Consider the following 115,343-nt stretch of genomic DNA (forward strand, 5'->3'; position numbering starts at 1 on the left):
GGCGTTGACTCGCTGACAAGGTGATGTCCAAATGAGTAGCTTGCGCCGACGTGCTCCTTGACTGCGGCCCTGCGCATCCAGAAGAGTGCCTGTTCCAGGCTTTCCTCAGCAGCGACGCACTCTCGGGCAGAAAGTTCGTAAGGCTGGCGGCCAGCGGGACTCGAGCACTCCATGAAGTACGATCCGGCCTGGAACATTGCCTCCGGATCACCGTCCAGCATGGCTTTCCCACACATCTGCCATAGAGCGTTGGACTTCACGGGGGCTACGATGCAGTCAACTTCGACTTGATGCGTTCGCCAGTACAGCTCCTTCAGAAGCCGCAGAGCGGCGTCGAGTGACAGCTTGGACATGCCACCGAAGTCGTGTGAAGTGTAGCCGTGGTGCTCGGGATGAGCCGCTATGTTGCCGTTGGAATGCAGTACACCCAGAGCACTCAACACAGGCCGGTTCGCTATTCCGCGAGTGCCGAGGTTTCGAATCTTCTGTGCAAGGGGCTCACTACTCTGAGCATTGGGCTCATCTACGAGCGTACAGAATCTATGGGCGAAGCCGCGAAGATGGGAAAGGCTGAGTGCCGGGGCCTCTCCACTCAGGTTCTTGCCGCTCTCGTACAGCCTGCCAAGCTCAGGGTCGAGCACCATGGCAAGCTCAATGTCATCGATCATCTTGCGTGGCAGAATTCAATAAGTTGGTGAGATTCTAACGGTTGCCGCGAGCGCCGCAACGACGTCATGTAGGCGGTATGGAGCGGGTACACGAGAGTGGCCAGTTCTCGCACCCATTAGATCTCGCCAGCAGTGACCCGATGCCCTCTGGTCTTTATCGTACGTGATGACAGCGGCCCTCGATGCCTGGCAGCCGGCCTCTGGCATGCCCGTCAATGGCGACACGCCTTGGGCCCCAACAGGCCGCGACAGCTTCAGCTGGCGATACAGCGCCGCTGCAGTTCAGGCAAAGCAAGGCCGAGCGGAATGCCCGGCGGAGCCCTTGGCCAGCGCTACTGCTGGTTGGCGCTGCCCTCGCTGGCGTTGCGTGATTTGCCTACCGGCACCTTCCTACGGGCCAAGGTGCCGAGAACTAGGACTACGCGCTGGACTCAAAGGGCTACATCGCATCGATTGGGCCTGCATTCTTTGATAAGCCGAAATCCTTGCTTCTCGTGGACGACACCACAGGGAAAGCGCTGACGGACAACAGCAGTGTCAGGGTGGAAACTTCAATGCCTGCCGTGACATCCAGGGTTGGATCACCAATCGCATCATGGAGAGCTGCGCGACAACCAGGGCCGCTCCGCGAGCGGCGGATCCCCCCCGCTCCCAGCCGGTAGCTGAAGACCGGCCTGCAGAACAGGACAAGCCCGCGCAGGATCATGATGTGACTCCCCGGGAAGACAATGCGGCACCCGAGCAATCACCCGGTTCCACCGACATCACCATTCGTTCCTCCCCTGCCCCGCGCCACCTCCGACAGCTTTCCGCGCTCGCATCGAGGGCGTTGTCCGGGTGAGGGTCGATGTCGATGCGCAGGGTTATCCCACCGATGTGTCGGTGGAGACATCCTCCGGTAACAGCGACTTCGCCCTGAACTGATCGCTCTCAACGCGGCGCTGGGAAGTCCGGCCTCGCTTTCATGAGTAGAACAGCTGCCCGGCTGATCAGCGCCGGGCAGCTGCCTTGAACTCTTGGTGGGCTTCCTGCACCGGGCTACTTCTGGAGGACGTCGCGCACCTGGTCCAGCTTCTTTGCGCTCCTGATGTAGTCCTCATGAAGGCTTTTGATGCGCGCACTCAGTGAAGCAGCAAGTTCTTTGCGCTGCGCCCCCGTAGTCGCCTTTGCCATGAGAGCCAGTTCCTTGTTGATCGCCTTGAAGCGACCAATCGCTGACTGCGAACCCGTATCGAGAACCACGGCGCGGAGCGCGGCGTACTTGACCTCCGGGAAATGCTCCCGACGGATGTCGACCAGCTTCATCCCTTCCCGCGCAAGTCGATTTACCTTCTTCTGATCCGCACTGCTCAGCGTCACTGCCTTCTTTTCTTCAGCCATCTTGCTCTCCTTGAAAAACGTTGATTCCATTCGCGGTGTGGGTCATGCGGCAAGGCCGCTACTGCTTGGGTGGCCACTGCTCCAGCCACCAGTCCTGCTCATCGCGTAGCAAGGGAACCCACACGCGACTTTCATAGGAGGGGTTGTAGACGCCGGCCATCGAATCGCTCAGGGCGGATCGCTTCCTGGATACATCAACAGAGGGGGCAGCCCACCTGCGGCGCTTCCTGGTGCGGAATCGATCCTCAGGATCGACCGTGACGTGAACACCAATGGCATCGCCATCACCAGCAAGCGCATACTCAAAGTTCGAAAGCTCCCATGATCCTTTGAGGTCGGCAAGAAGCTCCAGTTCACCGAGCAGTTGTCCGTGATCGGTCGCGAGAACGATTGCCGTGAACGCCCTCTTGTTTGGATCCTCGATCGTCTGACTGCGGACCACGTCCAAGCGCGTACGAACAAGCATGGCAGTTGGCCCGTGCCTCGACTTGGACACGCTGGTCAACACACCTCCGCAAGCGACGAGTTCGAATTGGAGCCAGTCGAAGGCGTCCCTGATGGCGACGCCCAGGCTGAACTCCCCATCGTGATCTGGAACCGCGTCCATGAATGGCAGCGGGTTGGGGTAGCGAGGCTCGCCCTCAGCGCGCACCTGCCGAACAGCGGCCCGATAGTTCACCCCCGCCAGTGCGTAGGCCACCAGATCTCTGATGTTCCGGCCGGCCTTGGGCGAGCTCCAGTTCTCTGGGAAGATGCGAGCAATGTCCGACGCGGCGCGATCGGCAACAAGCTCCAATACTGTCTTCATGCAACACAGTCCTTTGCGTTCAAAGAGGCGACGCAGGCGCAACCGCCCAAGTCCATGGCTACTTATCGGCTCGAACACAGGAACATTGAGTACTTTCTGCTGCGCACGTCATGCATGTCTGCCCGAGCAGAGGATCAACGACCGCAGATCGCAGTACGCCGCTCGGCGAGATACTGCTGGGAAGCCCCCAGCTCGCGTACCAACCGCTCGATCAGATCGATGTCCGCTGCATCATCGGTAGCCGTGTACTGCTGAGGCTCGCGGTTGACCTCGGCGCTGGTCGCGCGCAACCCGTCGCCGTCGGGCGCGAAGTGCACCCGGGCGATGCGGGAGCCGGTCCAGCTGCGGTGCAGGTGGAGCGTTTCCCCTGCGTAATAGAGGAAGCACTTTTCCTGCATTTCCAGGGGGATGAGCCCCATGCGAACGCGCGCGGACGCTGATGTCATGCAGTCCAACGGCGTGGTGCACGTGGTGGACAGCGTGCTGATGCCGAAGTGACACTTGCCGGCGGGGCCCATCGCGGTAGGTGGGCTCCGTCGTGCCCGGTCGGGCAGTGATCGGACACTGATAGACTCGCGCCCGAGAAGAAGGACGGAGTCTTCATGGAGCGTTGGTATCTGGCAACACTGTTATCGTTGATCCTTCATCAGATCGATGCGGCTTTCTGGCACGAATGGGACATGTTCCGGGTGCCAGGCGGGGTTCAGGGATTCCTGGTATTCAACCTGGTCGCCGTTGGTGTACTGCTTCACGGCTATCGGCAGGTAGTCCTGGCCAAGCCTTCCGCCAGAGCCTACGCCGTCGTCTGCGGGGCTACCGGGATGGCGACAGCAGGAATCCATGTCCTGTTCGCTGCGGCCGGGCACGAAAAGTTCCATCTGCCGCTTTCGATCGCGGCCCTAGCTGCGTGTCTGCTTGCTGGTGCAGTACTTCTTCTGACTACCCTTCGCCGTCGTCCATGATGCGAAAAGCGCTCAGCCAATCTATCTGAAGCAAGGATCGCTGCATTGTGTTGCAATTGCACCACGTTCGGCGCACAGCATTGCAGTTGCACCAACTTGGGTGCATAGCATTGCTGTTGCACCAACTTCTCTGCATTGCGTTGATGGACATCCTTGTCCGCTGCATAGGTCTACGCAGCAACGTGGTGAGGAGGAGTTCGCACGCTGAGTAGCCAACACAAAACCCCGCTCGCACCCCTGGCTAACGCTCCCGGCATCGCTGCCAGCCGCCTGCAGCAGCATGGACCTGCTCCCATCCATTCGGGAGTTTCCGGAACGCCTGACCGCCGATACATGCTGTTCCCGAACGCTTGGAGTCCTCTGATCCCAAGGATGGCAGCTTCATCACGCTGTCCGACGGTCCCGGGCGCCCGGTGCGTTGGGCCTCAGCTGACAGAGTACGGGCCTCAACGCGTTCGCAGTAAGCCTTCATGCCGGGATGTGGGTGATTCGGCCACGCCAATTCTTCGCAATTGAACGGCGTGGTGCTCTTCGACATCGAGTTGTAGGCAGCCTTGGGCGCCGGAGGCAACGGCTTGGGTCGGGGACCCGTTGCAGAATGCACTTGCGCCAGCGAAGAGCAGGCAAGCGAAAAAAGCAGCAATCCTGCTGAAATCCTTTTGAGCATGAGCTTCCCCCTGTAGCTGGGGGAAGCTTACCGCTTCAAGCCTGCGCCCGACGAGCGTCGGAGCCGCTACGACCGACGCCCTACCCGGCTCGGCCAACGCACGCAGGCGCAGAGTCCCGCAGCCCGGTGCCGGTGCCGAAATCAAGCCGACGCTGTAGCCGCAATCTTGATCGACTTGACGTTCACGAACTCCTTCAGACCTTCCGGACCATGCTCGCGACCATAGCCGGATGCCTTCACGCCGCCGAACGGAAGGGTTGGCGATGCCACGTCGAAGGTGTTGATGAAGATCATGCCGGTGTCGAAGTACTTGGTGGCCAGCTCCCGGGCACGCTGCACGTCGCGGCTGAAGATGCCGCCGCCCAGGCCGTAGCGGCTGTCGTTGGCGATGCGCATCGCATCCTCATCGTCCTCGGCGCGGATGATGGCCGCTGCAGGGCCGAACAGCTCATCCTCGTAGGCCACCTGCCCCGGTGCCACATCCGCCAGCACCGTGGCCGGGTAGAACCAGCCGGTGCGGTCTGGCACTTCACCGCCTACCACCAGACGCGACCCCTGGGAGACGCTCTTGGTCACCTGTTCGTGGAGCTTGTCGCGCTGCGCCTTGGAGACCATCGGGCCGAGCTGGGTGCGGTCCGCATTCGGGTCGCCCATCCGGATCGCTTCGAAGGCCTCTGCATAGGCGCTCACGAAGGCCTCGTAATTCTTCTTTGTCACGATGAAGCGCTTGGCGTTGACGCAGGTCTGCCCGTTGTTGAAAAGGCGGCCTTTGACGCAGGTCGCCACCGCCAGCTCCAGGTCGGCGTCGTCCAGCACCAGATAGGCGTCATTCGAGCCCAGCTCAAGCACCGTCTTCTTGAGTGCCGCGCCGGCCTTGGCGGCCACGGTGCGCCCCGCGGCCTCGCTCCCGGTCAGTGTCACCGCGCGCACCAGGTCGTTCTCCACAATGTCATTGGACTGGTCGTGGGTGATCAGCAGCACCCCGAACAGCCCCTTGGGCAGCCCGGCGCTTTCGTAGATGTCACGCAGCAGCAGGCCACTCCCGGTGCAGCTCTCGGCATGCTTGAGCAACACCCCGTTGCCCGCCATCAGGCTGGCGATCGAATAGCGGATGGCCTGGTAGGCCGGGAAGTTCCACGGCTGAATGCCGTAAACCACGCCGATCGGGGCGTGAGTCACAATGCCGGTGGCGCCCTCCACGTCGCGCTCTTCATCGGCCAGGGCGACGGGCCCTTGCTTGGCGGTGTAGTCGCAGATGCTGGCGCACAGCTCGACTTCGGTACGGCTGTCTTCAATGAGCTTGCCGACCTCGTCGGTCATCAGCTGCGCAAACTCTTCCTTGCGCGCACGAAGCGCCTTGGCGATGTCTGCGATGACTTTCGCTCGCTCATCCAGACTGCGCAGACGCCACTGAAGAAATGCGTCGTGGCTTGCCTTCACCGTGGCGGCGGCGTCGTCGTCCGACATGTAGGAATAGGTGGCGAGCACTTCTTCGGTCAGCGGATTGATGGTCGTGAGTTGCTTGTTTGGCATGGGAAGAGAGGCTTTACGTAGAGGGGAGGTCCGTAGAGGGTCGCCGCCGTGCAGTTCCTCCGCTGTGAATTCTTCAACGGAATGCATCACTGGAGGTTCACCGGATCTCATTGCTAGAGTGTGGATTCGGCCTGTTTTGAAGAACTCCCTGCATGCGCTCCTGGCTGCGAACAGTCTCAGGTACCCTCACTGCTGCATTGGCGACGGCCGCTGTTGCCAGCCTGCTCCAGACCCAGATCAATCTGCATGCCCTTACCCAGCTGGGCCTGGACGTCAGCTGGCCGGCACGGGCCGCAGTCACCGTGGAGGATCTGGCTCGGTTCGGACCTGTAATGTTCAGCTTTTCGCTGGCCGGCGGCGTGCTTGCGTCATGTCTGCAGCCAATTCTGCGCCGGCTTGGCCTCCATGCCCTGCCCTGCGCACTGCTCGCCGGTGTAGCCGGGCTGGCGGTCGTGTTGACGCTGCTACGCAGTGTGATTCCGATGCCGGCAGTGGCCGCCATCCGGGAGATTCCCGGCTTCGCCCTGCTCAGTCTGTGTGGGCTGGTGGGAGGCCATGTGAGCTACACGCTGAGGGCGCGTACCGTGCGCGAAACGCCCCCCCACGGCGGGGTGGCCTGGCTGTTGCCGGCTGGCCTGGTGCTGCTGCCGCTTGCCTCATTCATGTTGATGCAGCCAACGGCGCAACGTGCACAGCCGCCTGCGGCAAATGACTACCAGGTCGCAACCGTTGCAAGCGGCCTTCAGTGGCCGTGGTCGCTGGCGGAACTGCCCGACGGAACGCTGCTCGTCACCGAAATGGCTGGCCGCCTGAAGCTGATTGACCGGGCCGGTGCACGTGTGGACGTCAATCTCTCCCAAATGCCCGCGGGCTATCAGCGTGAACGCGTGATCGGCCTGATGGACATTGCGCTGTCGCCGGATTTCGACTCCGATCGCCGCGTCTATCTGACGCAGGGTTATCGAGATCAACGCGGCGTGGGTGTTCGCTTGATCCGTGGCGCGCTGGAACGCGTTGGCGATGCGTGGTCCATGGAACAGGTGGAGATTCTTTTCGAATCCACGCCAAAAGCCAGCGACGGCAACAACGGCGGCCGCTTGGCCTTTCTCGACGCGCACACCCTGCTGATGACCGTGGGCGACGGTAGTGCCCGCCGGGAGGAAGCGCAGAATGTGCGCAACTCGCTGGGCAAGGTGATGCGCATAGAGCTCGCGCCTGGCGCGAGCGTGGGGACCCTGTACACCTCCGGGCATCGCAACCCGCAGGGCATCGCGCATGACCCTGTCACAGATTCCATCTATGTCAGCGAACACGGGCCGCGCGGCGGTGACGAGCTCAACCGACTTCGACCGGACGCGAACTACGGCTGGCCGATGGTCAGTCACGGGATCGACTACCCATTTGCACGGGTGAGCCCGTTTACCCGGCACAAGGCGTTCGAGGACCCTGAGGTGATCTGGTCGCCGTCCATCGCACCCTCCGGTCTTGCCGTGTATCAAGGCGCCCTCTTCAAGGGATGGCAGGGAGATCTGCTGGTGCCTGCATTGCGTGAGCGGAGTATCCGCCGGCTCGTTCGTGGCGGTGATCGCGTGGTGCGCCAGGAGCGGCTGCTCGTCGAATTGGGTGAACGGATTCGTGACGTCATGGTCGCTGCAGATGGCTCCGTCTATGCGCTCACCGATGGGGCGGACGGGAAGGTGCTGCGACTGATACCGGAAGAAACCCTGTGAGCATGCCGCTCAGGTGAAGTCGTGTGCGGAGGATTGACTCCGCACGCTCACGCTCGCCAGCAGGCGCGCGCCGAAGGCAAGCATGGGGCCACCGACGCTGGGTGTATCGCTGGCCCTAAGGCTGTTTGCGGCCCAGGCGAATCAGCCGCCGTGGTCGGCCAATGCATCGTGAAAGTCGAGCTCGTGGACGAGTACGACACGTGACCCTGATTTACGAAGCTCAATGGCCTTTTCGACCTTGCGCCCGTAGCAGGCAAAGGCCCAACAAGGATTGCCTTCCGCGCCGATGACCAGGTAGTGGACCTTCTTCGATGGGGCCGAGTGGGCCGATCCCCCGAGCCTCTCGACGATCTGTTGGAACTCGGTGCGGGTGAAGCGTGACGACGCGCCGGTAAAGCAAAAACCCCTATCCAGAAAGTTGATCTCGGGATCCACGGCGCACAAGCCGACGATCCTCTGTTCTTTCAGTACGAGCGGGTTGGTAATCGTACGGTCGTCGAGCAGTGGCGTGAACTCCGCAAAGAATGCGAGGAGCAACGCGTGTTCCTTCGGGTCTATCTGTCCGTCGGCGAGTACGCCTGTGATGAGGCTCCCCACCTCGTCGAATGGCCAGCATGTCCTCAGGTGCTCGTGATCTGCCATCCAATCTGACAGGGCGCGGAGCTCTTCCACGGAGATGTGCGTATCCGCAACGATGCCCCCAGAATTCCGTGCAATCGCTGCAGATCGGCAGTCACATCGGCGTAGAACTCGGTGGAGCGCAGCCGTTCGCACAGCCACAGGGCGCGTGACTACAACCAATGGCACACGAGCCAGGGGGCTGTGCACGCTATGTTGGATCCAATGGAATGGAGGGAGTACGTGTGAGGCGTCTATTTTTCTCGGCAGCGCTGCTGCTGATGTGTGCGACGGCCGGAGCAGGTTCCAAGGCCGCCGACGGGACGACAACCGTGATCGTGCTTGGCGTGGACCACGCTGCCCAGCTTGTGGCCAGAAATGACCGCCCTGCCCGCCTTGCGGCCTTCCTGGCGCATGCCAGGCCCGATGCCATCTGCATCGAGCGGTCGCCGGAGGCCTTCGCACGCAATGACTATTACGAGTTCACCTACGAAGTTCAGGACGTCGTGGTTCCTTTCGCCCGGCGCAACGCGATCGACCTGTGTCCCATCGACTGGGAGCCACCCGTCGAAGATGCCAAGCTTGGATTCGGCCTGGACCTGGGGGCGCCGCCGGAACTGCGCCCTGCCAGCGGGTTCCAGCAGTTCCTTTCATTCCCCTCCCCGAGCCAGCTCACGCGGGATCTCTTCCACGCCGACGAGGCAAAGAACGTGGAACGGATCGCGCAGTGGGCCGCAACGCCGGCCAAGCGGGCAGCGGATGACCTGCCGCGCAGGCTGTATCTCTATCGCACCTACCTGCAGGCGCAGCGGGTAGCCGCCGCGGCGAAAACGCGCCCCGGCGGCACGGTTGTCGTGGTGGTTGGCGAGTTTCACAAGCGGGACATCGAAGCGATCCTGGCCGCTTCCCCGGACCTGCGGATCGTGCAGCCGTCCAGCCTCGGCGAACCCGGTGAGGCGCTGGTGCACCGGGAGGAGCGCCGTGAGTACCGTGCCGCTGTCGCCAGCTTCAATCTGCTGGGCGTCCAGTCCGGCACCGGCAACATGGACCGCGCGTTTGTTCGGGAGTCGGTGCAAGCCCTCAAGGTAGAGCGCAACTCGCCTGAAGTCGCGTTGCTGCAGACGCGCCTGGATGTGCTGGAAGGCAGGGCCACGCCGGCGATGGCCGTGGACCGGTACCGATCCGTTGCCACGGAGGCGGGCGAAGCACGCTTCACGTGGACCGGGGTGGCTGACGCGTCACGCCTTGACTCTTACTTCGACCCCTTCGGTAACCTCAACGTACGCCAGCGGGCGCTGCTCGAGACGGCCCGCGAGTTGTACCGTGCCGAACGTGGCGAGGAAGCAGCAGGGATACAGCAGACCCTCGGCAGCGAGCTGAGCAACCGAAAGGCGGCTCAGCTTGCCGGCTACTGGGAGCGCTACGTCGTGAGGCCGGCAAAGCCGTGACCTGCAAGACGGCGAGATCGCACTGACAGGGAGCGGCTTACCTCCTGCCGCACGGCATCAGATATTGGCCCTCAGGGTGGTATGTTGGCGCCAGGGGAAACAGGCTACCTACATGGGACGTAGAAGGACATCGACCGGATTTGACGCCTTGATCGGCCTGCCTTGGCCGGTCGGGATCCTGGTCGGCATGGCCGGCTACAGCGCGCTTCGGTACGGGATCCCGTGGTGGTTCTCGCGCCAGGGCGGCACGCTGGCTGCCGGCCTTGCGGGAGAGTTCGGACAGGTACTCGCCCCGCTCGCCTGGGTGCTGCTGGGTCTCTGCTGGATAGCCGCCCTCCTCTCGTTCCTGCGCGCCAGATATCGGCGTCACCTGCTGGATACCAGGACCACGCTGGAGAGTCTGGCCGTCGGTGGCTGGCGCCAGTTCGAACAGTTGGTAGGCGAAGCGTTTCGCCGGCAGGGCTACACCGTCGAAGAGACGGGCCTTGGCGGCCCGGATGGCGGCATCGATCTGATCCTTCGCAAGGACGGCCGGCGCATTCTGGTCCAGTGCAAGCAATGGAAGCGCCAGCAGGTCGGCGTGAGCGTTGTGCGCGAGATGGCAGGCCTGTTGGCCCACCATCGCGCGGATGCGGTCAGGATCGTCTGCATTGGGGCATTCACCCGCGACGCTGAGGCGTTTGCACAGGGCAAGCCCATCGAGCTGATGGACGGGGCAACGTTGCTGGAGATGATCCAGGCGTCACGCAACGCGGATGTGTGGCCAACCGCGCCCAACCCACGTATTGAGCCAAAGATCGCACCGCCGAAGGAAACACCTGCGTTGAGTGAGGGCTGTCCTCGATGCGGCAGCACACTGGTGCAGCGAACCAACCGGCGCACCGGTGAGTCGTTCTTTGGCTGCAGTCAGTTCCCCCGCTGCCGGGGAAGTGCGGATCGACGTCTCGCTTGAAGCCACGCCGATGCTGTGTCGCGCACTCTGCTCGGTGCCTGGGTCGCGGTGAACCGTAGCCGGATGAGTCTCTGACCGGGACCGCCGATGTGCGCCGGCCCCAACTCAGCCCACCGCATCCACGGTCCTGTCCGGTGCAGCAAGCCGGGACGCGCGCAGGTACCGCAGATACTTGCCTAGGAAGATGCCTGTGAACCCCCCAGACAGCAGCAGATACGCGGCGCGGAAACTGCCGTCCGCGCTCAGTGAGGGGGATACGGATAGCGCGCACTCGAAGCCGTACTTCACCGCAAACGTCACCAGGAGCAGCGGCAGGAGACTGTAGTCCGCACTGCGCCACAGCTTTCCCGTGGACGGATTCAGGGTGAGCGTTGCCCGCCGCAGCAGCAGCCATCCAAGGCCCACGCCTGCGCCGATGCCCACCGACCACTGACCCCACGCGTCCCAGGCATTGCCGAACCGGTGGTTCATCGACACGATGCCCCACGCCACGAAAAGGGTCGGCACGATGGCCAGTTTCGTGAGCGAGGTTTCTCCAGGTTTCATGGCGGCGACGCCCCGTGCGACCAGAAAAACCAGAAGCGCCCAGACCCACACCGGGGTGTTCGAGAGAAGGGGATGCAGCATGTTCACGGGGCGTCCTTGAGCTGGGTGGGTGCCGGCGATGCAGCGCCGTGCGGGAATGGGTCCATTCTCGCTTTGCACCGACCCGTCACAAGTGACAGGTGTCAGGCATCCGGACGTACATTACGCAGCCAGCGCCGTAGACGTCGCCTGCCCGATCAGCTCCTGCGCATCAGGATCATCTTCTCCTGTGACATGTCCCGCATCGTGTACGGGATGCCGCCTGTGCCATACCCCGACTCGCGGCGCCCGGCGAAGGGCATCCAGTCGGTCCGGAACGCGGTGGCATCATTGATCATGACGGCCGAGGCATCCAGCCGGTTGGCGGCGCGCATGGCGATATCGATATCCTGCGCGAATACGCTCGCCTGGAACGCGGTGGGCAGCGCGTTGGCACGCGCGATCGCCTCGTCCAGGTCGGTATAGCGATACACCGCCACCACCGGCCCGAACACTTCCTGCGTGGTGATCCTTGCGTCGCTGGCCGGATCCAGCAGCACCGTGGGCTGCAGCATGGTCTCGGAAAGTCGCTTGCCGCCGGTGGCCAGTTGCGCACCGCCACTTACCGCTTCGTCAATCCATTCGGCGACGCGGTCGGCCTCGCGTGGCTGGATCAGCGGGCCGACATCCGTGTCCTTCAGTGTGGGGTCGCCGGTGCGCAGGCGCTCGACCCGTGCGATGAGCGCCTGGGTAAAGTCATCGGCAACATCCTGGTGGACGAAGACGCGCTGGGTGGAGACGCACACCTGGCCTGCATGGTAGTAGCCGCCTTTGACGACCGGTTCGATGATCCTGCCGAGGTCGGCGCTGCGATCGACGATGGCCGGGGCGACCCCGCCGTGTTCCAGCGCCGAACGCGCACCGTGTGCGAGCTTGGCGTGCAGCGACCACCCTACCCTGGCCGAGCCGATGAAGCTCAGGAAGGCCACCCGCTTGTCGGTGGCCAGCGCCTCGGCCAGGTCGTTGCCCTCCGGCAGAAAGCTCTGGCACCACGGCTCGGGCAGCCCGGCCTCGTGCACCATCGCGACGAATTCCAGGCACGACAATGGCGTCGCGGAGGCAGGTTTGATGATCACCGGGCACCCGACGGCGATGGCCGGCGCCACCTGGTGGACGATCAGGTTCAGGGGGTGGTTGAACGCAGAGATCGCGGCAACCACGCCGATCGGCTCCCGCGTGGTGAACGCCCAGCGACCCTCCGCCGCGGCCGACAGCCCCATCGGGATTTCGCGACCGGCGAAGTTGCGCAGCTCGTCGGCGGCGTTGTGGACACCGTCGATGGCGCGCGTGGTTTCGACGATGGCGTCCGGCAGCGGCTTGCCGCCCTCCCGGGCAATCTGCAGCGCGAGATGATCACGCCTGGCGTCCATCAGCGCGGCGAGCCGGCGCAGGATCGCGATGCGCTGGTGCGGCGCGAGCCAGCCGTCGCGCTCCTTGAATACCCGCTCGGCGGCACTGAGCTTGCGCTCCAGGGCAGCGGCGGTATCCAACCCGATCTCGGCGATGGGGGCACGGTCGAACGCCTGGACGACAGTCAGCATGTTGGGTTCCTCGCTCAGCATCAGGGATGACGATCAATCACAGCCCACGTCCGGCGTGCGGTTGCGCAGTTCATCGACCAGCACGCGGGTGTTCTCGGCATAGTCGATCGGTACATCCAGCACGTGGACGCCGCCGCCGGCGAAAGCGGCCTCGATCATCGGCACCAGCGCTTCGACCGCGGTCACCCGGCTCCCCTTCGCACCGTAGGCTTCGGCATACTTCACGAAATCCGGATTGCCGAAGCGCATGCCGAAATCGTCGAAGCCATCCACCGCCTGTTTCCAGCGGATCATGCCGTAGGCGCTGTCGTTGAGGATCACCACCACCAGGTTGAGCCCCAGGCGTACCGCGGTTTCCATCTCCTGGGAGTTCATCATGAAGCCACCGTCACCGCATACGGCCATGACGCGGCGCTGCGGGTACAGCATGGCTGCCATCATCGCCGACGGCAGGCCAGCGCCCATGGTGGCGAGCGCGTTGTCCAGCAGCAGCGTGTTGGCCACGTGCGTGCGGTAGTTGCGGGCGAACCAGATCTTGTACATGCCGTTGTCGAGACAGACGATGCCGTCGTCCGGCATGGACTGGCGCACGTCGTGCACCAGCCGCTGCGGCGTGACCGGGAAACGGTCCTCTTCGGCGCGGTCGTTGATGCGGGCCAGGATTCTTTGGCGCAGGGCGATCATGCCCTCGTCCGCAGGCAACCGCCCTTCCAGCCGTTCGGCCAGGGCATCCACCGAAGCCCCGATGTCGCCCAGCACTTCGATATCCGGCTGGTAGACCTGCTCCACGGTCGCGGACTGGAAGCTGATGTGCACGACCTTGGGTCCGCCGCCACTCTTCATCAGGAACGGTGGCTTTTCGATGGTGTCATGGCCGATGGCGATGATCAGGTCGGCGCGGGCGACCGCCTCGTGCACGTAGTCGCCCTCGGAGAGCGCGGCCGTGCCCATGTAGAGGTTGGAGCCGCCGGTGACCGCGCCCTTGCCCATCTGTGTATTGAAGAACGGCAGGCGCGTGCGCGCGACGAATGCGGAGAGTGATTCGGCAAGCCATGGCCGGCTGCCCGCCGCGCCGATCATCACCAATGGGCGTTTGGCGGCCAGGATCGCCGCTTCCGCCCGGTCGAGCGCGGCAGAGGGTGCGATGGGACGTTCCAGCGGGTGGATGGGGATGACGGGCACATCCTCCACCTCCTCACCTGCGACATCCTCCGGCAGTTCCAGGTGCACCGGCCCGGGGCGCTCTTCCATGGCCACCCGGAACGCATCGCGTACGGTGGCCGGAATGGCGGCCGGGCTGACGATCTGGCGCGTCATTTTCGTGAGCGGCTTCATCGACGCCACGATATCCACGATCTGGAACCGTGCCTGCTTGGCGCTCATGACCGGCTTCTGGCCGGTGATGAGAATCATCGGCCACGCGCCCAGGTGGGCATATGCCGCGCCGGTCGAGAAATTCAGTGCGCCGGGGCCGAGCGTGGCCAGGCATACGCCGGGCCGGCCCGTCAGCCGGCCGTGGGTGGCTGCCATGAACGCGGCCGCCTGCTCGTGGCGGGTGAGCACCAACTCGATGCGCGAGGTCCGGAGCGACTCCAGGAAGTCCAGATTCTCCTCGCCCGGCACACCAAAGATGCGGTCGACGCCCTCGTTTTCCAGCGCCTTGACCAGTAGATCCGAGCCCTTCTGCATAGCTTCGATCCTTGCGGTGAAGTCAGGGTCACTATACCGGGGCGGATGTCGCTGCCGTGTGGCCGCCAGCGCGGGCACCGTGACGCGCGGATCGAAAAGATCCTCGGGAGCAACTACGCCCGGCTGTTCACGGAGGTATGTGGATGGGGGCGCTCGGTCGCTACTCAGCCGGTTGAGGCTGCCGGCGCGCGCATCCCTCGCTTCTGCAGATACAACACGACTGCCGCCAGCGCCGCGGCCACGGCGCCTGTCAGGGGTACCGAGGCCAGCGTCGCGTAGCTGATCGTGAGGCTGCCCAAGGCACCGCCCAGCGCGGTTCCAAGGTTGAACGAGGCGATGTTCAACCCCGCGGCCACAGAGCTGTAAGCGGGGATGAGCCGTTGGGCCTGCCTGAGCAGACGCAGGGTCAGCAGCGTCACGATCGAGAAGAAGCAGATGCCCAGCGTGCCGATCAGGAGCATCATCAAGGCTGGGATACGTGCGAAGCCGTAGAGCCCGATCAGGTTCAACGCCAGCGCGATCAACGCCAGCCGGAGGCTGCGATCCCCGTCCATCGCATCGCCCAGCCATCCCCCGAGCAGATTGCCTGCGATCGCGCAGGTGCCGAACAGCAGCATCCCCAGGCTCAGCCACTGCACATCCACAGCGGTGATCTGCTGCAGATAGGGCGAGACGAAGGTGAAGAACGAGAACGTGGCGACACTGACCAGCGCGCCGATGCCGGCCGTCGTCAGCAGCTGCGGATGGGTGATGGCCTTCACGCCCTTCCACGCACCGCCCCGGGATCGGGTGGAGCCGGCATGGCCGCTGGGCATGCACAGTGCCAGCCCGAGCATGCCGGCCACACTGAGCACGCCAATCGCCATGAAGACTACGCGCCACGACCACGCGCTGCCCAGCCAGGTCCCGATCGGCACGCCGAAGGCCAGCGCGAGCGTCAACCCGATCCACACCACTGACAACGCTCGGCCGGACCGCTGCGGGTCCACCAGCCGGGTCGCCGCGTCCGAGGCTACCGCCATGAACACCCCGTGGCCGAGGCCGACCACAAACCGAATGACCAGCAGGGTGACCAGGTTCGGCGAGGCGCTCATCAGCAGGCTGCCCAACGCCAGCAACGCAGTGGCCAGCAGCAGGATCTGCCGGTCCCGCCAATGGGCGACCAGTGCGGTGATGAACGGCGCACCGATGGCAGCGCCCAGGGCATAGGCGGCGATGGCCGTCCCGACGAGAGAAATCTGCGCGCCCAGGTCGTCGGCAATGGCGGTCAATATGCCGGCGACGACGAATTCGGACAGACCGAACGCAAAGGCGCACAGCGAGAACACGTAGATGGCAGCAGGCATGGCGGGTCCTTCACAGCAGGGCCGCAGAAGCCTAGTGCCTGGCCATGCGCGGGTGAAGGACGGGTTTCATACCGCAGCAAGACGCCGCGCGTCTCGTCACCTCAGGGCGGAGAACGCGTCTGCAGGACTGCCTGTAGCAAGCGGTCGCGGATCGCTGACGGCCGGGTTTCGTTCCACGCCATCAACAGGTCCAGCCGTGACGCTTCCTCCGGCGCATCCACCTGAAGCGGCCGGAACACCACATCCTCGCGGGCCTCCATCGCCAGCGAAGCGGGGAGCAACGCGATACCGAAGCCGGCGGACACCAGCGCGATCAGAGTCTGCATCTGCCGGCCCTGCTGCACGATATCGGGCACGAACCCGGCGGCCTGGCACAGGCTGATGAGCTGGTCATGAAATCCTTTGCCGAGTGACCGTGGCGAGGCGACGAACGCCTCCTCCTTCAGCGACGCAAGGTGGATGCCCGGTTCCGCGGCAAGGCGGTGGCCGGCCGGCAGCGCCACGCAGATCGGTTCGCTCAACAGGCGCTCCATGCGCAGGTGCGGCGTCGTGGTGCCCGGCGTGCGCATGAAGCCAATATCCGCCCTGCCCTGTTCCAGCGCGTTTACCTGCTCCTGGGTGGTGGCCTCCAGCATCGTGAAGGCTATGCCCGGGTTGAGCGCTCGAAAGTGGCGCAGCGCCTGCAGCAACACGGCATACGGGGCGATGTTGATGAAGGTCAGGGTCAGATGGCCCTCGATGCCCTGGGCCACCCGCTGCGTTTGCGCCACGCCCGCTTCCAGCGACTGCAGGGTGCGGCGGGCGGTATCGAGAAATGCGGTTCCGGCCGGCGTCAACGCCACGCTGCGGTGCGTCCGCACGAACAGCGGCGTGCCCAAGGCGCTTTCGAGCCTGCGGATGGCCTGGCTCAGCGGCGGCTGCGCCATGTGCAGCCGCTCGGCAGCGCGATTGAAATGCAGTTCCTCGGCGACCGCGATGAACTGTTGGAGCAGGCGGGTCTCGATCACTGAAACGCCAGACCTCGTGAATGCCGGGATTGAGCCGGCCCAACATAGCAAATCACGGCTTTTCCGACAGATCCCGCGTGGCGTCCGCGTCCATCAGCTCGCGGCGCTGCGCCTCGATCCAGGCATCTCCGGCAGCCCGTGCGTCCGCATCGAGCGCCTTGTTCTGCCGGTCGTTCTCCTGGTACTCGGCCCACACCTCCGGCGTGATCGTCTCCAGTTGATGATCAGGCCGCAGCTGGATCGAGGGGGCATCCCCCATGGACACCGTAAAGCTGTCCAACAGCCATTGCCGGCGCAGTTCAGGGGAGGCATGCAGAAGGTCAGGCTCGGCGTAGGTGTGCATCGGCAGTGCCTGCTCGGCAAGCGTGGTATCGGAGGAAATCCGCGCCAGCTTGACGACCAGACGCTCATGGTCGCGATCTTTCTGGTACAGCGCGGCGACGTCGCCATCGATCCACAGGACGTACCAATACCCCGCCATGGGATGGACCTGGAAAGGGTGTTCACGGATCAGGATGAGATCGCTGCGGTCGTCGTAGAGCGCGCGCCACCCTGCAGGTGCCGGGCGAATGCCGCAGTCGACGGTGCCCTGCAGGATCGTCTGCAGCGTCGCCCTGCCCCCGCTGGCGGAGAGCCGCGTGGTCCAGCAGCGGGAGCTGTCGCGGTTGTGCGATGCCATCAGGATCGCGCCTTCGTCCAGCACCACCGCATCGGCATGCACGAACTGGTCGTCTGTGGCGTCAGGGTCCTGAAGGAGCGTCGAAAAAGCCTTGTCCGACAGCTTTTTGCCGTCCACGTAAAGCTCGTACGTCGTGTAATGCTGATACTTGCTGACGTTGATATCCAGCCGGCTTTCCGTAACAGCCACCACCTTCAGCGTGCCCGAGGAGAACACGGTTTCCCGCGTCGTTCGTGCACATCCGCCGACAAGCAGCGCTGCACACAGCAGCACCACGCAAGGCAGGACGGAAAAGCTTCTGACGTTCATCACGCTGCGGCCTGCGGCTGGGAGAATCTGACCCGTCCAAGCATAGCCGCTCCAGCGCCGCGTATCGGCCAGTACGGCACCCGTGGGTGCCGCACCGCCCTGCCCGTTCGGTCAGAAGCTGTAGTCCAACGACACACCCACCGTGCGCGGCTGCATCATCACCGCATTCCAGCGCCGGTACTGCTGCGCACCGGCCGCAGGAATCGTCCTGCCAGCCGCCACGTAGATGTCCTTGTTGGTGAGATTGGTGACGAAGAAGCGCACGGTCGTGTTCTGGCTGCTGACTTCGGCGGTCAGGTCCACCGTGGTGTAGCTGGGCAGGTCAAAGGACTGTGTCGATGCCACCGATGCCGCACGCTCGCCGTAGTAGCGCAGCGCGCCGCCGACGCTCCAGCCCCAGTCGCCACGCGTCGGGAACTGGTAATCGGCCTGCAGGCTGCCGGCCCATTCGGGCACCTGCGGCAGCTGGGCACCGGATTCGGCCTGGTTGGGGCCGCCCGGGCGGGCCGGCGGAATCGGTGCGGTCAGCTTGGCATCGGTGTAGGTCAGGCTGCTGCTCAGGCGCAACCCATCGATGGGCATCAGTGCGCCGGTGAACTCAACGCCCTGGCTGCGTGCTTCGCCGCCATTGACGCCATAGGAGATGCCCTGGGCGGTGAGCAGATTGAGGCGGATGTCATCCCAGTCGATGCGGAACGCGGCCACTTCCACCAGCGCACGACGGTCCCAGAAGTGGCTCTTCAGGCCGGCTTCGTAGTTGATCAACGTGTCCGACTTGACCTGCGCGGGGACTTCCGGCGCGGCCGGCAGGATGGGGTTCGGGCTGCCGGCGCGGTAGCCCGTGGCTACGCGCACGTAGGCCATGGTGTCCTCGCCCAGGAACAAGCGCGGGCTGGCGCTCCAGGTGGTCACGCTCTCGGAGGATTCGGTGATCCGCTGCACCCCGTCACCGCCCAGCGGGCCGCCGAGGGTCTGGCGGAACTCCTGGTCATTGCGCGCGTGGCGCACCCCCAGGGCCAGATCGAAGCGGTCGGTGAATTTCCAGGTGGCGTTGCCGAACAGCGCCTTCTCTTTGTAGGTGGTCAGCACCGAGGCGGTGAACAGGTCGAGCACTGGGTTGAAGGCCGGGCTCAAGGCGCTGCCGCGCTCGATGTAGGCCGCGTCTTCATCGGTGTAGAACGCACCGAGCTGCCATTGCAGGCGGCTGTCGCCCTTGGAGGTCAGGCGGAATTCCTGGGTCCACTTCTTCAATTCGATATCCGTGTCCAGGCCGGCGTATGCCATGACCGGGCCCACGCCGGGTTTCTGGCCGAGCAGCGGAATGTACTCGACCGACTGGTCCTGCAGGCGCCAGGAGTTGGATTTCATCCAGCTGCTGGCCGAGGTGAAGTCGGCCCAGCCCACGTCCCAGTCCACTGTCAGGCCGTACACGTCGTACTTGATCGTGCTCGGCTGCAGGAACAGGTACTCGTTCGAGTAGCCCGGCAGCTTCGGCTTGAACGTGACCGGGTCCAGTGCCACCGTCGCGAAATTGTCGCCCTTGTTTTCCTGGCGCATCGCCGTGAGCAGCACGTCCACCGTGTCCGAGGCTTTCCACAGCAGCGAGAGGCGGCCGGCGTTCTGGTACACGTCGTTGGTGTCGCGGCGATGCAGGACGCTGTTGTCGATCCAGCCCGGGCTGGTCTGCTCGGCATAGCTGGCGCGCAGGGCCAGCTGCCCCTTCACCAGCGGCACGTTGACCGCAGCGCGTTCGGAATGACCCACCCGTCCACCATCGTCAACGACGCGCATCGTCGCCCCGGCGCGGCCCGCGAAGTACTCCAGGTCCGGCCGCTTGGTGACGTACTTGACCACCCCGCCCAGCGCGCTGGCACCGTACAGCGTGCCCTGCGGACCGCGCAGCACTTCCACGTTCTGCACATCGTAGGGAAGCAGGTCGAACATGCCCGAGGTGGCGCCGGACAGCGAGCCATTCGCGGTCAGTGGTACATCGTCCACGTAGATAGAGGTCGAGGCGGTGTTGCCCATCGGGGTGATGCCGCGGATCGAGATCGTCGAGCGGCCCGGCGCGCCGAGACTGGTGATCTGCAGGCCGGGGACCAGGCCTGCCAGGTCATTCATGTTGTTGACCTGCAGGCGATCGAGCTGCTCTTCACTGATGACGCTGATCGACATCGGGATGTCGGTCACCACTTCCACGCGTTTCTGCGCAGTCGCGGTGACCGTGCCCAGCGTATGCACGTCATCGCGCTCGGGATTCTCGGCGGCGACCTGTGCCAGTGCCGTGGCGCTGCAGCCCAGGGCCAGGATGCCTGCAGCGCAGGCCAGCGACAACGCGTTCATTCGGAGCGAACAGTGACTCATGGTGATGAGACCTCGGTAGCGAAGCTGGGAGCCCACGGCAATGGGCACGGAATGCGGCAGTCAGGGCACCCCGGCGTTCTGGGGTGGGGGCCGGCCTGGCAATGACGCTCCTGGGGACGAATGGCTGGCTACAAGCCCATTTAGGACACAATAGTCCTGTTCCGAGAACTGTCAATCCTGCGACGCAGCATTGACATCAAACCGTGCGCCAGGCGCGCCCCGCGCCTCAGCGTGCGGCGCCCCAGACGGCCTCGTCGCACCAGATCGTGCCGTCGCGATAGACGACCCCAGGCGTGCGGTCCTGCTTGAGGAAGGTGGGGCCATCCAGATCGACGAGATGGCACAACTGCCCGACCACGAAGCCCGGCGCGGCGCCCAGGCTGCTGCAGACCATGCAGCCGACCATGACGCCCAGATCCGCTTCGCGCGCGGCTGCCGCGATGAGCAGCGCCTCGGTGAGGCCGCCGCACTTGTCGAGCTTGATGTTGTAGACGTTGAAGCGACCCTTCAGGCCGTCCACGTCGGCCAGGGTGAGCGCGCTTTCGTCCGCGGCCAGCGGAATCGGGGAGACGAATCCATCGAGGTCGGCCTCGCGCCCGCGGGCCAATGGCTGTTCGATCAGCGCCACACCGGCGTCCACCATGGCGGTGGCCAGCCGGTCGAGATCACCGATCTGATACCCCTGGTTTGCGTCGACGCCCAGCCACACATCCGGCCGTACCGCGCGGATGGCCGCGACGCGGGCGATGTCCAGGTCGAGATCGCCCGTCAATTTCACCTTGATCGAGCGCGCCTGACGGTAGGCCACAGCGGCCGCCGCCATCGCGGCCGGCTCATCGGCGCCGACCGTGAAGGTTGTCGGCAGTGGACGCGGTGCCTCGAGCCCTGCAAGCGCCCACACGGGCGTTCGCGTCTGCCTGGATTCCAGTTCCCACAGGGCGGCATCGACCGCGTTGCGCGCGCCGCCGGCCGGCAGGATCGCACGCAGTTCCTCGCGCGTGGGATGCGCCTGGATCGCATCGCGCGCCGCTTCCAGCTGGATGCGCATGGTCTCCACGTCTTCGCCCAGGTAGTAGACCCCGGTCGCCTCGCCACGCCCGATGTGCGTGCCGTCATCCAGGGTGACGAGGACGGCCAGGCGACTGTCGAACACGTGGCTGGAGATGCGGAAGGGTGCCGCAAGGCGCAGGGCGTCGACGGCGATACCGAGTTTCAGGCGGGGCATCAGACGTGCGCCCCGGTTGCGGCGCGGTCACGCGTCAACGCGGGCATTCCCAACAGCTGGATCAAGCACATCTGGTTTCCCTGCCTCATGGTGAGTAATTCTCACATTGAGACATTAATTCTCTCATACGAGAACTGTCAACGGGCGCCGGGTTCGGCGCCCTCCTCTTGCCCTGCTTTGCTGCTTACTGGGCGGCGGGACCGGCGGTAGCGGCGGTAGCGGCGGTGGCGGCGGGCGCAAGCGCGGCCGCGATCTCCGAGAGGTACTTGTTCCAGTCGAACTTCTGGCCTTCGGGCGTCCAGCCCAGGCGCACGATCACCGCATCCTGCGAGGGAATCACGGCCACGATCTGGTGGTTATGGCCCATCGCCATGAAGGCATCTGTTGAGACATCCTGTAGCACCTTGCGTCCTTCTCCGCCGGCCTCGGCCCGGTTCAGCCACAGCTGCGCGCCGTACGAGGGGCGCGAAGAGGCCGGGGTCGGTGTCACCGCGAGGTCGAGCCATTGCTGCGACAGCAGCCGCTTGCCGCCCGCCTCGCCGTGGTTTAGATGCAGCAGTCCGTACCGCGCCCAATCGCGTGCCGTCGCGTACCCGTACGAGCTGCCGACCAGCACACCCGATTCATCCGGCTCGATCAGTGCACTGCGCATCCCTGCGGGCTCGAACAGCCGCGTCTGTGCAAAACGGGTCATGCCTTCCAGCGTCCCACCGGTGGCCTCGAAGACGATCCGCGACAGGATGTTGGTCGTGCCGGACGAATAGCTCCAGAAGGTTCCCGGCGCGTGCTCCAGCGGCAACGCAGCGGCAAGCGCCCCCATGTCGCCGGCCTCGAACAACATCTTGATCGAGTCGTTACCGGGCTTGTAACTCTCCACGAAGGTGAGCCCGCTGGACATCGTCAGCAATTGGCGCAGCGTGATCGCGCCGCGCGGGTCGCCGGCGCCCTTCCACTCGGGCACCGGTGCCGGCTCGTCCAGCTTGAGCACGCCGTCATCGACCAACAGGCCGACCAGCGTACCCATGATGCTCTTGGTCGCCGACCAGCCCAGCATGCGCGTGCCCTGGTTGAAGCCGGGCGCATAGCGCTCGGCGACGATCGCCCCGCCCTGCACCACCACGATCGCCCGCGTGTCGGGATAGCCGCCGACGTTCTGCTCATCGAAGGCAGCGCTGACCGCGGCATCGAGTGCGGCCCGGTCAAGTTTCGCTTCAGCCGCCGCCTGCAGCGCAGGCACGGGCGTGTCGCCCTGGGGCCAGGGGCGCGCCGACAAGAGAGCAAGCGGTTTGAGCCGCCCCGCCTGCGTCTTGAGGGCCTTCAACGGAACATCCCCGGTGGTCAGGGTGCAGCCGACCGCCGGGCGATACAGCGCGGTACGGGTCGGCGTACCGGGTGCGGAGGCGGTGACCGTCCCGGCCTTGCGATCCACTGACAGCGCGACCGTTCTGGTGAAAGGCGCCAGCGCATGCACGTCATCGCGCAGGACGTCGGCTTCGGTGCGGTTGGCCACGAAAATGCCGGCGCACGCAAGCTGCGCCGAGACCGCGGTACCCAGATCGTCCGCGCTGGTGATCGGCGGTGCGGCCGCCAGCACCGGCGCGGAGGCGGCGAGCGCCAGGGCCAGAACGCTGCAGCGGGAGGAGTATCGAATCATGAGGTGGGTCCTGAAGTTGGTGTGGCGCGCACGTGGATCAGCGCGTGTGGCAGGCGTGGCGCAGCGCCGAGCCCGCCCGGGCGCCGGTGTGCCTGCCACCCTCGAAACTCACCACGCCGTTGACGATGACGGTCTCGATGCCGGTCGGCGCGCCGGCGGGTACATCCCAGCTCGCCACATCATCCAGCGCGTCCAGATCGAACAGCACGATGTCCGCGCGCATGCCCTCACGGATCAGCCCGCGGTCGCTCAAGCCCATCCGCTGCGCGGGCCAGCCGGTCATTTTGCGGACGGCATCCTCCAGCGTCAGCACCTGGTTCCGCTTCACATACTCGGCGATGATCCGCGGGAAGGTGCCGTAGGCGCGCGGGTGCGGCAGGCCGATGGCACCCTCGCTGCCGTAGTTCACCGCCGCCGCGGCATCACTGCCGATGCTCACCCAGGGCTGGCGCAGCGCGAGCTGCACATCCTGCTCGCTGATCATGAAATACAGCGCGACCGCGCGGTTGGGCAGCCCTTCGAGCGCGATATCCCAGGCCGCATCGGCCGGGTCCAGATTCAGTTCGGCACCGATCTCGGCCAGCGTCCTGCCGTGGAAGCGCCGGTACTTGTCGCTGAAGCTGTTGGCCAGGCGCACGTTCTGGAAACCGCCCGAGGCGTGCACCAGGTTCGACCAGCCGGGCATCGATCCAGCGGCGACTTCCTTCTTCATGCGTTCGCGTACCTTCGGATCGCGCACGCGCTCGATGCCCTTCTCGAGCCCATCGGCCCAGACCCAGCTCGGCGCGATGATCTCCAGCCCGGTGCCGCCGGCGGTATATGGGTACAGATCCGCGGCGACATCGACACCGCGGTCGCGCGCCGCATTGATCGTGGCCAGCGCCTGCGGCATCAGCTTGCCCCACTCCGGTGCATAGGCCGCCTTCAAGTGGAAGATCTCCACCTTCACACCGCCCTTTTCACCGATCTCGATCGCTTCTTCGATCGCCTTGACCACGCCCTCGCTTTCGTCACGCATATGGGTGGCGTAGAAGCCATCGCATTGCGCGGCCACCTTGGCCAGCGAAATGAGATCCGAGGTGCTCTGGAAGCTGCTGGGCGCATAGATCAACGCGCTGGAGATACCGAACGCACCGGCCTCCATCGCGATCCTGACCTGCTCGCCCATGGCATCCAGCTGCTTGCGGGTCGGGGCACCGGCGGCATCGCCCATGACATGCACGCGGGCCTGGGTAGAGGAGTAGTAGGTGCCGAAGTTGACCGCGATGCCCTGCGTCTCCAGCTGCTTGAAGTATCCCGGCATCCCCGCCGCAGGCACCGGCGGTCCGCCCTCGCCGCCGATCAGCGTGGTCACGCCCATGCGGAGCTTGTTCTCCGCGGCGCCATCCTTGAGCAGCGCCGCGCCGGACTGGTCCATCATGTCGATGAAGCCAGGCGACACATAACGCCCGCGCGCGTCGATCTCGCGGGTGCCGGTCCCCGGCACCTGGCCGACCCGTGCGACCCGCCCGTCCTTGACCGCCACATCGGCACGGACCCAGGGGTTGCCGGCACCGTCCAGTACGCGGCCGCCACGGATCACCAGGTCATAGTCGGCAGCAGCCGCATGGGCGGCGAACAGCATCGACACACCGGCCCAGAGCAGAGTGCGCTTCATCATTTCATCTCCTTGTCGGTACGCGCGTCTGCACGCACGTCATCCACGACCTCACGAACCGCGTCCACCACCCGATCCGGCTGATCGATCTGGATGTAATGGCCGGCGTCGCTCACGATCTGTTGCTGCCCGCGGCTGGACATGGCGGCCTGCTCGGAATGCAGGGTGCGCCATTCCTGCTTGAACCGGGCGCCCTCCTCCGCAGTCAGACCCATCTTTTCCAGCTCCTCGGGCTTGAACGGCTTCAGCGCGGTCAGCACGATCACCGGGCGATCGCCAAACGAAGTGACCGCGCGGGCATCGTCCATGGTGCTGTCGAAACCATCCACTTCGGCGGTCGCGCCCTTGACCGAGGCACTGGAGAAGGCGGTGATCTCCGCCGCCTCATCCTCGGGGCGGGGACCATGATCGGCGCGCGAGAACAGGAACCGCACCAGGCCGGTCCGCGACAGTGCCGTCGCGGTATGCATCAACAGCGACACCTTCTTCGGGTGGACATTGATGCTGACCACGCTGCCAAGCCGGGCGATCTGATCTGGATGCGAGGGGTCGACCATCACCAGCCCGGCGACCTGATCGCCGTAGCGACCCACATAGGTCCTGATGTAGGGCCCGCCGATCGAATGGCCGACCAGCACCAGCGGATCGGTGATGCCGGCGCCCTTCAACAACGCATGCAGGTCATCGGCCACGGCCGATGCACGCTGCGGGGAATCCTTTGCGTCGCTGCGCATGATGCCGGCACGGTCGTAGGCGCAGGCGCGGGTAAAGCGGGCGATCCGGTCGTGCACGCGGGTCCAGTCGAGCGTGCCGCCTGTGCCCAGGCCGGATTCGAAGATCACCGTCGGCGAGCCGCTGCCCCGGCACTCGATATGCATCTGCCGCCCGCCGATGTCGACCATCTCGCCGCGCAGCGGATGCGCGTCCGCCGCGTTCCGGCGCGCCAGCGCCTCATACACGACGCCCACCACGGTGAGGAGAATCACGAGCGCCAACAGACCCAGCAGGATCCACTTCACCCATCGCCAAAACCGCCGCCAACCCTTTACTGCTGTCATGTCGTGCTCTCTTGAAGGGCGTACTGAAGCGCGTATCGCCCCGCGGTTCCGGCTCGCGCGGCGTTCAAGGGAGGACCACCCCATGCGGCAGACAATCATCCCGAATGGGATATAAACGTCCTGATAGGAGAATTGTCAATGTGCAGTGCGCCACTGTCCGGGCTCCCACGGTCACCGTTGTGAAGACCCGCACTTCACGCGACGCACACTACCCTCTTGCCGTCACACCCCACGGAGCTGCCCCCTCGTGAGCCGGCATTGGCCGCCAACGCGCGCGTTAAAAGGACTTTCCAGTCTCTCCCTGCTGTTTTTCAGTGGCCTGGCCATCGCCCAGCCCGCCCCGGGCGCCGCCGCTATCCCCGCGCTGGACTGGCAGCAGTCCCAGCAGCGGCTGGAGCAGGTCTCCGATGCGCTGGCCGCCGCCGACGCGTCGGTGCGCAACAAACAGGACCTGCAGGACGCCACCCGCCTGTTGCGGTTGCCGGAAATCACCGGTGAAGTGCGCCGCCTGCAGTTCCAGAAGACCCTCACCCTTCCCTTGGGTTCGCTGGCCCCGGTTGCCGAAGCCTTCGGTATCGATTCGCCGCTGCAGTTCACCGAGCGCGATTGGCGTACCCGCCCGGTGGTGACCGCGGTGCTGCCGCTGTATACCGGCGGGCTGATCCCGGCGGCGCAGCAGGCGGCGGCCGGCGCGACCGACCAGGCCAGTGCCGAGCGCGAGTCGCAGCGGCAATCGCTGAGCGTGCAGCTGGCCCAGGCCTATTTTGGTCAGCGCCTTGCCGAGCAGGCCGTCGATGTGCGGCGGGATGTCCGCGATGGCCTGCAGCGCCACCTCGACGACGCCTTGAAGCTTGAGCGCGAGGGCTTTGCCACCCGCGCCCAGCGCCTGCAGGCCAACGTGGCCCGTGACAAGGCCGAGCGCGATTACCAGAAGTCGCTCAACGATCTGCAGACCCTGAAGGCAGCGCTGGCCACCCTGCTCCGCAGTGGCGGCGAGGTCCGCCCGGTGTCGCCGCTGTTCGTGCATCGCGCGCCGATCGGTGCACTGCCCACTTTCGAACGCGAGGCCCAGGCCCGGCAGCCGCAGATCGCCCGGCTGCGCGCCCTGGTGGCGCAGGCCGAACAAGGCGTGCGCGTGCAGCAGGCCAAGCTCAAACCCACCGTGTTCCTGTTCGGCCAGTACGATTTCCGCCGTCGCGACGAGATGCTGACCGATCCGGACTGGGCGTTCGGCATCGGCCTGAAGTACACCTTCCTCTCGCCCAGCTCGCGCCCGGCCCAGATCAGCGCCGCCCGCGCGCAGCAGGAGCAGGCTGAAGCCGGCCTGCGCGAGGCCGAGAACCAGGTGACGCTGGGCGTTCGCAAGGCCTGGTACGAACTGGACACCGCCCGCCAGCAGTTCCTGTTGCTGGACAGCAGCATCGAACAGAACCGTGAGAACCTGCGCCTTCAGGAGCTGGCGTTCCGCGAAGGCCAGGCGACCTCGCTGGACGTGATCGATGCGCGGCTGGGGTTGGGGGGCGCGCAGGTGGAACGCGCGCAGGCCGCCTATCAATACGACGTAGCGCTGGCACAGCTGCTGGAGATCAGTGGACAGATGGACCGATACGAAGAATTCCGCCGCCGGGGCGACGAGGTGATCGCGCATGAATGACACATTGCAGGCCGCGGCCGACGCGCCGCCGCCGAAGAAGCGCAAGGCGGGCATCCTCATTGGCCTGGCCCTGCTGGTCGTCGTGGTGGTCGGCCTCTGGCTGGCCTGGCGCACCCCGGCCGAGCAGCTGCAGGGCATGGCCGACGCCGACACCATCAACGTAGCCGCGAAGATCACCGCGCGTCTTGCCGAGCTGAAGGTGCGCGAAGGCGACCGGGTCAAGGCCGGCCAGGTGCTGTTCGTGCTCGACAGTCCGGAAGTGGCGGCCAAGGAAGAGCAGGCGCATGGTGCACTGGAAGCGGCGCGTGCCGTGGCCGACAAGGCCGACGAAGGTGCACGCAGCGAGGATATCCGCGCTGCGCAGGCCAACTGGAAGCGTGCCGAAGCCGGTGCCACCCTGGCCGAGGCGACCTATCAGCGCGTGCAGAACCTGTTCAACGAAGGGGTCATGACCCGGCAGAAGCGCGATGAAGCGTTGGCGCAGGCGCGCAGTTCGCGCGAGCTCTCCAATGCCGCACGGGCGCAGTACGACCAGGCGCTGGCCGGCGCCCGTGACCAGGACAAGCGCGCCGCGCAGGGCCAGGTCCGCCAGGCGCAGGGCGCGGTGGCCGAGGTCAACGCTGCCCGCGATGAGGTCAACGGCCGCGCGCCGGTGGCCGGCGAGATCAACAAGCGCATGTCCGATATCGGCGAGCTGGTGCCGGCCGGCTACCCGGTCTTCACCCTGGTCGACATCGACCACATGTGGGTTTCGGTGAACCTGCGCGAGTCGCAGATGCGCGGCCTGAAGGTGGGCAGCCGCCTGCACGGCAGCGTTCCCGCGCTGGACCGCAACGCCGACTTCGAGGTGTATTTCATCAATCCGGCGGGCGACTACGCCACTTGGCGCGCCACCCGGCAGTCGTCCGGCTATGACGTGCGCAGCTTCGAGATCCGGCTGCGCCCGGTCGCCCCCATCGAAGGTTTCCGGCCGGGGATGAGCGTGCTGTTCGCGTGGCCGCAGGGATGAACCGCCGGGCGTGGGTGGGCATCACCGCCTCGCTGCAGCGCGAGCTGCAGCACCTGCGACAGGATCGTGCCGATCTGCTGCTGGTCACCCTGCTGCCAGCGCTGATGCTGGGCGTGATGGCCTGGCTGTTCGCGGCCTCGGTGATGCGCGATATCCCGATCGCCGTCGTCGATCTGGACCGCAGCGCCGAGAGCCGGCAGCTGGCCCGGATGCTCGATGCAAGCCCCGGGGTGCGCGTGGCCAGCCAGCCGATCAGTCTGGCCGATGCGCAGTCGCAGCTGCGGCGGCTGGACGTGTTCGCCGTCGTACTGGTGCCGCGCGATGCGACCCGCAACGCCCTGCGTGGCGAACAGGGCACGGTGTTCGCGTACTACAACGCCACCTACCTCACCACTGGCCAGTCCGCCGTGCGCGACATCGTTGAAGCCGTCAGCGCCTGGAATGCGCGCCTGCTGGGCGGGCGCATCGCCAAGCAGGTGGGCCCGGCCAAGCTGCGCGCGCCGCCGATCGCGGTGCAGTCGGACATCCTGCACAACCCGGCACGCAGCTATGAGCTGTTCCTGCTGCCGCTGCTGTTCCCGGCTGTCCTGTCGCTGGGGTTGGCGTTGGCGGTTGCGGCCAGCCTGGGCCGCGAAGTGCGCGACGGGCACCTGCGCGCGTGGCTCGGTGACGCCCCGTGGTCGGCCATCGTCGGCAAGATCGCGCCCTATGTCGTGCTGTTTTCGGCCTACGGGGCGCTCGGTGTGCTCTACCTCGCGCGGGTCCGTGGCGACGGCATCGCCGGCAGCACGTTGTTGCTGATGCTGGGCCAGCCGCTGTTCTATCTGGCCTGTGCGGCGGTGGCGCTGCTGTTCGTGGGGCTCACCCGCGATATGGGCAGCGCGCTCTCCGCGATCGGCCTGAGCATCGGGACTGCCTTGGCATTTTCCGGGGCGACGTTCCCGGTGGTGGATGCGCCACTGTTCACCCGCATCTGGAACGCGCTGCTGCCCCTGACCGCCTACGTCAAACTGCAGACCCAGCAGCAGTTCGTCGGCGCCCCGTGGAGTGTTTCCCTGTGGCCACTGGGTACCCTGCTGCTGATGGTGCTGGTGGCGGGCGGCATCGGGGGGTGGCGCTTGATCGCCGTCGCGCGGGCTGCCGATCCGGGTACGCCGGGCGCGGCCTCCGGAGCCAGCGCATGAGCCGCTTCGGCACCAGCCTGCGCCTGACCCTGCGCACGGTCCTCACCGACCGCTACGCAGTCGTGCTGATGGTGGGCGCGGTGGTGCTGTACTCGTTCTTCTACCCGGCCGCCTACCGCCACCAGGTGGCGACCAACCTGCCCATCGTGGTGGTCGACCACGACCAGAGCGCGACCAGCCGGGAACTGCTGCGTCGCGTGGATGCGCTGCGCACGGTGCGCATCGTCGACCAGCCGGCCAGCATCGACCAGGCCCGGGATGAAATGGAAGCCAGCCGGGCCGAAGGCATCCTGCTGATCCCCGCCAACCTCGAGCGCGACATCCTGCGTGGGGGCAACGGGTATCTGGTGCTGATGGGCAACGGCGCCTACCTGGGCCGCGCCAGCTGGGTGCTTGGCGGCGTGGCCGATGCCCTCACCGCGTTCGCCCGGGAAGCGGCGGTGTCCCAGGCAGCCTTCATGGGCGCGCCGCAGGCACCGCCGATCACCCTGGTGCAGCGGCCGCTGTTCAACACCCAGGAGGGCTACGGCAGCGCGATCGTCCCAGGCGTGGCCGAACTGATCGTGCACCAGACGCTGCTCATGGGCATCGGCGTGCTGCTCGGCGCGCGGCGGCTGGCGCTGGGCCGGCGGCTGCGTTTCGACCTGCCGACGCTGGCCGGGATGGCCGTCGGCTTCGGTGCGATCGGCCTGCTCGGCCTGCTCTACTACGCCGGGTTCACCGCGTGGGTGCAGGACTATCCGCGCGGTGGCAATCCGCTCGGGCAGCTGCTGGGCGGCACCCTGTTCATTGCGGCCACGGTGGCGTTCGGCCTGTTCGTGGGCAGCTTTTTCGCCACCCGCGAGCGTGCGTTCCAGGTCGTCATCGCCTGCTCGATCCCGTTGTTTTTCCTGGCCAACCTGTCCTGGCCAGCGGTCACCTCACCGCCGGCACTGGTCGCGCTGGCGCACCTGCTGCCCACCACGCCCGGCATCAACCTGATGGTGCGCTTGAACCAGATGGATGCCAGCCTCAGCGAAGTCAGCCACGAAATATGGACGCTGGCGGCGCTGCTGGCGCTGTACGGCGGCCTCGCCGTCTGGCGTCTGGGCGCCCGCGCCCGCAGGTCGAGCTGAGGGCATGGCGTCCCGCACAGCCACAGTGCCCGTCAGATGAGGACCTGGCGGGTGCTGCGCAGAAACTGGTGGATCTCGGCTTCCACGCTTTCATCCAGCATGTAGACCGGTCGCTGGCCGTTCGGGCAGCGCAGCGTAGGCGTGGTCCCGAACATGCGGCAGATCAACGGCCGCTCTTCGTAGACCTCGCAGCCATTGGCGCCCAGGTACGGGCAACTCAGCGCTTCCAGGGCGGCGGCATGCTCGGCATCGCTCTTGAGCGGCAGGCGGGCCACTTCCTCGCTGGAGGCGGTGACCGGCCCACAGCAGTCGTGGCACCCCACCACGCAGCGGAACGAAGGAATCTGCTCGCGCAGCCGCTGGATCGCGTCACGGGTCGCATAGGGCATGGGAAGGGCACTCGTCAGCGTCAGCGGCTGGCCATTTTACGCCTCCGGCGGCCGCGGCGGCGGCTGCCGGCCGGCGCGTGTCAACGGACAGGCAACGGCCCTTCCCTCGTCCTTGACGCGTGCAGGCACACCATGGAGGCCTCTTCTTTTGTCCCACCCCCATGAACCGTTCCACTGTTGTACCTACAGGCCGTACCGTACTGGTTGTTGAAGACGACGCCGAGCTCTCCCGGTTGTTCATCGAAGTGCTGCAGGAGGCAGGTCATACGGCGGTCACCGCTGATTCCGTGACGGATGCGCTCAGCGCCCTCACCGGCCAACGATTCGATGCGGCCATCCTCGACGTGGAGCTTCGCGACGGATCGGTCTTCCCCGTGGCCGACCGACTGGCCGCCACCGGCACCCCCTTCCTGTTCGCCTCCGCGGTCTATCACCAGATAGTGCCACGCGCCCATCAACGGGTGCCGTTCGTGTCCAAGCCCTTCGACATCCGCGTGTTGCAGCAACGGGTGGCAGAAGCGCTGGCCACAGGACCGGGGAAAACGGGCAACGCACAGCAGGCCTAGAGCCCCAGCGAAGCCGCAGCGTCGCGACCGCACCGACCGTGCGGTCGCATGGTCCCGGGACAGAGCGCCTGCATTACGGGCGCCCTGTCGCCCCCCTCACAGCGTCGCCTGCGCCTGCAGCGTGAACACCCAGCTGTCCGGGCGGCTGTCATACGCACCCGGCCGCGCGACGTACTGCACCGCGGGCCGCAGGATCAGCCACGGGGTGACCTGCACGCCGTAGTTCAGCTCGACGAACTGCTCGTTGCTCTGCACGTCCTTGCCGGTAATGCGCTGGTACTGGGCGAGGCGGTCGGAGATGTCCAGCCGGGTCCAGGCGAGACTGAGCACGTCGTCTTCGCGCGAGGCCACGACACCGCGCCAACTCAGGCCGGCCTCCCACGAGTAACGCATCAGGCCGGTCTTTGCATCCGCGCGCGTGGCCACGCCGAACACCGACACCCCGCGCACGGTGTCGCCTTCGGGTTTGAGCACGCGCTGCGCCAGCTGGATGTAGGAGCCGCTGCGATGGGAGGCACGTGGCGCCGCCGGATTGCCGATATCGTCGGCGTTGGAGGTGTCCAGGTAGTAGCCCACCTTGTAGGTGCCGCCGTAATGCGCGGCGGTGTTGCCGTGGCTGTAGCCCACTTCGACAGGCAGGAACAGACCGGTCTTGCCACGGTCGGACACCCGGAAGCCGCTGCCGGCCTGCTTGCGCATCGGCACGACGTCATAGATGCCGGTCTGGGCGTACCAGCCGGAAGGGTCGGCCCATTTCACCCGAAGGCCCCACTGGCCGGTCGGGTTGTCGAGCCAGCCGGAACTGTAGATCGGCCCCAGCGGGTGGCCGCACTGGCCGTTGTTGTTGAAATTGCAGGTATAGGGCAGACCACCGAAGTCGTTGCCCATCGAGTAGAAGCCGCCTTTCAGGCTCAAGCGCTTGTCCAGCAGCCAGCGCTCGTAGGAGAGTTCATTGAAACGCAGGTTCTGGCCCTGCCCGTAGAAGGCCTGGTTCTGCACGTAGGAGCCGGTGGAGCGGTCGTTGACCGCGTTGCCGAAGCGGTCGGAAAAGACCACGCGCATCGTGCCGTCCACACCGAAGGCCTTGCCGGTGTCGATCAACGCGCCGACGTCGACGTGCTCGGCGGTGGACCAGCCAGTACCTTTGTAGCCGTCGCTGTTGACGCCGGTGGCGACCACGATCCGGGCGCTCGGGGTCACACCGCGGTCCTGCAGCCATATCCGGGCCGCCCACGCCGCGCTCAGTGGTGTCTGGGCGATGGTATCCACCGGTTTCGGCTTGGGCGCCTCGGCGTCGGCCGCCCAGGCCGGCATGCTGGTCGCGGCCGCCAACAGACCAAGGGTGATCAGACAGGGGGTGTATTTCATGCTGAGGCCCTCCGCAGCCTGCGTTTCTTCCAGGCGCGTCGCACCATCGCGATCACCACCACGAACGCCGCAAGCCCGAGGATGAGCAGCGGCAGCCACAGGCGTGCGATCTTCGCCAGCAAGGGCTTCTCACCGCCGTCTCGGATCAGCGCGACCTGCGCTTCCGTCACCTGATCACCGGGGCCGAAGTTGGTCCGTACATATGTCGCAACGGCGGCGATATCGGCATCGCTCAACGCCTGAACGTAAGAGCCCTCGGAGAAATGCGGCATCACCACATGCTGGCCATCCACCTCGCGGTCGATGCCGCCGATGATGGTGGCCACCAGGTTCTGGGGCCGGGTCATGCCGACGGTGCTGTTGTGCACCAGCGACGGGTAATAGCCGTCCTTGCTGCCCTCGCCCTGCGGCCCGTGGCAGCTGGCGCACAGGCCGGAATACAGCACCGCACCGGAGGTGACCGGCGCGTCCGTGCCGCGCACCGGCTGCTCACCGGGCGCCTTGGCGGCATCGCCCCAGGCGAAGGCGGCACGGGTGGCGTCCTTGTCGGCCACCGCAGGCACGGTCCGCAGGTAGGTCACAATGGCGCTGATGTCTTCATCGCGCAGCTTGGAGAGGCTGTTGGTCACCGCCTCGGCCATGCCGCCGCCGGCCTGTCCCTTGCCCTCCACCCGGCCGGTCTTGAGGTATCGGGCCAGTTCGTCATCGCTCCAGCCGCCGATGCCGCTGATCGGATGGGAGGTGATGTTGGGGGCATACCAGTCACCCAACGAACCGCCGGCGAAGGCTTTGCCACCCACCTCCTGCATCATCAACCCGCGCGGGCTGTGGCAGCTGGAGCAGTGCGCCAGCCCTTCCACCAGATAGGCGCCGCGATTCCACTGCGCGCTCTGCGCCGGATCAGGTTTGAAGGGCGTCTTGTCCAGGAACAGCAGATTCCACACCGCCATCGACGAGCGGACGCTGAAGGGGAACGGCAGCTCGGTGGTCTGCGCCTCTTCATCGACCGGCGCGACGGCCTGCATGAAATAGACGTACAGCGCGTGGATGTCCTCGTCGGTCAGTTTCGCGTACGAGGTGTAGGGCATCGCCGGATACAGATGCGCGCCGTCCTTGCGCACGCCCTCGCGCACCGCCTTGGCGAAATCGCCTTCCGTGTAGTTGCCGATGCCATGGCTCTTGGACGGGGTGATATTGCTGGCCCAGATCTCGCCCAGTGGCGAGGCGATCGCATAACCGCCCGCATACGGCTTGCCCTGCTTCGGGCTGGTATGGCAGGCCACACAATCGGCGGCCACGGACAGGTAGCGACCGCGCTCGACCGTCTCGTCGGCGCGTGCAACCTGGCTGCCACCGGCCAGCAGGCCGAACGCGATAAGGAGGAAGGTCTTCATGCGGCACGCTCGATCGCATCGGCCGCGCGCAGCGCCAGCGCAGCCATGGTCAGGGTGCTGTTGACGACGCTGGCCGAGACCATCGCGCTGCCACCCGGCAGCCACAGGTTCGGGTGGTCATGCGCGCGGCAGTCGCCGTCGACCACGGAATCCCGGGGGTCGGCACCCATGATGGTCGAGCCCATGATGTGGTTGTTGGCGTTGAGCGCCGTGGTGATGACGAACTCTTCGGCATTGAAGAGCTTGCCGATGTGCCGCAGCTGCTCGCAGGACTTGTCGTAGCCCTTGCGCGCGTAATCGCCCAGCGAGTAATGGATGTCCGGGCAGGCCAGGCCATGACCATCGACGCGGGTCCTGGAGAGCGTCAGGCGGTTGCTCGGATCCGGCAGCGGCTCCAGGCTGATCGACAGGTCCACCCCGTAGATAGAACGGCGGCGGATTTCCGCATCCAGCGCCTCACCGGCCAGCCCCATCTTCAAGGCCTGGTCGGTGGCGATCGCCACGCGGCTGATGTTGTTGAGGATGATCTTGGTCGCCGAGTACTCCGAGCGGAACGCCCCGTCGCGAGGCCCGACCATGCAGCTGGACTGCGCCGGACCACGTCCCAGCCAGATCGGCCGGTCGGCAATGAAGGAGCAGTGGAAGCCGGAGTGGTCCAGCATGTTGCGGCCGACCTGGTCGGAGGAATTGGCAATGCCGTTCGGGTTCTGTTCGTTGGCGGCCAGCAGCAACAGGCGCGGTGTTTCCAGCGCGTTGCAGGCGATCACGAAACTGCGGCCGGTGGCCTTGTGGCTCACCTTGTCGCTGTCATACCAGTGGATCGCGGTGACCCGGTTCTGGTCGTCGGTATCGATCCTGTACGCCACCGATTCGGCCAACACTTTGGCGCCCAGCGCCTCGGCGGCCTGGACGGTGTGCACGCCGTTGTACATCGCCCCGATCGGGCAGATCGGCTGGCAGTTGTTGTTGCCGCAGCAGGCAGGCCGGTCATTCCACGGCTTGATCATGCGCCCCTGCGGAATCGGGACCAGGTTGTAGCCGTGCGGATTGACCACCTCGGCGAACACCTTGTCGCCGTTGCCCCACGGAATCATGTCAGCCAGGTAGGGCTTTGAGCGCTCCGAGGGACTCTGCTGCGCCGGGTCGTTCGGCCCGGACACGCCCATGGCCTCCTCGGCACGGCAGTAGTACGGCTCGATGTCCTCGTAACTGATCGGCCAATCGCGACCGACGCCATAGGCCGATTGCATCTTGAAGTCGACCGGGAGATGGCGCCAGCACGACGCCGCCCAGTGCCAGGTGGTGCCGCCGACGGCCTTGATGAAGCCCTGATGGAAGCTGCTGGCATCGGGCCCGGTCAGCCCGACGTAGTCGTTGGCGGGGAAATACAGCGGCGCCGTCGCGAATTTCGATTGCGGAAATGGCCCCTGGAAGTCGCTGCCGATACGGCGCTCGAAACTGACGTTGCGCCAGTTCTCGACCACATCGGAGCGGTTCAAGCGGGGCCCGGCCTCGAGGACCAGGACCGATTTGCCGGCGCGCACCAGCTGGTGGGCGATCAATGCACCGACGACGCCCGAGCCGACGATCACGACGTCGGCATCGACGTCGCCATCACGGAAAACCGGAGCTTTCATGAGAGGGATTCCAGATCAGTAACAGGGAAAAGAGAACCGCGCAGGCTTATGCGTGGGCTCGAATCGGGGCCGGCGGCTCAGCGGTCCACCAGGCGGGTCCGCCCTGGACATAGGTCGGTGGCGAAAGGCCATCGTCCACGCAGCGCTGCATCAGCGCATCGCGATAGGACACGGTCACGGCATGGACCCCTTTGCCCACCGTGCCGGTATACCAGGCAGTGATGATGGCAAGGGCCGCGGGCTGGGCCTCGCCGGCGGCGGCGACCAACGCCGTGGCACCGCTCACCTGCCCGGCCAGCGTGACCAGGGCAGGAAACTGCGCATGCAGGTCGGGCTGCAGGGTGGCAAACGCCTTTTCGATCCGTTCGGCCGTGGCCGGGTCGAGGTCGTTCTTGTCGGTCAGGGCGCGGGACAGCGAGAGGAAGGCGGTATCGGTCCTGGCCGCCGGCGCTGCTGCGGCGGGCGTTGCCACCGCAGGCGCTTTATCACGACAGGCCGCGAGCAGCGAAACCGAACCAACCGCAAGAAGGAAGCCTCGTCGTGTGAGGCCGTGCCCGCGCCGGTTCTCGTCCACTCCCTCGGGAATACTCATGATGTCTACTCTGCTCCGTAACACGCCGGCTCCCCGCCCGCAGACCACGGAACGGCTAAGCATCGACGGCGGCAAGGGTACTCCATGCCGCTGTCGTCACAGAGTGATCAACGAGGTGATCACGGATCAGCAACAGCCTCGACGTTACAAACCGGAGTGGTATCCCTCCCGGAGAATCGTCATGCGCACCTTGTTGATCACCGCCCTTGCCACGATGGCGCTGTCTGCCTGCAGCCAGGCCGAGCACACTGATCAAGGCAAGCACGCCGATACGATCGAGCAGCCTGCCACCGCCCCGGCCGCGGGCGATACGTCGCGCAACGTGCCCGGTGGCGGTAGTGGAACGGCCGCCTCCGAGGCGCAGGACTCCGGGCACGGCACCGGGACCAGCGCGGAGCCGAAGCGCGAATCCCCGCCGAAGCCGTGATCCCCCATGACCCCACTCGATAAACCCGTGCGCCGGGAGGTCAAGATCGGCGACCAGGCGTACACGCTGACCATCGATCCCGACGGCCTGAAGCTGGTGCCGAAGGGAAAACGGAATGGCCTCACCCTGAAGTGGGCCGAACTGGTGAATGGTGACGCCGCGCTGGCCACTGCGCTGCAGGCCTCGCTCGCGTCAGGCTGAGCGAGCGCGGCGTTCGTGCCCGATCAGGGCTGGACGTTGTTCTTATCTGGCGTGCTCATCGGCCGGCAGATCTGCACCCTGCGACGGCGTGTCCGCATGCTCATGCGGCTGCCCGGATCGGATCAGGTGCCGCACACGCCCGCCGCACGCCACTGGCGCAATGCGGCCCCCTTCAGGGACTGCTCGCCGCAGCCGGTGGGGCAGCGCAGCAGGCGCGCCGCCGAGGTGCTCACGAATCCTTCCCCTTCCCGGGCGTTGAACACCACCTCACAGGACAGGCACCGCGCCACCATCGAGTACAGATGCACGATACGGCCGCTGCCCGGGTCCTGCAGGGCGCTCACATCCAGCAGCTCGAAGTGGCAACTGTCCGGCAACGGGCGCCGGGGAAGCGGAAGGGACACGGAGGTCTGCAGGCTCACGGGGAAGGGCCATCGATTGGGTGGAGGCCACTCTATGGGGCGCGGTGTGGAGCGGATGTGGAGCCAGGGATGGGCGCCGCTCAGCACCAAATCCCAGGATCAGGGACAATAGCCGCCCATCGTTTGCCCCGGCCTGCCGGCGCATGCCCCGTCGGGGGCCACCGCGCGGCGCCCGCCTGCCTGTCTTCCTGCTGCTTTTCCCGGACCCGAATTGAATACCACCGCCCTGCCCCTTGCCGACGACGACCTGCCCCTGACCGACCGGCTGCGCGCCGCGCTGGACCTGCTGGAGGCCATCGAAGCCGACCGCAGCGTGCTCGATACGCTGCCCGACGCCGACCGTACCCGCCTGCACCAGGTGGTGGCCAAGGTCTACCACCCCGAGCCCAAGGCGCGGCGGGCGAAGCTGAAACAGCAGGCCAAGCAGCGCCACCAGGAAAAGGTGGCCAAGGCCGAGGCCCTGCTGGAGCAGACCGGCATCCGCGCCCTGCGCCGCAAGCCCGTGTTCAGCACCCCGAATTACTTCCCGCCCCATGCCGCCGGCCTGCATGACGCCTCCAATGGCGAGCATGCCGCCGCCGCGCCGGAGCCGGTGCATTCCCCGGAGCTGCGCCACTGCTATGTGTGCAAGCAGAAGTTCACCCAGCTGCACCATTTCTATGACCAGATGTGCCCGGCCTGTGCCGAGCTGAACTTCTTCAAGCGCACCGAAACCGCCGACCTGAGCGGGCGCGTCGCGCTGCTGACCGGTGGCCGGGTCAAGATCGGCTACCAGGCCGGACTCAAGCTGCTGCGCGCCGGCGCCGAGCTGATCGTGACCACGCGCTTCCCGCGTGACTCGGCCGCGCGCTACGCCGAAGAGCCCGACTTCGCCGAATGGGGCCACCGCCTGCAGGTGTACGGCCTGGACCTGCGCCACACCCCCAGCGTGGAAGCCTTCTGCAGCGAACTGCTGGCCACCCGCCCGCGCCTGGACTTCATCATCAACAACGCCTGCCAGACCGTGCGCCGCCCGCCGCAGTTCTATGCGCACATGATGGCCGGTGAAACCGCGCCGCTGCACGAGGTGCCGGACACGCTGCGCAAGCTGATCGGCGATTACGAAGGCCTGCGCAGCGCCGAACTGCTCGGCACCACCGCCTCGGCCGCGCTGCCGGTGGTCCAGGGCCGCGACTTCAATGCCGCCAACGGCCTGACCCGTGCTGCCGAGCTGTCGCAGGTGCCGCTGCTGGACGATGAGCTGGTGGCGCAGCAGCATCTGTTCCCGGAAGGTCGCCTGGACCAGGACCTGCAGCAGGTGGATCTGCGCGGGCGCAACTCCTGGCGCATGCTGATGGCCGAAGTGCCCTCGGTGGAACTGCTGGAAACCCAGCTGGTCAACGCCATCGCACCGTTCATCATCAATGCGCGCCTGAAGCCGCTGATGCTGCGCACGCCCGAGCGTGACAAGCACATCGTCAACGTTTCGGCGATGGAGGGGCAGTTCTACCGCAACTTCAAGACCACCCGCCACCCGCACACCAACATGGCCAAGGCTGCGCTGAACATGATGACGCGCACCTCGGCAGCGGATTACCAGAACGACGGCATCCACATGAACAGCGTCGACACCGGCTGGGTGACCGACGAGGATCCGGCGGATATCGCGGCCAAGAAAGTGAAGGAAGAGCGCTTCCATCCGCCGCTGGATATCGTCGACGGCGCCGCCCGCATCGTCGACCCGATCATCCACGGCATCAACACCGGCGATCACGTCTGGGGTCAGTTCCTGAAGGACTACGCGCCCACCGACTGGTAACTGCATCCAGCTGCGTGTGTCGTACGTATAGCCTGGAAGGAACGCCGCCGGTTCAAGCGGCAAGGGACAGGAGGCCCACTTTTCCGGCTTCGGCCGTGGCCTCCACCCCCAGTCGAATCACGATGAGCCCCCCCACCTCACAACGCGACGAACGCAGCGCGGTCCTCAGTGCCATGCAGGTCGACGGTCTGGCGTCCCTGCCTGCACTGGACAGGCTCACCGCGCTGGCCGGTTACACCTTCGATGCCCCGGTGGCATTCGTCTCGATCCTGGGGGATGTGAAGCAGCGCTTCCTTTCCCGGATTGGCCTGCCCATGGCGCAGACCGACATCCGCGCCTCGATCTGCGCCCACGCCGTCACCGCCGATGGCGTGCTGGTGGTTCCGGATCTCCGCCAGGACCCCCGCTTCCGCGACAACCCGCTGGTCACCGACAGCCCGCATCTGCGCTTCTACGCGGGCGCACCGCTGGTGGCAAAGAACGGGGTCGCCATCGGGGCCCTGTGCGTCATGGACACACGCCCGCGCATGTTCGACGAGGGTGATCAGGATCAGCTGGCCACCCTGGCCGAGCTGGTCGTCGCGCAGCTGGAGCTGCGTGCGATGTCCGGTCGGCTGGACCCGGTCAGCGGCCTGCCGAGCCGGCACCAGCTGCATGCGGATCTGCCCGGCATCCTGGCGCGTTGCACTGAAGGAACGGCCTACGCCGTCGCGGTGGACATCCTCGACATTCCACGCGCCAACCAGGTGGGCCAGGTGCTGGGCCTGCGTCCGCTGGAGGCCTTGATCCGGCGCGCCGGCGTCCGCCTGCGTGCCGCGCTGGAGGGCGTGGCCACGGTGTACCACGTGGGGGTGACGCGGTTTGCCTTCGTGGTCGAGATGCCGGCCGCAGCCCAGGTGGAGGCGCTGATCCTGGAATTGAGAACGCGCATGCTGCGCCCGCTGATGGCCGCGGCAGTGCCGATGTCGCCACGCTTCCATGCCGGCATCTGCGCCGTCGAACCGGGCGAAGAAGACAGCCACGACCTGCTGCGGCGGCTGCTCGTCAGCATGCACGGTGCGTTCGACGCACGTCGGCCGTTCTGCTGGTACTCCGAACAGCGCGACGAAAAGATGCACCGCGCCTACCGCCTGGCCTCCGATGCCGAACGCGGGCTGCAGGCCGGCGATTTCCACCTGGATTACCAGCCCCGCTTCACCCTGGACGGCCGGCGCCCGGTCTCGGCCGAAGCCCTGATCCGCTGGACCCACCCCACCCTGGGGTCGATCAGCCCGGCCGAGTTCATTCCGGTCTTCGAGCGGACCGCCCTGATGGATGAGGTGACCAACTGGGTGCTCGACACCGCGCTCGATCAGGTCCAGGCGTGGCGCGCCCACGGGCTGGATATTCCGGTCTCGATCAACCTCTCCAGCAGTTATCTGTCCAACGCCTCGGCATGGCACGACATCCGCAGCAAACTCGAGCACAGGGCGCTGCCGTTCTCGATGATCGAACTGGAGATCACCGAGGGCGAATGGCTGCGCCCGGGCTCCCCGGCCATCGGCCATATCGCAGCGATGACGCAGGCCGGCATCACTGTGGCGATCGACGACTTCGGCAGCGGCTACAGCAATTTCAGCTATCTGTCCGACCTTCCCATCCACACCGTGAAGCTGGACAAATCGTTGATCGATGGCATCGCCATCAATCCCCGGGCGCGCGCCAAGGTCTCGGCCATCCATCATCTGGCGCATGAGCTGGGCTACCTCACCGTGGCCGAGGGAGTCGAGCATCAGGCGCAGGTGGAGGTGCTGGCTGCGATGGGGGTCGATGAAGTCCAAGGCTACCTGCTTGCCCGGCCGATGTCCCCGGCCTTGGTGATGCAGGTGTTCGAAGCGGCCGCGATCACGGCCTGCCCGGTCAGAGTTTGAACACCTGCTGCAGCTTCCGCGCGAACCATCCGCTGAAGACCAGGGGCGCATCCAGCGCTGAAACGCAGATGCACGCCACCCCGGGGGTGGTCACCGGCTGATGCTCGACCTGGCTGTCGAGATCGGCCACATCGCCGGGGGCGAAATGCCCCAGTGAATCATCATAGGCACCGCGAAGGATCTGGGTCAGCTCGCTGCTGCCGTGGCTGTGCATGGGCAGGCATTTGCCCGGGGCGATCTTCAGCATGATCAACGACGGGTGCGCCGCTGCGCGGATGCAGTGGACACCCGGCGCCATCCACCGCCATTTCAGCGAGCGGTAGGACGTTCCGAAATGCGGTGCCAGCGCCGCCGGCAGTTGATCCGGGTCGTGCCCAGGCGCGACGCGCACCGCTGCCTGGCCACGCATGCCATCCTCCACTGGCGCGGCATCCAGGCGCGTCAGCATGGTCTGCCGAAGCGCGGCCTGGCGATCCTCCGCCCCGGGCGGCGGCAATTGCTGCTCCAGCAGCAGTCCCCCGACCCGTTCGGCCGCGCGCAGTTGTTCCCGGCAGTAGGCGCAGGCTTCCAGGTGCGCCGCGGCGACCACCGACATTTCCGGCGCCAGGGTTCCGGTGGCAAAGCCCAGGACGGTGGTCGGATCCAGGTGATGACGAGGATTCATCGCGACTCTCCCATCAACGACTGCAACTGCAGAAACGCACGCCGGATATGGGATTTCACGGTGCCCAGTGGCATATGCAGCTCGGTGGCGATCTCGGCGTGGGTCTTGGCTTCGAAATAGGACATCCGGATCAAACGGGCCTGCGTTGCGGAGAGTTCGTCCAGCCGCTGCTTGAGCCTGACGTGCTCGGTATGGCGTTCGGCCAGCGAGCCGCCCCCGTCGGCCTCTTCGGCGGCCTGCTCGACCACCTCGTGGGCATGCACCCAGATATGTTCCCGGCGCACGCGGTCGATATGCATGTTGCGCGCGACCCGGTACAGCCACGTGCCCAGGCTGCTGCGCGCCGGATCGTACAGGTCGGCACGGTTCCACAGTTTGAGCAGCACTTCCTGGGCGAGATCCTCGGCCACGCCATCGGCCGCCCCCAACCCACCCAGGTAGCGGCACAGACGCGGCATGAAGTGGTCGTAGATGCGCAGGAAGCACTCGCGGTCGCGCGAGCCGGCCACCGCCGCCATTTCCGGCGCCCAGGTCTTGATCTCCGTCGTGGATTGAGCGGGGGCGGCAATCATCCGGGCGGCCTCGAAGGGCGTCATCCTGGCAACAGGCGGGTCAGCCTCCATGGTAGGCCACTTCCGGGGGATCGGCGACTTGGGGTTCATGGCGCTTGTACGAGCAGAGCGGCGTTCTGGATGCAGGTGCGTTGGCTGCTGATATAGTCGGCCGAGCATGGCGGGCACGGTGCCCGGCCACGAATCACAGGGAGTTGGTCATGGGTCTTCGTCAGGCGGTGGCAGGTGCAGTGGGTGGTGTTCTGGCCGACCAGTGGAAGGACTTCTACACCGTGCCGACGGGCCTGCCCTCCACGGCAGCGCTGTTCGCGGCGGTCCCGCGCGGCACCAATGCCGGGCGCGGCTCCAACACCAGCGCCTCCTCCAACATCATCACCAACGGCTCCAGGATCGTCGTGCCCGAAGGCTACGGCCTGCTGCTGTTCCAGGATGGCGCGATCACCGGCTTCGTCGCCGAGCCGGGTGGCTATGAATGGCGCTCGGACGATACCAACTCGCAGTCGATCTTCGCCGGCGACGGCTTCGTCAGCCCGCTGATCAAGCAGAGCTGGGAACGCTTCAAGTTCGGCGGCCAGCCCGGGTCGCAGCAGGCGGCATTCTTCGTCTCGCTGAAAGAGCTGCCGGACAACCGCTTCGGCACGCAGTCCGAAATCTACTGGGACGATGGTTTCCTGGGCACGCAGGTCGGCGCGGTCACGCGCGGCTCGTACACGCTGAAAATCGTCGATCCGATCCTGTTCGTGAAAAACTTCGTGCCGGCCAGCTACCTGCAGCCGGGCCAGGTGTTCGATTTCACCGATCTGGACAACGCCGCCGCCAGCCAGCTGTTCAACGAGGTGGTGGGCTCGCTGGCCCCGGCCTTCAGCCTGTATACGAACGACCCGGGCAAGGGCAACCGGATCACCAAGCTGCAGCAGGACTCGCTGGGCTTCGCGCAGAGCCTGTCCGCCGCCGTCGAGCAGGGCTACCAGTGGAAGTCCGATCGCGGCCTGGCCATCGTCAAGACCGCCATCGTCTCGATCGAGTACGACGCCAACACGCGTGAACTGCTCAAGACCGTGCAGCGCGCCGATGCGCTGGCCGGCTCGCGCGGCAACTCCAACCTGCAGGCCAGCGTGGCCCAGGGCATCCAGTCGGCGGGCGAGAACGGCGGTGCCGCCGGCCTGGTCGGCGTCGGCATGGCCTCGGGCATGCTCGGGGTTGGCGGGATGCAGCAGCCGGTCGCCCCGGCCGCGGACGACCCGGTCGCCAAGCTGAAGAAGGCCAAGGAGATGCTGGATCTCGGCCTGATCACCCAGGACGACTACGACAAGCTCAAGGCCAAGGCGCTGGGGCTGTAAGACACCGAGCGCACCGACACCATGTCCGACCCCAAGATGCCACCGCCGATCCCGGCGGGTCCGCCACCGTTGCCGCCCTTGCCCTCGCCCGCGGCGCCGGTCACCGGCCCGGGCTCGCCCCGGGAGGTGCCGCCGGTGCCGGGCAGTTTCCCGATCGACCCGGCCACCCTGCCCCAGCCCATCCGCGATGAAGTGCTGGCGCCCGATCCGGCCGCGCTGAACACCTCTGCGGCCGAGCTCAAGGACGGCGTCAACCGCTGCCCGAACTGCGGCTCCAGCGATGTGCGGCTCAAGCTCGGCACCGATGTACTGGTCTGCCAGTTCTGCCGTCACGAATGGCACGGCGACCGGGTCGAGGAAGCGTTCGGGTTCGGCGAAGGGATCGGCGAGCTTCGCGGTACCGTGGTCGCGTCCGGTGCGCGCGACATCGACACTGGCACCGCCAGCCTGATGAGCTTCAAGTGCACTGGCTGCGGGGCGGAAGTCACCATCAACACCGAAAGCACCATGACCGCACGCTGCCACTGGTGCCGCCACGTGTTCGGGGTCAACGAACAGATCGCCAACGGCGCGGTGCCCGATGCGGTGCTGCCGTTCCGCATCAGCAAGGACGACGCGGTCGCGCGGATCCGGCAGTTCGTGGACAAGCGGCGCCTGTTCGCGCTGAAAGCCTTCAAGGACCAGTTCACGCCGGAAAACGTCACCGGCGTCTACCTGCCCTACATGATCGTGGACAGCAACGTCAGTGCCAGCATCTCGGGCAAGGGTGAAATCCAGACGCGGCAGTACACGCGCGGCACCGAAAAGAACAAGCAGACCTACTACGACGCCGACGTCTACCAGGTGGACCGCCAGGTCGATTTCACCGTGGACGACCTGACCCTGGAGTCATCGGCCGAGCGCGGCAATCTGGACATCCAGAGCAACACCAACAACATCATCAACGCGATCCTGCCGTTCGACACCAAGAATGCGCTGAAGTGGAACGCCTCCTACCTGGCCGGCTTCACTTCGGAAAAGCGCAATCTCGATGTGGAGAAACTGCGCCCGCGGCTGGAGGATCAGCTGCTGTCGATCGCCCGCGCCCAGGTGGAAGGTTCGGTGCGCCGCTACGATCGTGGCGTGCGCTGGGAGCGTGAGCGCGTGGATGTGCATGGCACCCGCTGGGTGTCGATGTACCTGCCGGTGTGGCTGTACTCGTATCACCAGCCGGGCCGCAATGGCGGCATGCTGCACTACATCGCGGTGAACGGCCGCACCGGTGAAACCATGGGCAGCGTGCCGGTGCAGCAGTGGAAGCTGCTGCTGGCCGCGCTCACCACCGGCACCATCATCGAAGCCCTCCTGCTTTTCTTCCTGGTAGCTGCCTCATGAGCGATGACAGTGGTCTCTGGCTGCTTGCCGCCGGCCCCGCCGGTGCAACGGCGTTGTACTGGGCGCTGTACCGGTACTACCGCAACACCGACAAATCCCACGCGTTCGAGCGCGACACCGCGATCGACGCCAAGCCCGTCACCGGTTCAGACCGCAAGGTCGATACGGTGACGGGCACGCAGCAACGGCGCATCCGCGGTGACAATGTGGCGGCGTACCGAACGCGGGTGCAGCGCGATGGATGACACCTCCATCGGCATTGACTGCCGATGGCATCAACGCGTTCGGTTGAACCCCCGCTGCACGATGACGAAGAACAGCGGGACGAAGAACACACCCAGCAGCGTGCCCACGACCATGCCGCCGAGTACGCCAGTCCCGATCGCCCGCTGAGCACCGGAACCGGCACCCGACGCGAGCGCCAGCGGTAGCACGCCCAGGCCAAAGGCCAGCGAGGTCATGATGATCGGGCGCAGACGGTCGCGCACGGCATGCATCGTCGCTTCGATCAGGCCGGCGCCCTTCTCCAGGTTTTCCTTGGCGAACTCCACGATCAGGATCGCGTTCTTGCTGGTCAAGCCCACTGTGGTCAGCATCGCCACCTGGAAGTAGATATCGCGCTCCATGCCGCGGAACGTGTTGGCCAGCACCGCGCCGAGGATGCCCAGCGGCGCCACCAGCAGCACCGCGGTCGGCACGCTCCAGCTTTCATACAGCGCGGCCAGGCACAGGAACACGATCAGCAGTGACAGCGTGTAAAGCAGCGGGGTCTGCAACGTCGCACCGTTTTCCTGGAGTGCCGTGCCGGTCCATTCGATGCCGAAGCCCGGCGGCAGCTGCTGGGCAAGACGTTCGATTTCGGCGATCGCGCGTCCTGAGCCTGTCCCTGGGGCCGCTGCCCCGAGGATTTCCCGGGCGGGCATCCCGTTGATGCGCTCCAATCTCGGTGAAGAATGCCTCCATTCGATCGAAGCAAACGCGCTGAACGGCACCATCTCACCCGCCGCATTCCTCACCGACCAGAGTGCGAAGTCATCCGGGCTCGTCCTGAACGATGCATCGGCTTGAAGGTAGACGCGCTTGAGCCGACCGCGGTCGTTGAAGTCGTCTACATAACGGCTCCCCCAGGCGGTGGCCAGGGTGCTGTTGACCTCATCGATCGACAGTCCCAGCGCCGCAACCCGTTCGGCATCCACATTCACCTGCAGCGAAGGCATGTCGCTCAGCCCATTGGCGCGCATGCCAGCAAGGATCGGACTGGCCTCCGCCAGTGCCAGCAGCCTGTCCTGCGCCTCCAACAGCGCGGGATGGCCCCGGCCAATGCCATCCCGCAGGAAGAAGCTGAATCCTGCGGCCGTTCCCAACGCCGGGATGGCGGCAGGCGTCAGCACGTGGAAGGTGGCGCCCGGGTATGAGGCAAGCGCGGACCTGGCGCGCTCCGCCACCTTGTCCGCCTCGTCATCACCCCCTCTCGTGGACCAGTCCTTCAAGCGTATGAAGGCCTGCCCGTTGTTCTGCCCCATGCCCGAGTAGCTGAAGCCGACCACGGTGAGAAGGGCATCGACCACCGGATCATCCTCCAGGAAGTGCTTTTCCACCGCTTTCAACGCTGCCTCGGTATGGGCAAGTGTCGAACCGGCCGGACCCTGCACGAGTACCACCAGCGTTCCCTGGTCTTCGGTCGGCAGAAACGAAGAGGGAAGCCGCATGAACAGCACGATCATCGCGCCGGACAACAGCGCGAACAACGCCATGCTTCGCCACGGACGGGCCAACAGACCGGCGACCCCGCGCTGATAGGTGGCGCTGGTGCGTTCAAAACCCGTGTTGAACCTGCCAAAGGCCCGGGCCAGCGCGCCTGCCGGTGGTGACTGATGCCCGCCGGTCCTGACCGGCTTGAGCAGGGTTGCGCAGAGCGCTGGGGTGATCACGACCGCGACCAGCACCGACAGCGCCATGGCTGAGACGATCGTGGCCGAAAACTGGCGGTAGATGACGCCGGTGGCCCCACTCATGAAGGCCATCGGCACGAACACCGCCGACAGCACCAGGCCGATGCCGACCAGCGCACCGGTGATCTGGCCCATGGACTTGCGCGTGGCCTCCAGCGGAGAAAGTCCTTCCTCGGCCATGATCCGCTCGACATTCTCCACCACCACGATCGCATCATCGACCAGCAGGCCGATCGCCAGCACCATCGCGAACATGGTCAGCATGTTCACCGAGAAGCCCAGCGCGGACAGGATGCCGAACGTGCCAAGCAGCACCACCGGCACCGCGATCGTCGGGATCAGAGTCGCGCGGAAGTTCTGCAGGAACAGGTAGATCACCAGGAACACCAGCACGATCGCCTCCAGCAGCGTGGAGATGACGCTGCGGATGGAGGCCTTGACGAAGGGCACGGAGTCATACGGCACCACGACGCGCAGCCCGGCGGGCATGTCCGGGGCCATGCTTTCCAGTGCTTTGTCTACCGCCTCGCGCGTGCGCAGTGCGTTGGCCCCCGGAGCCAGGTAGACCCCGATGGCCGCAGCGGGCCGTGCATTGAGTCGGTTGCTGAAATCGTAACTTTCCGCGCCGAGTTCAACGCGGGCCACATCACCGAGCCGCAACTGGCTTCCATCCGGATTCCCCCTCAGGATGATCGCCCGGAACTGCGCAGCACTGGACAAACGCGATCCCGCGTCGACGAATGCCGTCATCGCCTGCGCCTCCACGCCGGGCGCGCCGCCCATCTCGCCCAGCGCAATCTGCGCGTTCTGCGCGCGAATGGCTTGCGCTATCTCATCGACCGTCAAACGATAGGCGTGGAGGCGAGCAGGATCCAGCCAGATGCGCATCGCATACTTGCCGCCATACTCACGTACAAAGCCAACGCCCTCCACTCGGCTGATCACATCCACCACGGACGAGCCCACGTAATCGGCCACATCGGCGGCCTCCATGCTGCCATCTTCAGACACGAAGCCCAGAATCTGCAGCACGTCCGCACCGGACTTTGAGACGTTGACACCGCGCCGCTGCACCTGCTCGGGCAGCGAGGGCATCGCGCGCTGTACGCGATTCTGTACGTGTGGCTGGATCGTCTCCAGGTCCGTGCCCGGCTCGAAGACGATGCTGATGGTGGCGTAACCCCCGTAGGAGTAACTCTGTGAAGAAAAGTACAGCATCCCGTCCAGGCCGGTGAGGTGCTGCTCGATGACCTTGGTGACCGTTTCCTCGATGACCGTGGCTGACGCCCCCGGGTAGATCGCCGTGATCGTCAGCGTGGGCGGCGCCACTTCCGGGTACATCGACACCGGCAGCTTGAGCACCGCCAGGCCACCGGCGAGCATGATGATGATCGCAATCACCCACGCGAAGATGGGGCGATCAATGAAAAAACGTGCCATGGAATTCTCCGGTTACTGCTGGGCGGCGGGAGCCGCCGGCGCGGCGGCCGGCTTGGCCGGGGCCGCGCCCATTTCGGTGGCCTGCACGGGCATGCCCGGCTGGATCTTCTGCAGGCCTTCGACGATGACCTTGTCACCGGCCTTCAGCCCGTCCTCCACCAGCCACTTGTCGCCGAGCGAGCGGCTGACCTTGACCTGCCGCACTTCGACCTTGTCGTCCTTGCCGACCACCATGGCGCTGGTATCACCCTTGGGATCGCGGGCGATGCCCTGCATCGGCACCAGGATCGCGTTCTCGCGCACGCCGCTGCCGACCTGCGCACGCACGTACATGCCCGGCATCAGCACCTGGTCCGGGTTCTCGACCTTGACCCGCAGCGCGTAGCTGCCGGTGGTCGGGTCCACGCTGACTTCGGAGAATTCCAGGGTGCCCTTGTGGTCGAACTCGGTGCCGTCATCGAGCAGGATCGTCACCGGCAGGGTCTGGTTGTCCTGCAGGCGGCCGCTGGCCAGCTCGCGGCGCAGCTGCAGCAGCTCGCTGGCGGACTGGGTCAGATCGACATGGATCGGGTTCAACTGCTGCACGGTGGCCAGCGCTTCGGCCTGGCCGGCGCTGACCAGCGCGCCCTGGGTGACCGAGGACTTGCCGATGCGGCCGCTGATCGGCGCGGTGATGCGGGCATAGCCCAGCGTCACGTTGGCCGTATCCAGCGCGGCACGCGCGGCGCCGACATCGGCTTCGGCCTGCTTGAGCGCGGCGATCGCGTTCTCGTTGTCCTGGGTGCTGACCGCTTCGACCTTGGCCAGCTCGCCGATGCGCCTGGCGCTCAGGCGTGCGGCATTGGCGGTGGCTTCGGCGCGCGCCAGCTGGGCGCGGGCGCTGTTGGCCTGGGCCCGGTAGCTGGCGTCATCGAGCTGATACAGCGGCTGCCCCGCGGTGACCAGGCCCCCTTCGGTGAACAGGCGCTTGGCCACGATGCCGTTGACCTGCGGGCGCACCTCGGCCACCAGGAAGGCGTTGGTCCGGCCCGGCAGTTCGCGCGTCAGCGAAACGCTGGTGCGATCCAGCCTGCTGTAGTGGACCGCTGGCGGTTCGCGTGGATCCGCCACACCGGGCGAGCCGCATCCCGAAAGAATCAGCAGCATCAGTGCGCAAAGCGCATGGCAGTGATGTTTCGTCATACATCGGTTCCTTTCATTCAATAGCTCTCCTGAACGTCGAACGGAGCATCTCCGCCGTCGATGCATCGCCTGCCCAGGCAACGGTGCATGGAACGGCAAGCGCAGGCGAAATGCCATGCGAAACGTCGCATTGAGCACGCTCAGGAAATTGCGATTCATGGGTCGCTCAGGCCAGCCCCGCCGATCCGCATACGCTGCAGCGGTATCATTGTTGTTGGACTCTTCGAGTGACCCACTCCATGCGCAGCCTCTATCCCGCGATCACCCCGTTCCGCACCCATCACGTGCCCGTGGACGAGTTGCACACCCTGTTCGTGGAGGAGTGCGGCACTCCGGACGGCATCCCGGTGGTGTTCCTGCATGGCGGACCGGGTGCCGGCGTCTCCCCGGTGCACCGTCGTTTCTTCGACCCGGCGCGCTATCGCATCGTATTGATCGACCAGCGTGGCAGCGGGCGCTCCACGCCATTCGGCGAGCTGCGCGACAACACGACGCAGCACCTGGTCGCGGACGTGGAGCTCATCCGCGAGCTGCTGGGTATCGACCGCTGGCTGGTGTTCGGGGGATCGTGGGGCTCCACGCTGGCACTCGCCTACGCCCAGGCACACCCGGAACGCGCGACCGGTGTCATCGTGCGCGGCGTGTACCTCGGCCGCGCCGAGGAGAACCGCTGGTTCGCCGAAGCCGACGGCGGTGCGCGCTGGGTCTTCCCGGAGCGCTGGGCGCGCTACGAGGCATACATCCCTGAAGAAGAGCGCGGCGACATGATCGCCGCCTACTGGCGGCGCCTGGACAGCCCGGACGAAGCGACCCGCATCGCGGCGGCACAGGCCTGGCTGGGGTGGGAGGATCACGCCGCCACGCTGGAGCACGATGTGGATGCGGTGTCCGCTGATGATCCGCTGCATACGCTGGCCAAGGCGCGCATCGAGGCGCACTACTTCCGCAACCACGCCTTCCTCGAACCTGGGCAGCTGCTGCGGGATATCGACCGCATCCGGCACCTGCCGGGCGTGATCGTGCAGGGCCGCTACGACATCATCTGTCCGGCGCGCAGCGCGTGGGATCTGGCCTGCGCCTGGCCTGAAGCATCGCTGCAGATGGTCGTGTCGGGCCACAGTGCAACGGAACCTGCGACGGCAGATGCGCTGGTGCGCGCGACGGATGCCTTCGCCGGCAGGCAGTAAGGAGCGGCAGTGGATTCGATTTACCTGGTTGTCGCGCTGGGCGCCATCGTCGCCGGCTTTGTGCAGGGTCTTTCCGGCTTCGCCTTCGGGCTGGTGGCGCTGTCCTTCTGGGCCTGGGTGCTGGACCCCAGGCTCGCGGCGTCGCTCTCGGTGTTCGGTGCCCTCACCGGCCAGCTGCTGGCGGCCTTCACCGTGCGCCGCGGCTTCAACCTGAAGACCCTGCTGCCTTTCGTTCTGGGTGGGTTGGCCGGCATCCCGCTGGGCGTCTACCTGCTGCCCCTGCTCGACATGAACTGGCTCAAGGCGATCCTGGGCACCCTGCTGGTGCTGTGGTGCCCGGCCATGCTGCTGTCACGCCAGCTGCCGCGGGTCACCGCCGGCGGGCGCGCGGCGGACGGCGTGGTGGGGTTTGCCGGCGGCATCATGGGTGGTTTGGGTGGCTTCACCGGCACGCTGCCGACGCTGTGGTGCACGCTGCGCGGCTACGAGCGCGATGTGCAGCGCTCCGTCGTGCAGAACTTCAACCTGTCGATGCTGCTGGTCACCATGGGCACCTACGTGGGGACGGGCATCGTCACCCGTGACATGCTGCCGATGTTCGCCATCGTTGCGCCGGCCATGTTGATCCCGACCCTGCTCGGCACCCGCGTGTACATCGGTATCAGTGATCTGCGCTTCCGCCAGATCGTGCTGAGCCTGCTCACCGTTTCCGGGATCGCGTTGCTGGCGTCTTCGCTGCCGGCACTGCTGGGCTGGCGCTGAGGCGAGCCGGTTACAGCGGCAGGCGATTGCCGACGAAGCTGACCACATTCTCCATCGCATCGGGATCGACATTGCTCAGCCCGATCACCACATAGCCCTGGCTGGGCAGCACGATGAGCGCGGCATTCGCGCCGGGCGCCCCGCCCTCGTGGCCATACTGGCGCTGCTCGTCCTCGCCACTCACCATGAAGCCGTAGCCGTACCAGCCCTTGGTGTTCTGCGGCGAGGTGGCTGCCTGCACCGCCGCGGCCGGGATCAGCCTGCCAGCGCGCAGCGCTTCGGCGAAGCGGAGCAGATCCCGGGCGGTGCTGTAGCCGCCGCCCGCCGACGTGCCTCGCAGCGGCAGGATCCGCAGTGTCTTGAGGGAGGCTTTGCGGGTCTCGAACGCGTCGTCGAAGATCTCGCCCAGGCCGCTGGTGTGGTTGAGCAGCTGGCGGATCGTGACTGCCGCGGCTACCGCTTGGTTGGGGTAGTCCTCCAGGTGGCTGGCAACCGTATCGTCCAGCGAAAGCCTGCCAGCCTCGGCCAACTGCAGGATGCCCACTTAGGCCGCCAGCCAGCGAGTGAAGATCTGCTCGGCCTGCGCAGGGTCGATGGGCGCCCCGGCCCAGCTCGAGGTGCTGAAGAGCAGCAGCACCACCATGAGTGTTCTGATCGGCAACATCCTGTCCTCCTTTCCGCTGGGCTGCCGTCCGGCAGTCGGAGGGAGTATGCCGCGTCGCGGGACCACCTGGGCCGTACCGCCTGCTTTTCAGAGGGCCTGCCCTGATTGCGACGACCGCCGCCCATATCGCGAGAGACGGGGCCCGAGTCGCGGTCTACGCTTGTCGCCTGTCCGCTTCCGGGTGCCAACGCCGCTGATACCCAGGCATCGGCACCCTCCCGCTCCTGATCCCGGCCCATGACCACTGAAACCGCTGCCCCGCCCGTCATCCCCACCGAACCGATCACCCCGGCCCCCCAACAGGGTTTCGCGATCCGCATCGTCGGCGCTGCCGCCTTCGCGCACCTGCTCAACGACATGATCCAGGCCGTGCTGCCGGCGGTGTATCCGATGTTCAAGAGCGAGTTTTCGCTCACCTTCGGCCAGATCGGCATCATCGGCCTGGTCTACCAGGTCACTGCCTCGCTGCTGCAGCCGTGGGTGGGCATGTACACCGACAAACGGCCGCTGCCGTACCTGCTGCCGTCGGGCATGATCGCCACCTTCGTCGGCATCGCCCTGATGGCGGTGGCGACCCGCTACGAAATGCTGCTGGTTGCTGCGGCGATCGTCGGCATCGGTTCGGCCACCTTCCATCCCGAAGCCTCGCGCGTGGCGCGCATGGCCTCGGGCGGCCGCTTCGGCACCGCGCAGTCCACCTTCCAGGTCGGTGGCAATACCGGCTCGGCGATCGGGCCGCTGCTGGCGGCCTTGATCGTGATCCCGCACGGGCAGCGTGCCATTGCATGGTTCATGCTGGCGGCTGCGTTGGCCATCACCGTGCTGTTCCGTCTCACCGGCTGGACCGTGCAGCACGGCCAGGCAAAGATGAAGAGCCTGGCCAAGAGTCACGGCGTCGGGTTGAGCCGCGGCAAGGTGATCCAGGCCATCGCAGTGATCGCGGTGTTGATGTTCGCCAAGTTCGTCTACATCGCCTCGTTCACCAACTACTTCACCTTCTACCTGATCGAGCGCTTTGGCCTGAGCGTGCAGCAGAGCCAGATGTACCTCTTCATCTTCCTGGCCTCGGTCGCGCTGGGTACCTTCATCGGCGGTCCGGTCGGGGACCGGATCGGGCGCAAGGCGGTGATCTGGATCTCCTTCCTCGGTGTTGCTCCGTTCGCGCTCGCCCTGCCCTACGCCAACCTGATGGGCACCGCCGTGTTGGCCGTGGCGGTCGGGCTGGTGATGTCCTCGGCCTTCGCGGCGTTGGTGGTGTACGCGCAGGAAGCGGTACCGGGCCGTGTCGGCATGGTGTCGGGCCTGATGTTCGGTTTGATGTTCGGCATCGGCGGAATCGGCGCGGCCGGGCTCGGCAAGCTGGCCGACGTGCACGGCATTGTGTGGGTCTACCACTTCACCTCGTATCTGCCGCTGCTGGGGCTGGCGACGGCGTTCCTGCCGAAGACCACGATGCGCTGAGCCGCGCGCCTCAATGGAAGAACTGGCTCGGCAGCTGGCCGAAGCGTTTCTTGAACATGGCAGTGAAGGCGCTCGGACTGGCGTAGCCCAGCGAGAGCGCCACGTCGATCACCTTCTCGCCGTGCGCCAGCTGCTCCAGCGCACGCAGCAGACGCGCCTGCTGGCGCCATTGCCCGAAGGTCATGCCCAGCTCGCGTGCGCACAGGCGCTGGATGGTCTTGACGTCCACGCCCAGCCGGCGCGCCCAGTCCTGCAGAGTCGAGGGATCGTCCGGCGTGGATTCCAGCTGCTGCCCAATGGCGCGCAGCCGCGGGTCGGTCGGCTGCGGCAGATGCAGCGGCAGCACCGGCAACAGCTGCAGCTCATCCAGGATCAACTGCATCAGCCGCCCGTCGCGGGAATCGGCTTGATACGGCGGCGGGACGTCCATCGCCGCATGGATCAGGGCGGCCAGCAAGGGCGTGACCGAGACCGTCGAGGCGCTGGCTGGTGGCTGGGCGATCGCCTGCGGCAGGATGTACAGGCTGCGCATGCCGACCGCGCCGATGCAGCTGACCTTGTGGCCCATGCCGGCGGGAATCCAGATCGCGCGTGTGCTGGGCACCACCCAGCGCCCTGCCCCGGCCTGCACCACCAGCACGCCGGATTCGGCGTAGACGAGCTGGTGCCGGTCCGGATGGTGATGCAACGCGATGATCGTGCCGGCGGGATACTCACGCGCCCGGCAGAACACCGGGGTCTCCGGGCCGGCCGGCAGCCGCTTGCCCTCGCCGACGCCCGGGGCGATGTCCTTTCTCCGATATGGCATGGCAATACCCTCGCAAACGGCCTGCCCGAGGACTCTACCGCGTCGGCGGTGTTTTCGACATCCCGCTGCGGCTATCGGGGCTTGGGTGGCGCCACGACCTCGACCCAGGTGGGTGCATGGTCGCTGGGTTTTTCCAGCGCCCGCACCCAGCGGTCCACCCCCGCATCTTTCAGGCGGGGCGCGAGCACGGGATTGAGCAGAAGATGGTCGATCCGCAGCCCGCGGTCGCGGGCGAAGTGCTCACGGAAGTAGTCCCAGAACGTGAAGATCTGTGCATCGCCATGCACCGCGCGCAGGCTGTCGGCCCAGCCCTGGTCGAGCAGCGCCTGATAGGCCTGGCGGACCTCGGGCTGCAGCAGCGCATCCTTGCGCCACGATTTGGGATCGTAGATATCCGCATCCGTGGGCACAACGTTGAAGTCGCCGATCAGCGCGACCGGATGCGGCAATGCCACCAGCGTTTTGGCGTGCCTGTGGAGCCGCTGCATCCACTTCAGCTTGTAATCGAACTTCGGGCCCGGCTGCGGATTGCCATTGGGCAGATACAGACCCGCCACGATCACGCCATGCGCGGCCGCTTCCAGATAGCGGCTCTGGTCGTCTTTCGGGTCGCCGGGCAACCCACGGCGGCTTTCGATCGGGTCCTGGCCGCGCGCAAGCAGCGCGACCCCGTTCCAGGATCGTTGTCCCTGCCAGATGCAGCCGTACCCCGCCTCGCGGATCGCTGCCTCCGGAAACGCCTCCTGGGTGGCCTTGAGTTCCTGCAGTGCCACGATATCGGGCTGTTCGCGCGCCAGCCACGTCAGCAGATGGGGCAGCCGTGTCAGCACACCGTTGACGTTGAAGGTGGCGATTTTCAGGCGCTGTCTGGCGGGCATGGCGCGTGGCTGGCGGTGGCGGTGTCTGCCATCGAGGATTGCCCTGTTTCGATCAACCTGCCGCGAATGCCGGGCGAGCGTGGCGTGACGATGGCGGCGCGTTGATCGCGCATTGACCCGCGGCGCGTCACAGTAAGCGCTGGTTCCACACTGGCAAGGTGCATCCATTGCGCGGAAGGTCATGAAGACGTGGAAGGTTCTGCCGCGGCGTTTCTATCAGCGGCACCCGGCCGAGGTAGCGCCGGAACTGTTGAACAAACTGCTGGTGCGCGATGACGGCCGCGCCGGTCGGATCGTGGAGGTGGAGGCGTACGCGGGTGACCAGGATCCGGCAGCGCACTCCTATCGCGGGATGACCGCGCGCACCGCCACGATGTTCGGCCAAGCCGGCCATCTCTACGTCTATTTCAGCTACGGCATGCACTGGGGCTCGAACGCGGTGTGTGGGGACGTCGGCCAAGGCTGGGGCGTGCTGCTGCGCGCACTGGAACCGGTGGCGGGGCTGGAGCTGATCCGCGAGGCGCGTCCGGCGATCAAGCGCGAGCGCGACCTGGCCAGTGGCCCGGGCCGCCTGTCGCAGGCGATGGGCATCACCAAGGCCTTGGATGGCGCGGATCTGGTCCGTAACGACCGCGGCATCCGCATCGTGTCCGATGGGATGGCGCCCCCCGTCGCACCGGTGGCCGGGCCGCGGATCGGGATCAGCAAGGCGATCGAGTTTCCATGGCGCTGGCATGTGCCCGAGCACCTGCATGTCTCCGGGCGCACGGGTACACGCAAGACCGGGAGGACGGTGTCATGAGCGCTTCGCCGCCCGCCGCCTCCCCTGCACGCCGCCTGCGGCGCGGGTTGCTGCGGCTGTTCGTGCTTGTCGTCTGCATCGTGGTGGCCGGCGTGCTCTGGAACAGCCCCATCGCGGAATCACCGCGGGCGCTCTGGCGCCTGTCACAGATGCCTGCACCGACCGCGCTGCCCGTCCCCGTGGCAGGCGTGGCCGCACGCCAGGTCGCCGACACGTTCGGCGCACCGCGTGGACGCGACCGCACGCATGCCGGCGTGGACATTTTCGCCAAGCGCGGCACCGAGGTGCGCAGCGCCACCCCGGGGATCGTCGCCGACATCCGTGAAAGCGGCCTGGGCGGTCGCCAGGTCTGGGTGATGGGCCCTGCGCGCGAGCGCTATTACTACGCGCATCTGGATGATTGGCGCGAGGGCCTGGCACGTGGCGATGTCATCGAACAGGGCACCGTCCTAGGCTACGTCGGTGATACCGGCAATGCCAAAGGCACTCCGCCGCATCTGCACTGGGGCATCTACGGAGCCGAGGGTGCCTACGATCCGCTGCCGCTGCTCAAGGCCTGGCCGGACGCGCCCTGAAGGTGCGTGCAGAGGGCCTTCACAACAAAGCGCGCTGTACTAACACCCACGCGCCTAGCGTCGGATGCTCAAACCCAACGGCAGTACCTCCATGGCGATCAAGACCGCAGAAGACCTGTTCATCCATGAGCTCTCGGATATCTACAGTGCAGAGAAGCAGCTGACCAAGGCGCTGCCGCGATTGGCGCGCGCCGCCTCCAATCCCGATCTGGCCGCCGCTTTCACGACGCACCTGGAAGAGACGCAGGGCCAGATCGAGCGCATCGACCAGGTGGTGGAACTACTGGGGATCCGGCTCAAGCGCATCAAATGCGCCGCGATGGAGGGGCTGGTCGAGGAAGGCAAAGAGGCAATCGACAGTATCGAGGAGGGGCCGGTCCGCGATGCCGCACTGATTGGTGGCGCGCAGAAGGTGGAGCATTACGAAATCGCCTCCTACGGCACGATTGCCGCGCTGGCCAAACAGCTGGGCTACAAGGCGGCCGTGCCGCTGCTGCTGGAAACGCTCAAGGAAGAAAAAGACACGGATGAGAAGCTGACCCTGCTGGCCCTGGCCGGCGGCGGCAATGCCAAGGCCGCCGCGGCCTGACCTTTCCGTTTCTCCTCCGGCATTGCGTTGTGCGGGGAGATGGCCTCCCCGCGCAGCGCGTTTCGCTTTCCACGCTTGATCGCCGCCCTTGATCACAAACAGGAGCCTGCATGTCACTGCCCCCGCCCGTTCTTTACCACGCCTCGCTCGAGCATGCCGACGAAGATGAGGCCACGCATATCCGCGAACTGACCGAGGTGTTCGCGCGCATGGCGCTGACCGTCGCCGAGCAGGAAGGCCACGCCCACCGTGCGGTGCACGCCAAGGGCCAAGGGTTGTTGAAGGGCCGGCTACGTGTGCTGGACGAGTTGCCGGCCGAGTTGCGACACGGCCTGTTTGCGCGGCCGGGCAGCTACGACGCACTGGTCCGGCTGTCTTCGCCACCAGCCGAGCAGTTGCCGGACTCGGTCTCCACCCCGCGCGCGATGGCGCTCAAGGTGATCGGCGTGGAAGGCCCGCGTGCCGAGGGTGCGGAGGAGCAGCACACCCAGGATTTCCTGATGGTCAACGGTCCGGCGTTCAACACGCCCGGCGTCGCCGGCTTCCTGCGTTCGGCCAAGCTGCTGGCCGCCACTACCGAGCGGATGCCGCGTACCAAACGCATGATCTCAGCCACGCTGCGCGGCGCGGAGGCGGCGCTGGAAGCCGTCGGGGGGGAAAGTGCCACGCTGAAAGGCATGGGCGGCGAGCCGCAACACCATCCGCTGGGCGAAACCTTCTTCAGTCAGGTGCCCTTCCTCTATGGCCCCTACATGGCCAAGTTTTCGCTGGCCCCGATCTCACCGGCGCTGCTTGCGCTGACCGGCGACAAGATCGGCTCGGACGAAGATGCGCAGCGCGAGGCAGTGGTGTCCTTCTTCACCGACCTGCCCAATCCGGTCGAATGGGAGCTGCGGGTGCAGCTGTGCCGCGACGTCGAACGCATGCCGATCGAGGATGCGTCGGTCGCGTGGCCGGAAGCGGACAGTCCGTTCCTGCCGGTTGCACGCCTGAGCGTTGCGCAGCAGGAAGCGTGGCAGCCTGCCAGCTCGCCGGGCATCGAGGATGCACTGGCATTTGCCCCGTGGCACGCGCTGGCCGAGCATCGCCCGCTCGGTGGCTTGAACCGTGCGCGTCGCGTGGTGATGGCCGCTTCGCGTCAGTTCCGTTCGCGGTTCAATGGGTGTCCGATCCACGAACCGGTGGGATGACACTGAGCCTGTTGTTGCTGCTCAGGCCATTGCAGTAACGCTCACGCCAGAGTATGCAGCTCCATCGCGCGCATCACGATGGGCTTGGCCCAGTCAGGCGTCTGCAGCAGCTCGATCGCCGAGGCCGGGTAGTGCAGCCCGTTGCGATCCAGCTGCAGCACCGGCAGCGGTTCGGCGCCGTCGGCATCGGCCGGGGCGCTGTTGTCGTAGACATGCAGCTCGGCCAGGTGCGGCAGCAGGGCCAGCAGATTCTCGCGCGAGGAATCGTAACGGGCGCGGATCTTGTCGGCGGGGATGTCATGCCCGCCACGGCTGACCCGGGCCGCGACGCGTGCCATGTGCAGCTCCACGCTCTGCAGGCCACAGAACCAGATGGCCACGTGGTGACGGTCGCAGGCCTCGCGCAGCAGGCGCGGGATGGTGTTTCCGCCCAGGGTGGTTTCGAAGGCGAAGTCGCTGCCCTCGTCGATGGCCTGCCGCAAGCGGCGCGCGCCCTCGTTCCACGCGGCGGCATTGGCATCCCCCAGCGCCCAGCCGGCCTCCACCAGGCGGCGGGTGAACGTATCCGGGTTGAACCAGGTCAGGCCTTCTTCTTCCAGCCACATGCCCAGCAGCGAACTTTTGCCGGCGCCATTGACGCCGGCCAGGACCAGAATCCGCCCCATCGGTCAGAGCGGACTGCCGAGGGCGACCTTGCGGCCGCGGCGGATCGGCTGGCCCAGCACCTTGCCCAGCCCGCCATCGCGGCCGAGACTGGCCAGGGTGGTATCGAACGCGGCGCGCAGGCGTTCCAGCTCGCCCACGCGCTCATCAAGGTCGCCGCCGGCCGCCTTGGCCAGCAGTTCCTGGTAGGTCTTGATGTCCACGATCACCGCTTCGGGATGATTGTGGTTGGTGATCACCAGTGCCTGCTTCTCGCGGACGGTCCGCATCAGGCTGGGCCAGCCGCGGGTTTTGACCGAGGAGGCAGTGGCCTTCTCAAGGCCGGGCAGATCCAGTGGCAGGGTCATGGCACGCTCCAGGACGGGATGGGCCCACTATACCCCTTCTGGCCAAATTGGACATAAATCCCATTTTGGCCAGAAGGAGGCCGCGGCCACCCGTCAGCGGGACATCGAGTACGGCTGCTCGGCGCCCTGCCCCGGCCAGGCCTTGTTCGGCTCGGCCTGCAGGGTGAAGCGCAGTTCGCCGCCGGCCAGGATCTCGTCGTGGCGCAGGAAGGTGCGCTGCAACGGTTGACCGTTGAGGGTGACCGAGCCGACGTAGTCGTGGCCCTTGCCCAGCCCTTCGGTGACGATGGTGAAGGTCTTGCCGTTGGGCAGATGCAGCGCCGCCCTGGGCAGGAACGGACGGCCGATGATGTACTCGCCGCTGCCCGGGGCCACCGGGTAGAAGCCCAGTGCAGTGAACACATACCAGGCCGACATCTGGCCGAGATCGTCATTGCCCGCCAGGCCATCGGGCCGGTCGGCGTACTGGGTGTCCATGATCTGCTTCAGCCGCGCCTGGGTGCGCCATGGCTGGCCGGCATGGGCATACAGGTACGCCACGTGGTGGCTGGGCTCATTGCCGTGCGCATACCAGCCGATCAGCCCGGTGATGTCTTCCATGTGCTCGAAGATCGACGGGTCGACCTTGGCCTCGAACACCTCGTCCAGCCTGGCCAGCAGTTTATCGCTGCCCCCGTGCGCGGCGGCCAGACCGGCCACGTCGTGTGGCACGTACCAGGAGTACTGCCAGGCATTGCCTTCGGTGTAATCGGTGCCGTAGCCGCTGGCGCTCGGGTCGAACGGCGTGCGGAAGCTGCCATCGCGCTTGCGCGCGCGCATGAAGCCGGTGTCCTTGTCGAACGCATTGCGCCAGTTGGTGGCGCGCTTTTCGAACTCGCCGGCGACCTTCGTATTGCCCATGGCCTTGGCCATGCGCGCGATGGTCCAATCGTCGAAGGCGTATTCCAGCGTCTTGCTGGCGGCCTCGCCTTCTTCATCGATCGGCACCCAGCCCAGTTCGCGATACTGCGCGATGCCGTCGTACGGACCGTAGTTGGCGGTCGCCACCATGGCGGCCAGTGCCTTGTTCTCATCGAAACCACGGATGCCCTTGAGGTAGGCATCGGCGATCACCGGCACCGCGTGGTAGCCGATCATGCACCACGTTTCCTGGCCGTGGAATGCCCACACCGGCAGCATCCCGTAGGCACTGTTGTGCTGGTGTGCGAGCAGCGAATTGATGAAATCGCTGTTGCGCTTTTCCGGCTGCACCAAGGTCAGCAGCGGATGCAGGGCGCGGTAGGTATCCCACAGCGAGAAGGTCGAATAGTTGGTGTAGCCCTCGGCGCGATGCACGGCGTTGTCCGAACCGCGGTACTGGCCATCGCTGTCCATGAACACGGTCGGCCCGAGCAGGCTGTGGTACAGCGCGGTGTAAGCACTGCGGCGGTCATGCTCGGGGCCGTCGATATCCAGCACCGACAGCGCCTGCGTCCACTGCGTTTTTGCCTCGGCGCGGACACGGTCGAAATCGAAACCGGGCACTTCGCTTTCCAGGTTGGCGATCGCACCGGCCTCGCTGACCGAGGAAATCGCCACCGTCACCACCAGCGGTGTATCCAGCTTGCCGAAATCGAAGGTGCCGACCAGCTGGCGCCCTTCAATCTGCGCACGCTGCGCGGGGCTCTGGTGCCCCGGCGGCGGGAAGCCCTTGTAGGCGATGTCGGTCTCGGTGTTGTGGAACTCGTGACCGGTTAGCGGCCGGGAGAAACGCATCGCGAAGTACAGCTGCCGGCCCGGCGCCCAGCCGCGGGTCTCGCGGAACCCGGTGATGGTGCCGTCCTCGCGGGCGCGCAGGCGCGACCACAGGATCTTGCCGGGGTAATCGTAGAGGCTGGTGCGCAGGTCCAGCAGCACACGCGCCGGCTGGTTGGCCGGGTAGGTATAGCGGTGCACGCCGACGCGGGTGCTGGTGGTCAGCTCCGCGCGCACCTTCGGATCATCCAGGGTGACCGCGTAGTAGCCCGGTTCGGCGCGCTCGTCGTCGTGGCGGAAGCGCGAGGTGTAGCCGCTGCCGGGCTTGTCGGGGTCGCCCCGCTCCAGGCTGGCATCGGTGCGCACCGGCATCAGCAGCACATCGCCAAGATCGGAATGGCCGCTGCCGGAGAAGTGCGTATGCGAGAAGCCGACGATGCTGGTGTCGTCATGCCGATACCCTGCGGCCCAGCCATAGGCCTTCTCGCGCGGCTGGATGCGGGTATCCGGGCTCAGCTGGACCATGCCGAACGGCACCGTGGCACCGGGATAGGTATGGCCCTCGCCCGCCGTGCCGATGAACGGATCCACCGCCGCGTACGCGCGCTCGCCGACCTTCGCCGCTGCCGCCGTGGCGGTCCCGGCCACCAACATCGCCCCTACCGCGAGCCCCAACCACCGTACCGTCCCCGTTTTTGTCATGGCGTTGAATTTAGATCGATTCAGGTGAGGTTGATCCTAGCACTGGCCGATCGGGCTGACATGTTGCGGTGCGGGTGGGAGCCTTCTGAAGCGCAGGCTCAGCAAAGGCCCCCGCCCGGTTTCAGGCAGAAACTTCCCCAGTAGGAGGCAGGATCTGTTCGCCTCACGGCATCCGCATTCAGACGGAAGGTGTAGCGCCCTGCTTCCGTGAGAGCCTGCGCCGGGACCTCCTGGATATAACCGTGGAGCACAGCACCGTACGGCAGGCACTGGCCAGGCCTCAATACGAAACGTCCCGATGGCGCCGATGCCTTGAGACTCCAGACAAGCTTTCTGTCAGTACCGCTCTCGTGGATGAGCCATACCGATTCGACGGAGAAATCCTTCTTTGCGTCGCCCGGTATGCAGATGGCCGGCCGGCCCTCGGTCACTTTCACCACGCCGTCTCCTTGCCATCCCCACGGGGTAGCGGTCACCGGATCTGCGTGGATTGCCGTGAACACCATGACCAGCATGCCCCAGCACGACGTCGGGAGAACTCTCATAACGCTCCTGCTTCTGCCAGCCCTGAGGCGAGGCGCCGATAACCATCAATCTGGATTCACCAGCCGATGTGGATGGATCGTAATCTGCCCGTCCAGCGCCGAAGTTGATATGAAACTTCTTGCAAAGAAACGGGTCCGATCACGCCGGGCGCGCGTCTTCAGGCACCGCTGCCACCGGCAGCGTGGGCTGGGTCGCATCCACCGTGACCGGCTCATCGCTGCGCATCAGGGCACGGGCTTCGGCTTCGCTGGCCACCGCCGGCGGCGAACCCCGCAGCGGCATCCCGGCGGTCTCGCGCACGAACAGCATGGTGATCACGCCGATCACCGCCGCCCCCATCAAGTAGTACGCCGGCACCAGCGGATCACCGGTGCGCTCCACCAGCCACGCAGTGACCAGCGGCGTGGTGCCACCAAACAGCGAGACCGACACGTTGAAGGCGATCGACAGCGCGCTGTAGCGCACCGGGGTATAGAACAGTGCCGGCAGCGTGGACGGCATCGAGCTGGTGAAGCACACCAGCGCCACGCCAAGCAGCATCAGGCCCAGGAAGATCAACCAGTCATTGCCGCTGCCGACCAGCTTCAGGCAGGGGATCGCCAGCAGGAACAAGGCGATGCAGGCACCGATGATCATCGGGCGGCGGCCCAGGCGATCACTGAACAACCCGCCCAGCACATTGAGCGGCATCATCACCAGCATCACGATGATGATCAGCAGCAGCCCCTTGCTCTCGGCATAGCCCATCGTCACGCTGAGGTAGCTGGGCATGTAGGTCAGCAGCATGTAATCGGTGACGTTGAACACCAGCACCAGGCCAACGCAGATCAGCAGCTGCACCCAATGCACGCGGAACAGCGCACCCAGGCCGGGGCGTTCGTGATCGCGCTTTTCGGCCTCTTCGGCGTACGCACGGAACGCCGGCGTCTCTTCCAGCTTCATGCGCATGTACAGGCCGAGCAGGCCCAGCGGACCGGCCACCAGGAACGGAATGCGCCAGCCCCAGTCCAGCATCTGCGTGCTGCTCAGCGCCATGTGCAGCGCGGTGACCGTGCCCGCGCCGGCGATGTAGCCGCCCAGCGTGCCGAACTCGAGCCAGCTGCCCATCAAGCCGCGGTTGCGGTCGGTCGAGTACTCAGCGATGAAGGTCGCCGCACCCCCGTACTCGCCACCGGTGGAGAAGCCCTGCACGATCCGGGCAAGCAGCAGCAGTGCCGGAGCCCAGATGCCGATGCGGTCATAGGAGGGAATCAAGCCGATGCTGAAGGTGCCCAGCGCCATCAGGATCATGGTGAAGGCCAGCACTTTCTGGCGGCCGTACTTGTCGCCGAGTGGCCCGAACACCAGCCCGCCCAGCGGACGCACCAGGAAGGCCACGGTGAAGGTGGCGAAGGTGGCGATCAGCTGCGCGGTCGGGCTGCTGTCGGGGAAGAACACGTGACCCAGCGTGACGGCGAGATAGCCATAGACACCGAAATCAAACCACTCCATCGCGTTGCCGAGTGCGGCCGCACCCACGGCCTTCTTGAGCATCGGGCGATCAACGACGGTGACTTCGTCGACGTGCATCTGGCGGCGGCGTTTGAACCAGCCGAAATGGGCATGTGCGGCATGCAGGTCCTGCATCTGCTTTCTCCTGGAAGCAGGCCATCACGGCGCCCGAGGTCCCGCGCACGGCACAGGAAATACCGCCTCTGATGACACAGCGCGACGCGCGAAGAGGGGTTGCAACAGACGATCCCGGACGGCCGCGTGGACTCAGCGACGCTGCGGGATGGATGACCAGGAAGCGGGCAATGGCCCGGGGGTGATCAAGCGGGCCATGATACTACAAATGCCGCCGACGTTCCCCTCGCCGCTCCTCCGGAGCGCGTGGAACAGCCTGTTTCAGGCATTCTCAGCGGTCTTGCACGTGATGAACGCACGCAGGCGCAGCAGGTCGGAATCGCGGCGTACTGCGCGCCAATGCACGTATCGCACGACGCATCCTGTTGGCCTGCGCGACCCGCATTCTTCCGTTACTGACCGCGTTCGAGCGCATCGATCAGCGGCGCCAGATCCTCGCGCTCATGCGGCCGTACCGCGCGGGCGATCTCCTGGCCATCGCGCAGCAGGATCACGGTCGGCCAGAGTTTCACGGCAAAGGAGCGGCCCAGTGGCCGCCCCTTCCCGTCCTCGACCTTCAGGTGCGTCGCGTCATAGCCACCGAGAAACTTCTGCAGCAGTGGCTGGGCGGCGCTGCAATGGCCGCACCAACCGGTGCCGAACTCCAGCAGCATCCATCCGCTGCCCGCATCGATGTCGGCACGGGTGATGTCGGAGGGGCTGTACTCGCGGGCGAAGGCCATGGGCGGTGTCTCAGGACAGGGCGCGCTGGATATCCTCCAGCGGCGCATTGGTGAAGTCCTTGGCGAGATCCTTGAGCAGGCGTTCCTGCGTTTCCTTGTGCAGCAGCGGACGGATACGGCCCAGCGTCTGCGGATCGGCGATCAGGATCAGGTGCACGTAGCGGTTCTTCAACGCGTCTTCATTCAACTGTGCCGCCACCTGCTTGGCAAACGTGGCCTCGTTGAGCTGGGAGATGGTCATCTCCTGCGGCACCGAGCCGGACGGGCCCTGCCCGGACGCGCCCGTATCGCTCACGGCCTGCAGCTGCAGTTCCCCCTCCTGCTTGAGCTGCAGCTTGTGCGCGGTGCCGACGTTGGTGAACACGCGGGCCGAGCCGCCATCGGCTACAACGACCAGGGTACCTTCGGGAATCTGCTGACTCATCATCTACTCCTTATGGGGAAAACCGAGCGCGGGTGCACTCGGGTTCCACCGTAGGCAACCGAATGTATGCGCAGTGCATACGGATGTATGCATGGTGTATGCAGCCCCGTCGCGCCCTACTCCGCGGGCGGTCCGGGCAGGGCCATGCCCAGGTGCCGGGCGAAGAAGCGCGCCATCACCCGGTACGCCTGCTGGCTTTCCGGCAGCCGGGCGTCGAGGTGGAAGGCGTGGCCCAGCCCGTCCCAGACGTGCAGGTCCGACTCGCGCCCCAGGTCCACCAGCCGCGAATGGGTATAGGAAACGTTGCTCAGCTCGGCTGCCCGCGTTGCAGTGATGAACAGCGTCGGCGGAAACTGCGCGAGCAGCGCATCGGAGAAGACCGGCGACACCAGCGGGTCACGGAAGTCCACCGGGCCGTAGTAGAGGTCTTCCATGATCGGCAGGCTGCCATCGGCGTGCGGCAGCAGTGCATCGGTGACGGCAGCGGCCACGTAGCGCGAATCGCCGCCGTAACGCGCATCGCCACCGGCGCAGAACAGCCCGGCCGCTGCTGGCATCGGCAGCTTTTCCTTGGCGAACCACGCCAGCGCTTCGCCGGTCAGCACGCCGCCAGCCGAGCAGCCGAACACGCCGATATGCGCTGCGGGCCGCGTTTCCAGTGCCGCGCGGTAGACCGCCGCCACGTCCTCACTGGCGGCGGGGAACCGATGCTCCGGTCCCTGCCGATACTCCACGGCGACAACCGTGGCACCGGTCATCGCCGCGACCGGGATCGCCTCAAGCAGACCGATGCTGTCGGCGCGGCCGAACACGAATGCACCACCGTGCAGCTCGATCAGCAGGCGACGCTGCGCCGGGTCGGCCGGTGCGCTGCGCGGCTCGACCCGCACCACCGGCACCCCGTTCCAGGTTTCCTGGTGCAACTCGACCGGATAGCGCTCGCGCAGCGCCTTGATCTCGCCGTAGGCCCAGTCATCGGCGCCCTTGCGGATGTTCGCCAGCTCTTTGAGCACGGTGGCGTTATCCATCTTCGCGACCGGATCACCGTTGACGACGGCGCTGCGCATGGCTGCCTGTGCTTCCGGACTCAGATACGGGGACAGCGGCAGCGCGAATGCCGGCACGCTGCGTACGCCTTCCGCTGCAGGAGGTACGGCCGCTTCCGCCATGCCAGTCCCACTGACAGCCAGCAACAGCGCCATCGGCGCGAATACCCTGGTCCCCACCATCTGCTGAATTTCCATGCTGAATCGGGTAACAGGATAGCCGTTATCCCGCCCAGTTTCGGCGGGATTCTTAAGCGCGCTCCGCGAGCTGGGGGGCTTCCCTGCTTGCCCCGCTACCAGTTGGCTGAATGCATCAGAGCGCAGTGCTCACTTACGCTCTCCCCGCGTCTGCAGCCATCGCCATGCCAGCACAGCAGTAAGCACGAGCAGCACCAGCACAGCCAATGGATTCCAAGACGTTTCCGAGAGCGCCAGCAGCTGCTCTGGAGACTGCTCAGCGATCATCATCATGCCAAACCCGCCGACACACAGCGATCCGACCCCGAGCGCGATGTCCCGCTGACCAACCCTGTCTCCATGCGGCGCGACCTCTTTCAGTTCACGGATTCCTTCAATACGCCCATGCACGTGGTGGCCCTTGTAACCCGCCACGACGACACCGACAGAGATCATGTCGTCCGGATTGAGCATGCACGGTGAGATGTGGACGCGGTCGTCCACTACGCTGACAGCGACCTCGTTGCGCAGCGACTCAGGGCTGACCTTCTCAAGATGACAGCTGATGATTTCCTGGGCATCAGGAAAACGGATCCCTAGCGGCGTGGTGATTTCAGCCGCCCGGATGGCCGAGTTGCCAACATTTTTGACGGTCAACCACAGCATGGCCACATCGGGCACTCTCTTGCCGTGAAAGAACACCTCGACCGCGGCGGAGGCGTTCTCGTTGATTGAAACCAAGTGATTTACGGGACTGACCTCGTAACGAATCGCCGGCCTGCGGCGATTGAGAAACTGATATACCTGCACCAAGCCCAACGTAAGCGCGATGTACACAGCGATCCAGCCTGAATCCAAATACTTATCCACCCGCCATCCTTGAACGCGCCTGATTGAGCGGAATCGTAGCCGATATCTGCCCAAGCGCAGATGGTTTACCCTCCATGACGCGCCTGACTGCACTGCCGGCACCCGCATTCGTTCGCGCCGCCTGCCACCCCGTGCTGCAGGACTATGCAGTCCGATCTTCCCGCCCATGTGGCGCGCTCACGCAATGGCGCCCAACTACAGCGACACGCAGCGCACGGGATCTGCCACGCCGCCTGTTCCTGTATCGCCCGTTCCTGCAGGCCAAGCGCATTGTCGACGCGCGCATCCGGGCGAGGCCACAATGCGCAAGCCAGGCTGATCCTTGCCCGCCGCGCAACACTCTTTCGCCCATCGACGGCTGTTTGAGCCAGAGCGCTCCGCGCAGACTGGGCGGCCTTCCGCTTCGTACCCACCCCCACATGAGCATTCACCTTCCCGGCCGTGTCGGCTTCGGCACCGCGCCCCTCGGCAACATGTACCGCGCCATTCCCGAACAGGAGGCACTGGCGACCGTTCACGCCGCGTGGGACCAGGGCATCCGCTACTTCGACGCCGCCCCGCTGTATGGCGCCGGCCTGGCCGAACGGCGGCTCGGCGAAGCGCTGCAGCACTACCCGCGCGATGCTTATGTGCTGAGCACCAAGGTCGGTCGCCGTCTGCTGGATGAAACCGAAGACGCCGCCAGCCGCGACCTCGGCGAGAAAGGCGGCCTGTTCGAGCATGGCCTGCCCAACAAGATCGTCTATGACTACAGCGCCGACGGTACGTTGCGCGCCATCGAAGAAAGTTTGAAGCGCCTGAAGACGGACCGCCTGGACGTCGTCTGGATCCACGATCCTGCCAAGGATTTCCATGGCGAGAACTGGCGCGCCGTATTCCACCAGGCCATGTCCGGCGCCGCGACGGCGCTGACCCGGCTGCGCGAGGAGGGGGTCATCAAGGGTTGGGGCCTGGGCGTCAACCGGGTCGAGCCCTGCGTGATGGCGTTGCAGCAGGCCGACCCGGATGGCTTCGTGCTCGCCGGGCGCTACACCCTGCTGGATCATGATGAGGCACTGGCCAGCCTGATGCCGGCCGCCGAAGCGCGTGGCGCCCGCATCGTGGTCGGTGGTCCTTACAACTCCGGCGTTCTCGCTGGCGGCGCGCATTACGAGTACCAGAAGGCCGGGACCGACGTGCTGCATCGGGTCGGGCGCCTGCAGCAGGTAGGCGCACAGTTCGGCGTGGACATCCGTGCGGCGGCGCTGCAGTTCCCGCTGGCGCACCCGGCCGTGGCGGGCGTGATTCCCGGTGCCAGCCAGCCCGGCCGCATTGCAGAGAATCTCGCGTTGGCCAAAGTCGCGATTCCGCCGTCGTTCTGGAGCGCGTTGCGCGAACAGGGCCTGGTCTCGCCGCACGCGCCGTTGCCGATCGACTGAGTTGGCGCACAGGCGCCGCTGACGAAGATCATGCCAGCGCTGGGAGTACTGGCAGTGCTGGCAGCGCCGGGAGCGCTCGGCGCCGTGGCTGAACCCTGCGCGCCGGCGGCCCGCGGCCGTTACGGTGTAAAATTCGTCGTTTTAACCGGAACAATGGCCAAAACCGCGCAACGGACGCCTGTCCCGGGCCCGGCCTTCATCCGGCTGCTGGCCCGTCTGGCTGAAAGCAACCTGTCCTCGACGGGCCCTGCCCTGTCGGAGCGGCTCAGCGAATGGGTGGACTGGACGCGGGCGGTGACCTTGTCCAAGGCGCTCGATGGCCGGCTGCCGCCTGCGGTGGAGGGGCCGGATTTCGATGCCGACGAGGATGCGGAATGCCGACGGATCCGCGCGGCGCTGGAAGCCACCATTGTTCAGGAACCTGAGCCTTCCAGGCCGGTTCGGCGCGCGGTCGAGGCCGAAGCGCCCGAAGCGCCCATCGAATTCGCCGTGTACCGCGAGCGCTACGTTACCGTGCAGCGTTCCATGCTCGGCGCCACCAGCCGCCTGCGCGGGCGGCTGCGCGACATGCTGACCCGCCGCTCACCCGAGCTGGCGCGGCTGGCCGAGGTGGATGCGCTGATGGAGCAGACCCTCAGCGCCCGCGAACACGCCCTGTTGGCCAAGGTGCCGGTGCTGCTCGGGGTGCATTTCGAGCGCCTACGCGACGCCGGCAGCGACGCGGCCTGGCTGGAGGTGTTCCGCCGCGACATGCAGAGCCTGCTGCTGGCCGAGCTGGATATTCGTTTTCAACCGATCGAAGGCCTGCTTGCAGCGCTTCGCACCCACTAACCGGGACGTCATGTTCAGAACCAGTCTTCACTACGTTGTTTTCCTGCTTGGCCTTGTCGCGGTGTGCTGGATCGGGGCCGGTTATGCCAGCACCAATCCGGTCGGTTTCGCTGTCGCCGCGCTGATCGCCGTGTGCTACCTCGCCGGTGGCCTCGAGCTGTATCGCTACCGGCAGGCGACCGCCTCGCTCGCCGCAGCCAGTGCCCGTGCCGGCGAGGCGAGCTCCGGCCTGACCACCTGGCTCGGCCAGCTGCACCCCAGCCTGCGCAATGCGGTACGGCTACGCGTGGAAGGCGAACGCGTCGCCCTGCCCGGCCCGGTCCTGACCCCCTATCTGGTCGGGCTGCTGGTGCTGCTGGGCATGCTCGGCACCCTGCTCGGCATGATGGCCACCCTGCGTGGCACCGGCCTGGCCCTGGAAAGCGCGACCGATCTGCAGGCCATCCGCGGCTCGCTGGGCGCGCCGGTGGAAGGCCTGGCGGTCGCCTTCGGCACCTCGATTGCCGGTGTCGCCACCTCCGCGATGCTGGGCCTGCTCTCGGCGCTGTGCCGGCGTGAGCGGCTGGAAGCGGTGCAGCGGCTGGACGTGGAGATCGCCACCACCCTGCACACGCACTCGCAGTCCTGGCAGCGTAATGAGGCCTTCCGGCTGCTGCAGCAGCAGGCCGAACTGATGCCGGCGCTGGTGGATCGGCTGCAGGCCATGACCACGGCGATCGAACAGCAGAGCAGCGCCTCGGGCGAGCAACTGCTGGCCAACCAGCAGCGTTTCCATGCCAAGGCCGACGAGGAATACGCCCGCCTGACCGCCGCGATCAAGGAGTCACTCAAGGACAGTGTCGCCGAGAGCGCACGTGCCGTCGGTGCCGCCCTGCAGCCGGTGATGGACACCACCCTGGCCGGCATCGCCCGCGCCAACGCTGCCATGCACGAAACGGTGACCGATGCGGTGCAGCGCCAGCTGACCGGCCTGACCGACGGCTTCGACGCCAGCCGTGTCGCCACCGCCGCGTCCTGGCAGGCCGCGCTGGACAGCCAGCAGCAGACCAATGCTGCATTGACCGCCGACCTGCGCGCCGCGCTGGACGGATTCGCCGCACAGCACGACCAACGCGCGCTTGGCCTGCTCGAGGCGGTCTCCGCGAAGCTGGTCAGCACGGCTGACGGTTGGCAGGCGGCCCAGTCCGAGCAGCAGCAGATCAATACCGCCATGGCGACCGAGCTGCGCAGTGCACTGGCTCACTTCGCCGAGCAGCATGGCGAGCGCTCCAGCGCCTTGCTTGAGGCGGTCTCGGCCGAACTCAACGCGACGGCCACCCGTTGGCAGGATGCACAGGCCGCGCAGCAGCAGACCCATGCCGCCCTTGCGGATGACCTGCGCAGCGCGCTTGGCAGCTTCACCGAAACGCACCAGGCCCGGGCCACCGGTCTGATCGATTCGGTCGGCAGCCGCATGGAGGCCACCACCGCGCAGATCGCCCAGGCCTGGCAGCAGGCGCTGGCCCGCCAGGATGCGGCCGCGACCGCGCTGAGCGAGCGGCATCAACAGGCCCTGGATGCCGCTTCCGCCACACTGCAGGCGCAGGCGGTCTCGCTTGGCGAGGCGATGCAGCACTCGCATGCCCAGCTGCAGGACGCCCTGGAGGCACGCGATCAGCAGCGCCTGCGCGCCTGGACCGATGCCTTCACGGGCATGAGCGCCAGCCTCGGCGACCGCTGGGAGCAGACCGGCGCCAGCGTGGCCAGCCGCCAGCAGGAGATCTGCGACACCCTGGCACGCACCGCCAACGACATCACCCAGCAGGCCCAGGCGCACGCCAGCGAGACGATCAGCGAAATCTCGCGGCTGGTCCAGGCCGCCTCGGAAGCGCCCAAGGCCGCGGCCGATGTCGTCGCCGAACTGCGCGGCAAACTCTCCGACAGCCTGGTCCGCGACACCGCCACGCTGGAAGAACGCAGCCGCCTGCTGGCCACCGTGGAGACCCTGCTGGATGCGGTCAACCACGCGGCCAACGAACAGCGCGTCGCCGTCGATGCACTGGTCTCCACCTCGGCCGAACTGCTCGAGCGCGTTGGCACCCGTTTCACCGACCACATCGAGGCGGAGACCGGCAAGCTCGGCAACGTGGCTGCGCAGGTCACCGGCAGCGCCGTGGAAGTGGCGAGCCTGGCCGACGCGCTCGGCAGCGCCGTGCAGTCCTTCGGCACCGCCAGCGACGGCCTCAACGAGCGCCTGGCCCAGATCGCCGCTTCGCTGGATGATTCGCTGGCCCGCAGTGACGAGCAGCTGGCCTACTACGTGGCCCAGGCGCGTGAGGTGATCGACCTCAGCGTGCTGTCCCAGAAGCAGATCATCGATGAGCTGCAGCAGCTGGCCGGCCGCCGCGGCAGCAAGGCCGGGGCTGCCTCGGCATGAGCGACGAGATCGAAGTCGAGGCCGACGGAGGCGCCCCGATCTGGGCCGCCTTCGGCGATCTGATGTCGGTGCTGCTCGGCGCGTTCGTGCTGATACTGGTCGGCGTGGTCGCGCTGCAGCTGGAGCTGACCAACCGCCTGGATGAAGAGGTCAAGCAGCGCCAGGCCGAAGTGCAGCGCCGCCAGACGCTGGAGCAGGCACTGGCCGGCCCGCTCGCCGCCGGGCGCGTCACGCTGGTGGACGGCCGCATCGGCATCCGCGGCAACGTACTGTTCGCGTTGAACTCCGACCAGCTGCAGCCGGAGGGCCTGGAAGTTCTCAAGAGCCTGGCCGGTCCGCTGATAGGCTACCTGGCCGCGCGCGAGGAGATCCTGATGGTCAGCGGCTTCACCGACGACCAGCAGGTGCGCGATGGCAACTGGCGCTTCGCCGACAACTGGGAGCTCTCTGCCGAGCGTGCGTTGACCGTGACCCGCACCCTGATCGCCGAGGGTGTGCCGTCGGATGCGGTGTTTGCCGCGGCGTTCGGTTCCGAGCAGCCGGTGAGTTCCAACGCCGACGAAGACGGCCGCGCCAAGAACCGTCGCGTGGAAATTGCCCCGATCCCCAAACCCAAGGCGAGCAAGGCCGCGGATGCCCCGTAACGCCGTCGCAACCGCTGAGATGCTCCAGCGTTGGCGAGCGGACAAGCTCGACCAGCTCGACCGCACGCGCTATGCCCTGATCGAGGCGTTGCATGCCCGCACGCAGGCGCACGACGGTGAGGTGCGGGCACTGCTGCAGGCGAAGCTGGATGCCTTGGTCACCAGCTACGCCGAGCGGATTGCCGAGGCGCCCGCCGCGGCGCAGCCTGGGCAGGGCCCGTCACCCGGGCGCATCGGCCTGCAGGCGCTGGTCACGGAATTGACCGGCCAGCACAACCCGGCCTACCCCGAGCTGCCGGTGCTGGCCGACGTTCGTGCAGGCTGGGCCACGCTTCGAAATGCCAGCCAGCTGAAGGAATCGCTGGCCCAGGTGCCCACCAACGGCGGCCCGCTGAATTCCGGCGTCCTGGTCCATCGGGCCCTGACGCTGATGAAAGAAACCTCGCCCGGGTACCTGACGCATTTCATGGCGTACCTGGATGCGCTATCCGGGATGGAGCATCTGCATCAGTGGGGCGTACTCGTGGCAACGCCGAAAGTGGCGCCGCGGGGGGCGAAGCCGCGGCGGCCGCGTGCGGGAAAGGCAGCGGGCTGACCAGGCGTTCCATCTGCGCGCCTTGATGGCTGCACGACATTGCCCCGATCAACGCTGAGCGGACGTCGCTCCAGCAAGGTATTGCCCGCTTTGAACAAACATGCCTGCGCGTTCGCCAGCCATCGCGCTCGGCACCGACAACGCGATGCTCGGCGCATTGGACGCTGAAGATGGCCAGGAGAGCCGGCTCTAACTGAATACGACAGGCCCGGAACTGGCCTCCTCAGGCCTCTTGCCCCGGCCAAACTCGGGTGATAGCTTTGTAATTACAGCGTAATTATGAAGAGGCGGCAGATGGCTCGAGACTGGAACACGCTAGCGGATCGCCGCCAGGCAAGGCTGCAGCGGGCCGCCGATGCCGGGCTCGGGCGCTTGCTGCCCCATGCCGAGGTTCCCCGCCTGCTGCACACCGTGCTCGAACCGGGCGACCGGGTCTGCCTGGAGGGCAACAACCAGAAACAGGCCGATTTCCTGGCCGAGTGCCTGGCCCAGCTCGATCCGGCGCAGGTGCACGGCCTGCACATGGTCCAGTCCGTGCTGTCCCTGCCCTCGCATCTGGATGTGTTCGAGCGGGGCATCGCCCAGCGCCTGGACTTCTCCTTCTCCGGCCCGCAGAGCGGCCGGCTGGCCAATCTGGTTGCCGAGGGACGGATCGAGATCGGGGCGATCCACACCTATCTGGAACTGTTCGGCCGCTACTTCATCGATCTCACCCCACAGGTCGCCCTGGTCGCCGCGCAGGCCGCCGACCGCCACGGCAATCTCTATACCGGCCCCAACACGGAAGACACCCCCGTGATCGTGGAGGCCACCGCGTTCCGTGGCGGCATCGTGATCGCCCAGGTGAACGAAATCGTCGATACCCTCCCCCGCGTCGACATCCCGGCCGATTGGGTCAACTTCGTTACCGAGGCGCCGCGCCCGAACTACATCGAGCCGCTGTTCACCCGTGATCCGGCGCAGATCTCCGAAATCCAGGTACTGATGGCGATGATGGCCATCAAGGGCATCTACGCCGAATACGGCGTGCAGCGACTCAACCACGGCATCGGCTTTGATACCGCCGCGATCGAACTGCTGCTGCCCACCTACGCCGAGTCACTGGGCCTGAAGGGCATGATCGGCACGCACTGGGCGCTCAATCCGCATCCGGCACTGATCCCGGCGATCGAGTCCGGTTTCGTGCAGTCCGTGCATTCGTTCGGCTCCGAGCTGGGCATGGAACGCTATATCCAGGCGCGTTCGGATGTGTTCTTCACCGGCAGCGACGGCAGCATGCGCTCCAACCGCGCGTTCTCGCAGACCGCCGGCCTGTATGCCTGCGACATGTTCATCGGCTCAACGCTGCAGATCGACCTGCAGGGCAACAGTTCCACCGCCACCCGCGACCGCATCGCCGGTTTTGGCGGCGCGCCCAACATGGGCTCGGATGCACGCGGTCGCCGCCATGCCAGCCCGGCCTGGCTCAAGGCCGGCCAGGAAGCGGCCCTGCCGGGGCAGATGCCGCGCGGGCGCAAGCTGGTCGTGCAGATGGTGGAAACCTTCCGCGAACACATGGCGCCGGCCTTCGTCGAGCGCCTGGACGCCTGGGAGCTGGCCGAGCGCGCGAAGATGCCGCTGCCGCCGGTGATGATCTACGGCGACGACGTCACCCACGTACTGACCGAAGAAGGCATCGCCAACCTGTTGCTGTGCCGCAGCCCCGAGGAACGCGAGCAGGCGATCCGTGGCGTGGCCGGCTACACCGCAGTCGGCCTGGGCCGCGACCGCGCGATGGTCGAGAACCTGCGCGACCGCGGCATCATCCGCCGCCCCGAAGACCTGGGCATCCGTACCCGCGATGCCAGCCGCGACCTGCTCGCCGCGCGCTCGGTCAAGGATCTCGTGCGTTGGTCCGGCGGGTTGTACAACCCGCCCAAACGCTTCCGCAACTGGTAAGGGGCACGCCATGGAAACCCTGCGTTATCGCTTCCCCGGGCAGCACGATCTCACCGAGCGCGACCAACACGCGCTGGTCGGCGTGGTCGCCTCGGGCAATCTGGAAGTGCTGATCGAACCTACCCCGCTGGACGGCGCGATGGAGATCGAGGTGATCACCTCGGCCACCGGCTTCGACACGATCTGGCAGGCGGTGCTGGCCGATTTCGCCGCGCGGCATCCGCTGCGCAACGTGCGCCTGTCGATCAACGATGCCGGTGCCACGCCGGCGGTGGTCAGCCTGCGACTGCAGCAGGCACTGGAAACCCTGCAGGAAGGAGACGCTTCGTGAGCAGTCACAGTTTCTACGAAGCAGACGCCCGCGAGCGGGTCGCCGGCCTGCTCGATGCAGGCAGCTTCAGCGAATTCGTCGGCCCGGCCCGCCGCATCATCAGCCCGCACCTGGCGCAGCTGGATCAGCCGGGTGCATTCGATGACGGCATCGTGGTCGGCGCGGGCAGCCTGAGCGGTCGTCCTGTCCTGATCGCGGCGCAGCAGGGCCAGTTCATGGGCGGTGGCGTCGGCGAAGTACACGGCGCCAAGCTCACCGGGCTGCTGGAGCGTGCCGTCGCGGTACGTCCGGATGCGGTGCTGCTGCTGCTCGACAGTGGCGGCGTGCGCCTGCATGAGGCCAACGCCGGCCTGGTCGCCATCTCCGAGATCATGCGTGCGGTGCTGGCCACGCGTGCCGCCGGGATTCCCGTGTTTGCACTGATCGGCAGCGGCAACGGCGCATTCGGTGGCATGGGCATCGTTGCCCGCTGCTGCACGGCGGTCGTGATGTCCGAAGAAGGCCGGCTCTCCCTGTCCGGCCCGGAAGTGATCGAGACCGTGCGTGGCGTGGAGGAGTTCGACTCGCGCGACCGCGCCCTGGTCTGGCGCGTCACCGGCGGCAAGCACCGCTACCTGATCGGTGATGCCGTGCAGCTGGTGCCGGACCGCATCGACGCCTTTGGTCAGGCGGCACGGTCACTGATCGACACCCACACCGAGGCCGACGACCCGTTGCAGGCCCTTGAGCAGGCGCACACGCGGCTAGATGCACGCATCAACGTCTACGGGCGCTGCCGCGATGGCCTGGAGGTCTGGCGCCTGCAGGGCATCGTCGATGCCGACCAACTGCCGCTGCTGGAAACCGCTGACTTCCTGGAAGCGGCCAGGAACCGGAGCCTGCCATGGAACTGACCCCCCTGCTCGACGCACTGTTCCCGCGGGGTCACGCGGTCACCCGCAACGACGATGTGCTGGGCGGCACCGCCACCACTGCAGTGGGCGAGGTCACCGTGATCGGTACCGCGAACAAGTTGGAGGTCGGGGTCGATCACGCACTGGCTTTGGCCGCCACCGTGCTCGCCAGCACCCGCGCGCACCCGCAGCGGCCGATCGTAATGCTGGTTGATACCGCCGGCCAGCGCCTGGCACGCCGCGATGAAATGCTCGGCATCAACAGCTACTTCGCACACCTGGCCGGCACTCTGGATCTGGCCCGCCGCCGTGGCGCGCCGCTGGTGAGTCTTGTCTATGGCGAATCAGTCAGCGGCGGCTTCCTGTCGTTCGGGCTGATGGCCGACCGCATCTACGCCCTGCCCGAAGCGCAGGTGCGCGTGATGGACCTGCGCGCCATGGCGCGCGTCACCAAACAGCCGCTTGAGAAACTGCAGGCACTGAGCCAGAGCTCCCCGGTATTCGCGCCGGGCGTGGAAAATTACGTGCGCATGGGTGCGGTGGAGGCCGTCTGGGAGGGCGATCTTGCACAGGCGCTGGTTGATGCGCTGCAGGCGCCGGTCACCGGCGATCAGCGCAGGGAACGCGGAACGGCGCGTGGCGGCCGCCTGCTGGCCCGCGACGTCGCCGCCGCCGTGGCCGCAGGCGAGGCCTGAGCCATGCGCCGTCACGACCTGGTCTGGCTCGATCCGCAGGCACCGTGGCAGGTTCTCAGTGCGGGCGCCGAGACGCGGCTGCGGGCATGGGCACAGGCGCGACTGCCCTTCGTGGTGGCGCGGCGCGACCCCACCAGCGACGAACACCAGCTGCGGTTGGGCGTTCCCCTGCCATTGGCCGAGCACCGCCAGCGGTTGTCGCTGCGGGTTGATCCGTCCGCCGTCCTGCGCAGCGCGCCACCGCCGCTGCTGACCGAGGTCGCGACGGATATCGGCGCGGGATGGCGCGACCGGCTCCACGGCCTTGCCACCGAAACCGCCACCTTGCCGGTAGCACCGCGCGTGTTTGGCAGCGCGGCGTGGCAGCACCTGACCGGCCTGGGCTACCTGCATGACGGCTCGGATCTTGACCTGCTCTGGGACGTCACCGGCACCGGGCAGGCCGAGACGATCGTCGCCGTGCTGCAGCACTGCGAGCGGCGATCGCCCATGCGGCTGGACGGCGAGCTGCGCTTCCCGGGTGACCGTGCGGTCAACTGGCGCGAGTACGCCAGCGGCGCCGCGCGCCTGATGGTCAAAGGCAACGATGCATGCTCGCTGGTGCCGCGCGAGGCACTCACCGCTTGGCAGGTCGCCGCATGAACGCCGTTCGGCAGCCCTTGCCGGCCACCGCTGCGCCCCGCTCTGCCGATGCGCGTCGTCTCGGCCGCCTGGCCATCGGCAGTCTGCACGCCGAGCTTGCCTGCGCGCCCAAACCCGGCCTGGTCACGCCGTTCAGTCGCGGCAGCCACACCGACATGGATGCGGGCACCTTCCTGCGCAGCCTGTTTGCGCTGCGCGGTTACTTCGTCGCTATCGCGCACGCGGGCTGCAGCGAAGTGCCGTTCGCCTCGTTGCGTACGCTCGGCATCGCCGCCGAAGCCGCGATGCTGCGCGCCACCGGCGGTATCAATACGCATCGTGGGGCGATCTTCAGCCTCGGGCTGTTGGTCGCACAGTCCGCCCGCCTTCGCGCCAGCGGCGATGGCGCACCGTCGGGCGAGGCCGTATGTCGCGGTGTCGCCCAGTGGCGGTCGGCGCTGCTGCAGGCCCCGTTGAATCCGCACAGCCCCGGCCAACGCGCCCGCCGGCGGCACGCCGTACCCGGTGTCCGCGAACAGGCGGCCGCAGGGTACCCGCTGCTGCACGCGCTGGCCCTGCCGACCCTGCAACGCGTGCTGGATGCCACCCAGGATGCCGAAGCGGCGCAGGTGGAAACCCTGATGACGCTGATCGCCCACACGGTCGATCTCAATCTCCTGCACCGCGGGGGTGAGGCCGGGCTGGCGTTCGCCCAGGACCAGGCGCGCGGCTTCCTCGCGGCAGGCGGTGTCCAGCAGGCCGATTGGCGCGAACGTATCGCCGCCATCGGTGACGCATTCGAGCAGCGACGGCTCAGCCCCGGCGGCAGCGCCGATCTGCTGGCCTGCACGTGGTTCCTGCACCTGCAGGAGCACGCGTGAGCCTGGTCCTGCTCTGCCCGGGCCAGGGTGGCCAACACCCGGGGATGTTCGCGCGCGTTACCGAGGACGCCCATGCCCAGCCCATCCTCGCGCAGGCCAGTGAAGTGCTGGGCACGCCGGTGGAGGCACTTGCCGCAGACGAACACCGCTTCCGCAACGCCGTCGCCCAGCCGCTCGTCTGCGCCGCGGCGCTGGCGCACTGGGCCGCGTTGCGCGACCGATTGCCCACCGTAACGGCGGTGGCCGGTTACAGCGCCGGTGAGTTGGCCGCGCATGCCATCGCCGGGAGTTTCGACAGCACTGCATGCCTGCACCTGGCTGCCAGCCGCGCCGCGCTGATGGACGCCGCCTCGCCGGCCGATGCCGGCCTGGTCGCGGTGATCGGCCTGGCGGCCGGCGAGATCGCCCTGCTGTGCGACGAGCACGCGGTCCATCTCGCCATCGTCAACGGCCCGGACCACGTGGTGCTGGGCGGCCTGCGCAGCGCGCTGGAGGCCGCCGCCACTGCGGCCGTCCGGCACGGTGCACGCACGGTGTCATTACCGGTGGATGTTCCCGCACATACCCCGCTGCTCGCGCCCGCAGCGCAGGCGTTCGAAGCGGTCCTGGGTGAGACCGCACTGCAGCCGCCGCGGCTGCGCCTGCTGGCCGGCATCGACGGGGGCAGCGTCGTCGATGTCGCACGTGTGGTGCACACGCTGGCCGCGCAGATCGCCCGGACGGTGCAGTGGCAGCAGGTGCTGGCGCAGGCGGTGGAGCGCGGCGGAAAGGTATTTCTGGAGCTGGGCCCCGGCTCGGCGCTGAGCCGGCGGGTACGCGAGCTGCATCCGCAGCTGCAGGCTCGCTCGGTAGAGGATTTCCGCACGCTGGAGGGCGTGCGCGAATGGGTGGACGCCGCGTGCGCACGCGCATGAGGGGCCACGCGAAGGTGTAACACCAGCAGTCCCCGGGTGGCGGGTCGCCATCATGCTGCACGCGTATCAAGTGTCTCGGGAGGGCGCATGAGTCCGCAAATCGCAACGATCATCGGCTTGGTGATCATGTTCATCGTGGCCACGGCCCTGCCCATCAACATGGGCGCCGTGGCATTCGCGCTGGCCTTCATCATCGGCGGCCTGTTCGTCGGCATGGAGGGCAAGGAAGTGTTGGCCGGCTTCCCGGGCGACCTGTTCCTGACCCTGGTCGGCATCACCTACCTGTTCGCCATCGCGCAGAAGAACGGCACCATCGATCTGCTCGTGCACTGGGCGGTCAAGGCGGTGCGTGGGCACATCGTCGCCATACCGTGGGTGATGTTCGTGGTCACCGCCGTGCTGACCGCCTTCGGCGCGCTCGGCCCGGCCGCGGTGGCCATCATCGGCCCGGTCGCGCTGCGCTTTGCCAAGCAGTACAAGATCAACCCGCTGATGATGGGCCTGCTGGTGATCCACGGCGCGCAGGCCGGTGGCTTCTCGCCGATCAGCGTGTATGGCGGCATCACCAACCAGGTGGTGCAGAAGGCCGGCCTGGAAGTCACGGAAATGGCGGTGTTCCTGACCAGCCTGGGCTTCAACCTGCTGATGGGCATCATCTGCTTCTTCGCCTTTGGCGGGTTGGCCCTGATGCGTCGCGCGCCGACGGCGACCGAACCGCTGGTCGCCGGCAGCCAGGCCTCCTCGCGCCAGTTTGCGATCGAAGGTCACGGCGCCCTGGTCTCGGCCGGCGGTGGCACGCTCTCCAATGATCCCGATGCGCTGGATGACGTGCGCATCAACCGCGAGCGCGTGTTCACCCTGATCGGCCTGCTCGGGCTCGGCATCGCGGCCCTGGTCTACAACCTCAACGTCGGCCTGGTCTCGATCACCGTCGCGGTGGTGCTGGCCCTGCTCTCGCCGAACTCGCAGAAGGGCGCGGTGGATGGCATCAGCTGGTCGACCGTGCTGCTGATCAGCGGCGTGGTGACCTACGTGGCCGTGCTGCAGCAGGCCGGCGCGGTGGACTACATCGGCCATGGCGTGGGTGCGATCGGCATTCCGCTGCTGGGCGCGCTGCTGGTCTGCTATGTCGGTGGCATCGTCTCGGCGTTCGCGTCTTCAGCGGCGGTGCTGGGCGCGACGATCCCGCTGGCGGTGCCGTTCCTGATGCAGGGGCATCTGAGCGCGGCCGGTGTGATCTGCGCGCTGGCGATCTCCTCCACCGTGGTGGACGTCAGCCCGTTCTCGACCAATGGCGCCCTGGTGGTTGCCTCGGCGGCGAAGGAAGAGCGCGAAGCCCTGTTCCGCCGCTTCCTGGTCTACAGCGGCCTGGTGGTCGCCTTTGGTCCGCTGCTGGCATGGCTGCTGTTCGTCGTGCCGGGCTGGATGTAAGCACACGGCGGGCCTGCACCGGCAGGCCCGCCATGACCCGGTAGAATGCTGCACACCTGTCCATGAAGCCCTGCCATGCCCCTGGCCCCTGGTCCCCGCCTGTCGAAGAAACGCGTGCCGCTTTATGAAGAAGTGGCCGAGCGGCTGCGCCAGAAGATCTACGACTACGAACTGCCACCGGGCGAATGGATCGATGAGCCACTGCTCGCCGAAGAATTGGGCATCAGCCGCACCCCGCTGCGCGAGAGCCTGAAACTGCTGGCCGCTGAAGGTCTGGTGCAACTCGATGCGGGTCGCGGCAGCCGGGTCACCCGGCTGACCCTGGAAGACCTCAACCAGCTGTTCCCGGTGATGGCCATGCTGGAAGGCCGCTGCGTGCATGAAGCGGTCAAGCGCATCGACGAAGCGGGCGTGGTCCAGCTGCAGGCGCTGCACGATGCCATGGAAGCCGCTGCAGCCGAAGGCGACCTGGCCGAGTACTACCGCAACAACTATCTGATCCACGAAAGCCTGCAGACCCATGCGGGCAACCCGTGGCTGATACGCGTCACCCACGACCTGCACCGCATCCTGAAGATGCATCGCGGCCGCCAGTTGCTCACGCCGGGCCGCATGGCCCAGTCACTGGCCGAGCATCGCGCCCTGATGGCCTGCATCCGCAACCGCGATGCCGAAGCCGCCGAGCAGATGATGAACCGCCATCTGCTCAGTCAAGGCGAAGCACTGGCGGCCTATGTGGCCGCCGGTGGCCAGCTGAACGTACCTGCGCCGCTGCCTCGCCAGGGCGGGATCTGAGCGCTCAGGCCAGCTCCACCGTCAGCCGCGTCAATGATTGCCCCAGCAGGTGAAGCCGGATCTGGTCAAGGCTGGTGAAGTAGCACGCCGTATCGGCGCCGGCCAAGCGGTAGATGCCGCGCTCGCCGCCCAACAGAACGAATTTTTCCTGGTCCACCAGGTACTGGGCGACCGGCGGCACACCCTGTGCCTTGAGCGCATCGATATCGATGGGTTCAAGGGCGTCCAGATCATGTAGTGCTGTGGTCATGGGAAAAGAAACTTCGCGACGGGAATGCCAGCTTAGGTGGCGCACACGCAGCAACGCGTGGAACGATCGTGAGGACGGTGCGAGTGTCCAAGGTGATGCAGGCAGCTGAGCGAACGCATCGTCGCCAGCTGCGCGATGCACGTTGATGACCTTCGACTGCCATGCCGATCGAGCCAATCGCCGTGAAGGGCGCGTGGAGGCCTGCGAGACGCACTGCGCAGACCCAGCGCCTCGTGCCGGATACGACACCCCATCGTCGGAAACGCACATTGAGCGCCTCCTGGTGTCGTGCAAGGCTGGATTCGTGGCTGCGCGCACCAGCTTCCACAGCACCGTCGGCGCCTTGCCGGTGCCGTTCTTGTGCGTGGATCGGGTGCGAGCGTACTTACATGAAAAACATCGCGGGTAAACGTCGGGTCGCGTTGCAGGCCAGCCTGCTGGCGACCATCCTCCTCGCTGCCGGGGCGCTGCTGCTTACGCTGTTCCCCGCCCATTCGGATCGGCAGCCGCCCTTCGTGCTGGCCGCCGGCCCGCAGTTGGGCGGCCCGTACGGGCTGGGCGGGCCTTCCTCGCTGGGCGGGGCACGTGCCTACGTGGAGGCGGTGGAGGCGCTCTCGGGCATCAAGATCCAGGTGGCCGGGGCCACCACCTTCAGCGACGCACTCGGCCTGCTTGCGCAGCAGGAGGTGGACGGGCTGGCGTTCGCGCTGCCGGGCACCGCGGCACTGTTGCCCACGGCCACGGTGATTTCACCGGTCTTCTATGCCGGCGATTCGGTTCTGCTCACCCGCAGCAGCTCCCCCGTGCGGGCCCTGTCCGCCCTGGAGGGCAAGCGTGTCACCGTGATCGGCAACGGGGAGTACCACGGCTATCTGGCCGCTCACCACCCCGCGATCGAGGTGTTTCCTCTGCCTGCCGCGGCAGACATGGTGGCCGCGGTGGACAGCGGCACCGTGGACGCGGCGCTTGGCATGGACGCCATCCTGATTCCGCTGGCACGCCGGGGCAACAGCACCACGCTGGCGGTGCATCCGGCCAGCGATGGCCCCTCCGTGCGAATCCGGGTCGCCTCCCATCCTGCGCGTGCCGCCGAGATGGAACGGGCCCATCAGGCGTTCCGCTCGTTGCCACTGGACACCCAGCAGGATCTGGTCGGCCGGTGGATGGATGCCCTGTATCGCTCGCCTCCCACTCTCCATGCCGTCCTCTCTTTCTATCGCACACCGATCATCGTGCTGGTGCTGTCCATCCTTGGTGCGGCCTTCGTGATCATCCAGGCCTACCGCAATGCGCGGGCGACCGCGGCGCTGCAGGCCAGCACGGCACGCATGTTGACCCTGGTCAATCACGAAGTGCGCAATGGCGTGGCCTCGGTCATTTCCGCCATCGACCTGATTGAATCCACCGTCCCGACCCCGGCCGCCGCACCCGTGATCGCGTCCGCCCGCGCGGCCACCTCTTCCCTGCACCACACCCTGGCCAATGCGCTGGAATTCATGTTCCTGGATCGCCACAGCCATGCACCCGTGGAGTGGCAGCCCGGCGCGGCCACCGTACTGGCCGGCTGCCTGAGCGCATCCCGGCCGGTGGCCGCGGCCAAGGGCACCGCCCTGCTGTTCGATCTCGACCAGCCGGTGCTGGAGCACGCGAGCTGCGACACCCGTGCCCTTCGCCACATCGCCAGCAATCTGATTTCCAACGCCGTGAAGTTCTGCGATGCCGGCACCGTGTCGGTGCGCCTGAGATTCGAGGCGGGCGTGGGCGAGCGCGGCCGGATGGTGCTGCGTGTGAGCGATACCGGCGAAGGCATCAGCGCCGAAGATCTGAACGACATCTTCGGCGCCTTCAACACCACCCGCGACGGCCGGCAGCGCGGCGGGACCGGGCTGGGGCTGTCCCTATGCCGCCGCATCGCCACGGCGCAGGGCGGGCAGATCACCGTGCGCAGCCAACCAGGCGTGGGGTCTACCTTCACCGCCATCCTGCCCGCGCAGCTGCGCACGGAGCCGGCGCCGGCCCTGCCCGGCCACCTGTCCGCCCACAACGACCGGCCCGCGCGCGCCTTGGTCATCGAAGACCAGCCCCTGATCGCCGACGTCATCAGCCACCGGCTGCGCGAGCGCGGGTTCGAGGTGCGCTGCGCCGCCAGTCGCCATGAGGCACTGCAGCAGCTGGCGCAGGCCGGGCCCTTCGACCTGATCACCCTGGACGACGCACTGCCGGATGCCACCGGCCTGGAAACGATCGAGGCGATCCGCGCCCTGGAGCGGGCGCGCGCGTGGCTGGGCGCCCGCGTGGTCTCGATCTCGGCATCACCCGACGTCACCCGTCCCGCCCGCTACTGGGCCGCCGGCATCGCAGCGACGTTGTGCAAGCCCATCGACTGGCCTGCGTTCGATGTGGCCACGCACTGCACGGCCATGAATCCGGCCAGGGCGCTGCGGCCGGCGGCGGCGACGCCGTTGGATGTGCTGGCGGTGTATCGCACGCAGATCCCCCAGGATATTGCCGCACTGCGCGAGGCCATCGTGGCCCACGAATGGCGGCGGGCGCTGGCGATGAGCCACCGCATCCGCGGGGCGGCCTCGATGGTCGGCGATGCGGCCACGCTGGTCACGTTGGACCAGATCGACGGCTGCCTGAAGCACCATGCCATCAACGGCGACCCGGGCGCCGCGGACCTGGACGAGATGGACCGCCTGCTGGCGCAGATGGACCCAGGCGCCTGAGCCCACGGCGGCGTGGCACCTGCCCGCCCGGGCCCGCACGGCACGACACAAAAAGAAACTCCCCGGTCCGCAATGACGGACCGGGGAGCGCCGGTGTTTCCCTGCAATGGGCCGGGAGGATTACCAGCCGATGCCTACACCCAGGCCCACGCTCTGCTCACCGCTGTTGGTGAACGCCCCGTTGAGGCTGAAGGTGGCCGAGCCACGCTCGTTGAGCACCCGCTGATAGCCGACGGCCAGTGCCGACTCGCCATCGCTGTAGCCCACGCCAGCGCCCAGGCGGTTGTACGTCGCCAGGCCCGCCGTGTTCATCGCCATCGCGCTCTGCGCACTGCTCATCGCCGCCATGCGGTTGAAGCGCTTGTCCATCTTGTCAAGGCGGCGTTCAAAATTGCTGATCGCACCATCGGTGTACTCGTTGGCGCGGGCCAGCATCTTCTCCAGATCGGCGGTGTTCACCTGCGGAGTCGGCGCCGGCGCGTCGGCCGGCGCAGGCGAGCCACCGCCATCAGCACTGGCGATGCCGCCACCGGCACGGCCTGCGGAAGCCGCCGCCGGTTCACCCGATGCGCCGGCAGGGCCCTCGGCCTCCGGCGCGACCGGCGCGGTGGGTGCACTGGCAGATGCCAGCGCCCGACCCTCCGGCGTGGCATCAACGCGCTGCTCCAGCCCATCGATGCGACCGTCCAGACGCTGTTCCATGGCATGCAGCTGACCACCGTTGACCGCATCGCGGCTGCCCGGGGCAATCAGGCCGTTCGCCACGTTGCCCAGCACCATGCCGTTGGCGCCGGCGAGGTTGAGCTGGCTGAGGCCATCGCTGCGGGTGGCGAGGCTTTCCTGGAAAACCGAGCGTAGCTGGCTCTCGACCCGATCGACCCTGGAGCCAGCGGTGATCACCGCACCGTCGAGCGCATTGAGGGCATCACCCAGGGTGTGCTGCGAGCCGCCCTGCACGTTGAAGGTGGGGCCGACGATGTTGCCGTTGGCATCGACACCTGCCCCTGCCCCCAATAGCGATACTGCCCTGTTGAGTTGGGAGACGGTGGTGGCATCATTGGGGTCGCGTCCACCAGCGATGTTCGCCAGACGCCGCTGAAGATTGCTGTGGCCGAATGAAACGACGCCTTCTTCCCTGGCAATCGAGCTATAGCCCAGTGCCAAGCTCCCGGTAGCTCCAGCCTCGACGCGAGAATATGCGCCCAATGCAATACCGTCGGTGGCATAGACATTCGACCCAACTAGTGCCGCAAGCCCCCTCGTTCCTGACGTACCGACATTAGCGCCACGTCCGAGCGCAACAGAGTCATCTGCTTGAGCTGACGTGTAACTTCCGATCGCTGTCCCTCCTTCAGAAGCGGAAGATGTGAATGACCCGTCTCCAATAGCCACACCCATTTTTCCCACACGCGCAGCCTCACTTTCTCCATCAGCCCATACGGCTAGATAGCGGCGTTCCGCCTCGATGTCCAGAAGGCGAGAATTTGTCGAATGCAGCTGAGATCCGTTGACTGCATCGGTACTCTTATCTGCGATTCGTCCATCCGCAACTCCGACTAATCTCGCGCCACCAAAATCGATGTCCCGACTAATCTCTGCCCCCACAGGCGCAACTAAAGCCTGTGTGCGTGGCTTGTTACGCAACTCTTCCAAGTCACTTCGATTGCGCTCGATCTTCTGCTCAGCAGCGTAGAGCTGACCACCGTTGACCGCATCGCGGCTGCCCGGGGCAATCAGGCCGTTGGCCACGTTGCCGAGGACCATGCCGTTGGCCCCGGCGAGGTTGAGCTGGTTGAGGCCATCGCTGCGGGTGGCGGGGCTTTCCTGGAAAACCGAGCGTAGCTGGCTCTCGACCCGATCGACGCGGGTAGCTGCGGTGACTACTGCGCCATCCAAGCTGGTAAGCGCGTCGCCGACTGTGTTGAACGTTTCGCCCTGTACGTTGTAGCTTGGGGCAATAATCGTCCCGGCACCATCCATAGCTGCGCCGCCGCCTAGCGCAGAAAGTACTTCGCCGACCTGTGAAACGTTGACGGCATCATCCTTTTTGATGCCGCGGCCGACGTTAACGATCCTGCGCTTGAGCGAATCGTTACCCACAGAGAATGTGTAGCTTTCTCGCGCAATCGAGGTGGCGCCAATAGCAACGGCCCCTTCTGCATCGGCTACCACTTGTGCAGCCGAGCCCACTGCAACGCCATGCAGCGCCGCGACTTCAGACCCGCTACCAAGTGCAAAACCATAGTCCGCATCGGCCAGAACGCGAGCCCCTCGACCGATGGCCACCGCGTTCGTAGCTCTTGCCTGGGAATAGGCACCTACTGCGGTCGCTCCACTCCCGTCAGCATGGGCGTTACTACCGATCGCGACGCCCAGCCAACCGGCCCTTGCGCTTGCGCTCTCCTCATCCCAATAGATGGCAATGAAAGCTTTATCTTGCTCAATCCCCTCAAGCCTCTGATTTGTAGCGAACAACTGCCCACCGTTCACAGCATCGGTGCTCCCCGCCGAACTGATATCGCCCGCCGCCACGCCTCGCACCTTGCCGCCGTCCATATCGATCGAACCGTCGGCTGCGTAACGGACCACGCCTTCCAGATCGGGGTCGAAGTTGTCAAACTCAGTACGCAGGTCATCCAGATCCCGCCGGTTGCCGGCGATACGGGCCTCGTGTCCGGTCAGCTCGGTGGCGTGGCTGGCCAGCAGAGACTGATTTGCAGTGACCTTCTGATCGACGCCAAACAGCTGCCTGCCCGTCACCGCTTCGGTGCTGCTGGTGCTGAGCGTTGCGTCAGCCACGCCTGTCACCTTGCGACTGGCGTTGGACTTGTTGCGCACGTCCAGCACCGTACCGGTGTTTTCGCCGCCCAGGCGTACGTTACCCGTGGCCGATACCTGGCCGACCAATCCACCGAGCACATCCGCTTTGGCCAGTGCATTATCGGCGGTCGTCTTGGCAGCGTTGGCCGTCGTCTGCGCGCTGGTGGCTGTAGTGCGAACAGAAGCCACTTCCACATTCGTCGCATTGAGCTGCTTGCCGCTCACCGCCTCGGTGCTGCTGGTGCTGAGCGTTGCGTCAGCCACGCCCGTCAGCTTGCGGCTGGCATTGGACTTGTTGCGCACGTCCAGCACCGTACCGGTGTTTTCACCACCCAGGCGCACGTTGCCCGTGGCCGATACCTGGCCGACCAATCCACCGAGCACATCCGCTTTGGCCAGCGCATTATCGGCGGTCGTCTTGGCAGTGTTGGCCGTCGTCTGCGCGCTGGTGGCCGTGTTGCGGACCGACGCCACTTCCACGTTCGTCGCATTGAGCTGCTTGCCGCTCACCGCCTCGGTGCTGCTGGTGCTGAGCGTTGCGTCAGCCACGCCGGTCACCTTGCGACTGGCGTTGGACTTGTTGCGCACGTCCAGCACCGTACCGGTGTTTTCGCCGCCCAGGCGTACGTTGCCGGTCGTTGAGGTCTGACCGACCAGCCCGCTCAGAGCATTGGCCTTGGCCAACGCATCGTCGGCGGCGGTCTTTGCTGCGCCTGCTGTCGTCTGTGCGCTGGCGGCGGTGGTTCGGACCGAGGCCACCTCGACATTGGTCGCATTGAGCTGCTTGCCGGTCACGGCCTCGGCGCTGCTCGTGTTGAGCGCGCCATCGGCCACGTTGACGATTTTCCGCTTCAACGTGCCGTTGCCCACCGAGATCTGGTTCCCTGCGGTGGTCTGGGAGCCATTGCCCAGCGCCACGCTGCCGGTGTGGGCCGCTACGGCGCGGTCACCCAGGGCCACGGCGCTTTCCGCGCGGGCGCTGGCCAGATTGCCCAGCGCGGTGGAGAACGTGCCCGATGCCGATGCTTCTCGGCCGATGGCGGTTGCCTGGCCGGCGCTGGCGGTCGCCTTGTAGCCCGTCGCGGTTGCGTGAGTGGCCGCCGCGCTCGCATCGTTGCCCAGCGCCACTGCGCGGTCGCCGATGGCGCTCGCACGCAAGCCGGTGGCGACCGCCCCATTCCCACTGCGGCTGAGTGCGCCAATGGCGACTGCGCCAGTGGCCGCGGTGCTTTTCTCGCCCTTGTCATTCACACCGGCACGTGCGTCGGCACCCATTGCTACGCCGCTGCCGTTGTACGCCTTGGCCGCAGAGCCCAGTGCGGCACTGGCCGTGCTTCCGCTGCCTTCGGCCACCGCCGCTTGACCCAGGGCGACAGCTGCTGCACTTATGCGAGCCACGGCAGCATCCGCCGATGCTTTTGCGGCATTGGCGGTGCTGGTGGCGGTGCTCACGGTCTGGTTGGTGGCATGCAGCTGCTGGCCTGTCACCGCATCCGTGCTGCCGGCGCTCAACACGCCATTGGCGATGTTCTGGATGCGGCGCTTCGTCCCTCCGGCGTTGGCCACGTCGATCACCGTACCGGTGTTCTCCGCGCCCATGCGGATGGCACTGCTGGGCGAGCTCTGGGTCACCAGACGTGCGCCCGCTGCGGCCTCATCTGCCGTCCTTTGTGCCCGGGTGACGTTCTCGTTGGTGACATACAACTGGCCACCGGTAACGGCGTGATCACTACTGCGAGCAAGGTAGGCGTCTTCGACACCGACGATACGACGCTTCCGGCTGCTGCTGCCAACGGCGACCTGCCAGTTGCCGGTGGTGACCGAGCCGCTGCCCAAGGCAATGGAGCTCAGATGCTGGGTGTTGGCACCGCGGCCGATAGCGATCGAATCCTGGGCGAATGCGTCGGTGATCCGGGCGCCCTGCCCGATGGCAATGGAGCCGGTGGCCGCGGTCTGGGCATCGCGACCGACGGCAAGCGACGAGGCTGTCTGCGCTTTGGCCCCCTTGCCCATCGCCAGCGCATTGGCGGCGGTGGCCTGGGCACCACGGCCCATTGCCAAGGCACCTTCTGCGGTTGAGCGGGCCTCGTGCCCGACGGCTACCGCATCGTATTCCGCACGGCTGTTACCGCCCAGCGCTACTGCGCCAGACCACCCGGCCGTGCCTGCATATGCATTGCCACCGATGGCGATCCGGGACACGCCAGCACTGCTGTTGACCGTGTTGGCACCGCTGCCGACGGCAATCGAGTTCTCCGAATAGGCTTTCGCGTTGTTGCCGAGCACCGTGGTGCCGACACCAGACGCTACCGACTCTGCACCAACCGCCGTTGCGTAGCCACCATTGGTGATCTGCACGTTGTAGCCAATGGCAGTGTTGTTGGTCCCCCGGCTGGTGATCACGCTTCCGTAGGCCACAGAGCGGCTACCGCTCAGCGTTGATCGCGAGCCCAGCACGGTCAGCAGATCTCCATCAACAGTGGAGTCCCGATAGTAGTGATCCGTGGTCAGCGCGAGCTGCCGCATGACCGGCTCAGCCAGCACGTCCCCGAACGGCGCAGCACCTGCACCGCTGATGGCCGCGCGGCTTCCAAACGCGGCCTGCAGTGCCCACGCGTCCAGCACTGGAATATCCTCCGGCTCGTCGACCGGATCGTCCTCGGCAGCGCAAGCGCCTGAAGATGACAGGGTAAGCGCCAAGGCGAGTACACCGGCACCGACCAGCTGGCTGGACTTGCCTCTGGCGGCGCTCAGTTCACTGGCCACCACCCAGCATTGTCGTGCGGTGGACCATAGGCGACGGTAGATCTTGTTCATCGAACTCTCCTTAACAACGATGTCAACAACGCACCCGCCACGGCAATCTGCGTAGCGGGAGTGGAAAAATCAGGGCGTGAGGGTGGTCACGTGTTCGCGATAGCCATCGCGCGTGAGCCGATACCGCAGCTGCACGGTATGGCCGGGCACCACCGTGAAGGGCAGCGCAAGGGAACTGCCGGGATACAGGCTGTGTGATACGTCATGGGCTGTGCAGCGGCTGCCCTCGCAATCAGCGATGCTGGTGATACCCAGGCGCAGGGTGCCGTCGTTGTACAGCGCATCGCCCTGCACCCGCGGCTGCACGGTGCCTTCGGCTGGCAGCACATTGACCAGCGCACCCCAGACCAGATTCACACCGATACTGGCCTGCGCACCGTCACCGCCCTCGATGCTGGTTTCCTCGGGCCCACGCACCCCTTCGAAGTAGACGCGGTAGGCTGTCTCGGCCTCTACGGGCTGCAGCGGAATCAACCGGATCAACCGGTTGCCGCCGCCCGCCAGGGCGAATTTCCCGGGCGTGATGACAATGGCCGCCTCGCCCGGCTCGACCTCCACCTCGTGCTCCCGGTCGCTGGCCGGATCCACGATGCGCCGCAACGAGGCCTGGATGTACTGCGGTTGGGTGGACTGTGAATAGATGCGCATCTGGGTGCTGCGCTTGCCATCCACCGAGGCGCGCATCGGGTGCACGGTGAGATTGGCCTGGGCTGGCAACGCCAGCAGCAGCGTCAACGGGATGAGGCAGGCGGCGAGTCGTTTCATGCGGCTTCCTGGTGGGATCAGGGGGTGGTGGTGGGCACACGCAGCTCCACCTGCAGCTCGCCGAAGTAAGTGCCGGCCTGCTGGGTGGAAATGGGGACGCGGGGAATATCGAAGGTGATCGGCGTGGGCACGCAGAACACCGGCTGGCTCATGCCCGGCAACAACACCAGGCGCAGCTGGGCGCTGTCGATGCCGTGCAGTTGCTGTTCCACGCCGTTGGGCATCCGCACCGTCGCGCCGCTATGGGCGAGGCTGACGGTGTAGTCCAGGCGCCGCGTGTCGTCGGTACCGCCATCGGTGTGCCAGAGCGAGTAGCCGCTGGGACCGGGGGGATGCCCGCCACGATCGCGAACCGTCACGCCGAGATACTGCGCCTGCGAACCGAGGCCGTCGTACAGGCACATCTCCAGCACCGTGCGTCCACCCACGGTCTGCCCGATAGGATCGTAGGCAGCGTTGAGTTGTACCAGCGGAGTAACGTTGTGAAATGCGGGGAAGTAGATCGAGACAGCGTTTCGATCGGTGATGGTGAAGTCGAATCGAAACTCGTAATCCGCAATTGAGCCGTTCGACGAGTCCATCAGGGCCAGCCTCAGCTCGGCTGACCATCGACCGGCCACCAGCCTTTGAAGCTCAGCCTCTTCAAGAAGCAACGTTACGGCGGTTCCGCTAGCGGGAGTGGCGCACGGAGCCGCGAAACTGGTCCACAGTGGGCGACGATGTGGCTGCCAGTAGTTTTGACATGCACGACCAGATTCGGCGCGCTCGAGCCAACCAACCACATTGATCTGCGTCGTCATTCCGCTTCTTTTCTCAATGAAGCGGAGAGAGACGGCGCTTTTCTCCGCTCCGTCCTCTGCTGTGTCAGTGGTCGGGCACCTCCCTACCGCAGGGTCGACCGAAGATTGACAAGTAAAGTGCAATGCCCCGTAACCCAGCGATGGATCCGTGCTGTAGGCGAGCAGTGTTCTGGGCGGGATCAGTATCAGCTCCGCAGGAATGGATGATCGATCCCAGCTCATGGAGATTTCCTCGATGATCGTTCCCCTTGGCGGATCCTTGTCCGGCGGCCGCTGCCCCCACGCCTTCGGCATTACCAGCAGCGACGCCATCACCAGCATCACGGCCCACACGCCACGCCGGTTCATGGCGTACCTCCGGTGGCGGCGGTCTGCGGCACGGCGGCGATCAGCGCCTGCTCCTGCAATAGGCGGGTGACCCGTGCCTGCTGGCGGATATCGGCGGGCAGCTGGGCCACACTCAATGGCGCGCATTCCACCTGGCCCACCAGCATCACGACATTGCGGCGCTCGCGAACCTCCAGCGGGCACTGCAGCAGGTTGTCGTCCTGCAGCAGGTACAGCGTGCGTTCGCGGCGCGGGAAATCGGCGACGAAGCCGCCGTTGGCGCCGGTACCGGGCACCGGCGCATTGAGGATGCGGGCGCCGCGCAGTGGCGCGCCGGCGATGTCGCGGGCGCTGCCGATGAAGGTGTAGGTCACCTCGATCGGTACCGGCATCTGCACCAGCCGGCCGGGAGAGAGGAACAACGGCCGTGCGCCGCCCACCCCGGTCACGCGGATGGCGGCATCGCTGGTCAGCGCGCTGGCATCCTGCACTTCGGCACGGTGGGTCTGGTAAGCCGGCAGCGGCAGCAGGCGGCGCTCGCCCAGCGCCAGGCGCTGCCGGCGCAATCCGCCCACCTGCAGCTCGGCGGCCACGCCGGTCAGTTCCAGGTCGTCGGTGTCATCCACCTGTACGGCCAGGCCGGCCTCGGCGCCCAGGCCGCCGCCCCAGTAGAAGCCACGGCGGCCCAGCGCCAGCCCGGAGCTGTGCGTGGCGCTGTAGGCCATCTCGTTGCCGCCGCGCTGCTGGTAGTGCGCCAGGGTGACGCCGGTGTGGCCGAGGCTGTTCTGCAGCTGGGCACTGAGCGCGGCGCTGTAGCGGTCGTTGTTGTTGCCGCGCACATCCAGCGAGGCCTCACGGTATTGCGTATCCACTTCCTGGCGCACGGTCTGGCCGGCGCTGTAGTTGATGTCCGGCCGCAGGTGCTGCGGCTGCCGGTAGTCGATGCCATAGCGGCGTTGCGAACTACCCCGGTTGCCGCGTTGCAGCCGGGTCAGGCTGACGTTGAGGTAGATGCCGCGGTCGCGACCGACACGCAGGCTGCTGCGCGTATCCTGCTGCCACAGGCCGAGCCGGGTGGACACGCTGAACTCCTGCCAGCGCTGCACGCGGCTGTAGCTGGCCTGCCAGGTGCGGCTGAGCTGCGGCTCGCGCGTGTAGCGCTGCTGCCACGGGGGCAGCAGCGGGTCGAGCCCGGCCATCGGATCGTCGATGTCGCCCGGCAGCAGCGAGCCACGGCTCCAGGTCTGGCGGCGGGTATAGGCCATGTAGGCGCTGCCACCGGCAACCGGCAGCGCAACCGATGCGCTCAGCGAATCGGCGCAGCCCAGGCGGTCGCGCGCATCATCCTCGAACACACAGGCCTTGCCGCGTACCCGCTGCTGATAGAGATTCCACGAGGCGTGGCGGCGATAGGACACCTGATGCTGCTGGCCGCTGCTGCCATCACTGCCCAGCAGGCCGCTGAAGGTGGCACGGATATCCTGGGTGTCGAAGGCATGGCGCAGGTCCACACGCAGTTCGCCATAGCTGAAGCCGCCGAGGTCGGCGACGCCCGCGGTGACCGCCGTGGCGCGGCCCAGTGGCACGCGCAGGCCGGCCATGGCGGCCATCTCGCCGTCGAAGCGGTCGCTGCGGCGCTCGTTGCGGCGGCCGCCCTGCAGGAACCACTGCACGCTGCTGTCGGTCCAGTCGCCGCCCTTATCGAACGGCGCGTCCTCGCTGCGCACCAGCTGGCCATCTTCGTAGACGCGCAGGGTGACGGTGTAGTTGCCGAACGGGAACCGGCGGGTGTCGAGCTGGTTGATGCCGGCCGGCAGGTAAAAGGTCTGCAGCAGGCGCTCGCCATCGAAGGCGTCCACCCGTGCATCGCGCGCCAGCAGCACGGTCAGTGGCAGCGCCTGCACGGCGGCATCGGCATCCACGTAGGCCTGGGTGGTACCCACGCGCAGGCCGGCGAAGCGATCCATCGGCAGCATGCTGAAACTGAAAGTGCCGCCCTGCGGGCTGGACAGGTTCCGGCGGTCCATGCGCCCGGCCTGCAGATAATGCTGCTGGCCCAGGTCATGGCGGTAATAGGCGCTGTCGAACTGGAAATCATCGTGGCGGCGGCCACCGCGGTACTGCTGGCTGTTGAAGTTCCAGTCCACGGCAATGTGGCCACGCTGCAGCACGCCCAGCGCACCCGCGCCTTGGGCGGTCAGTGCCTGGTAGCCGCGGCCGCCACTGAAATTGAGGGTCTGCTGGTGCAGGAACGCGTTCTCGGCGTTGCTGCTGACCTGATGGAAGCGCTCGGCGGCCGGCTCGGCCGCGATCCACTGGCGGGCGACGAACAGGCGCACGGCGCCCTCGCCTTCGTCATACAGGGCACGCACGGTGTTGGAGTCCTCGGGGGGATCGAGATAGCCACAGCCCGCACTGCCCCCGCCATAGCGGCAGGCGAGATGGCTGTTGCGCGGCAACGGCTGCGACAGCGCGGGCAGCAACGCCGCCTGCGCCTCGGGGGAAAGCTCCAGCGCCTGCAGCACCTGTGCCGGATCCTCCAGCTGCACGTGCTCCAGGGTCACGCGCACGGGCGACAGTCCGGCTGAAAGGCCGAACAGACGTACGTCGAGTTGTTCGATCTGGCCTTCGGCCAGTTCCTCGAAACCGACTGGAACGCCACGTGCCGTGGCCAGCGGGGTGGCCAATGACAAGGCAAGCGCGATCGCCAGCCGGGTGATGGCGGGTGCGTGAGCTTTCATGGGGGTTACTACCTGAAGCGGCCGGCCCGGGTGCCGGGCCGGCGCAGGGTGTTACGGGGTGCCGGTCTTCTGCACCATGGCGATGCTGACAATGCCCTCGTACTCGCCTGCCACGGTGATCGGCGCACGGGTGGCCTGGCCGATCTGCAGATCCATCACCACCGAGGCCCCCGGCAGCGCGCCGTCGTAGATATCCGAGGCGAGGAAGTCCTGTGCGGCAACCGTCAGGCGCTTCTTGTTGAGGCTGACTGCCAGCGGGATGGGCGTGCCGCCGCCGCTCCGCAGCACCAGCGACGGATCCGCGGTCAGGCGGACTGCGATGTCCTTGTCTTCATCGTTGGTGTAAATACGCACACGTTCGGTGTGGGCGTTCAAGCCCTGCCCCGGAATATGGGCAAGGGTGATCAGGTCCGGCAAGGCGCTGCCGTCAGCCTTCATCAGCGCCAGCGTGGTGTCCACATTGGTGTAGACCTTGATGTGGGATTCGGCGGCGTTGGCCGACAGCGAGACGGTGGCCAGCGCGGCGGCCAGGGACAGCTTCCTGAGCAGAGTCATTGCGTTCTTTCCTTGCGTAATGAGTAGTGAGACTGACCGCAGGCAAGAGAAGCCGAATGTCGGCGCCTGCGGACAGGACGCAACGATAGAGATGCAAGCTGCGTTGCACCATGCAACAACTTGACAAAAATGAAATGCGTGCAGCATTGGACGATCGGCTGGAAAAATGGGTGCAATCGCATGCGCCGATCGCCCGCAGATCGACGGTGACGCCGCGTCTCATCAGCGGCATTCCGGATGCACAGCTGCTCCAACAACGGCCGCTCAGTGCCCGCCGGGAGACAATCCAATGGATTTTGCGTAGTCGAGCAGCTCATAGTCCGAGCGCAGGCCCAGCCGACGCATCGCCGCGCCTTTCTGGCGGCTGATGGTGCTGATCGTTCGCCGGTGCACATCGGCGATTTCCTTGACACTCAGGCCGTGCGCGAGCAGCCGGATGACTTCGCTCTCGCGCGAGCTGAGTCCGGTGCGGTTGCGGCCGGAGCGCAAGCGCTGGGCAAGATCACCGGAGAAATAGGTACGGCCGCCGAGAACGCAGTCCACTGCGGCCAGCAGGTCGGACAGGCCGCCGGTTTTCTCCAGGATGCCCTCCACGCCCAGCCGCACCACCGCTCGAAGCACCTGCAGGTTGGTGAAGGAGGTGACGACGATCAATCGCACATGGCCGTGATCACGGCGGATGCTTTCCAGCATGCGCACGCCATCGGGGCGACCGCCCCACGGCATGGACAGGTCGGTGATGACCAGGTCGCACGTCTTTTCTGCCAGCAGGGCTTCGAGTTGCTCGGGATCCGCTGCTTCGCCGATGACCCGTACCCCGGGGTGCCGGGCAAGCAGGCACTGGAGGCCCACGCGGACCACTGGATGATCGTCCGCAATCAGTATGTTTTTCATGCAAGAGCCCGTGAATTGAAGTTACACGCGCACGGCGCATGGCCTCGCCACACTGGGCGATGACGAATGCGTTCTGAAACTCTCGCTCAACGGCCTGCCGGCAGGAACGCGGCAGGCCGTTGTGATTGTTTCGGGTGAACCTTAGGCGAAGCGCTGCACCCCAAACTATGAATCAACTTGCATAAACGTGAATCTGCGGCGTAGTTCCGTTCTGGCCGCCGTTCAACCGCGCAGCGTTGCGCCACCGTCGACGTAGAGATCGCTCATCGCGATATGACCGGCTTGGTCGGAGAGAAGAAACATGACCCCGTACACGATGTCATCCGGGCAGGCGATTTTCTGCAGGGGAATGCCTACCTTGTATGTCTCCAAACTCCCTTCAATCACGCGCTGCTCGCCCTCGGGTCCGGCCCACATCCCGGTCTGCATCGGGGTCAGGGTTGAGCCGGGCGCCACGATGTTGCAGCGGATGCCGAGCGGTGCCAGTTCCAGGCCGAGGCAACGGGTAAACATGGTCGCGGCCGCTTTGGATGCGGCATAGGCGGCCATGCCGTGCCGGGGTACGCCCGCGGCATTGGAGCTGACCGTGACGATGGCGCCTTTCCGCCGCGGCGACATCACCCGTGCGACGGCACGCGAGACGTGGAACACGCCGTCGGCATTGACCGCGAAGACGCGGCGCCATTGCGCGTCATCCGTCTCCACCACCGTGCCGGTCTGCAGGACACCGGCCACGTTGATGGCAAAGCCGATCGCACCGATCCTGGCTTCAATCCAGGTAACCAGCGCCTCTACCGCAACCGGATCGCTCACGTCCAGCGCGCAGGCATGGATGCGCCGCTGCCCTGCCCGCGCGGCGAACACGGGGGCCTCAAGATCCGTCGCGATCACGGTGCAGCCGCTGTCGTGAAGGTGCTCGGCCAGTGCCGCGCCAATGCCGCCGCCCGCGCCAGTGACCAGGGCGATGGTGCCGTCGAATCCGGTGAGTTTCATGCGGGTGTCCTGATGGTTTCAGAGCGCTGAAGCTGCGCATCGAGCCATGGCGCGATCTGCGCCACGGCATCGCGGCCGGTGAGTTCAGCGTGCAGGAAAGGAAGTTCAATCGCTTCGACGCTGGCGGCATGCGCCTGCCACAGGGCCGATTGCAGCTGCGGGCGGTCGAGATGGTCGCGGCCGGCACGGACGTGCAGCAGCGGACCGTCGTAACGTGTGTGGTGATGGGCGCGGATCAGCCGGTTGGTGCCGGTGACCGCACGCACCACGCCATCGAGCACCCCATCGGGGAGGTTGCCCAGCGCGCTGTCGCCCCGGCGCAGGAACGCCAGGATCCGCTCCCGGCTGTCCAGCTCGGGATGCGCCTCTGGGTCATGGCCGGCGATGGCCAGCAGGGCGCGTAGCGCGGCGATCGGGTCCGGCTCGGGTTCGGCACGCCAGCACTCGCTGGGATAGGCATCCAGCAGCGCCAGTACCCCGACCTCGTGGCCGAGCGCGCGCAGGTGCACCGCCATCGCCTGGGCAAGGATGCCGCCGACCGACCAGCCAAGCAGATGCACCGGGCCGGGCCGGCCCAGCGCGAGGATGCGCTCGGCATAGCTGGCCGCCAGTGCCTCGATGCTGGCCGGCAGTGGCTGGGCAGGATCAAGCACGGGCGACTGCAGGCCCTGCACCTCGCGGGCCGGGGCGAGCGCCCGGGCCAGGTCACGATAATTCCAGGCGATACCACCGGCCGGGTGGATCACGAACAGCGGCGCCAGCGCCGGGTCACCCGCGGCCAGCTGGATCATCGGCGCCAGCCCGTGATCGGTAGCCGCTGGCGGTGCGTCGATACGGGCGGCCAGCGCCGCAACCGTGGGGGCGGCGAACACCGCGCCGAGGCCGAGATCACAGTGCCAGCGCTGCTGGATCGCCAGCAGCAGGTGCACGGCGCTGAGCGAGTCACCGCCCAGGGCGAAAAAGTCGGCGTCGGCACCAACCGTGCTGCGCAGCCCCAGGGTCTCGGCGAACAGCTGCGCCAGCGCCTGTTCGGTGCCGGTGCGCGGCGCCACACCGTCGAACACGCGCTGCGCCGGCGCCGGCAGCGCGGCACGATCCAGCTTGCCATTGGCGGTGACCGGCCAGTGCTCCAGTGCAACGAATGCGCTGGGCACCATGTAATCCGGCAGGCGGGTGGCCAGGTGGGCGCGCAGCTCATCCGCCTGCGGGCTGCCCGCATTGAGGTAGGCCACCAGCCGCGGCTCGCCGGGGCGATCTTCGCGCAGCAGGACGTCGGCCCGGCTGACGCCGGGTGCCGTGCGCAGGGCGGCGTCGATCTCGCCAAGTTCGATGCGCAGGCCGCGCAGCTTGATCTGATGATCGTTGCGACCGAGGTATTCCACCGCCCCATCCTCACGCCAGCGTGCCACATCGCCGGTGCGATACAGCCGGTTGCCGGGTAGGAAGGGATCGGCCAGGAAGCGCTCGGCGGTGAGGTCGTCGCGGCCGAGGTAGCCGCGCGCCAGCTGCACCCCGCCCAGGTACAGATCCCCTGCGACACCGGGTGGCAGCGGCTGCATCCGCGCATCAAGTACGTACAGCTGCGTATTCCAGACCGGGAAACCGATCGGCACGGGCTGGGAGGCGTCGCTGCGGTTGGCCGGCCACCAGCTCACATCCACGGCGGCTTCGGTCGGCCCATACAGATTGTGCAGTTCGGCCTGGACCGTGGCATGGAAGCGGTCGCGCAAGGCGGCATCCAGCGCTTCGCCACTGGTGAAGACCCGGCGCAGTTGCAGCCCACGGGCCGCTGGCGCAGCCAGGAACGCGGCCAGCATTGACGGCACGAAATGCAGCGTGGTGATCGAGTGCTCGCGGATCAACGCGGCCAGGGCGAGCGGATCGCGGTGCGCCTCGGGCGGTGCGACCACCAGGGTGGCGCCGCTGATCAAGGGCAGGAAGAACTCCCAGACCGAGACATCGAAGGTGGCCGGGGTTTTCTGCAGGATACGATCGTCCGGCTGGACACCGTAATGCGTGCGCATCCATTCCAGGCGATTGACGATGGCGCGGTGCTCGATCAGTACGCCCTTGGGCTCACCCGTGGAGCCGGAGGTGTAGATGACGTAGGCGGCATCGTCCGGCTGCGGCACGGTGCCGAGCGGGCCGTCACTGGCGTGCGGCCACTGCGTCGGCGGGAGCACGGTCATTCCGGGGAACCGGTGGCGGTCCTGCTCCAGCGCCAGTACGCAGACCGGCCCGGCCGAGCGCAGGATCCGCGCCAGGCGCTCATCGGGGTGGGCCAGGTCCACCGGCAGGTAAGCGCCGCCCGCGCGCAGCACGGCGACCAGCGCGATGACCAGTTCAAGCGAGCGCGGCAGTGCCACGACCACCCTCGCCTCGCGGCCGGTGCCCTGTGCCTGCAGGTGCAGCGCCAGCGCCCGGCTGCGTTGCTCCAGCTCGGCGAACGTCAGCTGCTGCGCGCCGTAGACCACGGCCACGGCGTCGGGCGTGCGCGCCATGCGAGCGGTGATCAGCGCGGCGAGGCTGACCTCGGGCACCGGATGTGCGGTGGCGTTGACCTCGTAGAGATAGCGCTGGGCCTCCTCCGGCGTACACAACGGCACCGAGGCGATGGGGCCACCGGCAGCCTGCACGTCCAGTGCGGCCGACACGAAATGCAGCAGGCGTGCGGCGTGGGCCCGCACCTGCGCGGGCGTATACAGCGCCGGGTTGGCCTCGATCTCCAGATCGAGCACGGCGGCGCCGTCCCCCCGAAAGCCCAGCGTCACGTCGTCAACCGGGCCGGTGGACAGAATCTCCAGCGTCGCGTGCACGCCGTCCAGCTGCAGCGGCCGATAGAATGGCTGCACATTGACCAGCGGGCCATGCAGGCGACGCTGGCCACCGATCAAGCCGAGATCGCGACGCAGTTGTTCACCGCGGTAACGTCCATGCCGACGGCCGCGCATCAGCCGCAGGGCGACGTCGCGTACGAAGGTGTCCACGCTGCCCTCGCCGGCCTTGAGCCGCAGGGGCAGTACATTCATCACCATCGCCGGGACGCGGGCCGAGACGCTGCCCAGGCGGCCCATGAACGGGACGCCGATCACCGCCTCGGTTTCGCCACTGATGCGGCGGCAGTACTCGGCGCCAAGCGCGGTGAGCAGATCCGGCCAGGGCTGGCCGATGGCGGCGGCTGCGGTGTGCAGGCGCGCCCGCAGTGTCGGACCGATGGGCTCCACGTGGCGCAGTGCATCCGCCGCCGCGGCCCCGAGGCCAGCCTGCAGACCCGCGGCCGCCGGTGCATCGGCCATGAGCTCACGCCAGTACGCGGCGTCGCGCGTGCGGCGCTCGCTGTCACGATACTGCGCGTCTTCATCGAGCACCGGCGCCAGCGGCGCCAGCGCGCCCTGTGCGGCGTTGCCTGCGTACAGCGCGCAGACCCGCTCGGTGAGCAGGCCCATGCCGTAGCCATCGGTCGCCAGGTGATGCACGCGCAGGTACCAGACGCTGCGGCCCTTGCCGAGCAGGAACAGGCGCTGCTGGCTGAGCCGGTGGCGGGCGGGATCGACCGGGCTGAGCCGGTCGCGCTGCATCGCCTCGCGGGCGGCGGCGGCCGGGTCCGGGTGGCCGGACAGATCCACCACCTGCAGCGCGGGCGTGTGCTGCCGGTCCACCCACTGTTCGGGCAGGCCCTGTGCGTTTTCGACGATACGCAATGCCAGCGCGTCGGATTCATGCGCGGCCTGATCCGCAGCGCGCACGAATGCAGCCACGTCCAGTCCGCCCTCGATCCACACCGCATGGGCGGTATTGAAGGCGGGATTGTCCGGCGCCAGGCGCTGGGCGTACCACAACCCGGCCTGGGCCTCGCTCAGCCCGCGAACGAGGCGCGCGTCCGGACCCGGCACCGCGACTGCGTTCATGCGCCAGCCGCGGCCTGGGCCTGCAGGCGCTGCACCACCGTCCACCAGCCGCCCAGCGTGGCGTGCTCGGCCAGGTGGCTGAACTCCAGCGGGATACCGGTGTTGCCCCAGGCCAGTACCAGCCCCAGTACCCGCATCGAATCGAGCCCCAGGTCCATCAGGTTCTCATCGTTGCCGATGTCCTCGGGCGCTTCGCCGATCATCTCGGCGACATCGGCGCGCATGCGCTCCAGGGTGAGTGCGGTCATGCGAGCGTCTCCAGCAGGTGATCGGTGGTCATCGGGATGCCGCAGGTACGGGCGATCCAATGCAGGGCCAGGTCGTGGTCGGCGCGCGAGAAATCGGCGACGGCATCGGCAGCGATGAAGCTCTCGATGTCGCGCTGGAAGCCTTCGGCCACGGTGGCGGTGCAGCCGATGTGCGCATAGACACCGGTGACCAGCAACTGGTCGCGGCCACGGGCGCGCATCATCGTTTCCAGGTTGCTGCGCTGGAAGGCGCTGTAGCGGTGCTTGACCAGCACATGGTCGCCCGGCAGCGGTGCCACGGCTTCGATGATGGCTTCATGCTCGTCGGTTGCGGACATGCCCGGGCCCCACAGATCCGCCTGCAGGCCGCGATCGCGGCGGTCCTGGTGGCCGCGCTGGGCGGTATAGAACACCGGGATGCCACGCGCACGGCAGTGCGCGAGCAGGCGCGCGATGTTGGCCACGGCCGGCGCCAGCGGTGCGGCATCCGGCGCGAACGCGGCCAGGAAGTACCGCTGCATGTCATGTACCAGCAGCGCCAGGCGCTCGCTCTGCGGCTGCCAGGCGCCGCGCGGGGTGGGCAGCTCGGCCTGGGTCGGCAGGGGGTAGGGTTGGATCGTCGGCAGCGCCATCAGCGCGTTTCTCCTGTCTGTTGCATGAAACGTTCGCGCAGCTGGGCACGCAGCTCGCGGCGGCTGATCTTGCCGACCGCCGTGGTGCCGAAGGCATCGACGAACACGATCTGGTCCGGCACCTTGAACGCGGCCAGGCCGCGGCTGCGCACCCAGGCCTTGAGGCTGGCGGCCTTGGTCGGTTCACCCTGGGCAATGATGAAGGCGCAGCTGCGCTCGCCCAGGTAGGCGTCGGGAATCGAGACCACGGCCGCATCGAACACGCTGGGGTGCGCCAGCAGATGGTCTTCGATTTCTTCGGCGGAAATCTTCTCGCCGGCCCGGTTGATGTGATCGCTGGCCCTGCCCTGCACGACCAGATAACCGCCGGGCAGGCGCTGCACCATGTCGCCGGTACGGTAGAAACCGTCCTCGGTGAAGGCGCGCGCATTGGCGGCCGGGTCATTGTGGTAGCAGCGGATGGTGTACGGGCCACGGGTGAGCAGATGCCCGGTCTCACCTTCTGCGACGGGATGCCCGTGGTCGTCGACGACCAGCACCTCGTCGTCTTCGCTGATCGGGCGGCCCTGCGTGGAGACGATGATCTCTTCGCTGTCGTGCAGGCGGGTGTAGTTGACCAGCCCCTCGGCCATGCCGAACACCTGCTGCAGCGTGCAGCCCAGCCCGGCGATCACGCGGCGTGCCGCTTCCGGCACCAGCTTGGCGCCACCGACCTGCACTACCTGCAGGCTGGACAGATCCTGTGTGGTCGTCGCGGCCGCCTGCGCCCACAGCAGGGCCAGTGGCGGCACCAGGCCGACGCAGGTGACCCGTTCGCGTGCGATCAGGGCGAACGCAGTTTCCGGGCCGGCACCCGGGCTGAGCACCACCCGGCCACCGGCATACAGCGTGCCGAAGAAGCCGGGCGAGCTCATCGGGAAATTGTGCGCGGCAGGCAGCGCGACCAGATAGACGCTGTCCTGGGTGATGCCGCAGATCGCGTTGCTGGCGCGGAAGGAATACAGGTAGTCGTCATGCGTGCGCGGGATCAACTTGGACAGGCCGGTGCTGCCGCCGGAGATCTGCAGGAACGCCACGGACTGCGGATCCGGGTCCGGTGGCAGCTGCTCAAGATCGCCTGCCAGAGCCTCCAGCGCGGTGAACCCGCCGCCCTCACCCACGATGATCACGTGCTGCACTGCCGGCACCTGCGCCTGGAGATCGCGCGCCAGCGTGCGGTAGTCGAAACCGTCGTAGCTCGCTGCAGCGATATAGGCAGTGGCCTCGGCCTTGCGGGCGAAATGCGCGACCTCGGTGATGCGGTGCGCAGGCAATGCGTAGACCGGAATCAGCCCGGCGCGGAACAACCCGCACACCACGGTGATGAACTCGGGCACGTTGCCGAGCTGGACCACGACCCGGTCGCCCGGGGCCAGGCCCTGCGCGAGCAGACCGGCGCCGATGCGGCCGGCTTCCTGCCACAGCTGGGCATATGTCAGGCGGGTATCCCCCCGACCACCGCGATATCCCCGGCAAAGCGTTCGGCACGCTCGCGCAGGAAGCCCGGGAAGGTCTCGCCACGCCAATGGCCGGCGGCACGATAGCGCGCGACGAGGGCTGGCGGCCAGACCTGGCGCAGCGGCACCCGGGAGGAAGAGAAGGATGCGTTCATGGACAACTCCCGCACATCAGAATGGACGAACGTCATGGACGCCGAGCGCGGTCAGCAGGGCCATGAACTTGGCAGCCGTTTCGGCCACTTCGAGATCGGGTTGCGAGCCCGCGACGATGCCGGCACCGGCATACAGGCGCACCTGCGTGCCCTGCACGCGCGCGCAGCGGATCGCCACGTACCAGTCGCCATCGCCCTGGGCATCGGTCCAGCCGACTGCGCCGGCATAGAAACCGCGCGCGACCGGTTCAGCCTGGCGGATCAGCGCCAGTGCGGGGTGGCGTGGTGTCCCGCACACCGCCGGCGTGGGATGCAGCAGTGCCACCAGCGCGGCCGAGGAGACCGATGCGTCCTTGAGGGTGCCGTGGATGCGCGTGCCCAGGTGCCACATGGTGGCGGTGGCATGCAGCGTAGGCTGGGGCTGCGCCTCGACGCGATGGCACAGCGGCGTCAGCGCTTCAACGATGGCCTCGACCACGTGGCGGTGCTCTTCATGGTCCTTGGCCGAGGCCAGCAGCGCCTCGGCGGCGCGGGCATCTTCGGCAGGATCGGCCGAACGACGTGCCGAGCCCGCCAGCGGATGCGACAGCACGCGCTCGCCACGTTTGGAGACCAGCAGCTCGGGAGTGGCGCCGACCAGCCAGGCAGGACCGGGGCCGCCTTCTGAAGGCACCGGCACCACGTAAGTGGCTACGCTCGGATCCCTGCCCAGCCGCGCGGCCAGCACCCGCGGGTGCAGTGGCTGCGCGGTGGTGACCCGCAGGCTGCGGGCCAGCACGACCTTTTCCAGCGCACTATCGGCGCGCTGCAGTTCCGTGACGGCGGTGGCGACCGCGCCTGCATAGGCCTGCGCAGGCGGTTCAGCCAGCACGTCACCGACCAGTGTGGGGGTTTCAACGCGGACCACCGCGGGTTGGCCGGACACGTGATCCGGCTGGTACAGCGCATCGGCCTGCTCGGGATCGAACGGCACCGCGCCGACCAGCAGCCGCGGGCCGGAGCGCGGTGCGGCGAAGAAAGCCTCTACACGTTCGGCCAACGTGGCGGTGGGCCCCGATGGCAAACGCGCACGCATGCCCTGCGCTTCGAGTGCCTGCTGCGGGCTGCGCAACAGGAAGTACGGGGCGTCGGCCATGTCGATGGTGGGCGCGTGGGTCAGCTCATCGGCTGCCTGGTTGATCAGCATCTCGTTCATGCGGCACCCCGCTGGCGGTGGATCGCGGCAGAGACCGCCAGGACCAGCAGCACCGCGCCGACCAGCAGATACGGCGCGCTGGGCGACCACCGGTACAGCAGTGTGCCGATCATCGGCCCGACCACCATGCCCATGCCCTGCACCGAGGCCACGGTGCCGGCGGCGGCGCCCTGCTCGTGCGCCTCCACCGAATCGGCGGCCAGCGCCTGGAAGTTGGGGAACACGAAGCCCATCCCGAACGCCGCGACCGCGTAGCTGGCCAGCAGCTGCCACGGCACGCTGACCAGCGCGACCGACGCAAAGCCGAGACCGGAGATCAGCGCGCCGACCACGATCCAGCGCGTGGGGCGGATGTCCTTGAGCTTCATCACCAGGCCCTGGGCGAAGATCAGCCCGACGCCGACCGCGGTCAGCGCCAGCCCGGCCATGCGTGCGCCATCTGCCGGCGACAATTGAAGGCGGTCGATGGCGAAGAAGCCGACCGTGACCTGGGCGATGGTCACCGAGATCATCGCGGCGAACACGGCCAGCAACGGCAGCCGCAGGCGTGCATCGCCCAGCCCCAGCGTTGGCTTGGGGCCGTTGTGCGTCGGGGCGACCGGCGGGGTGTTCGGCAGGCGCCACCAGATCATCAACAACGACAGCAGCGGCAACAGCGCGGCCACATACAGCGTGAGGGAGAGGTTCTTATAGGCGATCCAGCCGGCGGCGGCAGGACCCAGCACCATGCCCAGCGCATTGGCGGTGCCGAGCTTGGCCATCACGCTGCCGCGCTGCCCCGGCGCAGCCTGGTCGGCAACGATGGCTGCGGCGGTCGGTGGCACGGCGGCGTAGAACAGGCCGACCAGAGCACGCGTGCCGACCAGCACCAGCACCGAAACCCAGATGGCCGGCGGTGAAGTCAGCGCCACATCCACGAAGACCGCCAGCCCCAGATAGATCACTGCGTAAGCGGCCAGTGCGATCAGCAGCACGCGCTTGCGGCCGATGCGATCGCTGAGCGCCCCCCAACGGCGGGCCGCGAGCATCCACAACACGCCGGCCGCGGTGACCGACAGCCCGGCGTGCCATTCGGCCAGGCCCAACACCCGCACCACCGGGCCGATCACGGACACGAACGCCATCATTGCCATGGTGCCGAGCAGCGCGGCGGAAACGAGGGCGGGCAAACCGGATACGACAGGACGTGCAGACATTGAACACCACAGCCAATAAGAAGTTGAACCACGCGGTGCGCCGGGGCGCGCGCGGTTCTGCCATCCGGTTGCGAATGCATCACCGCCCTGTGATCCATCAAATGATAACGGCTCGCATTTGCGTTTGATAGTGCAGGCTGTACGGGGTGTTCATGTCGCCGGGCCCGCCGCCCCCTGCGACAAAAAAGCACTACATCTACGGTTGACGATCCACCACGACCCCACTATGTTGTGTCCATCGGCTCCCCGCTTCCGCCAGGCCCGGTGCACCGTCACGACGCCGCGTCGCAGTAGAACGCCCCGTCGTATCCCCTGACCGGCGCCTGGAAGCAAGGCCCGTTGCCACCGATATGAGCCTGCGGCGACGTATTCCTGCACACGCAGGGCCTGCCCACCAATCACGCCTTCTGTCCGGCTGCCGCACGGCTCTGCCGCGTCGCCTGCTGGGCACTGCGCCATGCATGGAGAACGCATGAACACCGACGACACCGTCGCCTCGACCGCCACCCCACCCACCGACACCGCCGTGGATGCCGCCACCGGCGGTGAAACACTGTGGATCACCAAGGAGGGCGGCAACCGACGCATGCCCTTCGACCAGGCGCGGCTGGAACGCACGGTGCACAGCGTGCATGCCGAGTTCCCGCAACTGGACGTGGCCGACTATCTGCGCAGCGTGCTCGGGCAGATCGCCCGGCGGCAGCAGCTCAGCGCCGATGAGATGGTGGACCTGCTGATCCGCGAGGCCGAATCACGCATCGACCTGACCGCGCCGGACTGGGAGCACTTCGCCGCCCGCCTCTACCTGCGGCGGCTGTACAAGCGCGCCAGCAAGAACCGCTTCTACGATGCCACGCTGAAGTACGGCTCGTACGTGGGGCTGCAGGAAAGCCTGGCCGACCGCAACGTCTACTCGATCGACATCCTCAAGGCGTATTCCAAGGATGAACTGGAGGAAGCCGGGCAGATGATCGAGCCCGAGCGCGACACGCTGTTCGCCTACAACGGGCTGTACCTGCTGGCGACCCGTTACCTGGCCACCGATCACTCGCGTGCCGTGTACGAGCTGCCGCAGGAACGCTGGCTGACCATCGCGCTGTACCTGATGCAGCACGAACACGAGCATGGCGAACGCTCGCGCCGCCGGCGCATGCTGCTGGTGCGCGAGGCCTACTGGGCGCTGTCCAACCTGTACATGACGGTGGCGACGCCGACCCTGGCCAATGCCGGCAAGGTCGGCGGCCAGCTGTCCTCGTGCTTCATCGACACGGTGGACGACAGCCTGCAGGGCATCTACGACTCCAACACCGACGTGGCACGCGTCTCCAAGCACGGCGGTGGGGTGGGTGCATACCTGGGCTATGTGCGCTCGGCGGGCTCATCGATCCGGGGCGTGGCCAATTCCTCCGGCGGCGTGGTGCCGTGGATCAAGCAGCTCAACAACACTGCGGTGAGCGTGGACCAGCTCGGCCAGCGCAAGGGCGCGATCGCGGTGTACCTGGATGTCTGGCATCGCGATATCGAGGCCTTCCTCGATCTGCGCCTGAACAACGGCGACCAGCGCCTGCGCGCGCACGACGTGTTCACCTCGGTGTGCCTGCCCGACCTGTTCATGGAAGCGGTGGAGCGCCGTGGCGACTGGTACCTGTTCGATCCGTACGAGGTGAAGCGGATCAAGGGCTGGTACCTGCAGGATTTCCACGATGAGCAGCGCGGCCAGGGCAGCTTCCGCGAGAAGTACGAGGAGGTCGTGGCCGACGAACGGATCAGCCGGCGCACGATCAAGGCCATCGACCTGTTCAAGCGGATCATGGTGAGCCAGCTGGAGACCGGCAATCCCTTCATGTTCTACCGGGACGAAGTGAACCGGAAGAACCCGAACAAGCATGCCGGCAGCATCTACTCCAGCAATCTGTGCACCGAGATCCTGCAGAACATGAGCCCCACCCGCATGATCCAGGAGATGATCAGCGGCGACCAGATCGTGACGACCAAACAGGCCGGCGATTTCGTGGTGTGCAACCTGTCCTCGATCAACCTGGGCCGTGCGGTCACGGCCGCACCGGACCTGCTGACCAGCGACGTGCTCGAGCGCCTCGTGCCGATCCAGGTGCGGATGCTGGACAACGTGATCGACCTCAACCAGCTGCCGGTGCCGCAGGCGACCATCACCAACCGCAAGTACCGCGCGATCGGGCTGGGTACCTTCGGCTGGCACCACCTGCTGGCCCTGCAGCAGATCGAGTGGAACTCGCCCCAGGCCGAAGACTACGCGGACAGCCTGTACGAGCGCATCAACTACCTCACCATCCAGGCCAGCATGACCCTGGCCAAGGAAAAGGGGCGCTACAGCGCGTTCGTCGGCAGCGAGTGGCAGAACGGCGAGTACTTCCGCGCCCGTGGCTATGACAGCCCGGCCTGGCGCGAACTAGCTGCGCAGGTCGGCGTCAACGGCCTACGCAATGGCTGGCTGATGGCGGTGGCCCCGAACATGAGCACCGCCCAGATCGCCGGGTCCACGGCCTCGATCGACCCGGTGTACGGCGCCTTCTACTACGAAGAAAAGAAGGACTTCCGCCGGCCGGTGGCTGCGCCGGACCTGTCGCTGGAGACCTATCCGTACTACGAGAAAGGCGCCTACCGGGTCGACCAGTTCGCCAGCATCCGCCAGAACGCCCGCCGCCAGCGCCACGTGGACCAGTCGATCAGCTTCAACCTGTACGTGCCCAGCACCATCCGCGCCAGCACCCTGCTCGCGCTGCACATGAGTGCCTGGCGCGAAGGGCTGAAGACGACCTACTACGTGCGCTCCAACGATATCGACATCGCCGAATGCGAATGGTGCGGGTAGGCGCATCGCATTCGCGCTGACGCTCCCATGGTTCGCTGTGCAAACCATGGGCCCCGCATTACAACCACCCAGACCCCCGCCGCTTCGCGGCCGCCCCCTGACTCAGGGGGCTCTGCTCCAGGACACACCCCCATGGCCATCCCCCTCGAACGCATCAAGATCCTCGAACCGCGCCACCCCAACCGCTCCACCGGCATCATCAACGGCCGCACCAGTGGCATCCTCAACTGGAACGACATCCCCTACCCGTCGTTCTACCGGGCGTACAAGGAGCTATCGACCAACTTCTGGATTCCCGACGAAGTCGACATGAAGGGTGACGCGCGCCAGTACGGTGAGCTCAATGCCCGCGAGAAGAACGCCTACGACTCGATCATCGGCCTGCTGGCCACGCTGGACTCGCCGCAGACGCGCTTCATCTACAACGTCGCCGAGTACATCACCGACCCGGCCGCGCACGCCAACGCGGCGATCATCGGCCAGCAGGAAGTGATCCACAACGAAAGCTACAGCTACGTGCTGGCCTCGATCGCCGGCCTGGCCGACCAGAACCGGGTGTTCGAGATCGCGCGTACCCACCCGACCATCCTGGCCCGCAATGCACCGATCATGCAGTCCTACGATGACTTCATGCGCGAGAAGACCGCCGAGACGCTGATACGCGCGTTGATCCAGTCCTCGATCCTGGAAGGCATCAACTTCTACTCAGGCTTCGCGTTCTTCTACAACCTGGTCCGCCAGAACCGCATGACCGGCACCGGCAAGATCATCAGCTTCATCAACCGCGACGAGCTGGCCCACACCAAGTTCATCAGCGAACTGATCCGCGCCATCATCGGTGAGAACCCCGCGCTGCAGGGCGAGCAGCTGACCGCCTACGTACACGAGGCCTTCGAGCACGCCATCCAGCTGGAGACGCGTTGGACCGGGGAAGTGCTCGACGGCATCGACGGCATCGATGTGGACGAGATGATCCGCTACGTGAAGTACCGCGCCAACAAGATGGCCGGCATGCTCGGGATCGAGAAGCTGTACAGCGAGACCAACGTCAACGTGATGCCGTGGATCAAGGCCTACGCCGACAACTTCACCGAAACCAAGACCGACTTCTTCGAGATGCGCAACGCCAGCTACAAGAAGACCAATTCGGACAACGGTTTCGACGATCTGTAAGGACGCATGCCGATGCATATCCTGCTGGCCTTCGCCTCGCTGAGCGGCAACACCCGCGAGGTCGCCATGCTGGTCCGGGCCCGCTGCGAAGCGCTGGGCCACCGCGTGGACTGGCTCGACGTCGATGCCGGCGACATCGCCCTGGCCCTGCCCGCCGATCCCCCGCCCTGTGCCTGCTTGGCTCATGGACCGACAACGCCGGGCGCACCCCGGCGGAAATGAAGGACTGCGTGGCCGCGCTGCGGGACCGTTTCGGGTTGCCCCTGCCCTTCCCGGCCGCGGTGTTCGGCACCGGCGAGACCCAATGGGGCGACGAGTACTACTGCGGCGCCGCGCACCGCCTGGCGCGCTTCTTCCACTCCCCGTACCCCGTGCTGGAGATCGAGCAGATGCCGCACGGCGCCGCCGACACCCACGCCATCCACCACTGGACCGACGCCGTGTTGGCCACTACCGAGACATCCACGACATGCTGACCCTGCACGCCCGGACCGCTGAGGATTACCACGCCGCCCTGCGCGAACACCCTGCGCTGCTGGTGGACTTCCACAAGGACGATTGCCCCGGGTGCCGGATGCTGGAGATGTCGTTGGCCAGTGTCTCCGGCGCCATCGCGGAGGCCGGGATGACAGTGTTGAAGGTGAAGCTGGAAACCGTGGGTGAGGGCTTGTTCCGCGAGCTGGGGTTGCGCCAGACACCGACGCTGCTGGTGGTGCGCGACGGTCACGAAACCGCCCGACTGGCGGGGTTCCAGACGCCGAAGCAGATCCTGGCGGTGTTGGGCGATGGGTGACGCCCTGAACGGCAGGCCCGCGGTTGCGCGGGCTTGCCGTGGAAGCTTCAACGCAGCGGCGCGGACAACAGCCCCCGGCGCTTGAACCACCATTCCAGCGGCAGCGTGACCAGCGGCGGCACCGCCGCGGCCAGTGCCAGCAGTGCGGCCCACCACGGCCAACGCAAGCGGATTGCAGCCAGGACCGACACCACGACGTAGACCATGAAGGCGACGCCGTGCACCGGTCCAAACACCTTGACGCCGACCGGCGTTGGATCCGCTGCGTGGTACTTGAAGTACATGCCGATCAACAGGCCGGCCCATGTCAGGGCTTCGACGAAGGCCACCGTGGCGAAGACGCGGCCCATCGGGCTGAGTGGCGAAGCAGTCTTCAAGGCAGGCTCGAGCGTGGCGGAAGGACCCGCATCATAGCCATTGACGGCGCTTGATGCGAACCATTCTCACTCGATCAACCGAGAGCGTCACGACCCACGGTCGTGACCGGCCCTCGATCCGCTGCCAGCAATGAGAACCGCGCGTGCCACACGATGGCCGCTTTGACCGCCCGCGATCTCAAACGAACATGCCGCCCGACGCTTCCACCCGCTGCGCGTTGATCCACGCCGTCTGCGGCGACAGCAGCGCCACGGCCACCGGACCGATGTCGTCCGGCTTGCCCGGGCGGCCCATCGCGGTGACCGAGGACACCATCGCATTGACCTGCGCGTCGTCGCGCACGCGGCCGCCACCGAAGTCGGTTTCGATCGCGCCGGGGGCGAGCGTGTTGGCACTGATGCCGCGGGCGCCCAGTTCCTTGGCCAGGTAACGGGTAAACACTTCGATGCCACCCTTCATCATCGCGTAGGCCGAGCTGCCCGGCAGCGAGAAGCGTGCCAGCCCGCTGGAGACGTTGAGGATGCGGCCGCCATCGGCAAGCAGCGGCAACACCGCCTGGGTCAGGAAGTACGGTCCCTTCAGATGGACCGCGACCAGGGCGTCGAACTGATCGACCGTGGTGTCGGCGATCATCGCGTGCAGGCCTTCGCCGGCATTGTTGAGCAGGCCCTGCAGATGGGTCTCGCCCCAGCCATCAAGCACGCTGCGGACCTGGCTGGCGAAGGCGGCAAAACCGGCGCTGTCGGCCATGTCCAAGGGAAGCGCGGCCGCGCGACGGCCGAGTGCTTCGATCTGCGCGACCACTTCCTGGGCGGCGCCGGCCTGGCTGCGATAGGTGAGCACGATATCGGCGCCGTCGGCGGCCAGTGCGAGGGCGGCATTGCGGCCCAGGCCACGGCTGCCGCCGGTGATCAGGACGACTCGGGTTGCGTTGCGCATGTCAGTACACCTGCGTTGTGGGAATGGCTCTCAGCCTATTGGTGTTGCGTGCGCGGATAAATCGGCGGATGCTGATTTGACTATCCAATAATCACGAACAATCCATGGATCGCCTCGATCACCTGCGCTGCTTCCTCCGGGTGGCCGAACTCGGCTCCTTCACCGGCGCCGCCGACAGCCTCGGTCTCCCCAAGGCCAGTGTGTCGCTGGCCGTGCAGCGGCTGGAAGCGGATGTGGGTGTGCAACTGCTGCATCGGACCACCCGCCGGGTGCAGCTGACCGCCGACGGCGCCCAGTTCCAGGCGCGGGCACACGATCTGCTGCATGACATGGACGACCTGCAGGGCATGTTCCGGGTCGATACGGCGCAGCTGAAGGGGCGCCTGCGGGTGGATATGTCCAGCGGGCTGGCCCGGCAACTGGTGATACCGCAGCTGCCTGCCTTCCTGGCCCAGCACCCTGGCGTGGAAATGGAAGTGAGCGGTACCGACCGCCGGGTCGATCTGATCCGCGAAGGGTTCGACTGCGTGCTCCGGGTGGGTCCACTGGACGACAACACCCTGGTGGCCCGCCCGCTGGGCCAGCTGCCGATCATCAACTGCGCCAGCCCGGCCTATCTCGCCGCTCGGGGCACGCCGACCACGCTGGCCGACCTGGCCGGCCACGCGCTGGTGCATTACGTGAGCACCCTCGGTCAGCGTTCACCCGGATTCGAGTATCACGACGGGCAGACCTATCAGAGCCTGCCCATGGGAGGTGCGCTGACGGTCAACAGTGGCGAGGGCTATACCGCCGCAGCCCTGGCCGGGCTGGGGATCATCCAGGTCCCGCTGCTCGGCGTGCGGCAGGCACTGGCCTCGGGCACCCTGGTGGAGATCCTCGCGGACGTGAAAGCAGAGCCGATGCCGGTGACCCTGCTCTACGCGCAACGCCGTCATCTACCGCGACGGGTGGCGGCGTTCATGGACTGGGTGGCCGGCGTGGTCCGGCGCGAGCTGGACCAGGAGCGCTGACCCGCGACCTCCCGGCACGGCGTCGTGCCGGGAGGGCAGCGTCCAGCTCACCCTTCCGTGTCGGAATGGCGGTTGCGGCGACTGCTGAGCACCACGATCGCGCGGTCCGGCAGTGGCCAGTGGCCTTCCGCATCCGCCTGCAGCGGCGCACCGTCGATGGTGCTGATCAACACGCGCCAGTGTTCATCGTCGATCAGGGGCGGCACGAACGCCTGCGGCGCGTGCGAGGCATTGAACATCAACAGCAGGTGCGCATGCTCGGGGCCGCGCGGCGTGTCTTCCTGACGGGCGGCCCCCAGGTGCAGCGCCAGGCTGCGGGCCTCGCCATCGTGCCAGTCGCCCTCTTCCATGGGCTGGCCATCCGGGCGCAGCCAGCGCACGTCATAGCCTTCGCCCTGCTCGTCGCGGGCGTCCAGGAAGCGGCCGCGGCGCAGCTGCGGGTAGCGGCGTCGCAACGACAGCAGCCGGCGTACGAACAGCGACTGCTGGCGGCCTGCCGGGCTGGCGGCCTGCTGCCAGTCGATCCACGTGAGCGGGTTGTCCTGGCAGTAGGCGTTGTTGTTGCCGCCCTGGCTGCGCGCGAACTCGTCACCGGCCAGCAGCATCGGCGTGCCCTGGGCGAGCAGCAGGCTGGCCAGCATGTTGCGCATCTGCCGCGCCCGGATCGTGTTGATGCCCTCGTCGTCGGTGGGGCCTTCGGCGCCATGGTTGAAGGAGATGTTGTTGTCGCTGCCGTCGCGCCCGTCTTCGCCGTTGGCCTCGTTGTGCTTGTCGTTGTAGCTGACCAGGTCATTGAGGGTGAAGCCATCGTGGGCGGTGACGAAATTCACCGACGCGGCCGGCCGCCGCCCCTTGTGGTTGAACAGATCGGCCGAGCCCATCAGGCGGGTGGCGAACTCGGCCAGCTGGCCGCCATCGCCGCGCCACAGTGCCCGCACGTTGTCACGGAAACGGTCGTTCCATTCGGCCCAGCCCGGTGCGAACTGCCCCAGCTGGTAGCCGCCCGGCCCGATGTCCCACGGCTCGGCGATCAGCTTGACCTGGCTCAGCACCGGGTCCTGGCGCACGGCATCCATGAAGCTGCCCGATGGATCGAAGCCGGCGCGTTCGCGGCCCAGGATGGTGGCCAGGTCGAAGCGGAAGCCATCCACGTGCATGTCCTGCACCCAGTAGCGCAGCGAGTCCATCACCATCCGCAGCGCACCGGCATTGGTCAGGTCGAACGTGTTGCCGGTGCCGGTATCGTTGATGTAGTAGCGCGGGTCATCGGCAAGCCGATAGTAGCTGGCATTGTCGATGCCCTTGAACGACAGCGTCGGGCCGAGCTCGTTGCCTTCGGCGGTGTGGTTGTAGACCACGTCCAGGATCACTTCCAGCCCGGCGTCATGCA

At 66.6% G+C, this 115,343-nt stretch carries 96 protein-coding genes and 4 pseudogenes (2 of these 100 cut by a window edge); 44 read left to right on the forward strand and 56 right to left on the reverse strand.

Going from position 1 to position 115,343, the window contains the following annotated elements:
- From BIZ42_RS19970 to BIZ42_RS00270, 4 genes are all read right to left on the reverse strand, one after another.
- Positions 1-668, reverse strand: partial view of a tetratricopeptide repeat protein gene (locus BIZ42_RS19970; RefSeq protein ID WP_070425150.1) — the start only. Its footprint begins 1,027 nt before the window's first position; only the first 668 of its 1,695 coding nucleotides appear in the window; the start codon lies at positions 666-668; its stop codon lies beyond the left edge, outside the window.
- Positions 669-1,706: 1,038 nt separating this feature from the next.
- Complete coding sequence (locus tag BIZ42_RS00260; RefSeq protein ID WP_156785654.1) at positions 1,707-2,048, reverse strand: hypothetical protein; 342 nt, start codon at positions 2,046-2,048, stop codon at positions 1,707-1,709.
- A 58-nt stretch (positions 2,049-2,106) separates the two neighbouring features.
- On the reverse strand, positions 2,107-2,856 hold the full coding sequence (locus tag BIZ42_RS00265) for a hypothetical protein (protein WP_070425152.1): 750 nt from the start codon (positions 2,854-2,856) through the stop codon (positions 2,107-2,109).
- Positions 2,857-2,990: 134 nt separating this feature from the next.
- Positions 2,991-3,275 (reverse strand): hypothetical protein, encoded by a 285-nt coding sequence (locus BIZ42_RS00270; RefSeq protein WP_070425153.1) that lies wholly within the window; start codon positions 3,273-3,275, stop codon positions 2,991-2,993.
- Between BIZ42_RS00270 and BIZ42_RS19470 the strand changes: the two genes are divergently transcribed.
- Both BIZ42_RS19470 and BIZ42_RS19150 read left to right on the forward strand, forming a co-directional pair.
- Complete coding sequence (locus tag BIZ42_RS19470) at positions 3,265-3,354, forward strand: fasciclin domain-containing protein (protein ID WP_156785655.1); 90 nt, start codon at positions 3,265-3,267, stop codon at positions 3,352-3,354. The two genes, BIZ42_RS00270 and BIZ42_RS19470, sit on opposite strands and share 11 nt — an antisense overlap.
- 104 nt (positions 3,355-3,458) lie before the next feature.
- A complete protein-coding gene (locus BIZ42_RS19150; protein WP_083279737.1) occupies positions 3,459-3,818 on the forward strand; it encodes a DUF6713 family protein in 360 nt (119 codons plus the stop codon).
- An 808-nt stretch (positions 3,819-4,626) separates the two neighbouring features.
- On the opposite strand, the gene BIZ42_RS00275 is transcribed toward BIZ42_RS19150, so the two are convergent.
- A complete protein-coding gene (locus BIZ42_RS00275) occupies positions 4,627-6,105 on the reverse strand; it encodes an NAD-dependent succinate-semialdehyde dehydrogenase (protein WP_237393541.1) in 1,479 nt (492 codons plus the stop codon).
- Positions 6,106-6,170: 65 nt separating this feature from the next.
- Between BIZ42_RS00275 and BIZ42_RS00280 the strand changes: the two genes are divergently transcribed.
- On the forward strand, positions 6,171-7,748 hold the full coding sequence (locus BIZ42_RS00280) for a PQQ-dependent sugar dehydrogenase (protein WP_070425155.1): 1,578 nt from the start codon (positions 6,171-6,173) through the stop codon (positions 7,746-7,748).
- Between the two features lie 141 nt (positions 7,749-7,889).
- Here the strand turns inward: BIZ42_RS00280 and BIZ42_RS00285 are convergent, their stop codons facing one another.
- Positions 7,890-8,420 carry a BRCT domain-containing protein gene (locus tag BIZ42_RS00285; RefSeq protein WP_070425156.1) on the reverse strand — a complete coding sequence of 177 codons (531 nt, stop codon included), beginning with the start codon at positions 8,418-8,420 and terminating at the stop codon, positions 7,890-7,892.
- A 176-nt stretch (positions 8,421-8,596) separates the two neighbouring features.
- Here BIZ42_RS00285 and BIZ42_RS00290 point away from each other — a divergent pair, with 176 nt between their 5' ends.
- Positions 8,597-9,814 (forward strand): hypothetical protein, encoded by a 1,218-nt coding sequence (locus BIZ42_RS00290; protein WP_237393542.1) that lies wholly within the window; start codon positions 8,597-8,599, stop codon positions 9,812-9,814.
- A 112-nt stretch (positions 9,815-9,926) separates the two neighbouring features.
- Entirely contained in the window at positions 9,927-10,766 is an 840-nt protein-coding gene (locus BIZ42_RS00295) for a restriction endonuclease (protein ID WP_070425158.1), read from the forward strand.
- Positions 10,767-10,871: 105 nt separating this feature from the next.
- Here the strand turns inward: BIZ42_RS00295 and BIZ42_RS00300 are convergent, their stop codons facing one another.
- The 11 genes from BIZ42_RS00300 to BIZ42_RS00350 form a co-directional block, all read right to left on the reverse strand.
- The gene (locus BIZ42_RS00300; RefSeq protein ID WP_070425159.1) at positions 10,872-11,393 is read right to left on the reverse strand and encodes a DUF6622 family protein; all 522 of its coding nucleotides are present in this window, start codon (positions 11,391-11,393) and stop codon (positions 10,872-10,874) included.
- A 155-nt stretch (positions 11,394-11,548) separates the two neighbouring features.
- Complete coding sequence (locus BIZ42_RS00305) at positions 11,549-12,931, reverse strand: aldehyde dehydrogenase family protein (RefSeq protein ID WP_070427394.1); 1,383 nt, start codon at positions 12,929-12,931, stop codon at positions 11,549-11,551.
- Positions 12,932-12,964: 33 nt separating this feature from the next.
- Positions 12,965-14,620, reverse strand: coding sequence for an acetolactate synthase large subunit (locus BIZ42_RS00310; RefSeq protein ID WP_070425160.1), 1,656 nt, complete (start codon positions 14,618-14,620; stop codon positions 12,965-12,967).
- 164 nt (positions 14,621-14,784) lie between these two features.
- Positions 14,785-15,948 carry an MFS transporter gene (locus BIZ42_RS00315; protein ID WP_237393543.1) on the reverse strand — a complete coding sequence of 388 codons (1,164 nt, stop codon included), beginning with the start codon at positions 15,946-15,948 and terminating at the stop codon, positions 14,785-14,787.
- 119 nt (positions 15,949-16,067) lie between these two features.
- Positions 16,068-16,973, reverse strand: a complete 906-nt coding sequence (locus BIZ42_RS00320; protein WP_070425162.1) for a LysR substrate-binding domain-containing protein — start codon at positions 16,971-16,973, stop codon at positions 16,068-16,070.
- 52 nt (positions 16,974-17,025) lie between these two features.
- Positions 17,026-17,961, reverse strand: a complete 936-nt coding sequence (locus tag BIZ42_RS00325) for a hypothetical protein (RefSeq protein ID WP_156785656.1) — start codon at positions 17,959-17,961, stop codon at positions 17,026-17,028.
- Positions 17,962-18,072: 111 nt separating this feature from the next.
- Positions 18,073-20,304: a TonB-dependent receptor gene (locus BIZ42_RS00330; protein WP_070425164.1), complete on the reverse strand. Its 2,232-nt coding sequence runs from the start codon at positions 20,302-20,304 to the stop codon at positions 18,073-18,075.
- A 247-nt stretch (positions 20,305-20,551) separates the two neighbouring features.
- On the reverse strand, positions 20,552-21,550 hold the full coding sequence (locus BIZ42_RS00335; RefSeq protein WP_070425165.1) for a dipeptide epimerase: 999 nt from the start codon (positions 21,548-21,550) through the stop codon (positions 20,552-20,554).
- A gap of 184 nt (positions 21,551-21,734) precedes the next feature.
- On the reverse strand, positions 21,735-23,204 hold the full coding sequence (locus BIZ42_RS00340) for a serine hydrolase (RefSeq protein ID WP_070425166.1): 1,470 nt from the start codon (positions 23,202-23,204) through the stop codon (positions 21,735-21,737).
- Between the two features lie 37 nt (positions 23,205-23,241).
- Positions 23,242-24,864: a D-aminoacylase gene (locus BIZ42_RS00345; protein ID WP_070425167.1), complete on the reverse strand. Its 1,623-nt coding sequence runs from the start codon at positions 24,862-24,864 to the stop codon at positions 23,242-23,244.
- Complete coding sequence (locus BIZ42_RS00350) at positions 24,861-26,003, reverse strand: alpha/beta hydrolase (protein ID WP_172838018.1); 1,143 nt, start codon at positions 26,001-26,003, stop codon at positions 24,861-24,863. The genes BIZ42_RS00345 and BIZ42_RS00350 overlap by 4 nt, the downstream gene beginning before the upstream one ends.
- A 217-nt stretch (positions 26,004-26,220) precedes the next feature.
- Here BIZ42_RS00350 and BIZ42_RS00355 point away from each other — a divergent pair, with 217 nt between their 5' ends.
- From BIZ42_RS00355 to BIZ42_RS00370, 4 genes are read left to right on the forward strand one after another with little or no spacing between them, the layout of a single operon-like run.
- Positions 26,221-27,573: a TolC family protein gene (locus BIZ42_RS00355; RefSeq protein ID WP_235318882.1), complete on the forward strand. Its 1,353-nt coding sequence runs from the start codon at positions 26,221-26,223 to the stop codon at positions 27,571-27,573.
- Positions 27,566-28,582 (forward strand): efflux RND transporter periplasmic adaptor subunit, encoded by a 1,017-nt coding sequence (locus tag BIZ42_RS00360; protein WP_070425169.1) that lies wholly within the window; start codon positions 27,566-27,568, stop codon positions 28,580-28,582. The genes BIZ42_RS00355 and BIZ42_RS00360 overlap by 8 nt, the downstream gene beginning before the upstream one ends.
- Positions 28,579-29,766 carry an ABC transporter permease gene (locus BIZ42_RS00365; protein ID WP_070425170.1) on the forward strand — a complete coding sequence of 396 codons (1,188 nt, stop codon included), beginning with the start codon at positions 28,579-28,581 and terminating at the stop codon, positions 29,764-29,766. The genes BIZ42_RS00360 and BIZ42_RS00365 overlap by 4 nt, the downstream gene beginning before the upstream one ends.
- Positions 29,763-30,881 carry an ABC transporter permease gene (locus BIZ42_RS00370; RefSeq protein ID WP_070425171.1) on the forward strand — a complete coding sequence of 373 codons (1,119 nt, stop codon included), beginning with the start codon at positions 29,763-29,765 and terminating at the stop codon, positions 30,879-30,881. Before BIZ42_RS00365 ends, BIZ42_RS00370 begins: the two co-directional genes overlap by 4 nt.
- Before the next feature lie 32 nt (positions 30,882-30,913).
- On the opposite strand, the gene BIZ42_RS00375 is transcribed toward BIZ42_RS00370, so the two are convergent.
- On the reverse strand, positions 30,914-31,270 hold the full coding sequence (locus tag BIZ42_RS00375) for a YkgJ family cysteine cluster protein (protein WP_019183696.1): 357 nt from the start codon (positions 31,268-31,270) through the stop codon (positions 30,914-30,916).
- 161 nt (positions 31,271-31,431) lie between these two features.
- On the opposite strand from BIZ42_RS00375, the gene BIZ42_RS00380 reads away from it, so the two are divergent.
- The gene (locus BIZ42_RS00380) at positions 31,432-31,836 is read left to right on the forward strand and encodes a response regulator (RefSeq protein ID WP_070425172.1); all 405 of its coding nucleotides are present in this window, start codon (positions 31,432-31,434) and stop codon (positions 31,834-31,836) included.
- 96 nt (positions 31,837-31,932) lie between these two features.
- On the opposite strand, the gene BIZ42_RS00385 is transcribed toward BIZ42_RS00380, so the two are convergent.
- The 4 genes from BIZ42_RS00385 to BIZ42_RS00400 are packed head-to-tail and all read right to left on the reverse strand — an operon-like array spanning position 31,933 to position 36,827.
- Positions 31,933-33,204, reverse strand: a complete 1,272-nt coding sequence (locus tag BIZ42_RS00385) for a carbohydrate porin (protein WP_070425173.1) — start codon at positions 33,202-33,204, stop codon at positions 31,933-31,935.
- Entirely contained in the window at positions 33,201-34,598 is a 1,398-nt protein-coding gene (locus BIZ42_RS00390) for a c-type cytochrome (protein WP_070425174.1), read from the reverse strand. The genes BIZ42_RS00385 and BIZ42_RS00390 overlap by 4 nt, the downstream gene beginning before the upstream one ends.
- Positions 34,595-36,235 carry a GMC family oxidoreductase gene (locus BIZ42_RS00395; protein WP_070425175.1) on the reverse strand — a complete coding sequence of 547 codons (1,641 nt, stop codon included), beginning with the start codon at positions 36,233-36,235 and terminating at the stop codon, positions 34,595-34,597. The genes BIZ42_RS00390 and BIZ42_RS00395 overlap by 4 nt, the downstream gene beginning before the upstream one ends.
- Positions 36,236-36,281: 46 nt before the next feature.
- Positions 36,282-36,827, reverse strand: a complete 546-nt coding sequence (locus tag BIZ42_RS00400; RefSeq protein WP_083279917.1) for a sugar dehydrogenase complex small subunit — start codon at positions 36,825-36,827, stop codon at positions 36,282-36,284.
- Between the two features lie 181 nt (positions 36,828-37,008).
- Between BIZ42_RS00400 and BIZ42_RS00405 the strand changes: the two genes are divergently transcribed.
- Together BIZ42_RS00405 and BIZ42_RS00410 are read left to right on the forward strand one after the other, a co-directional pair.
- Positions 37,009-37,254 carry a hypothetical protein gene (locus tag BIZ42_RS00405; protein ID WP_070425177.1) on the forward strand — a complete coding sequence of 82 codons (246 nt, stop codon included), beginning with the start codon at positions 37,009-37,011 and terminating at the stop codon, positions 37,252-37,254.
- A 6-nt stretch (positions 37,255-37,260) separates the two neighbouring features.
- Positions 37,261-37,455, forward strand: coding sequence for a hypothetical protein (locus BIZ42_RS00410; RefSeq protein WP_070425178.1), 195 nt, complete (start codon positions 37,261-37,263; stop codon positions 37,453-37,455).
- 122 nt (positions 37,456-37,577) lie between these two features.
- On the opposite strand, the gene BIZ42_RS00415 is transcribed toward BIZ42_RS00410, so the two are convergent.
- The gene (locus BIZ42_RS00415; RefSeq protein ID WP_070425179.1) at positions 37,578-37,877 is read right to left on the reverse strand and encodes a hypothetical protein; all 300 of its coding nucleotides are present in this window, start codon (positions 37,875-37,877) and stop codon (positions 37,578-37,580) included.
- Positions 37,878-38,088: 211 nt separating this feature from the next.
- On the opposite strand from BIZ42_RS00415, the gene BIZ42_RS00420 reads away from it, so the two are divergent.
- Together BIZ42_RS00420 and BIZ42_RS00425 are read left to right on the forward strand one after the other, a co-directional pair.
- A complete protein-coding gene (locus BIZ42_RS00420) occupies positions 38,089-39,675 on the forward strand; it encodes an SDR family oxidoreductase (protein ID WP_070425180.1) in 1,587 nt (528 codons plus the stop codon).
- Positions 39,676-39,797: 122 nt separating this feature from the next.
- Complete coding sequence (locus BIZ42_RS00425; RefSeq protein WP_070425181.1) at positions 39,798-41,585, forward strand: sensor domain-containing phosphodiesterase; 1,788 nt, start codon at positions 39,798-39,800, stop codon at positions 41,583-41,585.
- Here the strand turns inward: BIZ42_RS00425 and BIZ42_RS00430 are convergent.
- Entirely contained in the window at positions 41,575-42,249 is a 675-nt protein-coding gene (locus BIZ42_RS00430; protein WP_070425182.1) for a ChrR family anti-sigma-E factor, read from the reverse strand. The genes BIZ42_RS00425 and BIZ42_RS00430 overlap by 11 nt on opposite strands.
- A complete protein-coding gene (locus BIZ42_RS00435) occupies positions 42,246-42,845 on the reverse strand; it encodes a sigma-70 family RNA polymerase sigma factor (RefSeq protein WP_156785657.1) in 600 nt (199 codons plus the stop codon). Before BIZ42_RS00435 ends, BIZ42_RS00430 begins: the two co-directional genes overlap by 4 nt.
- Before the next feature lie 176 nt (positions 42,846-43,021).
- Between BIZ42_RS00435 and BIZ42_RS00440 the strand changes: the two genes are divergently transcribed.
- Genes BIZ42_RS00440 through BIZ42_RS00450 form a run of 3 tightly spaced genes read left to right on the forward strand, consistent with a single transcriptional unit; the run spans position 43,022 to position 45,780 of the window.
- Positions 43,022-44,161 (forward strand): SPFH domain-containing protein, encoded by a 1,140-nt coding sequence (locus tag BIZ42_RS00440; protein ID WP_046272823.1) that lies wholly within the window; start codon positions 43,022-43,024, stop codon positions 44,159-44,161.
- Between the two features lie 21 nt (positions 44,162-44,182).
- Positions 44,183-45,535 carry a hypothetical protein gene (locus BIZ42_RS00445; RefSeq protein WP_070425184.1) on the forward strand — a complete coding sequence of 451 codons (1,353 nt, stop codon included), beginning with the start codon at positions 44,183-44,185 and terminating at the stop codon, positions 45,533-45,535.
- Positions 45,532-45,780, forward strand: a complete 249-nt coding sequence (locus tag BIZ42_RS00450) for a hypothetical protein (RefSeq protein WP_070425185.1) — start codon at positions 45,532-45,534, stop codon at positions 45,778-45,780. Before BIZ42_RS00445 ends, BIZ42_RS00450 begins: the two co-directional genes overlap by 4 nt.
- 30 nt (positions 45,781-45,810) lie before the next feature.
- Here the strand turns inward: BIZ42_RS00450 and BIZ42_RS00455 are convergent, their stop codons facing one another.
- Positions 45,811-48,927 (reverse strand): efflux RND transporter permease subunit, encoded by a 3,117-nt coding sequence (locus tag BIZ42_RS00455; protein ID WP_070425186.1) that lies wholly within the window; start codon positions 48,925-48,927, stop codon positions 45,811-45,813.
- Between the two features lie 12 nt (positions 48,928-48,939).
- Positions 48,940-50,109 (reverse strand): efflux RND transporter periplasmic adaptor subunit, encoded by a 1,170-nt coding sequence (locus tag BIZ42_RS00460; RefSeq protein ID WP_070425187.1) that lies wholly within the window; start codon positions 50,107-50,109, stop codon positions 48,940-48,942.
- A gap of 239 nt (positions 50,110-50,348) precedes the next feature.
- Here BIZ42_RS00460 and pip point away from each other — a divergent pair, with 239 nt between their 5' ends.
- Together pip and BIZ42_RS00470 are read left to right on the forward strand one after the other, a co-directional pair.
- A complete protein-coding gene (gene pip, locus BIZ42_RS00465) occupies positions 50,349-51,296 on the forward strand; it encodes a prolyl aminopeptidase (RefSeq protein ID WP_070425188.1) in 948 nt (315 codons plus the stop codon).
- A gap of 9 nt (positions 51,297-51,305) precedes the next feature.
- The gene (locus BIZ42_RS00470; protein WP_070425189.1) at positions 51,306-52,058 is read left to right on the forward strand and encodes a sulfite exporter TauE/SafE family protein; all 753 of its coding nucleotides are present in this window, start codon (positions 51,306-51,308) and stop codon (positions 52,056-52,058) included.
- 10 nt (positions 52,059-52,068) lie between these two features.
- On the opposite strand, the gene BIZ42_RS00475 is transcribed toward BIZ42_RS00470, so the two are convergent.
- Entirely contained in the window at positions 52,069-52,602 is a 534-nt protein-coding gene (locus BIZ42_RS00475; RefSeq protein WP_070425190.1) for a serine hydrolase domain-containing protein, read from the reverse strand.
- A gap of 357 nt (positions 52,603-52,959) precedes the next feature.
- On the opposite strand from BIZ42_RS00475, the gene BIZ42_RS00480 reads away from it, so the two are divergent.
- Entirely contained in the window at positions 52,960-54,183 is a 1,224-nt protein-coding gene (locus BIZ42_RS00480) for an MFS transporter (RefSeq protein ID WP_070425191.1), read from the forward strand.
- Positions 54,184-54,193: 10 nt separating this feature from the next.
- Here the strand turns inward: BIZ42_RS00480 and BIZ42_RS00485 are convergent, their stop codons facing one another.
- Positions 54,194-54,991 carry a helix-turn-helix transcriptional regulator gene (locus BIZ42_RS00485; protein ID WP_070427395.1) on the reverse strand — a complete coding sequence of 266 codons (798 nt, stop codon included), beginning with the start codon at positions 54,989-54,991 and terminating at the stop codon, positions 54,194-54,196.
- A 101-nt stretch (positions 54,992-55,092) separates the two neighbouring features.
- Positions 55,093-55,869, reverse strand: a pseudogene (xth, locus tag BIZ42_RS00490) (exodeoxyribonuclease III); the annotation flags it as partial.
- A 181-nt stretch (positions 55,870-56,050) separates the two neighbouring features.
- On the opposite strand from xth, the gene BIZ42_RS00495 reads away from it, so the two are divergent.
- The 4 genes from BIZ42_RS00495 (at position 56,051) to BIZ42_RS00510 (ending at position 59,025) form a co-directional block, all read left to right on the forward strand.
- Positions 56,051-56,671, forward strand: a complete 621-nt coding sequence (locus tag BIZ42_RS00495; RefSeq protein ID WP_070425192.1) for a DNA-3-methyladenine glycosylase — start codon at positions 56,051-56,053, stop codon at positions 56,669-56,671.
- Positions 56,668-57,246 carry a M23 family metallopeptidase gene (locus BIZ42_RS00500; protein ID WP_070425193.1) on the forward strand — a complete coding sequence of 193 codons (579 nt, stop codon included), beginning with the start codon at positions 56,668-56,670 and terminating at the stop codon, positions 57,244-57,246. The genes BIZ42_RS00495 and BIZ42_RS00500 overlap by 4 nt, the downstream gene beginning before the upstream one ends.
- Before the next feature lie 91 nt (positions 57,247-57,337).
- Positions 57,338-57,835, forward strand: a complete 498-nt coding sequence (locus BIZ42_RS00505; RefSeq protein WP_070427396.1) for a ferritin-like domain-containing protein — start codon at positions 57,338-57,340, stop codon at positions 57,833-57,835.
- A 110-nt stretch (positions 57,836-57,945) separates the two neighbouring features.
- Positions 57,946-59,025 carry a catalase family protein gene (locus BIZ42_RS00510; RefSeq protein ID WP_070425194.1) on the forward strand — a complete coding sequence of 360 codons (1,080 nt, stop codon included), beginning with the start codon at positions 57,946-57,948 and terminating at the stop codon, positions 59,023-59,025.
- A gap of 41 nt (positions 59,026-59,066) precedes the next feature.
- Here the strand turns inward: BIZ42_RS00510 and BIZ42_RS00515 are convergent, their stop codons facing one another.
- From BIZ42_RS00515 to BIZ42_RS00555, 9 genes are all read right to left on the reverse strand, one after another.
- Entirely contained in the window at positions 59,067-59,690 is a 624-nt protein-coding gene (locus tag BIZ42_RS00515; RefSeq protein WP_070425195.1) for a hypothetical protein, read from the reverse strand.
- Positions 59,691-59,693: 3 nt separating this feature from the next.
- The gene (locus BIZ42_RS00520) at positions 59,694-60,035 is read right to left on the reverse strand and encodes a type II toxin-antitoxin system prevent-host-death family antitoxin (protein WP_019184571.1); all 342 of its coding nucleotides are present in this window, start codon (positions 60,033-60,035) and stop codon (positions 59,694-59,696) included.
- 93 nt (positions 60,036-60,128) lie between these two features.
- Positions 60,129-62,423, reverse strand: a complete 2,295-nt coding sequence (locus BIZ42_RS00525; RefSeq protein WP_070425196.1) for a GH92 family glycosyl hydrolase — start codon at positions 62,421-62,423, stop codon at positions 60,129-60,131.
- A 146-nt stretch (positions 62,424-62,569) separates the two neighbouring features.
- A complete protein-coding gene (locus BIZ42_RS00530; protein WP_070425197.1) occupies positions 62,570-62,986 on the reverse strand; it encodes a hypothetical protein in 417 nt (138 codons plus the stop codon).
- Between the two features lie 169 nt (positions 62,987-63,155).
- Positions 63,156-64,643, reverse strand: a complete 1,488-nt coding sequence (gene proP, locus BIZ42_RS00535) for a glycine betaine/L-proline transporter ProP (protein WP_070425198.1) — start codon at positions 64,641-64,643, stop codon at positions 63,156-63,158.
- Positions 64,644-65,035: 392 nt separating this feature from the next.
- Positions 65,036-65,365 carry a thioredoxin family protein gene (locus BIZ42_RS00540; RefSeq protein ID WP_070425199.1) on the reverse strand — a complete coding sequence of 110 codons (330 nt, stop codon included), beginning with the start codon at positions 65,363-65,365 and terminating at the stop codon, positions 65,036-65,038.
- 10 nt (positions 65,366-65,375) lie between these two features.
- The gene (locus BIZ42_RS00545; RefSeq protein ID WP_070425200.1) at positions 65,376-65,789 is read right to left on the reverse strand and encodes a host attachment family protein; all 414 of its coding nucleotides are present in this window, start codon (positions 65,787-65,789) and stop codon (positions 65,376-65,378) included.
- A 116-nt stretch (positions 65,790-65,905) separates the two neighbouring features.
- Positions 65,906-66,958, reverse strand: coding sequence for an alpha/beta hydrolase fold domain-containing protein (locus BIZ42_RS00550; protein ID WP_237393577.1), 1,053 nt, complete (start codon positions 66,956-66,958; stop codon positions 65,906-65,908).
- A gap of 204 nt (positions 66,959-67,162) precedes the next feature.
- Positions 67,163-67,882 (reverse strand): hypothetical protein, encoded by a 720-nt coding sequence (locus BIZ42_RS00555; RefSeq protein ID WP_070425202.1) that lies wholly within the window; start codon positions 67,880-67,882, stop codon positions 67,163-67,165.
- A gap of 419 nt (positions 67,883-68,301) precedes the next feature.
- Between BIZ42_RS00555 and BIZ42_RS00560 the strand changes: the two genes are divergently transcribed.
- The 14 genes from BIZ42_RS00560 (at position 68,302) to BIZ42_RS00625 (ending at position 82,285) form a co-directional block, all read left to right on the forward strand.
- Positions 68,302-69,300 (forward strand): aldo/keto reductase, encoded by a 999-nt coding sequence (locus BIZ42_RS00560; RefSeq protein ID WP_070425203.1) that lies wholly within the window; start codon positions 68,302-68,304, stop codon positions 69,298-69,300.
- Positions 69,301-69,453: 153 nt separating this feature from the next.
- Complete coding sequence (locus BIZ42_RS00565; protein WP_070425204.1) at positions 69,454-70,131, forward strand: DUF3348 domain-containing protein; 678 nt, start codon at positions 69,454-69,456, stop codon at positions 70,129-70,131.
- A gap of 10 nt (positions 70,132-70,141) precedes the next feature.
- Positions 70,142-72,547, forward strand: coding sequence for a DUF802 domain-containing protein (locus BIZ42_RS00570; protein ID WP_070425205.1), 2,406 nt, complete (start codon positions 70,142-70,144; stop codon positions 72,545-72,547).
- Positions 72,544-73,191 carry an OmpA family protein gene (locus BIZ42_RS00575; protein ID WP_070425206.1) on the forward strand — a complete coding sequence of 216 codons (648 nt, stop codon included), beginning with the start codon at positions 72,544-72,546 and terminating at the stop codon, positions 73,189-73,191. Before BIZ42_RS00570 ends, BIZ42_RS00575 begins: the two co-directional genes overlap by 4 nt.
- A 19-nt stretch (positions 73,192-73,210) precedes the next feature.
- Complete coding sequence (locus BIZ42_RS00580; protein ID WP_172838019.1) at positions 73,211-73,786, forward strand: DUF2894 domain-containing protein; 576 nt, start codon at positions 73,211-73,213, stop codon at positions 73,784-73,786.
- 294 nt (positions 73,787-74,080) lie between these two features.
- Entirely contained in the window at positions 74,081-75,724 is a 1,644-nt protein-coding gene (gene mdcA, locus BIZ42_RS00585; protein WP_070425208.1) for a malonate decarboxylase subunit alpha, read from the forward strand.
- A 10-nt stretch (positions 75,725-75,734) separates the two neighbouring features.
- The gene (gene mdcC, locus BIZ42_RS00590; RefSeq protein ID WP_070425209.1) at positions 75,735-76,055 is read left to right on the forward strand and encodes a malonate decarboxylase acyl carrier protein; all 321 of its coding nucleotides are present in this window, start codon (positions 75,735-75,737) and stop codon (positions 76,053-76,055) included.
- Complete coding sequence (locus BIZ42_RS00595) at positions 76,052-76,948, forward strand: biotin-independent malonate decarboxylase subunit beta (RefSeq protein ID WP_070425210.1); 897 nt, start codon at positions 76,052-76,054, stop codon at positions 76,946-76,948. Before mdcC ends, BIZ42_RS00595 begins: the two co-directional genes overlap by 4 nt.
- Entirely contained in the window at positions 76,939-77,643 is a 705-nt protein-coding gene (mdcE, locus tag BIZ42_RS00600) for a biotin-independent malonate decarboxylase subunit gamma (protein ID WP_070425211.1), read from the forward strand. The genes BIZ42_RS00595 and mdcE overlap by 10 nt, the downstream gene beginning before the upstream one ends.
- Positions 77,644-77,646: 3 nt before the next feature.
- The gene (gene mdcG, locus BIZ42_RS00605) at positions 77,647-78,285 is read left to right on the forward strand and encodes a malonate decarboxylase holo-[acyl-carrier-protein] synthase (protein WP_070425212.1); all 639 of its coding nucleotides are present in this window, start codon (positions 77,647-77,649) and stop codon (positions 78,283-78,285) included.
- Positions 78,282-79,145 carry a triphosphoribosyl-dephospho-CoA synthase MdcB gene (mdcB, locus tag BIZ42_RS00610; RefSeq protein ID WP_070425213.1) on the forward strand — a complete coding sequence of 288 codons (864 nt, stop codon included), beginning with the start codon at positions 78,282-78,284 and terminating at the stop codon, positions 79,143-79,145. Before mdcG ends, mdcB begins: the two co-directional genes overlap by 4 nt.
- The gene (mdcH, locus tag BIZ42_RS00615; protein WP_070425214.1) at positions 79,142-80,059 is read left to right on the forward strand and encodes a malonate decarboxylase subunit epsilon; all 918 of its coding nucleotides are present in this window, start codon (positions 79,142-79,144) and stop codon (positions 80,057-80,059) included. Before mdcB ends, mdcH begins: the two co-directional genes overlap by 4 nt.
- A gap of 87 nt (positions 80,060-80,146) precedes the next feature.
- A complete protein-coding gene (locus BIZ42_RS00620) occupies positions 80,147-81,490 on the forward strand; it encodes an SLC13 family permease (RefSeq protein WP_019184589.1) in 1,344 nt (447 codons plus the stop codon).
- Between the two features lie 75 nt (positions 81,491-81,565).
- Positions 81,566-82,285, forward strand: a complete 720-nt coding sequence (locus tag BIZ42_RS00625; protein WP_070425215.1) for a GntR family transcriptional regulator — start codon at positions 81,566-81,568, stop codon at positions 82,283-82,285.
- Between the two features lie 4 nt (positions 82,286-82,289).
- Here the strand turns inward: BIZ42_RS00625 and BIZ42_RS00630 are convergent, their stop codons facing one another.
- Positions 82,290-82,535 carry a hypothetical protein gene (locus tag BIZ42_RS00630; RefSeq protein ID WP_070425216.1) on the reverse strand — a complete coding sequence of 82 codons (246 nt, stop codon included), beginning with the start codon at positions 82,533-82,535 and terminating at the stop codon, positions 82,290-82,292.
- 389 nt (positions 82,536-82,924) lie between these two features.
- Between BIZ42_RS00630 and BIZ42_RS00635 the strand changes: the two genes are divergently transcribed.
- On the forward strand, positions 82,925-85,264 hold the full coding sequence (locus BIZ42_RS00635; protein WP_172838020.1) for an ATP-binding protein: 2,340 nt from the start codon (positions 82,925-82,927) through the stop codon (positions 85,262-85,264).
- A 120-nt stretch (positions 85,265-85,384) separates the two neighbouring features.
- Here BIZ42_RS00635 and BIZ42_RS19160 read toward each other — a convergent pair whose 3' ends face one another.
- From BIZ42_RS19160 to BIZ42_RS00700, 13 genes and pseudogenes are all read right to left on the reverse strand, one after another.
- Positions 85,385-90,901 (reverse strand): ESPR-type extended signal peptide-containing protein, encoded by a 5,517-nt coding sequence (locus BIZ42_RS19160; protein WP_083279744.1) that lies wholly within the window; start codon positions 90,899-90,901, stop codon positions 85,385-85,387.
- A 69-nt stretch (positions 90,902-90,970) separates the two neighbouring features.
- A complete protein-coding gene (locus BIZ42_RS00645) occupies positions 90,971-91,666 on the reverse strand; it encodes a pilus assembly protein (RefSeq protein WP_070425218.1) in 696 nt (231 codons plus the stop codon).
- 17 nt (positions 91,667-91,683) lie between these two features.
- Complete coding sequence (locus tag BIZ42_RS00650; protein WP_070425219.1) at positions 91,684-92,814, reverse strand: CfaE/CblD family pilus tip adhesin; 1,131 nt, start codon at positions 92,812-92,814, stop codon at positions 91,684-91,686.
- Positions 92,811-95,534, reverse strand: a complete 2,724-nt coding sequence (locus BIZ42_RS00655; protein ID WP_070425220.1) for a TcfC E-set like domain-containing protein — start codon at positions 95,532-95,534, stop codon at positions 92,811-92,813. The genes BIZ42_RS00650 and BIZ42_RS00655 overlap by 4 nt, the downstream gene beginning before the upstream one ends.
- Positions 95,535-95,585: 51 nt before the next feature.
- A complete protein-coding gene (locus BIZ42_RS00660) occupies positions 95,586-96,089 on the reverse strand; it encodes a CS1 type fimbrial major subunit (RefSeq protein WP_070425221.1) in 504 nt (167 codons plus the stop codon).
- A gap of 264 nt (positions 96,090-96,353) precedes the next feature.
- Positions 96,354-96,983, reverse strand: a complete 630-nt coding sequence (locus BIZ42_RS00665; protein WP_070425222.1) for a response regulator transcription factor — start codon at positions 96,981-96,983, stop codon at positions 96,354-96,356.
- A gap of 222 nt (positions 96,984-97,205) precedes the next feature.
- Positions 97,206-97,976, reverse strand: coding sequence for a 2,3-dihydro-2,3-dihydroxybenzoate dehydrogenase (locus tag BIZ42_RS00670; RefSeq protein ID WP_070425223.1), 771 nt, complete (start codon positions 97,974-97,976; stop codon positions 97,206-97,208).
- Positions 97,973-101,884, reverse strand: coding sequence for a non-ribosomal peptide synthetase (locus tag BIZ42_RS00675; protein WP_070425224.1), 3,912 nt, complete (start codon positions 101,882-101,884; stop codon positions 97,973-97,975). Before BIZ42_RS00675 ends, BIZ42_RS00670 begins: the two co-directional genes overlap by 4 nt.
- Positions 101,881-102,132 (reverse strand): phosphopantetheine-binding protein, encoded by a 252-nt coding sequence (locus BIZ42_RS00680; protein ID WP_070425225.1) that lies wholly within the window; start codon positions 102,130-102,132, stop codon positions 101,881-101,883. Before BIZ42_RS00680 ends, BIZ42_RS00675 begins: the two co-directional genes overlap by 4 nt.
- On the reverse strand, positions 102,129-102,764 hold the full coding sequence (locus BIZ42_RS00685) for an isochorismatase family protein (RefSeq protein ID WP_070425226.1): 636 nt from the start codon (positions 102,762-102,764) through the stop codon (positions 102,129-102,131). The genes BIZ42_RS00680 and BIZ42_RS00685 overlap by 4 nt, the downstream gene beginning before the upstream one ends.
- Positions 102,764-104,415: pseudogene (locus BIZ42_RS00690) on the reverse strand (AMP-binding protein). Before BIZ42_RS00690 ends, BIZ42_RS00685 begins: the two are co-directional and overlap by 1 nt.
- Positions 104,416-104,431: 16 nt before the next feature.
- A complete protein-coding gene (locus BIZ42_RS00695) occupies positions 104,432-105,610 on the reverse strand; it encodes an isochorismate synthase (protein ID WP_070425227.1) in 1,179 nt (392 codons plus the stop codon).
- Positions 105,607-106,806, reverse strand: coding sequence for an MFS transporter (locus BIZ42_RS00700; protein ID WP_070425228.1), 1,200 nt, complete (start codon positions 106,804-106,806; stop codon positions 105,607-105,609). The genes BIZ42_RS00695 and BIZ42_RS00700 overlap by 4 nt, the downstream gene beginning before the upstream one ends.
- A 550-nt stretch (positions 106,807-107,356) precedes the next feature.
- Here BIZ42_RS00700 and BIZ42_RS00705 point away from each other — a divergent pair.
- The 4 genes and pseudogenes from BIZ42_RS00705 to BIZ42_RS00720 all read left to right on the forward strand — a co-directional run.
- A pseudogene (locus BIZ42_RS00705) lies at positions 107,357-109,657 on the forward strand (ribonucleoside-diphosphate reductase subunit alpha); the annotation flags it as partial.
- Between the two features lie 132 nt (positions 109,658-109,789).
- Positions 109,790-110,830 carry a ribonucleotide-diphosphate reductase subunit beta gene (locus BIZ42_RS00710; RefSeq protein WP_070425230.1) on the forward strand — a complete coding sequence of 347 codons (1,041 nt, stop codon included), beginning with the start codon at positions 109,790-109,792 and terminating at the stop codon, positions 110,828-110,830.
- Positions 110,831-110,842: 12 nt separating this feature from the next.
- Positions 110,843-111,306, forward strand: a pseudogene (locus tag BIZ42_RS00715) (flavodoxin).
- Complete coding sequence (locus BIZ42_RS00720) at positions 111,300-111,623, forward strand: thioredoxin family protein (RefSeq protein ID WP_070425231.1); 324 nt, start codon at positions 111,300-111,302, stop codon at positions 111,621-111,623. The pseudogene BIZ42_RS00715 and the gene BIZ42_RS00720 overlap by 7 nt, the downstream one beginning before the upstream one ends.
- A gap of 47 nt (positions 111,624-111,670) precedes the next feature.
- On the opposite strand, the gene BIZ42_RS00725 is transcribed toward BIZ42_RS00720, so the two are convergent.
- Positions 111,671-111,973, reverse strand: a complete 303-nt coding sequence (locus BIZ42_RS00725; RefSeq protein WP_037553548.1) for a DUF3817 domain-containing protein — start codon at positions 111,971-111,973, stop codon at positions 111,671-111,673.
- A 205-nt stretch (positions 111,974-112,178) separates the two neighbouring features.
- Positions 112,179-112,940, reverse strand: a complete 762-nt coding sequence (locus BIZ42_RS00730) for an SDR family oxidoreductase (RefSeq protein ID WP_070425232.1) — start codon at positions 112,938-112,940, stop codon at positions 112,179-112,181.
- A gap of 104 nt (positions 112,941-113,044) precedes the next feature.
- On the opposite strand from BIZ42_RS00730, the gene BIZ42_RS00735 reads away from it, so the two are divergent.
- The gene (locus BIZ42_RS00735) at positions 113,045-113,953 is read left to right on the forward strand and encodes a LysR family transcriptional regulator (RefSeq protein ID WP_070425233.1); all 909 of its coding nucleotides are present in this window, start codon (positions 113,045-113,047) and stop codon (positions 113,951-113,953) included.
- Between the two features lie 47 nt (positions 113,954-114,000).
- Here BIZ42_RS00735 and glgX read toward each other — a convergent pair whose 3' ends face one another.
- Positions 114,001-115,343, reverse strand: partial view of a glycogen debranching protein GlgX gene (gene glgX, locus BIZ42_RS00740; protein WP_070425234.1) — the 3' portion only. The gene runs 793 nt beyond the window's last position; 1,343 of the gene's 2,136 nt are visible here — the last part of the coding sequence; the start codon falls outside the window, past its right edge; the stop codon is at positions 114,001-114,003.

Origin of the sequence: Stenotrophomonas sp. LM091, assembly GCF_001806305.1 — a bacterium.
GTDB lineage: Bacteria > Pseudomonadota > Gammaproteobacteria > Xanthomonadales > Xanthomonadaceae > Stenotrophomonas > Stenotrophomonas bentonitica_A.

Excerpts from the sequence above, each read along its gene's own strand:
- BIZ42_RS00405 (WP_070425177.1), top strand. The coding sequence starts at position 37,009 with ATGCGCACCTTGTTGATCACCGCCCTTGCCACGATGGCGCTGTCTGCC.
- BIZ42_RS00430 (WP_070425182.1), bottom strand. The coding sequence starts at position 42,249 with ATGAATCCTCGTCATCACCTGGATCCGACCACCGTCCTGGGCTTTGCC.
- BIZ42_RS00495 (WP_070425192.1), top strand. The coding sequence starts at position 56,051 with ATGAAGACGTGGAAGGTTCTGCCGCGGCGTTTCTATCAGCGGCACCCG.
- BIZ42_RS00735 (WP_070425233.1), top strand. The coding sequence starts at position 113,045 with ATGGATCGCCTCGATCACCTGCGCTGCTTCCTCCGGGTGGCCGAACTC.
- BIZ42_RS00260 (WP_156785654.1), bottom strand. The coding sequence starts at position 2,048 with ATGGCTGAAGAAAAGAAGGCAGTGACGCTGAGCAGTGCGGATCAGAAG.
- BIZ42_RS00550 (WP_237393577.1), bottom strand. The coding sequence starts at position 66,958 with ATGGCGGAAGCGGCCGTACCTCCTGCAGCGGAAGGCGTACGCAGCGTG.
- BIZ42_RS00665 (WP_070425222.1), bottom strand. The coding sequence starts at position 96,983 with ATGAAAAACATACTGATTGCGGACGATCATCCAGTGGTCCGCGTGGGC.
- BIZ42_RS00400 (WP_083279917.1), bottom strand. The coding sequence starts at position 36,827 with ATGAGTATTCCCGAGGGAGTGGACGAGAACCGGCGCGGGCACGGCCTC.
- BIZ42_RS00635 (WP_172838020.1), top strand. The coding sequence starts at position 82,925 with ATGAAAAACATCGCGGGTAAACGTCGGGTCGCGTTGCAGGCCAGCCTG.
- BIZ42_RS00620 (WP_019184589.1), top strand. The coding sequence starts at position 80,147 with ATGAGTCCGCAAATCGCAACGATCATCGGCTTGGTGATCATGTTCATC.
- BIZ42_RS00445 (WP_070425184.1), top strand. The coding sequence starts at position 44,183 with ATGTCCGACCCCAAGATGCCACCGCCGATCCCGGCGGGTCCGCCACCG.
- BIZ42_RS00280 (WP_070425155.1), top strand. The coding sequence starts at position 6,171 with ATGCGCTCCTGGCTGCGAACAGTCTCAGGTACCCTCACTGCTGCATTG.
- BIZ42_RS00370 (WP_070425171.1), top strand. The coding sequence starts at position 29,763 with ATGAGCCGCTTCGGCACCAGCCTGCGCCTGACCCTGCGCACGGTCCTC.
- BIZ42_RS00520 (WP_019184571.1), bottom strand. The coding sequence starts at position 60,035 with ATGACCCTGCCACTGGATCTGCCCGGCCTTGAGAAGGCCACTGCCTCC.
- proP (WP_070425198.1), bottom strand. The coding sequence starts at position 64,643 with ATGCAGGACCTGCATGCCGCACATGCCCATTTCGGCTGGTTCAAACGC.
- BIZ42_RS00385 (WP_070425173.1), bottom strand. The coding sequence starts at position 33,204 with ATGAAATACACCCCCTGTCTGATCACCCTTGGTCTGTTGGCGGCCGCG.
- BIZ42_RS00660 (WP_070425221.1), bottom strand. The coding sequence starts at position 96,089 with ATGACTCTGCTCAGGAAGCTGTCCCTGGCCGCCGCGCTGGCCACCGTC.
- BIZ42_RS00335 (WP_070425165.1), bottom strand. The coding sequence starts at position 21,550 with ATGCCCCGCCTGAAACTCGGTATCGCCGTCGACGCCCTGCGCCTTGCG.
- BIZ42_RS00360 (WP_070425169.1), top strand. The coding sequence starts at position 27,566 with ATGAATGACACATTGCAGGCCGCGGCCGACGCGCCGCCGCCGAAGAAG.
- BIZ42_RS00375 (WP_019183696.1), bottom strand. The coding sequence starts at position 31,270 with ATGCCCTATGCGACCCGTGACGCGATCCAGCGGCTGCGCGAGCAGATT.
- BIZ42_RS00670 (WP_070425223.1), bottom strand. The coding sequence starts at position 97,976 with ATGAAACTCACCGGATTCGACGGCACCATCGCCCTGGTCACTGGCGCG.
- BIZ42_RS00575 (WP_070425206.1), top strand. The coding sequence starts at position 72,544 with ATGAGCGACGAGATCGAAGTCGAGGCCGACGGAGGCGCCCCGATCTGG.
- BIZ42_RS00680 (WP_070425225.1), bottom strand. The coding sequence starts at position 102,132 with ATGACCGCACTCACCCTGGAGCGCATGCGCGCCGATGTCGCCGAGATG.
- BIZ42_RS00270 (WP_070425153.1), bottom strand. The coding sequence starts at position 3,275 with ATGGGGCTCATCCCCCTGGAAATGCAGGAAAAGTGCTTCCTCTATTAC.
- BIZ42_RS00685 (WP_070425226.1), bottom strand. The coding sequence starts at position 102,764 with ATGGCGCTGCCGACGATCCAACCCTACCCCCTGCCGACCCAGGCCGAG.
- BIZ42_RS00645 (WP_070425218.1), bottom strand. The coding sequence starts at position 91,666 with ATGAAACGACTCGCCGCCTGCCTCATCCCGTTGACGCTGCTGCTGGCG.
- BIZ42_RS00275 (WP_237393541.1), bottom strand. The coding sequence starts at position 6,105 with ATGCATTCCGTTGAAGAATTCACAGCGGAGGAACTGCACGGCGGCGAC.
- BIZ42_RS00485 (WP_070427395.1), bottom strand. The coding sequence starts at position 54,991 with ATGCCATATCGGAGAAAGGACATCGCCCCGGGCGTCGGCGAGGGCAAG.
- BIZ42_RS00365 (WP_070425170.1), top strand. The coding sequence starts at position 28,579 with ATGAACCGCCGGGCGTGGGTGGGCATCACCGCCTCGCTGCAGCGCGAG.
- BIZ42_RS00545 (WP_070425200.1), bottom strand. The coding sequence starts at position 65,789 with ATGAGTCAGCAGATTCCCGAAGGTACCCTGGTCGTTGTAGCCGATGGC.
- pip (WP_070425188.1), top strand. The coding sequence starts at position 50,349 with ATGCGCAGCCTCTATCCCGCGATCACCCCGTTCCGCACCCATCACGTG.
- BIZ42_RS00455 (WP_070425186.1), bottom strand. The coding sequence starts at position 48,927 with ATGGCACGTTTTTTCATTGATCGCCCCATCTTCGCGTGGGTGATTGCG.
- BIZ42_RS00310 (WP_070425160.1), bottom strand. The coding sequence starts at position 14,620 with ATGCAGAAGGGCTCGGATCTACTGGTCAAGGCGCTGGAAAACGAGGGC.
- BIZ42_RS19160 (WP_083279744.1), bottom strand. The coding sequence starts at position 90,901 with ATGAACAAGATCTACCGTCGCCTATGGTCCACCGCACGACAATGCTGG.
- BIZ42_RS00510 (WP_070425194.1), top strand. The coding sequence starts at position 57,946 with ATGTCACTGCCCCCGCCCGTTCTTTACCACGCCTCGCTCGAGCATGCC.
- BIZ42_RS00580 (WP_172838019.1), top strand. The coding sequence starts at position 73,211 with ATGCTCCAGCGTTGGCGAGCGGACAAGCTCGACCAGCTCGACCGCACG.
- BIZ42_RS00515 (WP_070425195.1), bottom strand. The coding sequence starts at position 59,690 with ATGGGGCGGATTCTGGTCCTGGCCGGCGTCAATGGCGCCGGCAAAAGT.
- BIZ42_RS00565 (WP_070425204.1), top strand. The coding sequence starts at position 69,454 with ATGGCCAAAACCGCGCAACGGACGCCTGTCCCGGGCCCGGCCTTCATC.
- BIZ42_RS00560 (WP_070425203.1), top strand. The coding sequence starts at position 68,302 with ATGAGCATTCACCTTCCCGGCCGTGTCGGCTTCGGCACCGCGCCCCTC.
- BIZ42_RS00570 (WP_070425205.1), top strand. The coding sequence starts at position 70,142 with ATGTTCAGAACCAGTCTTCACTACGTTGTTTTCCTGCTTGGCCTTGTC.
- BIZ42_RS00450 (WP_070425185.1), top strand. The coding sequence starts at position 45,532 with ATGAGCGATGACAGTGGTCTCTGGCTGCTTGCCGCCGGCCCCGCCGGT.
- mdcE (WP_070425211.1), top strand. The coding sequence starts at position 76,939 with ATGGAACTGACCCCCCTGCTCGACGCACTGTTCCCGCGGGGTCACGCG.
- BIZ42_RS00345 (WP_070425167.1), bottom strand. The coding sequence starts at position 24,864 with ATGATGAAGCGCACTCTGCTCTGGGCCGGTGTGTCGATGCTGTTCGCC.
- BIZ42_RS00675 (WP_070425224.1), bottom strand. The coding sequence starts at position 101,884 with ATGAACGCAGTCGCGGTGCCGGGTCCGGACGCGCGCCTCGTTCGCGGG.
- BIZ42_RS00730 (WP_070425232.1), bottom strand. The coding sequence starts at position 112,940 with ATGCGCAACGCAACCCGAGTCGTCCTGATCACCGGCGGCAGCCGTGGC.
- BIZ42_RS00700 (WP_070425228.1), bottom strand. The coding sequence starts at position 106,806 with ATGTCTGCACGTCCTGTCGTATCCGGTTTGCCCGCCCTCGTTTCCGCC.
- BIZ42_RS00650 (WP_070425219.1), bottom strand. The coding sequence starts at position 92,814 with ATGAACCGGCGTGGCGTGTGGGCCGTGATGCTGGTGATGGCGTCGCTG.
- BIZ42_RS00265 (WP_070425152.1), bottom strand. The coding sequence starts at position 2,856 with ATGAAGACAGTATTGGAGCTTGTTGCCGATCGCGCCGCGTCGGACATT.
- BIZ42_RS19150 (WP_083279737.1), top strand. The coding sequence starts at position 3,459 with ATGGAGCGTTGGTATCTGGCAACACTGTTATCGTTGATCCTTCATCAG.
- BIZ42_RS19470 (WP_156785655.1), top strand. The coding sequence starts at position 3,265 with ATGAGCCCCATGCGAACGCGCGCGGACGCTGATGTCATGCAGTCCAAC.
- BIZ42_RS00525 (WP_070425196.1), bottom strand. The coding sequence starts at position 62,423 with ATGTTGGTGGCCGGGACCGCCACGGCGGCAGCGGCGAAGGTCGGCGAG.
- mdcG (WP_070425212.1), top strand. The coding sequence starts at position 77,647 with ATGCGCCGTCACGACCTGGTCTGGCTCGATCCGCAGGCACCGTGGCAG.
- BIZ42_RS00530 (WP_070425197.1), bottom strand. The coding sequence starts at position 62,986 with ATGCTGGTCATGGTGTTCACGGCAATCCACGCAGATCCGGTGACCGCT.
- BIZ42_RS00480 (WP_070425191.1), top strand. The coding sequence starts at position 52,960 with ATGACCACTGAAACCGCTGCCCCGCCCGTCATCCCCACCGAACCGATC.
- BIZ42_RS00625 (WP_070425215.1), top strand. The coding sequence starts at position 81,566 with ATGCCCCTGGCCCCTGGTCCCCGCCTGTCGAAGAAACGCGTGCCGCTT.
- BIZ42_RS00505 (WP_070427396.1), top strand. The coding sequence starts at position 57,338 with ATGGCGATCAAGACCGCAGAAGACCTGTTCATCCATGAGCTCTCGGAT.
- BIZ42_RS00340 (WP_070425166.1), bottom strand. The coding sequence starts at position 23,204 with ATGATTCGATACTCCTCCCGCTGCAGCGTTCTGGCCCTGGCGCTCGCC.
- BIZ42_RS00350 (WP_172838018.1), bottom strand. The coding sequence starts at position 26,003 with ATGGGGTGGTCCTCCCTTGAACGCCGCGCGAGCCGGAACCGCGGGGCG.
- BIZ42_RS00440 (WP_046272823.1), top strand. The coding sequence starts at position 43,022 with ATGGGTCTTCGTCAGGCGGTGGCAGGTGCAGTGGGTGGTGTTCTGGCC.
- BIZ42_RS00325 (WP_156785656.1), bottom strand. The coding sequence starts at position 17,961 with ATGAACGTCAGAAGCTTTTCCGTCCTGCCTTGCGTGGTGCTGCTGTGT.
- BIZ42_RS00630 (WP_070425216.1), bottom strand. The coding sequence starts at position 82,535 with ATGACCACAGCACTACATGATCTGGACGCCCTTGAACCCATCGATATC.
- BIZ42_RS00380 (WP_070425172.1), top strand. The coding sequence starts at position 31,432 with ATGAACCGTTCCACTGTTGTACCTACAGGCCGTACCGTACTGGTTGTT.
- mdcA (WP_070425208.1), top strand. The coding sequence starts at position 74,081 with ATGGCTCGAGACTGGAACACGCTAGCGGATCGCCGCCAGGCAAGGCTG.
- BIZ42_RS00410 (WP_070425178.1), top strand. The coding sequence starts at position 37,261 with ATGACCCCACTCGATAAACCCGTGCGCCGGGAGGTCAAGATCGGCGAC.
- BIZ42_RS00540 (WP_070425199.1), bottom strand. The coding sequence starts at position 65,365 with ATGGCCTTCGCCCGCGAGTACAGCCCCTCCGACATCACCCGTGCCGAC.
- BIZ42_RS00425 (WP_070425181.1), top strand. The coding sequence starts at position 39,798 with ATGAGCCCCCCCACCTCACAACGCGACGAACGCAGCGCGGTCCTCAGT.
- BIZ42_RS00390 (WP_070425174.1), bottom strand. The coding sequence starts at position 34,598 with ATGAAGACCTTCCTCCTTATCGCGTTCGGCCTGCTGGCCGGTGGCAGC.
- BIZ42_RS00720 (WP_070425231.1), top strand. The coding sequence starts at position 111,300 with ATGCTGACCCTGCACGCCCGGACCGCTGAGGATTACCACGCCGCCCTG.
- BIZ42_RS00300 (WP_070425159.1), bottom strand. The coding sequence starts at position 11,393 with ATGCTGCATCCCCTTCTCTCGAACACCCCGGTGTGGGTCTGGGCGCTT.
- BIZ42_RS00330 (WP_070425164.1), bottom strand. The coding sequence starts at position 20,304 with ATGAACGCGTTGTCGCTGGCCTGCGCTGCAGGCATCCTGGCCCTGGGC.
- BIZ42_RS00725 (WP_037553548.1), bottom strand. The coding sequence starts at position 111,973 with ATGGGCCGCGTCTTCGCCACGGTGGCCTTCGTCGAAGCCCTGACATGG.
- BIZ42_RS00290 (WP_237393542.1), top strand. The coding sequence starts at position 8,597 with ATGGAGGGAGTACGTGTGAGGCGTCTATTTTTCTCGGCAGCGCTGCTG.
- BIZ42_RS00710 (WP_070425230.1), top strand. The coding sequence starts at position 109,790 with ATGGCCATCCCCCTCGAACGCATCAAGATCCTCGAACCGCGCCACCCC.
- BIZ42_RS00655 (WP_070425220.1), bottom strand. The coding sequence starts at position 95,534 with ATGAAAGCTCACGCACCCGCCATCACCCGGCTGGCGATCGCGCTTGCC.
- BIZ42_RS00435 (WP_156785657.1), bottom strand. The coding sequence starts at position 42,845 with ATGACGCCCTTCGAGGCCGCCCGGATGATTGCCGCCCCCGCTCAATCC.
- BIZ42_RS00395 (WP_070425175.1), bottom strand. The coding sequence starts at position 36,235 with ATGAAAGCTCCGGTTTTCCGTGATGGCGACGTCGATGCCGACGTCGTG.
- mdcC (WP_070425209.1), top strand. The coding sequence starts at position 75,735 with ATGGAAACCCTGCGTTATCGCTTCCCCGGGCAGCACGATCTCACCGAG.
- BIZ42_RS00295 (WP_070425158.1), top strand. The coding sequence starts at position 9,927 with ATGGGACGTAGAAGGACATCGACCGGATTTGACGCCTTGATCGGCCTG.
- BIZ42_RS00305 (WP_070427394.1), bottom strand. The coding sequence starts at position 12,931 with ATGCTGACTGTCGTCCAGGCGTTCGACCGTGCCCCCATCGCCGAGATC.
- BIZ42_RS00695 (WP_070425227.1), bottom strand. The coding sequence starts at position 105,610 with ATGAACGAGATGCTGATCAACCAGGCAGCCGATGAGCTGACCCACGCG.
- mdcB (WP_070425213.1), top strand. The coding sequence starts at position 78,282 with ATGAACGCCGTTCGGCAGCCCTTGCCGGCCACCGCTGCGCCCCGCTCT.
- BIZ42_RS00500 (WP_070425193.1), top strand. The coding sequence starts at position 56,668 with ATGAGCGCTTCGCCGCCCGCCGCCTCCCCTGCACGCCGCCTGCGGCGC.
- BIZ42_RS00460 (WP_070425187.1), bottom strand. The coding sequence starts at position 50,109 with ATGACGAAACATCACTGCCATGCGCTTTGCGCACTGATGCTGCTGATT.